Source organism: Palleronia rufa (genome assembly GCF_000743715.1).
Classification (GTDB): Bacteria; Pseudomonadota; Alphaproteobacteria; order Rhodobacterales; family Rhodobacteraceae; genus Palleronia; species Palleronia rufa.
Genome location: NZ_JQEY01000001.1, coordinates 171,376 through 282,141, shown reverse-complemented (window position 1 = coordinate 282,141; position 110,766 = coordinate 171,376). Strand labels below are relative to the sequence as shown.

Sequence of the window (110,766 nt, the reverse complement as noted above, 5' to 3'; positions counted from 1 at the left end):
CCCCTTTGGCCTGTTCGGCAAGACCGCCTTCATGGCCGAGCGTGTGCTTGGCAACGTAATCTCTTCCGGCATCAAGGTTCTGGTGTTGGCCGTCATCATCGGCATCGGCTCAACCTTGTTTTCGCAGTTCACCGCCGGCTTCGGCGGCGTCACCCCCACGATCGACGATGCCATGGCGATTGTGCTCGCGGCCCTGTCGCTGCTCGGCCTCGGCATCTTCGGACCCGGCATCGCCACCGGCCTTGTCTCGGGCGGCCCCCAGCTCGGCGCGGGCGCGGCCGTGGGCACCGGCCTCGCCGCCGGCGGCATGGTGCTGGCGGGCGGTGCGGCGGCGGGTGGCGCGGCGATGCTCGGCGCAAAAGGCGGCGCTGCCGCTTTGTCCGGCGGGGCCGCGGCCGTTCGCGGCGGCGCGACGGCCACAGGAGCCGCTTCCGCAGCCTACAGCCTCGGCTCGCTCGGCCAGTCCGGCGCGGCCGGTGTCGCGTCTGGCCTTGGCGGCGTCGCTCGCGCGGCAGGATCGGCAGCCGTCTCACCCTTGAAACGCGCTGCCTCCCGCGCGTCCGAAAGCGTCAAGTCCAGTTTCTCCGAAGGCGCGAAGGCTGGCTTCGGTGCGAGTGGCGGCGCGTCCACCATGGGCACGGCCGGAGGCGCGGCGGAAGCATCCGCCCCGGCCGCGTCCGCCTCGGCCACAGGCGCACCGCCTGCCTGGGCGCAGCGGATGCGCCGCTCGCAGGCCATGAACCACGGCACGACCATGGCCGCACACGCCGTCCGCTCCGGCGACAGCCATGGCCCCGGTTCTTCCGTCAACCTTTCCGAAAGTGACTGCTCATGAGCATCTTCAAACGACCCGCAGCCCATTACGGCAAGACGCCGGAACCCGAGACCCCGTATCAGAAGGCCGCGCAGGTCTGGGATGAGCGCATCGGCTCGGCCCGCGTGCAGGCGCGAAACTGGCGCTACATGGCGTTCGGTTCCCTGATCCTGTCGGCGGGCTTCGCCTCGGCGCTGGTGTGGCAGTCGGCGCGCGGGACCGTGGTGCCCTGGGTGGTGCAGGTCGATGCGCTCGGCGAAGCCCAGACCGTCGCACCGGCGAACGCCGACTATCGCCCGACCGATCCGCAGATCGCTTTCCATCTCGGCCGCTTCATCGAGCAGGTCCGCGCGATCCCGGCCGATGCGATCATCGTCCGCCAGAACTGGCTTCGCGCCTACGAGTTCACCACCGACCGGGGCGCTGCGGCTCTGAACGACTATGCCCGCGCCAACGATCCGTTCACCCGTGTCGGCCGCCAACAGATCGCCGTCGATGTGTCCAGCGTCATCCGGGCATCGCCCGGATCGTTCCGGGTCGCCTGGACCGAGCGCCACTACGAAAACGGCCAGCTTTCCGGCACCGAGCGATGGACCGCGATCCTGACCATCGTGATCCAGCCGCCGCGCACCGCCGAGAGGCTGCGCGCCAATCCGCTCGGCATCTATGTCAATGCGATTTCATGGTCGCGGGAGATGAGCCAATGACCCGCACGTCTTTCTGCAAAGCCGGCTTTCCGGTTTTCCGCAAACCCGCACTGGCGGCGTTGCTGCTTTCCGCGACCGTGCTGGCCGGCTGCGCCACCAACCGGACGCCGCAATTCTCCTATGACGACGCCGTGCCGCCGCTGCCGACGCCGCCTGCCGCTTCGGCAGAGGACACGCCCCGGCCGCTGCATGTTCCGCCCGCCTGGACCGTCGCGCGCGGCGGCGAGAGGGCGGGCACACCGACCGGCCGCGTCGAGAACGCCAACGCCGCCGCCCGCGTCGAGCCGCGCCGCGAAGGCTACTACAACGCCATCCAGATATACCCGTGGTCGGAAGGCGCGCTCTATCAGGTCTATGCCGCCCCCGGTCAAATCACCAATATCGCGCTGGAGCCGGGTGAAAACCTGACCGGCGCAGGACCGATTGCGGCCGGCGACACCGCCCGCTGGATCATCGGCGATACCGAGAGCGGCAGCGGCGCCAACCGGCGCGTCCATATCCTCGTGAAACCGACCCGCGACGACATCTCGACCAACCTTGTCGTGACCACCGACCGGCGAACCTACATGATGGAGCTGCGCGCGCGGGAAGCGCTCTACATGCCCGCCGTCGCCTGGGCCTATCCCGCGCCGCCGGCAGGCCAGCGCCGGGCCGTCCCGTCCGCGCCGGTCATCCCTGCCGAGGCGGCGCGGAACTATCGCTATGGATTGCAGGTGCAGGGCGACAGCCCGCCATGGCGGCCGGTTTCCGTCTTCGACGATGGCCGGCGCGTCTATGTCGTCTTCCCGCGCGGGATCGTGCAGGGCGAAATGCCGCCGATCTTCGTGCTCGGGTCGGACGGCGAGCCGCAGATCGTCAATTCCCGCATCTACCGGAACGTCCTGATCGTGGACCGTCTGTTTGGCGCGGCCGAACTGCGCCTTGGCAGCGGCAACCGCCAGCAGGTCGTCAGGATCGTCCGTATCGAGCAACGACAGGCCGCCGCTCAGCCCGCAGCCACCGGAGACTCGCCGTCATGACAGACAACCCGATCACCGACACCACAGCGCCCATGCGGCTGCGCGCAGAACCGCCGCGCGTCACCCGCCTGTCCCGCAAGATGCTGGCAGGCATTGGCGCGGTCGCGCTTCTCGGCATCGGCGGCGCGCTGATCTACGCGCTCCAGACCCGCGAGGCCGGACCGGGCGGCGAAGAACTCTATTCGACAGAAAACCGGCCCACGGCGGACGGACTCACGGGCTTGCCCTCCGACTACACCGGCCCGGTCCTCGGCCCCGCGCTGCCCGGCGACCTTGGCCGTCCGATCCTCGACGCCGAGAGGCGGGGCCAGCCGGTCGCAACGCCTGCGATCACAGCGCCCGCGGTCGATCCCGAGGAAGAACGCCGCCGCGCCGAGGAAGAAGCCGCGCGCCTGAGCAGCGTGTTCTTCCAGACCGGACCGCGCACAGGAACACCAGCCGGGACGGCCATGCCCGGCCTGGCCGGTCTCGGCGGGCAACCGGAGGGAGCGGCCGGTCAGAACCGCCATGCCGCCTTCCTGGGCGGCCCGGTGGACCGCCAGACCGTCGCGCCGGATCGCGTCACGCCGCCGGCCTCGCCCTATATCCTGCAGGCCGGGGCCGTGATCCCGGCCGCGCTCATCACCGGCATCCGTTCCGACCTTCCGGGCCAGATCACAGCGCAGGTGACGGAGAACGTCTATGACAGCCCGACCGGCTCGCTGCTCCTGATTCCGCAGGGCACCCGCATCATCGGCCAATATGATGACGGCGTGACCTTCGGCCAGCGCAGGGTGCTCTTGGTGTGGAATCGCCTGATCCTGCCGGGCGGCCGCTCCATCGTCCTTGAGCGCCTGCCGGGCGCGGACGCATCGGGCTATGCCGGCCTTGAGGATGGCGTCGATTATCATTGGTGGGATCTGATGAAGGCCGCAGGACTATCCACGCTGCTCGCAGTCGGCACGGAGCTCGCGACCAGCGACGAGGACCGGCTGATCCGCGCCATCCGCGACGGGGCGCAAGATACCGTCAATCAGGCAGGCCAGCAGATCGTCCAGCGCCAGTTGCAGGTCGCGCCCACGCTGACCATCCGGCCCGGCTTCCCGGTCAGGATAATCGTCACCCGCGATTTGATATTCGAGCCGGCAGGAGGTTGACCATGACCAAGCTGAAACTCGGCCCGCTGCCCGACGACAAGCCCGTAAAGGTGACCCTGGAGCTGCCCGCGCCGCTCCACCGCGATCTGGTCGCCTATGCCGAGGTGCTGGGGCGCGAGACGGGGCAAGCCGTTGCCGATCCCGTCAGGCTGATCGTGCCCATGCTGGAGCGGTTCATCGCCACGGACCGCGGCTTCGCAAAGGCGCGGCGGGGGGGGAAGTGGTCCAGTGGGATAAATGGCAACTGAGCGGCACGAAGCCGACATTGCCCGCACTCAGGCACGGGCGCTCGAAGCGTCGATCTCGGCTGTGAGTTGCCGGCACTTGGCGCTGGCCCATTCGTGCGCATCGGCGCCGAACAGGAGCCGTCGCGCTGGGTCGGGAGAGGACGCTTCAGAGACGATCAGGGCGGAAAGCGCCGCCGGATCGTTCTGCTGCGCGCCGTTCGCTTCTGCGATGAAGGTTCGGAAACCGGCCACCGCCTCGGCATAGTCGGCAATGTCCATATCCCCCTGCCGTGCAGTGGACGGATCAAGGAAGTTTGTGCGCATCATCCCCGGCTCCACGATGAGTGATCGGACGCCAAGCGGCGCGATTTCTTCGGCGAGGCCCTCCATCCAGCCTTCGAGCGCGAACTTGGACGCCGAGTAGACCGATCCACCGGGGTTCGAGACCAAGCCGTTCACCGAGGAGATCGTGACCACGAGGCCCGAGCGCTGACGGCGCATCGTCGGCAGCACCGCGCGCGCCACGTTCATCGCCCCGAAGAGGTTGATCTCGAACTGCCGGCGCACGTCCTCCTCCGGGATCGTCTCGAACCATCATCCAAGCTGGGCGCGGCCGGCGTTGTTGACCAGGATGTCGATCCGGCCAAACACCTCCATGGCTGCGTCATGTGCTGCCGAAGCCGCCCGGGCATCGGTCACATCGAGCGGTAACACGAGCAGGCTGTCGTCCGGAGCGGAGAGGCTTTCTGCAAGCCCGTCGACGCTTCGGCTGGTTGCCACGACCTTGTCGCCAGCGCGCAGCGCATCGCGAGAGAGCAGATGCCCAAGTCCCCTGCCAGCGCCGGTGATGAACCATACCTTTTCTGTCATTGTCAGCTCCTCTTGTCGTGCCGACGCGATATTAGCGCATCTATGCAGTGGGAGATTAGTACCTCGAAATTTGTCGGACCAAGTAGTATAGCTACTGAATGGACCCGCGTAAGTTCTCGGACCTCGTCATCTTCAATCGCGTTGCCGAAGAGCGCAGCTTCACCGCGGCGGCACGCAGCCTCGGCGTGACCCAGTCCGCCGTCAGCCAGACCGTAAAGCGCCTTGAGGCCGATCTGGGGATCAGGTTGCTGTCACGCTCGACACGCAGCATTGCCCCCACCGCGGCGGGCGAGCGGCTTCTGGCCACACTCGCGCCGGTCATCGCGGAGATTGATGCGGAAATCGACGATCTGGAACAGTTGCGTGAGGAACCGGGCGGACGTCTGCGGGTGACCTGCGGCAAACATGCCGCCGATACGCTCGTCTGGCCGGCCTTCTCGCGACTGATCGCTGCCCATCCCGAGATCGACGGCGAGCTGAGCGTGGAGAACCGGCATGTCGACATCGTTGCCGAGCGGTTCGATGTCGGGATACGGCTGCGCGAAGACTTGGAAATGGACATGGTCGCCGTGCCCGTTGGGCCCCACTTGCGCGCTGTCGTTGTGGGGGCGCCCCGGTATCTCGACAGCTGCGATCCTCCGCACACGCCGCGTGACGTGTCGGCCCACCGCTGCATCGGTTTCAGAAACGCGGGTGGCACCCTGTCGCCGTGGTCGTTTGAGAAAGACGGACATGCGGAGACGGTAAAAGTGTCGCCGTCCCTGATCGTCAATGACGGCGACGCACTCGTAGGGGCTGCCAGCGCGGGGATGGGTCTGGCCTACATGCTCGAAGATCTCGCCGCGCCCTTTCTGAACGACGGGCTGCTCGTCGAGGTCCTTGCCGATTGGTGTCCGCCGTTTCCGGGCTATCACGCCTTCTATTCGAGCCGGCGCCATCCGACCCGTGCTTTCACTCTCTTCCTGGAGAGTTTGCGGGCGGAGACCAGCGCGACAACCAGCAAGTAAGGCGCAACGGGCTCTGCGCCGACACTAGTAACAGGGGTGCCGTCAACGCATCGACGCAAATGCGGCACGCTACAGGCCGCCGATCCCCCTCCATGCTTCGCCTATTCCGGGCTTCCAGCCCCCGGAAAATCCCGCGAACCACGGAGGATTCCATGTCCACGAAACACCGCCACGGCAGCAGGGGCCGCCCACGGCAGCCGGTCCCCAAAACGCTCCCCGACGATCTCTACGACTACGACGACGACCCGACGCCGCGCGTCAGTCCGCCGCGTGGACGCCCGCTCCATCTCTTCGATGTCGAGCGGCTGCCGGTCATCGACGACTGGCCCGAGGACGTGCCGATCACCGAGGCCGAGATTCAGGTGTTCGAGCGCTGGTTCGCCGATGTGTTCGACGAGTTGTTCGGCTCGGTCGATCTGCCCGATGACTTGAAATCGTTATCGTATTATGATAATGAAAAACCCTGAACGATAATCGAGTCTTGCCATGTCCACATTGAAAGTCGGGATCGCCGATCCCGAGGAAATGAAGGCCCGCACCCTTCGGATCGCGCGTGGCGAGGAAAAACCGAAGCCCGGCGAGCCGACGGTCTGGTTCATCTCCACGACATCCTTCGCCAAATTCATGTCAGCGAGCAATTGCGAGATGCTGCGCATCATCTACGAACAGCAGCCAGCCTCGTTGGAAGAGCTGGCGCAGATGACCGGCCGCGCCAAGTCCAACCTGTCCAGAACCCTCAAGGCCATGGTCGGATACGGGCTTGTGCGCATGGAAAAAGGCCGGGGTCTGAGACTGGTCCCGAAGCTCGTTCATGACCGTGTGGAACTGGTCTTGCCTCTGGTCGAGCCTCGCAGGAAAGGAACCCGCAAATGAACGTCCACAATCCCAATGTCGCCCTGCGGGCTGCCCTCTACCTGCGCGTCTCCACCAGCCGGCAGGCCGAACATGACGTGTCGATCCCCGACCAGCGCAGGCAGGGCGAAGCATGGTGCGAAGCGAGGGGCTATCAGCTTGTCGAAACCTTCGTGGAGGCCGGCGCGTCGGCCACCAACGACCGCCGCCCCGAGTTCCAACGAATGATTGAGGCGGGAACGTCGAAGCCCGCGCCCTTCGATATTGTCGTGGTTCACAGTTTCTCGCGCTTCTTCCGCGATCATTTCGAGCTTGAGTTCTATGTCAGGAAGCTGGCGAAGAATGGTATTCGCCTCGTCTCCATCACGCAGGAGATGGGCGACGACCCCATGCACGTCATGATGCGGCAGATCATGGCGCTGTTCGACGAATACCAGTCCAAGGAGAACGCCAAGCATGTCCTGCGCGCCTTAAAGGAAAACGCCCGGCAAGGCTTCTGGAACGGCTCGCTGCCCCCGGTCGGCTATCGCGTCGTCGCAGCCGAGCAGCGCGGCGCGAAGGTCAAGAAGAAGCTGGAAGTCGACCCGCTGCACGCCGACACGATCCGCCTGATCTATCGCCTGGCGCTGGAAGGTGATGGCGATTCCGGTCAGATGGGCGTTAAGGCCATCGTCAAGCATCTGAACGGCAAAGGCATCTTCACCCGTGACGGCGGCCGTTGGGGCGTCGGCCAGGTTCACCGCATCCTGACCCGGCGCACCTATATGGGCGAGCATCAATGGGGCAAGAACCGGAAGAACAAGGCGGACAAGGAAGCCGATGAAATCGTCATCGTGCCGGTACCGCCGATCATCGACCGCGAGACCTTCGAGGCGGTGCAGAAGCTCTTGCAGGCCCGCAACCCCAAGACCGAACTGCCCGCGCGCGTCGTGATCGGTCCCACGCTTCTGACCGGCATCTGCTATTGCGGCAATTGCGGGGGCGCGATGACCATCCGCACCGGCAAGAGCGGCCGCTATCGCTACTATGCCTGCTCGATCCGGGCACGGCAGGGCGAAACCGGCTGCAAGGGGCGCGCGATCCCCATGGACAAGCTCGACACCATGGTTGCCGGTCATATCGAGGAACGCCTGCTTGATCCCGACCGGCTGGAGAAGCTGCTTGGCAGCGTCCTCGGTCGCCGAGAAGATCAGGCCGAGCGCCGCCGCCAGCACATCGCCGAATTGCAGCGCCGGGCTTCCGAATCGGAACTACGCCTCAAGCGTCTCTATGACGCCATCGAGGCCGGGGTTGCCGATCTGGACGACCCGGCGCTGACCGAACGCATCGCCGGCCTAAAGGTCATCCGCGATCAGGCGCGGGCGGACGCCGACCGCGCTCAGACGCTGCTCGACAGCCCCGGTCACAGCGCCGTCAGCCCGGCGATGATCCGGCAATTCTCGCAGATCGCTCGCGACCGTATCCGGGACCGTGAGGGCGGCTATCGGCGGGATCACCTGCGCGCCCTGGCGCAGCGTGTCGAGGTCGCCGACGACGCAATCCGCATCATGGGATCGAAAACGGAACTGCTGAGGACGCTTGCGGGCGGCCAGGTGCGGCAATCGGCGGCGATTGGCGTGCCCAGAGGCGGACTGAAGTGGCGGAGAGACAGGGATTCGAACCCTGGGAGGGCTTGCACCCTCAACGGTTTTCGAGACCGCCCCGTTCGACCACTCCGGCACCTCTCCGCGGTCTGGGGGGCGATCTACGCCGGGGCAGGCGCTTTCGCAAGAGGGGTGGGCGAGAATTGACGCCACCTTGGCACGGCCGGACGGGACGACTACCTTCGGTGCGAACGCGGCGCGCTGTGGGCGCGGCTGAACATGGAGGTCTCATGACGATGAGCGCAGGTCTCATCACCGCCGCCGTGGCGTTTTTTGCGGTTCCGTGGCCGGCGGCCGCGCAGACCGACGATCCTCGGGCACTGTTCGAGGCCTTGAGGCTTGGCGAGGTGATCGAGATCATGCGCCGCGAGGGGCTGGCCTACGGCGAAAGCATCGAGGACGACCTGTTCCCCGGCCAGGGCGGGGCCGTCTGGGAGGATGCCGTCGCGCGCATCTATACCGGCGACCGGATGGAGGAGCGCGTGGCCGACGATTTCGCCGCTGCCTTGGGCGATGCGGACATCGGCCCCGCCATGGCGTTCTTCACCTCCGACCGCGGGAAGAAGATCATCTCTCTGGAAATCGACGCGCGCAGCGCCCTTGAGGACGAGGCGGTCGAGACGGCGGCCCGGGCCGCGGTCCAGGATCTGCCCGCCACCCGGCTCGACCGGATCGAGAGCTTCATCGAGTCGAACGACCTGGTGGAGCAGAACGTCACCGGCACGATGAACGCGAACTATGCGTTCTACGAGGGGCTGGCCGAGGGCGGGGCGCTGCTGCCCGGGCTGACCGAGGACCAGATGATCGCCGATGTCTGGGCGCAAGAGCCGGAGATCCGGTCGGATACGCGCGACTGGCTGATGGCGTATCTGGGCCTGGCCTACCAGCCCTTGGACGCGGCCGCCATCGACGCGTATATTGCGTTCAGCCGGTCGCCCGCGGGGCGGACGCTGAACCGCGCGATCTTCGCGGCGTTCGATGGCCTGTACAACGATATCTCGCGCGATCTGGGCGTGGCGGCCGCGGGCTTCATGCAGGGCGAGGATATCTGACCCGCCGCTGCGGGCCGCGCCGCTTGACAGCCGCCCGCAGACCGCTCATATCGCGCCCATCCGTCCGGGATGCGGTTCCGGCGTGGATACCATTGCAATGACGCCCCTCCGGGGCGCGCTGTCCGAGGCGGAGCCAGTCTCCGGGAACGCCCGATCGGGGGCCACAGGACGCGGGAAACAAAGGAAGACGCGATGTTTGCGGTCCTCAAGACCGGTGGCAAGCAGTACCGGGTGCAGTCCGGCGACGTGCTGCGCGTGGAGAAACTTGCTGCGGATGCCGGTGAAAAGATCCAGTTCAACGACGTTCTCATGGTCGGCACGACCATCGGCACGCCCCTCGTCGACGGCGCGGGTGTCCAGGCCGAGGTGATCGAGCAGATCAAGGGCGACAAGGTCATCCATTTCGTCAAGCGCCGCCGCAAACACGGCTCGAAGCGCACGAAAGGCCACCGCCAGCAGCTCACGCTGCTTCGGATTACCGACATCCTGGAGTCCGGCGCCACGGATACGGGCGTGAAGGAAGCCGTCGGCGCGGGTATCGCCGGCTGGACCGGCGTCCGGTCCGACAAGGGCACCTTCGTCGACAACCGGACCGGCCAGGCCGAGATGAAAAAGCGCGTCGCCACCGGCGGCGCCAAGGAAAAGGTCGCTGCAAAGACGACAGCCGCGGCCGAGACCGCAGAGACCGTGAAGCCCAGCAACCTGCTGAGCGAAGCACGCGACGGGCAGGCCGACGACCTCAAGCGAATTTCCGGCGTCGGACCAGCGCTAGAAAAGAAGCTTCATGAGAACGGCGTGTTCCACTTCGACCAGATCATGGCATGGGGCCCGGAAGAAATCGCCTACATGGACGATCAGCTTTCGTTCAAGGGCCGTATCGGGCGCGACGACTGGGTTGCCCAGGCCACCGCGTTCAACGCCGAAAAGGAGTAACGACAGATGGCACACAAGAAGGCAGGCGGCTCCAGCCGCAACGGACGCGACTCTGCCGGACGCCGGCTCGGCGTCAAGAAGTTCGGCGGCGAGGCGGTGATCCCCGGCAACATCATCATCCGTCAGCGCGGTACCAAGTGGTGGCCGGGCGACGGTGTGGGCCTGGGGCGCGACCACACCATCTTTGCCACCGAAGAGGGCAAGGTGACGTTCCACAAGGGCCTCAAGGGCCGCACGTTCGTATCGGTCATGCCCGCCGCCGAAGCCGCCGAGTAACGGCCGTTTCGGAGACTGACGCGAAGGGGGATCGGCGTGGGCCGGTCCCCCTTTTCTCATTCGGGATAGGCCCGCGATGGATGCCGCCGTCATTTTTGCCCTGAGGGCCGCCGCGGCCCCGGGCGGCCCGATCTGCTTACAGAACGCGGCTATTTCGCCGGTGGCCGTGCTCCTTGGGATATGGCGGGGTGTACCCGCCGGGGCTGGGGTGCCGCGGCACAGACGCCCGGTCGTCCGGCCCTGCCGGTCCGAACCGGCGGACCGGCTGCCGCGGCCGTCGCCCGGCGATGCTTCCGGGTTGCCGGAATGACGGGGGACATCGCCCATCTGCGAAGCGCCAGATTGTGGCTGCGCCCGCTGCGGCCCGACGATGCGCCGGCCCTGGTTGCGGGCGCGGGAAACTACGACGTCTCGCGATGGCTGGCGGTGGTGCCGTTCCCCTACGGCCTTGAGGACGCGCGGAATTTCCTTGCGTCGCGCATGGCCGAGCCGCGGATCGCCTGGGCCGTCTGCGAGGGTCCGGACAGCCCGGCCTGCGGTGTGATCTCGATCCGGGAGGAGCTTGGCTACTGGTTCGCGCGGCACGTCTGGGGCAAGGGCTACGGGGTCGAGGCCGGCGACGCGGTCATCGACGCCGCCTTTTGCGATCCGACGCGGCGCGCGATCCGGGCGTCGCACATGCTGGCGAACACCCGCTCCGCCCGGGTTCTGGACAAGCTGGGCTTTCGCGCGACCGGAGAGGGACGGCGCCGGTTCCGCGCCCTGGGACAGGACGCGCCGGTCCGGCTGATGGAGATGACCCGCGCCGACTGGGTGGCGCGCCGCCGCTACCGGCTGCGGACGGCGCGTCTGGCGCTGCGCGAGTTGCGGGACGGCGACCTGCCCGCGCTCCGGCGGATCGGCGGGCACCCGGAGGTGGCGCGGCAACTACTCTCCGTCGTCTCGCCATGGCCCGAAGATGCCGCGCGCCGCTGGCTTGCCCATGGCCGCTATCGCGGACGTCCCGGCTTTCGGGCCGGCATCTGACGGCGGGGCCGGCTGATCGGCACGCTCTACATGGGCGCGGCGCCTGGCGGAGGGCCGGCGACCTGCGCATGGTTCCTGGACCCCGCGCATTGGGGGCAGGGCTACGTGGCCGAGGCGGCGCACGCCTTTCTGGCCGACACGATGGACCGGTTCGGCATCGCCACCCTGTGGGCCGATCACTTCGCGGACAATCCGGCGTCGGGGCGGGTGATGGAGAAGCTGGGCTTCGTGCGCACCGGCACCGGCACCGGCACCTCTGCCGCGCGGCTTGAGCCGGCGCCGATCGTGGTCTATCGGCTGGACCGCGCCAATCTGAAAGGCCGCCCATGAAGTTTCTCGATCTTGTCAGGGTCACCATCCGTTCCGGCTCGGGCGGCAGCGGGGCCGCATCGTTCCGGCGCGAGAAATACATCGAATACGGCGGACCGGACGGCGGCGACGGCGGCCGCGGCGGCGATGTCGTGGTCGAGGCCGTGGACGGGCTGAACACGCTGATCGACTTCCGCTACCAGCAGCACTTCTTCGCCAGAAACGGCCAGCACGGCATGGGCAAGCAGCGGACCGGCGCGGACGGCGCCGACATCGTGCTGCGCGTTCCGGTGGGCACCGAGATCCTGGACGAGGATGAGGAGACGGTGATCGCCGATCTGACCGAGATCGGCCAGCGTGTCACCCTTGCAACGGGAGGCAACGGCGGCTGGGGCAACCTGCGGTTCAAGTCCTCCACCAACCAGGCGCCGCGTCGCGCCAATCCCGGCCAGCCGGGCGTCGAGCGCGAGATCTGGCTGCGGCTCAAGCTGATCGCCGATGCCGGTCTGCTGGGGCTGCCCAACGCCGGCAAGTCCACCTTTCTGGCCGCTACATCGAACGCGCGGCCCAAGATCGCGGATTATCCGTTCACCACGCTGCATCCGAACCTGGGCGTCGTCGCCGTGGACGGGGCCGAATTCCTGGTCGCCGACATCCCCGGCCTGATTGCCGGCGCCCATGAGGGCAAGGGCATCGGCGACCGGTTCCTGGGCCATGTGGAACGCTGCGCGGTGCTGCTGCATCTGGTGGATGGCACGTCCCCGGATGTGGCCGGCGATTGGCAAACGATCATCGACGAGCTGCGCGCCTACGGCGGTGCCTTGGCCGACAAGCCGCGCGTCACGGCCTTGAACAAGATCGACGCGCTCGACGACGATGAGCGCGCCGCGGTCCGCGCCGCGTTGGAAGAGGTCGCGGGCCCGGTGATGACGATGTCCGGCGTCAGCCGCGAAGGGGTTACGGAGGTCCTGCGCACGGTCCGTGCCCGGATCTCCGACGACCGGATCCGCCAGTCCCGCGCCGAAAAGGATGACGCACCGTGGCAGCCCTGAGGCTTGCCCATGCGCGGCGGCTGGTGGTCAAGGTCGGCTCGGCCCTGCTGGTCGACCGGATCACGGGCGATCTGAACGTGGCCTGGCTGGAGAGCCTCTGCGCCGACGTGGCCCGGATGAAGGCGCGCGGGACGGATGTGGTGCTGGTGTCGTCCGGCTCCATCGCGCTGGGACGGGGCCGGCTGGGACTTGGCGCCGGTGCGCTGCCGCTGGAGCAGGCCCAGGCGGCGGCGGCGGCAGGGCAGATCCGCCTCGCCCGCGCCTATGAGGAGGCGCTGGCGCCCCACGGGCTGACCGCCGCGCAGATCCTGCTGACCCTGGACGACACCGCGAACCGGCGCCGCTATCTCAATGCGCGTGCGACGCTGGCCACGCTGCTGGGCCTTGGCGCGGTGCCTATCGTGAACGAGAACGACACCGTCGCGACCGATGAGATCCGCTTTGGAGACAACGACCGGCTTGCCGCGCAGATCGCGGTGACGGTGGGGGCGGATCAACTGGTGCTGCTGTCGGATGTGGACGGGCTCTATACCGCGAACCCGCAGATCGACCCGGCCGCGCAACATCTGCCGGTGGTCGAGGCGATCACGCCCGAGATCGAGGCGATGGCCGGCGGTGCCGCATCGCCGCATTCCAAGGGCGGGATGCGGACCAAGATCATGGCCGCACGGACGGCGACCGCGGCGGGCTGCGCGCTGGCCATCACCGGCGGCGCGCCGCTGAACCCGCTGCGGCGGCTGGAGGACGGGGCGCGGGCCACGTGGATCCTGCCGCAGACCGACCCCCGGACCGCGCGCAAGGCCTGGATCGCGGCGATGAAGCCCAGCGGCACGCTCATGGTCGACGCAGGTGCCGCGCGGGCGCTGGCGCAGGGCAAGTCGCTTTTGCCCGCCGGGGTGACGGCGGTGGAGGGACGCTTTGACCGGGGCGACCCTGTGTCTATCGCCGGCGCGGACGGCGCGGTTCTCGGCTTCGGCCTTGCGCGCTATACGGCGGCGGAGGCCCGCGCCATCGCCGGGCGACGCTCGGCCGAGATCGAGGCGGTGCTGGGCTATCCGGGACGCGCCGCGCTGGTCCACCGGGACGACATGGCCCTGTGACGGGCGGCAGCGGCTCTGCTATAGCGGCGCAGAGGAGGTCCGCGATGAAGGATCACAACGATATCGACGCCGTCATGGCCGGAATCGGGCGCCGCGCCCGTGCGGCCGCGACGGTGCTCTCCACCGCCGCGCCGCAGGCCAAGCGTGCCGCCCTGGAGCACGCCGCCGACCGGTTGACCGCGCGTATGGCGGACATCCTGGAGGCCAATTCGCAAGACATGGACGCCGGGCGGGACAAGGGTCTGACGCCGGCCATGCTGGACCGGCTGCTGCTCGACCGCGGACGGGTCGAGGCGATCGCCGCCTCGCTCCGGGCGGTCGCCGTGCAGGAGGATCCAGTCGGCCAGGTCATCGCCGAATGGGAGCGTCCGAACGGCCTGACGATCCAGCGCGTCCGAACGCCTCTGGGCGTGGTCGGCGTGATCTACGAAAGCCGTCCGAACGTGACCGCCGATGCCGGAGCGCTCTGCCTGAAATCGGGAAATGCGGTGATCCTCCGCGGCGGGTCGGAGAGCTTTCACAGCTCTGCCGCGATCCACGCCTGCCTGGTCGAGGGGCTGTCCCACGCGGGTCTGCCGCAGGACGCGATCCAGCGCGTGCCCACCCGCGACCGCGCCGCAGTGGCACAGATGCTGACCATGACCGACAGCATCGACGTGATCGTGCCCCGTGGCGGCAAGGGGCTCGTCGGCCTGATCCAGCGCGACGCAAGGGTTCCGGTCTTCGCCCACCTGGAGGGGATCGTGCATGTCTATATCGATACCGCCGCGGACCCGGAGGTGGCGCTGAAGGTGGTCGTCAACGCCAAGACACGGCGCACCGGCATCTGCGGCGCGGCCGAATGCCTGCTGGTTCACAAGGACGTGGCCGACACGATCGGTCAGGGCGTCATCCGCGCGTTGATCGACAGGGGCGTCGAGGTCCGTGCCGACGCGACCCTGGCCGCGATCGGTGGCACCACAGCGGCCTCCGAAGACGACTGGGGACGGGAATATCTGGACAGCATCATCGCCGCCCGGACAGTCGAGAATATGGACGCCGCCATCGCCCATATCCGCCGCTACGGATCGGACCACACCGACTGCATCGTGACCGCCGATCCGGTCGCGGCGGAGCGGTTCCTGAACGAGGTCGACAGCGCCATCGTCATGCTCAACGCCTCGACCCAGTTCGCGGATGGCGGTGAGTTCGGGATGGGCGCAGAGATCGGCATCGCCACGGGACGGCTCCATGCGCGGGGCCCGGTGGGGGCCGAACAGCTCACGTCGTTCAAGTACAAGGTCCGGGGCGACGGCGCCGTCAGGACGTGATGCACCGTCTCAGGCGGTGAACTCCAGGCGCTGCGCCCCCTTCGACACCGTGATGCGGCGGTCCAGATCCGATGCGGCCATGCGGGCCAGGGGCAGATGGATCTCTGACGCGCCGGGCAGGGGGCCGGCGGGGTCGCGCAAATGGTCGAGCAGCGACAGGTCCTCCCGCATCCGGGGCGCGGTCAGGACGACATTGACGCGGTTCTGCGCCGTGACCACGCGCACGTCGCCGCCAAAGGGAAGGCAGCTTTCGGCGACCAGCAGCAGCAGGATGGCAAGCTTGCCCTCGCGGCGGGGCAATTGCTCCGGGGGCGACCATTCGACCCGCATCCGCCGGTCCGCCCCCACCGTACGCGCGACGGTCAAAAGCTCGGACCGGGACAGCATCTGGCCGGGTTCCGCCGCGCCGAAGGCGATGCGGAACATTCGCACCCGCGTGTTGGCGGCGGTCACCGAATCCGAGATCAGGGACATTTCCGCACTGTCGCCCATGCCCGACATCTGCAACAATTCCACCCCGTTGCCGATTGCGCCGAGCGGGCTGATAAGATCGTGACAGATCCTTGACCCCAGAAGGGCGTTGAGTTGCGCGGATTCTGTCTGTGTCATGGGCGGACCTCCGGAGGGGATAGGGATATGTCTGAGATGAACGCGCTGCTCGAACCGGGTATGATCGTGCGCCATCCCGACCGGCCCGACTGGGGGGACGGGCAGGTCCAGTCCAATATCGGCGGCATCGTCACGGTCATGTTCCGGGATGCGGGCAAGGTGGTCATCGACGGTCGGCGCATCGAACTGATCCCGGTGTTCTGATCCACGTCTCTGGACGTTTCCGCACTACAGTGGAAACGGTAAAGATTCTGTCAACCGTTCCGGGCATCCGGTGCGGTTGCCTCCCCCTCGGGCGCGTCCTAGAGACCTTTCCATGAGTGTCGGCAGCCCTCGACCATGACCGAGCCCGCGTTTTCCGTGTCGATGGCGGCGGACGACGCCGATGTGGCCGCAGCGCAACGGCTGCGCTACCGGGTCTTCGTCGAGGAACTGGGCGGCGACGGTCCGCTGGTGGACCATCGGGCGCGCCGCGAGCGCGATCCCTTCGACCCGGTCTGCCGGCATCTGGTCCTGCGCGACATGACGCGGCCAGAGGGCGACCGGGTGGTGGGCGCCTACCGGCTGCTGGACCAGGCCGGCGCTGCCAGGATCGGTCGCTTCTACAGTGAGGACGAATACGACCTGTCCGCGCTCCGGACCTCGGGGCGGCGGCTGCTGGAACTCGGCCGGTCCTGCCTCCACCCGGAGTATCGCGGCGGGTTGGCCATGTACCACCTGTGGAACGCGCTGGCCGAGGTCATCCGGGCCGACGGCATCGACATCCTCTTCGGCGTGGCGTCGTTCCACGGCACGGATGTCACGCGCCTGGCCGGCCCGCTGTCGATCCTGCACCACCGCCACCGGGCGCCGGCCGCGTTGCGTCCCGTCGCCCGGCCCCCCCAGGGCATCGCGATGGATCTTCTGGCAGAGGACCGCATCGACCGGCCGGCCGCGATGCGCCGGATGCCGGCACTGATCAAGGCGTATCTGCGCCTGGGCGGCACGGTCGGGCAGGGGGCCTGGGTGGACCATCAGTTCAACACCACCGACATCTGCCTTCTGGTCGAGACGGACAGGCTGACGGATCGCGGCCGCGCGATCTACGCCAGACCGCGGCCGTGACGACCTGGCGTGCGCAGACCCCGCCCAAGGCACCCCGGATCGGTGCCGCCGGATGGGCGCGGACGGTCCTGCGCGGCGTGCCGCTGGCGGTCTGGATCTTCGGGATGCTGGGGCTCCACATGCTGCTGCGGCTGGTCGAGCGCCCGCTTTTCGGCGAGCGGCGGCCGGTGACGCCGTGGATCACGGTGGCGGTGTGCCGCGGCGCTCTGGCCATCATGGGCATGGGTCGCGCCGTGCGCGGTCCACGCATGTCGGGGCCGGGCGCGATGGTGGCCAATCATGGATCGTGGCTCGACATCTTCGCGCTGAACGCCTGCGAGCCGCTGTATTTCGTCTCCAAGGCAGAGGTCGCGGGCTGGCCGGGGATCGGCCTTCTGGCGCGGGCGACGGGGACGGTGTTCATCCGCCGCGACAGGCGGGAGGCGGGGGCGCAGCAGAAGGTCCTGGCGCGCCGGCTGGGCCTTGGTCACCGGTTGCTGGTCTTTCCGGAGGGCACTTCGACGGATACCCTCCGCGTGCTGCCCTTCAAGGCCACGCTCTTCGGCGCGTTCGTCTCCGATGGCCTGCGCGACACGCTGTCGGTGCAGCCGATCACGGTCGTCTATCATCCGCCCAAAGGTGCGGAGCCGCAATTCTACGGCTGGTGGGGCGACATGGAGTTCGCACCCCACTTGATCAAGCTGCTGGCGCGCCCGGGGCACGGCCGGGTAGAGGTGATCCGCCATGCGCCCATAGCCGTGTCCAGCATGTCCGACCGCAAGGCGTTGGCGCAGCGGGCGGAGGAGACGGTGCGCGCAGGACTTGAGTCGGCGCGGCCAGAGGCCGTCGGGCACGGGTAGAGCGCGGCTGCTATCAGGCGCGGCGCGATCCGTTTGCGCGAATGCTGCGGCTCGGACAGCTTCGCGACGAGCGCGGCGGTGCCGGCGTCGATATGCGCCGGGCGGGATGCGCGCGGGCGCGGCCGAGGATGAGAGGAAGTCATCGAAACTGTCGGGCGACTGGCGGCGGAGCGCCCCCAATCGCGCATCGCGGGCGTGATGTGGCCCGCGGCGGTTGCCGCGTCCACGCGGGCCTCGGCCTCGTGGACGGACATGCGGGCGGACCGGTCGGGATGGGCGCGCATCCGCTCGGCGACGGCTGCGGCGGGCACGGAGCGGGCCGGGTCGGGAGCGGCGCGGTTCTCGGCTGTCATCCCGTCCAGGGCGGCGCGGATCGCGTCGATGCCTGCATCCCCGGGCCGAGGGCGGCGGCGATCCGGGCGCGGCCGGTCGGTCGGGTCCCGGGGTCCATGGCGGTCTTTCGGCGGGACTGGGCGGTGCGGTCGAGGGTCGTCGCGCGGACCAGACCCGCGCCCTCGACGCGCGGGATCTTGCCGTCGGGGCGTGGGTGGAGACGGGGCTCGGGCAGCGGTCCTCCCGCGCGGAGATCGTCGCGCGCGCCCGCGCCGTCCGCCCGTCGCGGCCCCGGAGCCCGTCCGGCCCGGCGACCGGTTCCCCGATCCAGCCCGCGGCCGGGACCGGCCCGTTCTTGCGAAGCGCGAGGTGGACCGAGGGGTGCGCATGGTCCACGGACGGGTCCACACCCCGGTCGCGGGTGCGCCGGATGACCGCGGCCGGATCGTCCGTCCGGTCGCGCCGCCCGGCACGGCTTGCCGGAGCGATGTTCGCGCCGGTGCTCCTCGGGCGTTGTGGCGGGCGGCTTGAACGGAGTGTTTCGGGGGCGTTGAACATCCCCTTCAAGGGCGGATGCAAGAGCGGCGCGAGCGGTGGCCAGCGCGGCTGCGGCCTCATCCAGAGCGGCGAGGGCCTTAGTCATCGGATCGGGCGTATCGGTCACGTCTTGGCTCTATTGGTAGGGCGGCACGGGAGACGCGCCGACCGGGATGAGGTGGACGGGCCGGGTCCGCGCCGTGCCGTCCGGCAGGCGCTGCGCTTGGCGGATGGCGGTCCGGCCGGCCATGGTCGGCCCGCCGGGAACGGCGTCACGACCGGCTCGGCCGTCGCCTTGCGGGGGTGGAACCGGATCCACCCGACCCCGACCCCGGCCCCGGCATCGCGGGCGCGGTCCTCCATCTCCCGCCGGTCTCGGTCATCTCGGTATCGAGGATGTGCAGCGCGCCGTCTTCCAGCTCCGGCGGGACGACCACGGTGTTCGGCGGGACGCCCGGGATGCGGCCCTTGCCGCGCGGGCGCCTCATCGCGGTGCGGGCGGAGACCTCGTTCCGGACCCGTGCGCGGGGCCTTCGAGGCGAAGCCGAGATGCCACGGGCCGAAGCCCGCATGCACCCGCGCGCGGACGCCGCAGAGGAATTCGCCGGTCATGAAGACATGCGCATCGCCGGGGCGGTTGATCGCGTCGAACCCGTCCCGGTCGAGCCGTGGATCCGGTCACACCCGCCATGTGAACGCGCGTCGCGCGGGGCGTGCTCTTCCGACAGGTCGAGCTTGCCTCTGGCGACATGCAGCAGCGCGATCTGCCGCCTGGTGATGCTCATGGCGCGGCCTTTCGGCACGTCGCGCCCGGCGAAGAGCCCGTCATCAGCCTGCTTCAGAATGAACGCAATCTGCTGTTCGCTGAACCTCGATTTCTTCGTCGATCTTACTCGTTCTGCCTGCCGGCGACATTACGAGAATTTTCCCAGTTTCAGCGGTCCAGTTTTCCGGAAGCAGCTCAGACAGGGCGCGGAACGCGCCGGGCGAGCTTCGGAAGCTTTGTCCGCAGTGTGAGAAGCGCAAGATCGCCCGCGAGAACCGGCTTGCCGCCAGCCTCTTCGATAAGGCCGCGCAGTCATTCCGCACCTTCGGGCGCGAGCGCCTGCGCCCGTCAACCATCAGAGTCAGGCCGAGCGACAATTCAGTGTCGCAGGCGAGTTCCGTGCGGATGCGGGCCAGGCTCTTGCCGATGGAATTGCCGCCGGTGATCGCGCGATACACCACTTCGGCAACGCCGGTGGGTTCTCCCTCTCCCGCGGCGGCCGAGAAGGACAAGCTCTTCCCCGTTTCCCTTGCGGAAGCGACGAACCGCCATGGTCTTTTCGCAGCCCGGAACCCCGGCGATCGTTGCCAAGGTGACGCCCCCGCTCGTGGGACAGTTGCGCCAGCGAACGCATGATGCGTCGAGCGGTCGGGGTGTTGACGAAGTCACCGGGCACGCCCCGGATCGGCAGGCTGAATTGTCCACGGGGTCGCGACACACCAGGTGCACGCGCTCGGCCGGGCGCCTTCGCAGCCTCAGCCCAGCGCGGCCGCGAAGGCGCCGCGGTAGATCGCGCTCAGCTCCGCCAGGGGCGCGGAGGCCCGGCCCAGGGTCACGGTATCGCCGCCGAACCGACCCACGGTGCGAACCGGCACGCCGGCCTTGGCGGCGGCGGTCATCAACGCCTCGGCCGCGTCGAACGGACAGGCAAGCAGATAGCGGGCCTGGTCCTCACCGAAGAGCGATGCGGTGCGTTTCTTCTTGTCGATGGTCACGCCGATCCCGGCGGCCTCGGCCATCTCGAAGGCGGCCAGCGCCAGGCCGCCGTCGGACAGATCCGTGGCCGCATTCACCAGCCCGCGATTGCGCAGCACGAACTCACCGTGGCGCCGCTCGGCCCGGAGGTCCACCGGCGGAGGGGGACCGTCGCGGCGGCCGAAGGCGATGTCCAGCAGCGCCGAGCGGCCCAGATGGCCATGCGTCTTGCCGACCACCAGCGCCAGATCGCCGTCGCGGGGCAGGCCCGGGATCATCTGGGAGACGTCCTCGATCAGGCCGACGGCACCGATGGTAGGAGTGGGCAGGATGCCCGAGCCGTCGGTCTCGTTGTAGAGCGACACGTTGCCCGACACGATCGGCATGTCCAGCGCCGCGCAGGCCGCGGCGATCCCCTTTATGGCGCCGACGAACTGACCCATGATTTCCGGCTTCTCCGGGTTGCCGAAATTCATGTTATCCGTCGCGGCCAACGGCCAGGCACCCACGGAAACGAGGTTGCGGTAGGCCTCGGCCACGGCCTGTTTGCCGCCCTCGCGCGGGTCGGCGACCACGTAGCGGGGCGTCACGTCGGAGGTGAAGGCCAGCGCCTTGGCGGTGCCGTGGACGCGGATCACCCCGGCGCCCAGGCCCGGCGCCCGGATCGTGTCGGCCATCACCTGGCTGTCGTATTGCTCATAGACCCAGTGGCGGGAGGCGTGGGCGGGGTGGGAAATCAGCGCCTTGAGCCCTTCGATCGGGTCGATCTTCGGCGCGTTCTCCAGCGGGGCGGGGGCCGGGGTCTCCACCCAGGGGCGGTCGTATTCCGGGGCCGCGCCCGACAGGGTGGAAAGCGGCAGGTTGGCCATTTCCGTGCCGCCGTGGAGGACGATGAAACGATCCTCGGGGATGGTCTCACCCACGATGGCGAAGTCGAGATCCCATTTGTCGAACACCGCGCGGGCGGTCGCCTCCTTGGCCGGGTCGAGCACCATGAGCATCCGTTCCTGGGATTCGCTCAGCATCATCTCATAGGCCGTCATGCCCGGCTCTCGCTGGGGCACGGCGTCCAGATCGAGCCGCACGCCCAGGCCGCCCTTGTCGCCCATCTCCACCGCCGAGCAGGTCAGACCGGCCGCGCCCATGTCCTGGATGGCGACCACGGCGCCGGTGGCCATGAGCTCAAGGCAGGCCTCCATCAACCGCTTTTCTGTGAACGGATCGCCGACCTGCACGGTGGGGCGCTTGTCCTCTATGGTGTCGTCGAATTCGGCAGAGGCCATGGTGGCGCCGCCGACCCCGTCGCGGCCGGTCCTGGCGCCCAGATAGACCACCGGCAGGCCGACGCCGGAGGCGGCCGAATAGAAGATCCGGTCCGCGTCGGCGAGCCCTGCGGCGAAGGCGTTGACCAGGCAATTGCCGTTGTAGGACGGATCGAACCGGATCTCTCCGCCCACGGTGGGCACGCCGAAGGCGTTGCCGTAGCCGCCGATGCCGTCCACCACGCCATGGACGAGCTGTCGCGTCCTGGGGTGCGACACGTCTCCGAAGCTCAGCGCGTTCATGGCGGCGATGGGACGCGCCCCCATGGTGAACACGTCGCGCAGGATACCGCCCACGCCGGTCGCGGCGCCCTGGTACGGCTCGATATAGGAGGGGTGGTTGTGGCTCTCCATCTTGAAGATCACTGCCTGCCCGTCGCCGATATCCACCACGCCGGCGTTCTCTCCGGGGCCGCAGATGACCTGAGGGCCGGTCGTGGGCAAGGTGCGGAGCCATTTCTTCGAGGATTTGTACGAGCAGTGCTCGTTCCACATCGCCGAGAAGATCCCGAGCTCGGTAAAGGTCGGGCTACGGCCGATGATCTCCAGGATCCGCGCGTATTCGTCCGGTTTCAGCCCGTGCGCGGCGACGAGGTCTTCGGTGATCTGCGGCTCGGTCATTCTGTCCCCCGGTGGATTGCCGCGGGTCTTAGTGCATCGGCGAAGGCTGGGGAAGGGCGGGGCCGTCGGTGCGGGTTCCGCGGGCCTGTGGTCCGGTCGGCCTGCGGTGCGGCGGGCCGGGTGCCTGCTCCGCAGGTTTGGATGATAGATCCCGAAGTTTTGGATCATCGTCTTCCAGACCTTGGCGACCTGTAGAACGTTTGACCTGCCACGGGATTTGTTCTCCACCGTTGATGAGAGTCCGGCCCGCTCAAGGACGGACAATGGAGCGAACGAGAGTCACGGACGAACGGATCGTCGGCATACCGGCCGGCCGCGAAGCTGGCGCGACGTTCGCTGACCCGTGCCGCAAGCACGGCATGTCGGAAGGCGCCTTTTGCAACTGGAAGGCCAGGTCCGGTGGCCTGACGGCGTCGGAAGCCAGGCGGCGGAAGGCGCCCGGGGATGAGAACGCGACGTTGAAGAAGCTGCTGGCCGGGCAGATGCTGGGCTTGGCGGCGATGAAGGAGCTGGTTTCAAGAAAGCGGTGGCGCCTGCCGTCACGCGCGAGGCGGTCGCGCATCCGGGCTCTCGGAACGGCGGGCGTGCCGGATGGCCGGGGCGGATCGCAAGACGGTCCGCGACGTGGCGCGGCGTGCTCCGGACACGGAGCCGCGCGGTCGGCTGCGGGACGTGGCGCATGAGCGCCGCCGGTTTGGCTGTCGGCGGCTCTTCGTCTCATTGCGCCGCGAGGGCGAGCCGTCCGGGATCTATCGGCTCTACCGCGAAGAGGGATCGACGGTGCGCGCACGGAAAGCCCGGCGCAAGGCCGTCGGAACACGGGCACCGATCCCGGTCGAGGCGCGGCCCCTCCCGTCGTTTGCCGCGCAAACGACTGCCGGTCGACGGGATCGCCGGATTTCGTGCGTGACCCGTTCGCCAATGGCCAGCGCTTCCGGGCGCTCGATGGGGTCGACGACGTCGCCCGTGAGTGTCTCGCCGCGATCCCGTCCGCCATCGGCCCCGGACCGGTGGCGGCCCGATGGCTCACCCTCGATCTCGGGGCGCCGTGCTGGCCGCCTCGATCGAGCGGCGCGGCAAGCCCGGCATGTCCAACGCCCAGATCATCAGCCACCTGCTTGCGCGTCAGCCCGCTGGTCAGCGCAATACGCACCGCATCCTGGCGGAATTCGTCCGTCCGTTTCAATCCCATAGTTCGTCTCCTTTGTTGCAGTAAATGCTATCAAAGGAGCGGCATCAAACCGCGACAGGTCCATGGCGACATGATGGCACCGGTGGTCTGTTCCTCGGCTAGAGCCTTGGGTGGATACGGCCGAGCAACACCGAGCCCGAACCGGACAATGGTCGTCTTTGTCAGGCCATGGGAGTGGAGGTAATCGAGAGCCTCCGGTGTCTTGTCGAGAAGGCGTTGCCCTGGCGTGCGAGTCTGCATTGATGGGCGCCGCGTCCGAACTCGGCGGACGCCGAGCTGCCTGCCGGGTGGTCCCGACCATCTGGAGCCTGGGCGATGCGCCGAGCAACTCGCCCAGGTAGGTGATCGCGGTGACGAGGTCGGCGCCCTTCACTTCCGTGGCGGCGTCGATGAGGCTTCCGTGTTGAAGCGCTCCACCCGGGTTGTAGTCGACGAAACGGCCCGCATATCGACCGCTGGTCTTGATCTGGCAGCTCTGCCCCTGACCCCCGCGGATATCGGCAAGACGATAGCTCTGGCTTGAGCGATCGAAGACGGCATCGCCACCGTAAAGATCCTTGAGAACCCGCGATATATTTGCCTCGTGCTTCAGCAGGTCCTTGATCTCTTCGACGTCGTAGCGGCGCGATGACATGGTCTGCATCGCCTCCGTTGTCGGGTGATCCGCATCGACGATGCGCGTGGCGCCCTCTGTTCGACATCGAACAGGAAGGCCGCCGCGCAGCCGAAGTTGCTGGTGGTCTTGATGATATGAGTTGCCATGATGTGGCGCACGGCATGTGGACCGTGAAGCTGGAGGCCTGAAATTGCTTCCGGCCAGTGGAGGGCGTCAGCGCGGACGGGCCGCGGCGCGCTCTTGCTCGGTCAGCGTGCGCGGCTCGACGACCGGAGCGCCGCTGTCGGAAAAGAACGGCCCGGCGCGATGGGCCCCCGCCAGCCGGCCCGCGATGGCGCGGGAGATGACCCCCAGCCCGGCGCGGGCCATGCCCTTTTGCTTGATCGGGCGGCGCGCGGCGTCGGTGAAGGCACGCGCGACGACCTTGCCGAAATCGGTCGTGCCGGGACGCAGGATCATGCCGACGAAGGGGATCGTGGATTTCGGCAGGGTGTTGGCGACGGGCGTGTTGCAGCAGGCCGCGTACCAGCGGAATATTCCCTTTGGGCCGAGGCGCAGAACGGCAAGGTTATCCGCCCCCTTCAGGATCCGGACCTGCGACGGAAGCGTCTGGAAGATGTGGCTGCCGCCGTCGCCATCCAGGACCGGGACGGGGGCCGACAGATGCCGTGCGAAGGTCTGACAATCCGCGCAGTAGCACACCACGCGGCTTCCCTGCGCATCGGGCGCGATCTGCCACGCGGTCCTGCCGCAGCCGCAGGAAAGGTGAACGGGTTCCGACATGGTGTCATCTCCGGTGCGTGCCGTCAGGGTACGCGATCGCGGGCCCTGGTGCAAAGTCCGTGCGTGCATTGGAGAGCGACGAAAAAAGGCCGGGCACGAGGCCCGGCCAGTCCAACAGGGAGGTAAGACGGCAGACTGGGTCGATGCCGTCTTGATGGGCAGATAGTCCCACGAAATGGGCGCTTCAAGAAAAAAGCCGGCAGCCGGGTGGAACGCAGCTATGCGCTGGGCGCATAGGCGCGCTTTTCCAGTTCGGACTTGCTGCGCTCTGTGTCGCTGAGTTCCTTCAGCACGAAGTCGCGGAAGGCGGCGATGCGCTTGGAGTGGCGCAGCTCTTCGGGATAAGCGAGGAACACGGGGATATTGCCGGATTCCACGTCCGGCAGCACCCGCTCCATCTTCGGGAAATCGGCCAGCAGGTAATCGGGCAGGACACCGATGCCCAGACCGGCCAGTACCCCCTGCAGCACGCCGAAATAGTTGTTCACGGTGAGGGTCGAGGGAATCCCGACGGCGTGCAGAGATTCGATGAACGTCTGCCCGGACGACACCTGATGCGAGGTCACCGCCTGACTGATGAGACAGTGCGACGCCAGATCCTCGACCCGGGCGGGACGGCCGTGGATGTCGAGATAACCGGGCAGGGCATAGAGCCGCATCTTGACGGTGTTGAGCCGCTTGCGCACCAGATCGGCCTGGCTCGGCTCCTTCATGCGGATCGCCACGTCCGCCTCGCGCATGGGCAGGTTCAGCACGCGCTCTTCGAGCATCAAGTCGATCTTGAGGTCGGGATACTGATCGTAGAGCTTTCGCAGGCGCGGCATCAGCCACAGGGTGCCGAAGCCGGTGGTCGTTGTCACGCGCAACTCTCCGAACACCTCGTCCCGGCTGTCGCGAATACGTGCGGCGGCGGTGTCGAGCCGACGGTTCATGGCCTTGGTGGCGTCGTGCAGAAGCTCTCCCGGCTCGGTCAGGATCAGTCCGCGGGCGTGGCGGTGGAAGAGAACCGTCTGCAGCGACTCCTCCAACGCGCGGATCTGCCGGCTGACGGCCGACTGGCTCAGATGCAGCTTCTCACCCGCGGCGGTCAGCGAACCTGCCTCCGCGACCGCGTGAAACACTCTCAGTTTGTCCCAGTCCATGGGCCCTCCGACGATAGATATGCCTGCGAGATAGACAAATTGGGGTGTATCGGCGCCGGTGAAAGGTCAATGCGCGGCATTTGTGAATTGCGGCGGTTCCGTGAGGAGCTAGATTACCACAAATCCAGCGAGGAGCCGAAAAATGTCGCGTCAGGATGTCCGGTTGTCCGATCGGTACGATCTGGAGGCGTCTCCGGTGCTGTTGAACGGCACGCAGGCGCTGGTTCGGCTGATGCTGATGCAGAAGGAGCGGGACCGCCGCGCCGGGCTGAACACCGCCGGTTACGTCACCGGCTATCGCGGCTCTCCGCTGGGTGCGGTCGACTTGCAGATGGCCAAGGCATCGGAGCTTCTGTCGAAGAACGACGTGATCTTCCAGCCCGGCCTGAATGAGGATCTGTCGGCCACCGCGATCTGGGGCACGCAGCAGGCGGGACTCAGGGGGGACGGCACGCATGACGGCGTCTTCTCCCTGTGGTACGGCAAGGGTCCCGGCGTGGACCGCTCCGGCGACGTGATGCGCCACGCCAACATGGCCGGTTCGGCGCGGTTCGGCGGCGCGATCATGGCCATGGGGGACGACCACACTGGCGAAAGCTCGACCGTCTGCCACCAGTCCGACTGGGCCATGGTGGACGCCTACATGCCGGTGCTCAGTCCCGCGGGCGTGCAGGAGATCCTGGATTACGGACTATACGGGTTCGCCATGTCGCGCTTTGCCGGTGTCTGGGCAGGGCTGAAGCTGATGAAGGACACGGTGGAGGTCACGTCCGTGGTGGACGGGCGGCCCGACCGCATGTCTTTCGTCACGCCGGAGTTCCCGATGCCCGAGGACGGGCTGAACATCCGGCTGGGCGATCACTGGGTCGCCCAGGAGGCGCGGATGATCGACCACAAGCGCTTCGCGGCCGAGGCGTTTTCCCGCGCCAACGGCATGGACCGGCGCGTGTGGGGCAAGCCGGGGGCCAAGATCGGCTTCGTGGCGGCGGGCAAGAACTGGCTCGATCTGGTCCATGCCCTGTCGCTTCTGGGGATCGACGCGGACCGGGCGGTGGATCTGGGAATCACCACCTACAAGATCGGCCAGACCTTTCCGCTGGACATGTCGGGGTTTCACGACTGGGCGGACGATCTGGAACTGATCGTGGTGGTCGAGGAAAAGCGCAAGCTGATCGAGGTGCAGATCAAGGAGGCGATCTTCGACGACCGGCAGGGGCGGCGGGTCTATGGCTGGTACAAGGGCGGGGCCGGGCGGCTCCACCGCGAGGAGCTGTTCCCGACCCGCATGGCGCTGGACCCGGTGCTGATCGCCGAACGGCTGGGCGAGATCCTGATCGAGGAGGGCCGCGGGAACGAGGATCTGAAGTGCCGTCTGCGGCGGCTCGCCGACAGCCGCCGCGCCGACAATGCCGAAGAGATCGCGGTGCGCACGCCCTATTTCTGCGCCGGGTGCCCGCACAATACCTCGACGAAGCTGCCGGAGGGATCGCGCGCCTATGCCGGGATCGGCTGTCACATCATGGCGATGTGGATGGACCGCGAGACGTCGAACTACACCCACATGGGGGCGGAGGGGGCGAACTGGATCGGAGAGGGACGCTTTTCCACCACCGGACACGTGTTCCAGAACATCGGCGACGGGACCTACAACCATTCGGGCCTGCTGGCGATCCGCGCGGCGATCGCGGCGGGTGCCACGATGACCTACAAGATCCTCTATAACGATGCCGTGGCGATGACAGGCGGGCAGGCAAACGAAGGCGGGCTTGGCCCCGACCGCATTGCCCATGAGCTGCGCGCCATGGGTGTGAAGGCCATAGAGGTCGTCTACGACCCCAAGGAGGAACCGCTCCGCGACGGCTTTCCCAAGGGCGTCGGCTGGCACGAGCGCGACGCGCTGCCGGACGTCATGGAACGGATGACGAAGGTCGCCGGCGTCTCGGCCATCATCTACGTGCAGACCTGTGCGGCGGAAAAACGGCGCCGTCGCAAGCGCGGGCAGTTTCCGGACCCCGACAGGCGGATCTTCATCAACACCGACGTCTGCGAGGGCTGCGGCGATTGCGGGGTGCAATCGAACTGCGTCGCCATCGTCCCGGTCGAAACGGAACTGGGCCGCAAGCGCGCCATCGACCAGAGCCAGTGCAACAAGGACTATTCCTGCCTCAAGGGGTTCTGCCCGTCCTTCGTGACCGTCGAGGGCGCCGAGATCCGCAAGGAGGCGACGACACGGCTGGAGGTGGGCGATCTGCCGGATCCGGAGTTGCCGCGGATCGACGGCACTTGGAACGTGGTCATCACCGGGGTCGGCGGCACGGGGGTCGTGACCATCGGCGCTGTGCTGGCGATGGCCGCGCATCTGGATGGGCGCGGGGCCGGCATGATGGAGATGGCCGGTCTGGCGCAGAAGGGCGGGGCGGTCCACGTGCATTGCCGGATCGGAGCCGCGCCCGGCGACATCTCTGCCATCCGCGTGGCGTCCGGAGAGGCCGATGCCATCGTCGGCGGCGATCTGGTTGTCAGCGCCGGGGCCAAGACCTTGGGACTGATGGCCGGGGGCCGCACCGGCGCGGTGGTCAACAGCCATGAGATCGTCACCGGCGACTTCACGCGCGACACGGAGTTCCGCATTCCCACGCAGGATCTGACCCTGGCGCTGGAGCGGCGGGTCAAGGACCGGCTGACGCTCTTCGACGCGACCGAGCTGGCGCGGGCGGCCATGGGAGACACGATATTTTCCAACATGATCGTGTTCGGCGGGGCGTGGCAGGCGGGATTGCTGCCGGTGACGCGCGAGGCGATGGCCCGCGCCATCGAACTCAACGGCGCGGCGGTAGAGCGCAACCTGCGCGCCTTCGAGATCGGTCGCTGGGCGGTGCTGAACCCGACAGAGGCGGCCCGGGTCGCCCGGCCCGATGTGGTGGACAAGCCCAGATCCGCCGCCGAAAAGATCGCATTCCGAGAGCGCCACCTGATCGCCTATCAAGGCAAGCGACTGGCCCGGAGATACCGTCGCTTTCTGGACGGGATCGAGGACGAGAGCGTGCGCCTGGCGGTGGCCGAAGGCTATCACAAACTCCTGGCCTACAAGGACGAATACGAAGTCGGTCGGCTTTTGGCCCAGACCCGGGGAAAGGTGGCGGAGGCGTTCGGCGGCACCCATCAGCTGACCTACCACCTTGCGCCGCCGATCCTCGGCGGCGAGGTCGACGGCCGTCCGAGGAAACGCGCGTTCGGACCGTGGGTCGAACGGATCTATCCCCTGCTTGCCCGCGGGAAAGTCCTTCGCGGAACGCCGTTCGATCCGTTCGGGTATTCGGCAGAACGCCGGATGGAGCGCAAGCTGATCCGCCAGTACGAGGACGACATGAAAGAGGCGCTTCCGCACGCGTCCGACATGCCCGCGGCGGTCGAGGCCCTGGCGCGCCTGCCGTTGGACATTCGCGGCTTCGGTCCCGTCAAACAGGCGAATGCCGCCCGCGTCGCTGCAAGACGAGAGGAAATCCTGATGCAAATCCGGTCCGGCGATCTGCCCCATGCGCAGGCCGCCGAATAGGGCCACGGCGTTGGCTCCCCGTAAAGAAACCGCGGGCCCGCGCGGGTGGCGGCCCCGCGCCGATGGACTTTCTTTGGTGCGCCACCTATCGACTGTCGCCAGAGCCCTTGCGCGATCCTGCCCGCGGCTCGGAGGTCGACACGGAATGCGGAGCGCGCCATGGCCGTAGGGATTTTCGACAGCGGCCTTGGCGGGTTGACCGTGCTGAGCGCGCTGGAAAAACGCCTGCCGGACGTGCCCTTCGTGTATCTGGGCGACTCCGCCCATGCGCCCTATGGCGTGCGCGACGCCGACGACATCTTTGCGCTGACCTGCGCATCCGTGGAGCGGCTCTGGGCCGAGGGTTGCGATCTGGTCATCCTGGCCTGCAACACGGCCTCTGCCGCCGCTCTGCGCCGGATGCAGGAAACCTGGTTGCCCAAAGACAAGAGGGTGCTCGGCGTTTTCGTGCCGCTGATCGAGGCGCTGACAGAGCGGCAATGGGGCGACAACTCTCCCCCCCGGGAGGTCCGGGTGCGCAACGTGGCGCTGTTCGCCACGCCCGCCACGGTATCGAGCCGGGCGTTCCAGCGCGAACTGGCGTTTCGCGCCATCGGCGTGGATGTGGAGGCACAGGCCTGCGGCGGCGTCGTGGACGCGATCGAGGACGGCGACCAGATCCTGGCAGAGGCGCTGGTGCGCTCGCACGTGGATGCGCTGAAGCGCAAGATGCCGCATCCGCAGGCCGCGATCCTGGGCTGTACGCACTATCCGATGATGGAACAGACGTTTCAGGACGCGCTTGGCCCCGACGTGGAAGTGTATTCCCAGGCGAGCCTGGTGGCGGCATCGCTTGAGGACTATCTGCAGCGGCGCCCTGCCATGCGCGGTTCCGGCACTGCGGCGCGGTTCCTGACCACGGGCGATCCGCGACGGGTCTCTGATCACGCGACCCGGTTCCTGCGCCGCCAGATCACGTTCGAAAGGGCCTGAACGGCCAGACCCCTGCCCGGAGTGGCCCCCATGACCCAGACAATCGCGATCCTTGGCGCCTCAGGTTACACCGGTGCGGAGCTTGTCCGCATCATCGCCACGCATCCGTCGTTCCGGATCGCGGCCCTTTCGGGTGAGCGCAAGGCCGGGCAGGCGATGGGGGCCGTATTCCCGCATCTGCGCCATTTGGACCTGCCGGATCTGGCGAAGATCGAGGACATCGACTTTGCGCGTGTGGATCTGGTGTTTTGTGCGCTGCCCCATGCGACGTCGCAGACCGTGATCCGCGATCTGCCGCGTGATCTGAAGGTTGTCGACCTGTCGGCGGATTTCCGTCTGCGCGACGCGGCGGACTACGAAGCCTGGTACGGCGCGCCCCATGCCGCGACCGATCTGCAAAAGGACGCTGTCTACGGGCTGACCGAGTTCTATCGCAACGAGATCGCCGCCGCGCGGCTTGTGGCGGGCACGGGATGCAACGCGGCGGCCGGGCAGTTTGCGCTGCGGCCGCTGATTTCCGCCGGTGTGATCGATCTGGATGAGATCATCATGGATCTCAAATGCGGTGTTTCCGGAGCCGGGCGGTCGCTGAAGGAGAACCTGCTCCATGCCGAACTGTCCGAAGGCTATCAGGCCTATGCGGTCGGTGGGATCCACCGTCACCTGGGCGAGTTCGACCAGGAGTTCAGCAAACTTGCCGGGCGGCCCGTCAGGGTTCAGTTCACCCCGCATCTGGTGCCGGCGAACCGCGGCATCCTGGCGACCGTCTATCTGCGCGGCGACGCGATGGCGATCCACGCGGCACTGTCGGACACATATGCCGATGAGCCGTTCCTCCAGGTGCTGCCCCTGGGCGAAACCCCGTCCACGCGGCATGTCAGGGGATCGAACTTCTGCCATCTGGGCGTGGTGCAGGACCGGCGTGAGGGGCGGGCCATCGTGGTGGCCGCGCTTGACAATCTGACGAAAGGGTCATCCGGGCAGGCTGTTCAGAACGCCAACCTGATGCTAAACGTGCAGGAGACGGCGGGGCTGATGCTGGCGCCCGTTTTCCCGTGACAGCCAGGGGTCGAGCATGAAGGGTTTGAAGAAGAAGCGGCGCATACAGGTCATCGCCGTGGCCGCGGTCGCTCTGATCGCATCGACGGCGCTGATCGGGTACGCGATGCGCGACGGGATCAACTTCTTCCGCTCTCCCAGCCAGATCGCCGACACGCCCCCGGCGCCGTCCGAGGTGTTCCGTATCGGCGGACTCGTCGAGGAGGGGAGCCTTGCCCGTGGTCAGGGCGAGACGATCACCTTTCGCGTGACCGATGGCGCGGCCAGCGTGCCGGTGGCCTACGCGGGCGCGCTGCCGGATCTGTTCGCGGAAGGGCAGGGCATGGTGGGCACCGGGCGCCTCGTCGACGGACAGTTCATGGCTTCGGAGATCCTGGCCAAGCACGACGAATCCTACATGCCGAAAGAGGTTATCGACATCCTCAAGGAACAGGGCGTCTATGTGACACCGGACGCCGAGGTGTCGATGAATTAACGTCTCGGCCGGAGATTTCGGGCAGTTTTCCTGCGCCCGAAAGGACCGGCCCGATGACAGACGTCCGCAAGATCGCCGAAGAGATCATCGACAGGGAAGGCGGGTTCGTCAACGACCCCGACGATCCGGGCGGGGCCACGAATTTCGGCATCACCATCGGGACCATGCGCCGATTGGGCATCGACATGGACGGCGATGGCGACATCGACATCGCCGATGTGCGCAAGCTCGACCGCGCGACGGCGACCCGGATCATCCTGCGCCACTACTTCGAGGCGCCGGGAATTTCCCGGCTTCCGGAGGTCATCCAGGCCTCTGTCTTCGACATGTATGTCAATGCCGGGCGGAACGCGGTCAAGATCCTGCAGCGGCTTCTGAACGACATGGGTCAGCGACTGTCGGTCGACGGGGTGATCGGGCCGATCACCGCCGCCGCCGCTCAGGCCGCCTGGGCGGCGGCGCCGCGGCATCTGGCGGACGCCTACGGGATCGCCCGGCGCAACTACTACTACGGGCTGGGCGACACGAATCCGTCTCTGCGCAAGTACGCGCGTCGCCGGGACGGCGGCAAGGGCGGCTGGATCACCCGCGCCGAGACGTTCATCTCAAAGGGTTACCACCTGAGCCCGGCGGAGCATGCACGGAGGGTCTCGAAATGGGTCTGATCGACCGCGTGGTCGGGACCGTGTTCGGCAGCGGTGCGAATGTCGTGGTCGATACGGTCGGGGCGTTCCGAGAGAACGCCGAGAACGCGGCGGTCCGCGATGCGTCCCTGCGCGAGAATGCCCTGTCTGAATTTGCGGCGGAGTTTCAGAACCGCGATCGTGGTGCGTTCGACCGGTTCATGGACGGGATGAACCGGGTGCCGCGGCCGGCGATGGCGCTGGGCACGCTGGGGCTGTTCGTCGCCGCCATGGTCGATCCGGTCTGGTTCGGCGCGCGGATGGAAGGCATGGCGCTCGTTCCCGAACCGCTATGGTGGCTTCTGGGCGCGATCGTGTCGTTCTATTTCGGCGCGCGACACCAATCGAAAGGCCAGGAATTCCGCCGCGAACTGGCCGAGAGCGCCGTCATGGCCGCCCGCCGCAAATCGGCACGCGACGCATCTGCTCCAAGCGGACCCGGGCGCGGTTTTGCGGTGCCCGCATCCGATGCCGAACCCGGCAGGGGGGGCGGCGACAATCCCGCGCTGGACGCGTGGAGGCAGGGCGCAGATGGCCAGTGATCTGGTTCTGAAGCTGGTATCCGAGGACGGGCCCTGGGTTCTCCTGGTTTTTTACCTGCTCTGGCGAGATGCCCAGAAGGACGCCGCGACCCGCGAGGCGCTGAGCAAGAACACCGCGGTGCTGATCGAGATGGCGACCCTGCTGAGGACGCGGGTGAACACCCGGGGGTACATGCAATGATTTTGCGATGGCTGAGGGATCGCCTGACGGGCCGCAGGCTTCAGACGGAACTGGCCGCCAACCGCGCGGCGGCAGAGGCGCTGGACCGCGCCGTAAGGGAGATGTTTATCCGATGAGACTGGCAATCCTTGGCGGCGGCGCGCTCTTCGCCGCGTTTCTGGCGGGAAATGCGATCTGGGGGTTCTGGGCGGTCTATCAGATCGCCTATGGCGCATTCGTCCTGATGGCGGCGATGATCGCGGCGACGTTCTTCTGGCTCTGGCGCCGGCGGGCGACGCCGCTCGCGCTGGGCATGGTCATGTCCTGGGCAGGGGGCGCCTTCGTGATGGGCTGGTGGTGGCTATTCCGGATCCTGGGCCATCCGGCGGCCATGACCGAGCATCCGGCGCTGTTTGCCGGGCTGGCACTGTACCTGACCGGCACGGCGATGCATTTCTCGGTGATCGGCGCCAATCTTGGCTGGCCGCGGATCGGATGGGCGGTGCCGGTCGTGCTGGCGGCATCGGTGTCCCTGGCACTGGCCGCCGCGATATGACACATCGTCCGGGGCGGCGACGGATCGGCGGGCCAACCGTCTCGGGCCGCGGGATCCGCATTGTTTCCTATGTTCGGCGGAGCGGCGCGGCCGGGGATTGCGTGCCAGTGCGCTGAGTGTCTACTGCGCCCTGTCGGCGTGCGAAAGAACAGGTGCCGGATACGGCATAGCCCCCGCCGCGCCACGTGCGGCTATTCATGGCGGGCGCGCGTTCGGGGCTGCCAGCCGCTCCTGACGGAGCGTCGCGGCTTTCGTCGGCGCATCACCTCTGTCACAGTCGCACCCGACCCCGACCGGACGCAGCTGACAAAAGGCCAGACCCCATGGATTACGACGTCATCCGCTTCGACATCGCACAGGACGTGGCGGTGCTGACCCTGAACCGCCCTGACCGCAAGAACGCGCTCAATTCTCAGATGCGCGCAGAGATCACCCATGCCGTGAAGGACGCGGGGCACCGCGCACGGGTGCTGGTGCTGACCGGCGCGGGGGACGCGTTCTGTTCGGGTCAGGACCTTGCCGATGGCGGCAACGCGGCCAGCATGGATCTGGAGCGCGTGCTGCGCGATGAATACGAGCCGATGCTTCAGGCCCTGGTAGAGTGCCCCGTGCCCACCATTGCCGCGGTGCGAGGTGCTGCGGCGGGTGCGGGCGCGAACCTTGCCCTTGGCGCCGACGTGGTCATCGCGTCCGATACGGGCGTGTTCCTTCAGGCCTTCACGCGGATCGGGCTTATTCCGGATGCGGGCGGCACCTATTGGCTGCCGCGCCAGATCGGGCTGGCCAAGGCCATGGGGGCCGCTCTCTTCGCGGAACCGATCCCGGCCCGGACGGCCGCCGACTGGGGGATGATCTGGGAATGCGTGCCCGATGCGGAGTTCGACGCGCATTGGAAGGCCCGGGCGGCACAACTCGCCAAGGGTCCGACGGAGGCTTATCGCGGCGTCAAGGAGAGCCTCCGCGCCAGCTTTCAGAACGGTCTGGCCGAGCAACTGGCGCTGGAGGCGCAGATCCAGGGGCGCATGGGTCGGACCCGCGACTTCCGGGAAGGCGTGCTGGCGTTCCTGGAAAAACGCATGGCGAACTATCAGGGCCGCTGACAAGGTTAGATAGGTCATGCGCGGGGCGATGGACGCCCTGCGGACGGTCGCGCCCGTCCGGCGCCGCCGGGTTCGCAAAGGCCGGGGCAGGCAACCCGTCGCCGGGAAAACGCTCGATCCGGCCTCAGGTTTCGCGGACGTAGACAGCCTGGTGCTGCAGGTTGACCCAACCGTAGCTGGTCAGAAAGGCGATATCGGCGGCATCGCGGCCCACCCCGATGATCGCCACGCGGTCAGGGCGGCTCATCCCCGTGGGGTCCACCAGGTGCCAGCCGCCGTCCAGCCAGACCTGCACGACGGCGTGGAAATCCGGTGGCGTTACGTCGGGCCCGTAGCAGGAGACCATGCGGGCCGGGATCGCCTTGGCCCGGGCCAGGGCGATCAGCACATGGGCGAAGTCGCGGCAGATCCCACGCCGCTCGACAAAGGTGCCGATGGCGGTTGTCGTCGGACCGGAGGAACCGGAGACATAGGCGAAACGCGTGCGGATCCATTCCGCCATTTCGTGAACCGCCGCACCGCCCGCCACATGGCCGAAATCGGCGTTGACGAAGCTCTGGAACTCGTCGGACTGGCAGTAGCGGGACGCCATGAGGTAGCGCACGGCCTCATGGGGCAGTCGATGCACAGGCTCCGCCGAAAGGGTGCGTAGGTCGGGCGCGGCGCGGTCGATCTCTATTTCCGTGGTGTAGCGGACCCGCAAGCCACCGTGGCAGGTCAACCAGACGCGGGTGCCGACGCCGTCCTCGGCCGCGATGCGCGATGCGGCGCCGGTCCGCCCGGTATCCAGCGTCTCGGACAGGATCCGCTGGTCCGGCAGGGCGGCACACTCGATCTGCATCAGGATGTCAGTCTCCTGTTCCATGCCGTAGTCGAGCTCGGCCGTGATGTTGAGCTTCATGGGGACGCTTTCGGTTTGGGGATGCACGGACGCTGTGCGCGGCCGCAGGTCATGGGTGAGGAACGCGAAGCTGCACCATTGGTTCATCGCATGACAGACCAAAGGAGTCATCCATGACCGATACCGACATCTTGTTTTCCCCGGTGACGATGGGGGCGGTTGAGCTGCCCAACCGGGTGCTGATGGCGCCGCTGACCCGAAACCGGGCGCATCCCGACGGCACGCCGTGGGAGGTCGCACAGACCTACTACGCCCAGCGGGCGAGCGCGGGCATGATCGTGACGGAGGCGACCCAGGTCACGCCCTATGGGAAGGGCTACGTCGGCACGCCCGGGATCCACGATCCGTCCCATGTCGCGGCGTGGAAGGAGATCACCGATGCCGTCCACGCCGAGGGCGGGCGGATCTATCTCCAGCTTTGGCATGTGGGCCGCATCAGCCATGTGTCCCTGTTGCCCGACGGAGCGACGCCGCAGGCGCCATCGGCCATCCGCGCGGACCAAAAGACCTTCACCGCCAACGGGTTCGAGGACTGCTCGGAACCCCACGCCATGACCGTCGAGGAAATCGGCGAGGTCGTCGAGGCCTACCGCACCGGCGCGAGGAACGCCAAGGACGCGGGGTTCGACGGGGTCGAGGTCCATGCCGCGAACGGCTATCTGATCGACCAGTTCCTGCAGGACAGCACCAACCGCCGCGACGATGCCTATGGCGGCTCGATCGAGAACCGGATGCGTTTCCTGCGCGAGGTGCTGGATGCCGTGACAAGCGTCTGGGAGCGCGACCGCGTGGGCATCCGTCTGTCGCCGCTGGGACAGGCCAACGACATGGGCGATAGCGATCCCGAGGGCCATTTCGGCGCGATCTACAAGATGCTGTCTGATGAGAAGCTGGCCTATCTCCACGTGGTCGAAAGCTTCTACGGCACTGAGACGAAGTCGGAAGAGCGCGACGTGCTGATGCGCCTGCGCAAGCTCTATGACGGGTTCTACATCGCCAACGGGTCGCTGGACGCGGAAACGGCGTCCAGGGTGATCGCCAGCGGCCACGCCCAGGCCGCGACCTTCGGACGGCCGTTCATCGCCAACCCCGACCTGCCAGAACGTTTCCGCACGGGCGCCGAACTGAATCTGCAGGACCAGGACACGTTCTACGGTGGCGACGAGACGGGGTATATCGACTATCCGTTCCTCAAGGCGATCGAGCCGGTCTGAACGGGCACACCCCTGAAACGCAAAACGGCCCGCCATCCCGGCGGACCGTTTCCCAGAGCGCCGCGCGCGGTCAGCGCTTTTCCACGTCCACGTAGTCGCGGGCCGTTTCCCCCAGATAGAGCTGCCGCGGACGGCCGATCTTGTGCTGGGGATCGCTGATCTGCTCTTTCCACTGGCTGATCCAACCCACGGTACGCGCCACGGCGAAGATCGGCGTGAACATGGACTGCGGGAAACCCATCGCGTCGAGGATGATGCCGGAATAGAAATCGACGTTCGGGAACAGCTTCTTGTCCTTGAAGTAGTCGTCCTCCAGTGCCACCCGCTCCAGTTCCTTGGCGGTCTGGAGCGTCGGATTGTCCTCGATCCCCAGAAGGTCTAGAACCTCGTCCGCCGACTGCTTCATCACCGTCGCGCGGGGATCGTGGTTCTTGTAGACGCGGTGCCCGAATCCCATCAGACGGAACGAGTCGTTCTTGTCCTTGGCGCGCTCGATATACTTCGGGATCTGGTCCGGCGTTCCGATCTCGCGCAGCATTTCGAGGCACGCCTGGTTGGCGCCGCCATGGGCTGGACCCCAGAGGCAGGCGATGCCGGCGGCGATACAGGCAAACGGGTTGGCGCCGGAGGATGACGCCAGCCGCACCGTGGATGTGGACGCGTTCTGCTCATGGTCGGCGTGGAGGGTGAAGATCCGGTCCATGGCGCGGCTCAGGATCGGGTTAACCACGTAATCCTCCGCCGGAACGGAAAAGCACATCCGCAGGAAGTTCGACGCATAGTCCAGATCGTTGCGCGGATACACGAACGGCTGTCCGATATGGTACTTGTAGGCCCAGGCGGCGATGGTCGGCATCTTGGCGATCAGGCGGATCGTGGCGACCTCGCGCTGCCAGGGATCGGAGATGTCGGTGGAGTCGTGGTAGAAGGCCGACATCGCGCCGACCACGCCGACCATGATCGCCATGGGATGCGCGTCGCGGCGGAACCCGCGGAAGAAATACACCATCTGCTCGTGCAACATGGTGTGGTTGGTGACGCGGTGCTCGAAATCCTCCAGCTGATCGGCGGTCGGCAGTTCACCGTAGAGAAGCAGGTAGCAGACCTCCAGGAAATGCGATTTGGAGGCCAGCTGGTCGATCGGATAGCCGCGGTGCAGCAATTCGCCCTTGTCGCCGTCGATGAAGGTGATGGTGCTGTCGCATGAGGCGGTCGAGGTATAGCCCGGGTCGTAGGTGAAAACCCCCGCCTGGGCATAGAGCTTGCGGATGTCGATCACGTCCGGCCCGTTGGTGGGCGAGTGGATCGGAAGGTCGAATTCCTGCCCGTGGACGCTCAGTCTGGCTGTCTTCTTGTCATCGGCCATAAGGCGAGATCCCTTCCTGCGTTGGACGGGCGGTCCCTGACCGTCCGTGATCTGTTCATGCCGCGCCCGGCCGGAGGGGTCCGGTCTTCATGGCGTCGTCGATCCGGGCAAGCGTTTCGTTCCGTCCCAGAACCATCATCATGTCGAAGACGCTGGGTGTGGCGGTCCGCCCGGCAAGCGCGGCGCGCATGGGCCCTGCGATCTTTCCGAGGCCGATGCCGCGCGACGCGGCGATGGCGCCTGCCACGCTCTCGAGCGTGTCCCGTTCCCAGCTAGCATTTCGCAACTGCGGCGTCAAATCGGCCAGAAGGTCCATCGCTGCCGGGTCGAGCGCCTTGGCGGCCTTCGGGTCGACCTCTACCGGTCGGGACACCATGGCGAAATGGGCCCTGTCCAGCAGGTCCGGCAGCCGCCGCGCACCGCTGCGCACCAGCGGCAGGGCAGGGGCCAGCGCGTCCCGTTCGGCACGGGTCAGGGGCGCCAGGTCCGCTGCGTCGCGCCAGGCGTCGATGGCGTCCAGCAGGTCGTCCGTTTCCATGGATGCGATATGCTGGCCGGAGACGTGATCGAGCTTTTTGAAGTCCAGCCGCGCGGGGGACTTGCCGATGCCGTCCGTGTCGAACCACTCCAGCGCCTGACCGGTCGAGAAGACCTCATCGTCGCCGTGGCTCCAGCCCAGCCGCGCCAGATAGTTGCGCATCGCCGCGGCGGGGTAGCCCATTGCGACGTATTCCGCGACCCCCAGGGCGCCGTGGCGCTTGCTCAGCTTCTTGCCGTCCTCGCCGTGGATCAGCGGGATATGGGCCATCGCCGGCTGATCCCATCCCATGGCCGCATAGATGAGTCCCTGCCGGGCGGCGTTGTTCAGGTGGTCGTCGCCCCGGATCACATGGGTCACGCCCATGTCGTGATCGTCCACCACCACCGCCAGCATGTAGGTGGGCGTCCCGTCCGAGCGCAGCACGATCATGTCGTCGAGCTGATCGTTGCGAATCGACACGCGGCCCTGGACGGTGTCCTCGATCACCGTCTCGCCCTCCAGCGGTGCGCGGACCCTGATGGCGTAGGGGGCGTCGGGATGGCTGGCGGGGTCCGCGTCGCGCCAGGGTGAGCGGAAGAGGGTCGAGCGGCCCTGGGCCCGTGCGGCCTCTCGCGCGGCCTCGATCTCCTCTCGGGTGGCGAAGCACTTGTAGGCCGTGCCGCTCTCGACCATCTGCCGGGCGATCTCTGCGTGCCGCGGCGCGCGGTCGGCCTGGCTGACCGCCTCGCCGTCCCAGTCGAGTCCCAGCCAGGTCAGCCCCGACAGGATCGCCTCCGTCGCCTCCGGCGTCGATCGCGCCAAATCCGTGTCTTCGATCCGCAGCAGGAACCGCCCGCCGCGTCCGCGGGCGTAGAGCCAGTTGAAAAGCGCGGTGCGCGCGCTGCCGATATGGAGAAACCCGGTGGGGGACGGCGCGAATCGCGTGACGACAGGCGGTGTCTGCCCATCGGATGCGGCGGCGTTAACCATAGAATAACCAACTCGGAGGATCGTTGCCCGGGGTGTAGTCAATCGGTCTGGAGAGGACAAGGGTGGTGCGGGCGCGCGTGGCGGCATGGTTCGATACCCAGCGCGGGGGGCTGTTCCTGTGGTCGCCGGTCTGCCTCGCCGTGGGCATCGGCCTCTATTTCGCCCTGCCGGTTGAGCCGGACCCGACGGCCTGGGCGGTCCTTGCGACGGCGCTGGCGGCGGGCGGGGCGGCCATGGCCGCCGGGTTCTGGCGCTGGCCGCTTCTGGTGGCGGTAATGCTCGTCGGCGCAGGGCTGGGGCTGGCGGGCGTTCGCAGCGCCCTGGTCGCCGGGCCGGTGCTGGACTTCCGCTACTACGGCGCGGTCGAAGGGCGGGTGGTCGAGGTCGATCGCTCCGGCTCCGACAAGCCGCGCATGACGCTCGACCGCGTGGTTCTTGAGCGCACGCCGCCCGACCGGACGCCACGCCGGGTGCGCATCTCTCTCCACGGCGATCAGCGCTGGCTGAGCCCGGCGCCCGGGAACGTGGTGATCGTCACCGCGCATCTTTCCGGCCCCGAGGGGCCCGTCGAGCCGGGCGGCTTCGACTTCCAGCGCATGGCCTGGTTCGAGGGGCTTGGCGCGGTGGGCTATGCGCGCACACCCGCGCTGTTGCTCGAGCCTTCCGGTCGCGGCCTGCCGGTGGCACGGCTCCGCGCGCACATGACCGCGGCCATCGTCGCGGCGCTGCCGGGCGACGCTGGCGCCTTCGCCGCGGCGATCACCACGGGCGACCGGTCCAGCATCGAGACTGCGACGCTCGACGCGCTCAGGGCGTCGAATCTGGCGCATCTGCTGGCCATCTCGGGCCTGCATATGGGCCTGCTCACGGGGCTTGTGTTCGGTGCGCTGCGCGTGATCCTGGCGCTCTTTCCGGCCTCCGTCGGATGGCCGGCGAAATCCATCGCGGCGATGGGCGCGCTGGCCGCGGGGGCGGCCTATCTGGCGCTGTCGGGCGGCAACGTCGCCACCCAGCGGGCCTTCATCATGGCGGCGGTGATGCTGGTGGCGGTGCTGGTCGGGCGGCGGGCCATGACCCTGCGGGCCGTGGCCATCGCAGCGCTGATCGTGCTGGTCCTGCGGCCCGACGCACTGACGGGGCCGGGTTTCCAGATGTCCTTTGCCGCGACCACGGCGCTGGTGGTCGCGTTCCGATTCATCCGCGATCGGGGAACCGGGCCGCGGGGCGCGGTGCTGACATGGGCCTTCGCGCTCTTCGTCTCGTCGGCGGTGGCCGGGGCGGCAACCGCCCCGGTGGGTGCGGCGCAGTTCAACCAGCTCTCACCCTACGGTCTGGTGGCGAACCTGGTCTCGGTCCCCGTCATGGGACTCACCATCATGCCGGCGGCGTTGCTTGCGGCGGTGCTGGCGCCGCTGGGGCTGGCCTGGATCGGCCTGGCGCTTATGGAGCCCGGCATCCGCTGGATCCTGCTGGTCGCGACCCGGGTGGCGGCGCTGGACGGCGCCACGGTGCCGGTGCCCAGCCCGCCGCCCTTCACCCTTGCGCTGCTGGCGCTGGGGGCGCTCTGGTTGATCCTGTGGCATGGCCGCGTCCGCTGGATCGGGGCGGCGCCGGTGCTGGCGGCCTTTGCCATGTGGTCGGCGGTCGAGCGTCCGACCGTGTTGGTGGCCCCGTCGGCCGCTCTGGTCGGCATCATGGGTCCGGAGGGGCGGGCGTTGTCCAAACCCAGGGGGGCCGGGTTCGCCGCGCGGGTCTGGCTGGAAAACGACGGTGATCCCACCGACCAGCCGGCCGCTGCGGAGCGGCCCGGATGGGACCAGGCCACCGGCCAGGCCCGGACCGACCTGGGCGGCACGGTCCTGTGGCATGTCTACGGCCGGGGCGGGATAGAGCGCGCGCAGGCGCTATGCACGTCCGGCAATGTGGTGGTGTCCAGCCAGCCTGTCCCGCAACCGGGCGACTGTCTGATGCTGGATCCGCGCACGCTGGAAAAGACCGGGTCCGTGGCGATCTATGCCGGCGGCGAGGGGCTACGGATCGTGACCGCGCGCGAGCGCGCGGGACTGCGGCCGTGGAACGGGGCGGACCGGCAGCGGGATCGCCGCATCGCCCGCGCCGATCAGTAGGTGCGGATCAGCCCGACCAGCCGGCCCTGGACCTTTACCTGGTCGTCGCGGAACACGCGCGTCTCATAGGCCGGGTTCGCGGCCTCCAGCGCGATGGAAGAGCCCTGGCGGCGGAACCGCTTGAGCGTCGCCTCCTGGCCTTCGACCAGGGCCACCACGATGTCGCCGTTGTCGGCGGTCGAGATCTCGCGGATCACCACCACGTCGCCGTCGTTGATCCCGGCGTCGATCATCGAATCGCCCTTGACCTCCAGCGCGTAGTGATTGCCTTGGCCGGACAGCATGTGGCCGGGCACCGCGACGTTGTGCGACACCTCCGAGATCGCCTCGATCGGGACGCCGGCGGCGATGCGGCCCATGACGGGGATCTCTACCGACAAAAGCTCCACCGACAGGGCGTCGCGCGGCGGCGGGGCGTCCGGGCGGTCGCCTTCGATCACGCGGGGCGCGAAGCCCCGGGGCTGCTGTTCCAGCGACTCCGGCAGCTTGACAATCTCTATGGCCCGGGCCCGGTGGGCGAGGCGACGGATAAAGCCCCGCTCTTCCAGGGCCGTGATGAGGCGGTGGATCCCGGATTTCGACCGCAGGTCGAGCGCGTCCTTCATCTCGTCGAAAGAGGGCGGCACACCGTCCCTCTGCAATCGCTTGTTGATGAAAGCCAGCAGTTCCAGTTGCTTGCGGGTCAGCATCGGGCGGCATCCTTCCGGCACGTTTCGCTTATGTTCTAAGAGCGTTCCCGTTCCGTGTCAATACGTCTCAAAGGCAGGGAATTACAGCGCGATGCACGTCACGGTGTCGCCTGGATTCCTCGCGGGGTCGTGCGGGGGCCGGACGATCAACGCGTCTGCGGCCGCCAGAATGCCCAGCCGGGCGCTGTCCTGACTGTCGAACGCCGACAGCCCGTCGGCGGAGCTGCGGGCGCGCATGTAGTGTTCCCGGGGGCCGTTTGCGGACAACGGCGCGGCCAGGCGGGCGGTGGTCCGCGGCGCGGGCTCCGGGGGGAGGCCCTGCATCACGCGCACCGCCGGAAGGATGAAGACCAATCCGCAAACCATGGAAGACACGGGATTTCCGGGAAGGCCGATCAGGGGCGTTCCAGTCAGGCGGCCGGCCATGAGGGGCTTGCCCGGGCGCATGGCAACCTTGTAGAAAGACCGCTCCATGCCGCGTGCCTCGGCCACCGCGGCGACCAGATCGTGGTCCCCCACCGACGCGCCGCCGATGGTCACGATCAGATCCGCGCCCCGCGCCAGGTCGAGCGCGAGGGACAGCGACGCCTCCGTATCCCGGGCGATCGGCAGGACGCGGGCACGGGCGCCGGCGGCCTCGATCATCGCGGCCAGGCCGAAATTGTTCGATGCCACGATCTGGTCCGGGCCCGGCGTGTCGCCCGGCATGACCAGTTCGTCGCCGGTCGCGATGAGCGCGACTTCCGGTCGGCGCCGGACAGGCAGTTCCGCATGGCCCATGGCCGCCAGAAGGGCGATGTCCACCGGACGCAGCCGCCCGGCGGGGGCGACGGCATCGCCTTGCGCGAAATCCGTGCCGGCGGCGCGGATATGGGGCTGGTCGTCGGCACCGTCCCGCAGCGTGATCCGGTCACCGTCGCGGTCGACATCCTCCTGGATCAGGACGCGGGTCGCGCCGGCGGGGACCGGCGCACCGGTGAAGATGCGCACGGCCTCACCCCGTCCGACCGCGCCGCGGAATCCGTGCCCCGCAGCACTTTCGCCGATGACGCTGAATGCGGCACCTGGCGGCGGGTCGCCCGCAACCGCATAACCGTCCATGGAGGAGGCCGCGAAGGGTGGCTGCGACCGGCGGGCGACGACGGGTTCGGTCAGGATGCGGCCCGCCGCCTCCCGCAGGGGCACGCAGGTGGCGCCCAGCGGGCGGACCAGCGCGAAGACATGCTCCAGCGCCTCATCGACCGATATCACGGAGCGGCCTCGAACCGCCCCGAAGCGCCGCCGTCCTTGTAGAGCAGGCGGATGCCGCCGATCTCCATGTCTTTCTGTGCCGCCTTGACCATGTCGTAGACGGTCAGGCATGCGGTGGTCACGGCCGTCAGCGCCTCCATCTCCACGCCCGTCTGGCCGGCGGTCTTCACGGTGGCCGTCACGCGCAGTCCCGGCAGGTCCTCGTCGGCGGTCACGTCGACCGCGACCCGGGTGATCGGCAGGGGATGGCAGAGCGGGATCAGATCGGACGTGCGCTTGGCGCCCATGATCCCCGCCAGCCGCGCGACACCGGCGACATCGCCCTTTTTGGCCCGGCCCTGTGTAATGATAACAAGGGTTTCCGGCGACATCTTCACCCAGCCTTCGGCGCGCGCCTCCCGCGCCGTGACGGGCTTGCCCGATACATCGACCATATGCGCGTTGCCGGAGGCGTCGAAGTGGGTGAGCGCCATCAGATCCGCCCCGATGCGGTGAACGGATCGTCAAGGATCGCCCGCGTCGCCTCGGCCACGTCGTCCCGCCGCATCAGGCTCTCGCCGATCAGGAAACAGCGGGCGCCGTATCGGGCGAGATCGGCCAGATCCTCCGGCGTCGACAGACCGGATTCCGACACGATGGTGCGGTCGGGATCGATGAGGCGCGCCAGCTTTTTCGTCACGTCGAGAGAGGTGTCGAAACTGTGCAGATCGCGGTTGTTGAGGCCGATGAGCGGAGAGGACAGCCGCTGCGCGCGGTCCAGTTCCGGCTCGTCATGGACTTCGATGAGCACGTCCATGCCCCAGTGCGTGGCCGCGTCGTGAAGCTCTTGCGCCTCGGAGTCGTCCACGGCCGCCATGATGATGAGGATGCAATCGGCGCCGATGGCGCGGGATTCGGCCACCTGCCAAGGGTCGAACAGGAAATCCTTGCGCAGCACCGGAAGGGCGCAGGCCGCCCGGGCCGCGTGCAGATCGTCCTCATGCCCCTGAAACGACGGCGCGTCGGTCAGAACCGAAAGGCAGGCGGCGCCGCCGGTCTCATAGGCTTCGGCGATGGCCGCCGGATCGAAGGGATCGCGGATCAGCCCCTTGGAGGGGCTGGCTTTCTTGACCTCCGCGATCAGGCCGTAGCCTTCGCGGCTGGCTTTCTGCAAGGCCTCGCCGAAGCGGCGCACCTTCGGGCCGGCACGGGCCGCGCTCTCGATCTCGGATTGCGGGCGGGTGGACTTGCGCGCCGCGATTTCGTCGAGCTTGTAGGCCTTTATGCGATCCAGCACTGTGGTCATGGACGATCCTCCAGGGTGACGAGGGCGTGGCGCTTGCGGCCCGCGGACAACTTCACGGGCAGCGCGGCCGCGTCGACCATCTGCCCCGGGTCGGTCACGGCGGCATCATCCAGGCGCGCGCCGCCTTCCGCGATCAGGCGCTTGGCTTCCTTGCCGGACTTCGCGAGCCCGGCCCGCACGATGAGCTGCACGACGGAGATGCCGTTGGCGGCCTCCGACCGCGGCAGGGAGAGCGTCGGCAGCTCGTCCCCCACGCCGCCCTTCTCGAACACCTCGCGCGCTGTGGCGTGCGCCGCAGCCGCGGCATCGGGGCCGTGGCAAAGCGCGGTCACCTCATTGGCAAGGATCGCCTTCGCCTCGTTGATCTCGGACCCCTGCAGCGCGCCGAGGCGGTGACATTCGTCCACGGGAAGCTCCGTGTAGAGCAACGCGAAGCGGCCCACGTCGGCGTCGGTGGTGTTGCGCCAGAACTGCCAGAACCCGTAGGGCGAGAGCATGTCGGCGTTGAGCCAGACGGCACCGCCCTGGCTCTTGCCCATCTTGCGCCCGTCGGAAGTGGTCAGCAGCGGCGTGGTCAGCCCGAAGATCGCCGTGTCCGCGACGCGGCGCGTCAGGTCGATCCCGTTCACGATGTTGCCCCACTGATCCGACCCGCCCATCTGCAGCACGCAGCCGTAGCGGCGGTTGAGTTCGAGGAAATCGTAGGCCTGCAGGATCATGTAGTTGAATTCCAGGAACGACAGCGACTGTTCCCGGTCGATCCGGGACTTCACGCTTTCGAAGGAGAGCATCCGGTTGACGCTGAAATGCCGCCCGATGTCGCGCAGGAACTCCAGATAGTTGAGACCGTCGAGCCACTCTGCGTTGTTCAGCATCAGCGCGGAGCGGTTGCCGTCTTCGTAGTCGAGATACTTGGCGAAGACGCCCTGCATTCCGTCGATATTGGCCTGGATCTGATCGGGACCCAGCAGCGGCCGCTCGTCCGAGCGGAAGGACGGATCGCCCACCTTGGTCGTGCCACCGCCCATCAGCGTGATCGGCCGGTGGCCGGTTTTCTGCAGCCAGCGCAGCATCATGATGTTGAGCAGGTGGCCCACATGGAGTGACCGCGCGGTGGCGTCGTAGCCGATATAGGCCGGCACGGTGCCGGCGCGGAGCCGGTCGTCGAGCCCTTCGAGGTCGGTGCACCCCGCGACGAAACCGCGTTCGTGCATGACCTGCAGGAAGTCGGATTTCGGCTGGTAGGTCATGCGCGTGTCGTCCACTTTCCAGGTAGGGGTGCTATACCGGGGCGGTTGCAGAGAGGAAAGTCATGTTGCGGGATGCGCTGAAGCAGGGGCCCGTCTGGGCCCTGGGGGCCATGTCCGGCACTTCGCTCGACGGGGTGGACGCGGCGATGGTGCTGACCGACGGGGCGGAGATCTTCGGATTCGGGGCGACCGCCTACCGGCCCTACACGGAGCCGGAGCGCGCAGTGCTCCGGGCCGCGATGGGACGGTGGGAGGATCTGGAAGAGGCCGCGTCGGTGGTCGAGACGGCGCACATGGATGTACTGGCGGGGTTTTCGGGTGTCGATCTGGTGGGATTTCACGGGCAGACCACCGCCCACGATCCGGGCGGTCGCGGTACCTGCCAGATCGGCGACGGGCTGCGGCTGGCCCACGGGCTGGACGTGGCCGTGGTCTGGGACTTCCGATCCGCGGACGTGGACCGGGGCGGGCAGGGCGCGCCGCTGGCGCCGTTCTACCACCATGCGCTGATGCGCCATGTGGGAGAGACGGCGCCCGTGGCGGTGCTGAACCTCGGTGGCGTCGGCAACCTCACGCTGGTGGATCCGGCGATCGAGCGTGCGTCGGAGCCGGGGGCGTGCCAGGCCTTCGACACGGGGCCGGCCAACGCGCCGCTGAACGACATGATGCGGGCGCGGCTGGGGCTGGTGCACGACGAGGGGGGCGCGCTTGCCGCGCAGGGCACGCCCGACGCCGCCATCCTGAAGCGGTTGGCCGACCACGCCTATTTTCGCAAACCTCCGCCCAAGTCCCTGGACAGGAACGACTTCATCTGGCTGGAAGAGGCGGTTTCGGGCTTGAGCGACGCGGATGCCGCCGCGACGCTGACCGCCGCCGTGGCGCAATCGGTGGCCGCGGGTCTACGCCATGGGTCGGTTGCCCCCGCCCGGCTGCTGGTCACCGGCGGCGGACGGCACAACGCCACCATGATGTCCTCGATCGCGGATCGGGTCGGCTGTCCCGTGGCGCCCGTTGAGGCCGTCGGGCTGGACGGAGACATGCTGGAGGCCCAGGCCTTTGCCTATCTGGCGGTCCGGGTGGCGCGCGGTTGGCCGACCTCGGCGCCCGGAACCACCGGCGTGCCCTTTCCCGTCAGCGGCGGAATCCTGTCGCGTCCGGACGATGTCCTCTCGCTGATCGGGCCGTGAGCGCGGCGGTCAGCCGACCTGTTCTGCCGCCGTGTCCATCACGAATTCCGTGCCCTCGGCATAGACGACTTCCGGTTGGTCGAAGGCGAGCGCAAACGTGCGCAGAACCTCGGCGGTCACGCATGTCACAAAGGTGCCGTCCGCCAGGCGGTCGGCGCGGACCAGCGCCTGATCTTCTCCGAACAACGTGCGTGCCCGCCAGTCGCGAACCAGCATCGGCTGTCCCGCAGCGACGGTAATCGTCCGCGCCGGTCGGCCATGGCCCAGCGCCGAGGCGCGGATAACGACGGCAGGTGCATCGCGTTGCTCGCGGACATGGATAGCGCGCAGGATCCGGACGCCGCGCCGGGTGATGACGCGATCACCCGGCTCAAGGAAATCCACCGCGATCGGACCGTCGAAGGTCATGACGCGCGTTCCGGCCGCGAATCCGGTCTGCACCCGGGTGTCTGTCCTCGTCGTTCGCGCCATGGTTGTCCTCCCCTTTTCCTTTCTGCACCATGTAGCCGCGGAAGTGAATAAAAGGTTTACATCTACTGGTTGCAGGGCGGATCCATGCGTAAAGTTCGCGGCTTTTCGCTCGCGCCGAGCGAGCGGCTTTGCTAGTGAGCTAGCGATCGCAGGGTCTGTCCTTTGTGATCATGCGGGTGTGGCGGAACTGGCAGACGCACTTGGTTTAGGTCCAAGCGCCGCAAGGCGTGGGGGTTCGAGTCCCTTCACCCGCACCATCGCCAATCGAATCCCTGTCATTCGTTGCCTGTCAGGTGACTATTTCGGCCCGGTGTATCCGCGATGCTGTTTGTAGAGCCTCCGCCCGTCGCCACGTCTTCTGGGGCTCTTGAGACGCGGTTTTCTGGCCATCAGGCGCGGGGACAAGGTGCGGACCCAGGCGGTCCCATAGGCCTGGCATCCGCATCGGGACCGCGTCCCGCTTTTCGACATGCGCCGGGTCGCACCGGGATTCCGTCTCTGGAATGACGGCAAAGCAGATCAAGGAAAGCCTCGTCGCACGGACCTTCGGCACCGAGGTGCTGCGCGGCTTCGGTCTGGATCCCGACAGCGTCTTCGTCCCGATACTTGCGGTCGGCCTGATCGTGTTCGCCTATCTGGTGAATGCCGCGGGAAACCGGTCGGTCGGGCTGTTCTCCAGCGTGATGGCCGTGGTGAAGGTGGGCGGGATCGTGGTGTTCGGTGCCGCAGCGCTCTGGGCGGCGGGATCCTCGTTCGAGGCATCGGGGCGCGCGGCGGCGCCGGCGGGTTCGTGGCCTCCGTCGAGCTGTCTATCCTGGCCTTAAGGGGTTCACGACCATCACCAACAGCGGGGCCGAGACCACCCAGCCGAAACGCAAGGTGGGCAGGGCGATCATCTGGTCGATCGCGATCTGCGTTGTTGTCTATCTGCTGGTGGCCTTTGCCGTGGGGTCCAGCCTGACCCTGCCGCAGATCGTCGAGGCGCAGGACGTCTCCCTGGCCGAGGCGGCCCGGCCGGCCTTCGGCGCTCTGGGCGTCTGGCTGACCGTCGCCCTGGCCATCGCCGCCACCGCGTCCGGCTTGCTTGCAAGCGTCTTCGCCGTGCCGCGGATGCTGGCGATGCTGACCGAGATGAGGATGATCCCGCATGGCCATTTCGGGATGCCCGGCGTCGCGCGCGACCATACGCTGGCCTAGACGGTGGTGATCGCGGGGATCCTTGCGGTTTTCTTCGACCTGGAACGGATCGCGTCGCTCGGCGTGTTCTTCGATCTGTTCATGGACATCTTGATCCATTGGGGCGTGCGCCGCACCCTGTTTGCGGATATCGGCGCGCGCGGCTGGGTCCTGATGATTGCCATCGCGCTGGATGTCGGCGTGCTGGGCACCTTTCCCTTCATGAAACTGCAATCCGACCCGTGGATCGTGGCCATCGCCTTGATCGGCATCGCGGTCGTCTTCGCCTTCGTCCGGGGATACCTTGCGGTCCGCGACGACGGTGCCGACACACCTTGCCGAAGCTGACATTCAGCAACGCGGGATTGGGTTAGCCCCCGCAGCGGATTGCGGGGGGTTTGCGGCCTGTGGCGTGTCCCGGGTCGATACGTCGGTTCGCCGAGACGGTCGCGGTTCTACTGGGAATTCTGGTCGGTGGTGCCGCCGTCGGTGGTCCCATTGCCGGACATTCCGCCGCCCGACATGCCGTCACCGGACATGCCGTCACCGGACATTCCGCCGTTCATCATCCCGCCGCCGGACATGCCGCCGCCCATCATCATTCCGCGGATCTCTTCTGGGTCGACCTGGCCGTTGCCATCCGCATCCGCCATCTTGAACATCCGTTCGTGGACGGCCTGAACCTCTTCGAGGGACAGGGCGCCGTCGCCATCGGTGTCCATCATCGCCACCATCATGTTCGGCATCATCGAACCGCCCATGCCGCCCATGCCGGACTGCCCCATTCCGGACATTCCGTCTGTCGCCATGCCATCCTGGTTCGCCATGTCCCCCATCTGCTGGTCGCCCTGCGGCGCGCCGTCGGATGCGTCGCCGTGCTGGCCCGCCTGCGCCCCGGTCGCGGCAAGGGCGAAAAGGGCGGCGTAGAGTCCTGTGGTCATTTTCATCGTGCGGTTCCTTCTTGTTATGACGTTCGACCAGTTCAACCGACTGGAAAGATTTTGGTTTCGCCGAATGGCAGGATGCGGCGGTCATAGAACCGTGAACTGCCCCATCATGCCCGCGTCCTCATGTTCGAGAATGTGGCAGTGGTACATGAAAGGCGTCGCTTTTTCGGCGGGTTTGTCGAACCGGACCAGGATCTCTGTCGGCCCCTCCACCAGCACCACATCCTTGAGGCCGATCCGGTCGGGATCGACCTCGCGCCCGCGCATCCTGACGACCTGAAACGACGTTCCGTGAACGTGGAACGGATGGGTCATCATGTCGGCGCCGATGCGCCACAACTCCGTCTCGCCCAACGGAACGGCCTGATCATCGATGCGACCCATGTCGAAGGAGTTTCCGTTGATGCCCATCATCTGGCTGTCCCGACCGATCGCGTCGTTGAACATGCTGCCCATCATGGAGCCTGCATGGACGTTCAGCGTGAAGTCGCGGGTCCGGACCGGGGTGCCGAGGTCTGGCCGATCGGCCGGCAGGGTGTCCGGCAGGACCGCGGGACCGGTCGGGGCGGCATCGCCCACATCGAACGACATGATGTCGAGCGATGCGGCGTCGCCGCCGCCCATCATGCCGCCGCCGCCCATCATGCCGCCGCCACCCATCATGCCGCCCCCGCCCATCATGCCGCCGCCGCCCATCATGCCGCCGCTGCCGGCATTCCGCGACACCAGGCGGACGGCCGACCGGTCGGTGAAATCCACGACGATCTCGGCCCGTTCGGCCGGGGCCAGCCGCAGACGGTCCATGGCGGCGGGCGCGGCCAGAAGGCCGCCGTCGCTGGCGACCTGATGGAACCGCCGCCCGTCGGCGAAGGCGAAGTCGTAGATCCGCGCGTTGGACGCGTTGAGCAGACGCAGCCGCACGAGCCCCGCGGGCACCGTCAGTCTGGGCCGGATCGCACCGTTCACCAGGATCTCATTGCCGAGGAACCCCTGCATCCTGTCCATCATCCCCAGATCGTATGTCATGCGCCCGGAGCGGTCGAAGCTGCGGTCCTGCACGATGAGCGGAAAATCGTTGGCGCCATAATCGCGGGGCAGCGGATCGGTGATGTCGGGATCGTCGATGATGATCATGCCCGCCAGACCGCGGTACACCTGATCGGCGGTGCGCCCGTGGACATGACTGTGATACCACAGCGTCGCGGCCGGGTGATCCACGGGCAGTTCGGGCGACCAGGTCCTGCCCGGATCGAAGGCCAGTTGCGGGCCGCCGTCGAGGTAGCCGGGGACATGCATTCCGTGCCAGTGGCCGGTGATCGGATCGTCGGTGCGGTTGACCACGTCGATATTCGCCGTGCGCCCCCGCCGAAACCGCAGCAGCGGCCCCAGATAGTCCTGCCCGTAGCCCAGCGTATCGGACACGGCACCGTCGATGAATGCGCGCGTGCCTTTCATCGCCGTCAGCGTGTTGCCCGCGCCGGGGCCGACCTCCATGACCTGGGGGATCGGCAGCGGGGCGCCGGGCTCGGCCGCGACTGCGCGGCGGGTCAGCGCGGCCGGTGCGGCAAGGGACGCGGCGGCAAGGGTCAGGAACCGGCGGCGTTTCATAGGGATACTCCATCTTTGGACGGCAGGGGCGGGTGCGCAGCGGCGTTGCAAAGCGTCTGCACGGCGCGGTGCTGCGTGAGAAACACCCGGCCGGTGAGATCGGTCAGAAAGTCGGTTTTCTTCAGCCCGTCCATCACCGGTCCTTTCACTTCGCTGAGGTGGAAGGCGATATTTCGCGCCGCGAGCCGCGTGTTGATCGCCTCAAGGCTTTCCAGGGCGCTCATGTCGATATCGTTCACCGCCGAACACATCAGGATCACGTGTCGCAAATCGTCCCGGTCGGCGGTCATGTCGTAGATCCTGTCCTCGAGATTGCGGGCATTGGCGAAATACAGGCTTTCGTCGACGCGCACCGACAGGATGGCGTCGTGCAGCGCCATGTCGTGGCGGTCGACGTTTCGATAGTGCTCTGTCCCCGGCACCTGACCCACCACCGCCATATGCGGGCGCGATGACCTGTAAAGATGTATGAGGATCGAGATCAGCACGCCAGCCGACACGCCGACCTCGACACCAAGGCCGAGCGTCAGAAGGATCGTCGCGGACACGGCCGCGAAATCGGCTTTCGAATAGACCCAGCTGCGTTTGAGGATCGAGAGATCGACAAGGCCAAGGACCGCGACGATGATCGTGGCCGCCAGCGTCGCCTTGGGCAGGAAATAGATCGCCGGTGTCAGCATCAGCGCGGCGATGGCCAGCCCCACGGCGGTAAAGGCCCCCGCGGCGGGCGTTCTGGCGCCGGCGTCGAAGTTCACCACGGACCGCGAGAACCCGCCGGTGACCGGAAAGCCCCCCGTGAACGCCGCCCCGAGGTTGGCGGCGCCCAGACCGATCAGCTCCTGATCCGGGTCGATGCGCTGGCGGCGCCTGGCGGCGAGAGTCTGCGCGACCGAGATCGACTCCACAAATCCGATGACGGAGATCAGGATGGCGGGCCCGATCATCGCGGCCAGAACGCCGGTCTGAAACGATGGCAGCGTCAGGGGAGGCAGCGACCGGGGCACGGTCCCGACGATATCGACGCCGCGATCCGCAAGGCCGAAGGCCCAGACCGCCAGCGTCGTGACCAGGACGGCGAAGACCGGCCCGGCCTTGGACCCCATGTCCGCAAGCGTGTTGCCCGGCCCGATCCGCAGCAACAGCGGTTTCAGCCCCTTGCGCACCCAGAACAGGAATGCCGTCGCACTCACCCCCAGCAGAACCGTGATCCAGTTGATCGCGCCGAGGGCAGACCATAGACCGTGCAGCATCTCGATCAGCGTATCGCCAGAGGCCCTGACGCCGAGGATGTATTTCAACTGGCTGGTGGCGATCAGGATGCCGCTGGCGGTGACGAACCCGGCGATGACCGGATGCGACAGGAAATTCGCCAGAAATCCCAGCCGGAACAGGCCGAGGATCAGCAGGAAACTGCCCGACAGAAACGCCAGCGTGAGGGCGGCGGTGACCTGGTCAATGCCCTGGTCACCCAGTTTGCCGATCGCCGCCGCCGTCATCAGCGACACCACCGCCACCGGTCCGACCGCCAGCGTGCGCGAGGTGCCGAAGATCGCGTAGAGCACGATGGGCAGGATCGAAGCGTAGATCCCGGCCTCTGGCGGCAACCCGGCCAGCAGCGCGTAGGCCAGCGACTGCGGGATCAGCATGATCGTGACGATCACCGCCGCGACCAGATCGCCGCTCAGCTTGTCGCGGTCGTAACGGCGGCCCCAATCCAGAACCGGCAGGTGTCGGGCCAGGGAGGACACGTCTTTCAGGATGTGACGGGCAGCCCGGCCTCTTTCCAGCCGCCCAGCCCGCCGTCGATGACCTTGGCGTTGTAGCCCATCGCCCTCAGCGTATCGGCCGCCAGAGCCGCGCGGGCGCCCGACGCGCACAGGACATGCACGCATCCATCGGAATGGCGCATCGCCAGCAAGGCGTCGTGCCCCTTGCCGGTGTCCGGATCGGCCTGCGCCTCCAGAAGCCCGCGGGGGATGTGGATCGCGCCGTCGATGGCGCCGTCGCTGTCCAGTTCCGCGGGTTCGCGCACGTCGAGGATCATGTCGCCGTCCTGCCGCGCGGACTGCGCATCGCCGGGCTTGACGGCCGCGACACGGCTCCTGGCGTCCGCCACCAGGTCTTTCAGGGATTTGCTCACGGGTGTCTCCTTTCAGAATTTGCCGACGGGCAGTTTCAGGTAGTGGCCGCCGTCGCTTTCGGCCTCCGGCAGCTGTCCGCCGCGCAGGTTGATCTGCAGTACGGCGAGCATCCGGTCTGGCAGTGCCAGGGTCGCATCGCGGTCCTGGCGCGTGGCGATGTAGTCGGCCTTGTCCGTGCCGGCGCCGACGTGGATATTGTCGGCGGTATGCGTGTCCACCGTGGCCTCCCACTCCGGCGCGTTCCGCCCGTCGGCGCCGTAATCGTGGCCGATGAACAGGCGTGTGTCGCCGGGCAGGCCAAGGATGGCCTGGATCGAGTTCCACAGCTCCTCGGCGCTGCCGCCGGGAAAGTCGGCGCGCGCGGTGCCGCTGTCTGGCTGCATGAGCGTGTCGTGCACGAAGGCCGCGTTTCCGCAGACATAGGTGATCGATCCCAGCGTGTGGCCGGTCGAAAGCATCACGCGGACGTCCAGATCGCCCAGCGCGAACGTGTCGCCGTCGGCGAAGAGCCGGTCAAAGTCGCGGGCGGTCTCGAACGCCTCCGGCATGTTGTAGATGCCGCGCCAGAGCTCGGCGATCTCGGCGACCTTCTCGCCGATGGCATTGGGCGCGCCGGTGCGGTCCTTCAGCCGCGCCGAAGCCATGGCGTGATCGGCGTGGGGATGCGTGTCCAGCACCCATTCCACGGACAATCCATGCTCTTCCACCAGGCCGAGCACCTGATCCATGCTGCGGGTGTCGATGGCAAAGCTGGCCGGATCGAAGTTCAGCACCACATCGATCAGAGCGGCCTTCTTCGTCGCGGGGTCCGCGCAGATATACTGGATCGAGCCGGTATCGGGTTCGTAGATCCCCCAGACGTCCGGGCTTTGCGGGCCGGTCGAGGGGGAATGCCGCACGACCGGCTGCTCCAGCTTCGATGTCTGAGACATTTTCAGGCTCCTTTCGTCGTGAAGATCGGGAATGATTTCGCGGCCCCGCCGAGCAGGATGCCGATCACCATGGCGGGCAGGAACAACAGCGTCCCCGGCGACCCCAACGCCAGCGCGGTCCAGGCGGGACCGGGGCAGAAGCCGCCGAGCCCCCAGCCGATGCCGAAGATCGTCGCGCCGGTGATGAGGGGCGCGTCGATGGCCGTGTTGTCCGGCAGATCAAAACGCGCCCCGACCGCGGGGGAGCCCTGCCGCCAGACCAGGCGGTATCCGGCAAGGGCCGTCAGCGTGGCGCCGCCCATGACGAACGCGAGGCTGGGATCCCAGGCGCCGAAGATGTCCAGGAAGTTGAGAACCTTGGCGGGATCCGCCATGCCAGAGACGATCAGGCCGATGCCGAAGATCAGACCGGCGATGAACCCCAATGCAGGACGCATGACCGACCCCTCAGAACGCATGACGGACCACGGTGGTCGTCACCACGGCGGCGGCCAGGAAGGTGACGACGGCGACCAGAGACCGGGGCGACAGCCGTGCCAGACCGCAGACCCCGTGTCCCGACGTGCAGCCAGAGCCCAGGGCGGTTCCCGCCCCGACCAGCAGGCCGGCAAGGACCATCCCGGGCAGGTTGTCCGGCACGGTCTGCTGGGGAAACGACCCGGTCGCCAGCAGGACCGCAACCGGCGCCGCGATCAGGCCCAGCAGAAATGCCAGCCGCCAGTCCCGGTCGCCCGGTCCGCCGACCCGCGGCGCCAGTCCCGTCAGACCTTTGGTGATCCCGGTGATTCCCGCGATCTTTCCGAACACGCCCATGACCATCACGGCGCTGAGCCCGATCAGGGCGCCGCCGAACAGCGACAGCCACGGTGTGAATTCGGTTGCGACGGTGGGTCCCATGCCGGTCTCCTTCGGTCTATTTCTGTTGGTACCTGCGAGATCACGCGCTATATGTAAGGAATGTCTAAATTAGTCAACACTAATATTTCAGCGAACCGCCCGTCCTTGCCGGTTTTGCAGGCGCGCGCTGCTGAGGTCGCCGAACAGCTCGGACTGTTGTCGAATGCCAGCAGGCTCATGGTTCTGTGCCACCTGCTGGAGGGCGAGCAATCGGTCGGAGCGCTGCAGTCGCAGCTGGAGCTCAGCCAATCGGCGCTCAGCCAGCATCTGGCGCGGTTGCGCGATGCGGGGATGGTCGCCACGCGCCGCGACCGTCAGACGATCTTCTACCGCATCGCCGATCCGCGTGTGCATCAGATGATCGAGGCGCTCTACCTGATCTATTGCGCGCCCGAGTGACCGGAAGGCTTGTTCATCGGACCCAGGCGACGGCCTGTTCCGGATAGCGGGTCAGACCCGTGCTTCCGGAACGTTCCGCGCGGGGGCGGCCGTTCGCGCCCCCCGCGAAGGCCGTCGGCGCGATCTAAAGGAAACGAAATCGCTGCCGATCACACATTACTGACGCTCAGCGATAATTCCCTCTTGAAGCTCTAGTTGCTGTAGGGGCTATCTGCGACGGGAACTGGATAGTCAGAGGTCCGATCATGTCATCCGATCCCGCCCACAAGCACGCGCACAGCCACGATCACGACCACCCGTCGGGCCACCGGCACGAAGGCAGCGCCTGCTGCGGTGGCACCTCTGCCTGCGGCGTTGTCGCGCCTTCCGGGCCGGTCGAAGGCCGGAGTTTCCAGGTCAGCGGGCTGGATTGCGCCGAGGAGGTGTCGATCCTGAACAAGGTCGTCGGGCCGGCGGTCGGCGGGTCCGAGCATTTGGCCTTCGACGTCATCAACGGGCGCATGACCGTTCTGGACAGCGCGGCGACCGTTTCCGACGAAAAGATCGTGGACCTGGTCGCGGACACGGGGATGACGGCCAGACCGTGGGACGCGGACAACGCGGCGGCTGACCAGGCGGCCCATCTCAACCGGCAGAAGTGGTTCACCGCCCTCAGCGGCGGATTCTGGCTGGCGGGGTTCGTCTGGCACATGACCGAGTCCGGCATGGGCGGCGCGCTCAACATATTCTCCGGACACGGAGATTCTCCGATGCCGCTCCCCGAGGCCGGCCTCTTCGCGCTGGCGATCCTGTTCGGCGTCTGGCTGGTCGCGCCCAAGGCCTGGTCCTCGGCGCGCCGGCTGTCGCCCGACATGAACCTGCTGATGGTGGTCGCCGTGGCGGGCGCCATCGGGCTTGGCGAGTACTTCGAGGCCGCCACCGTCGCCTTCTTCTTCTCGCTCTCGCTTTACCTCGAAAGCTGGAGCGTGGGGCGCGCGCGCAATGCCGTCTCGGCGCTGCTGGACCTTGCGCCGCCCACGGCGCGGGTGATCCGGCCCGATGGCACGGAGGCGACCGTGCCCGCCGGAGAGGTCGCCGTGGGCGACCGCTTCGTGGTGCGCGGCGGGGATCGCATCCCGCTGGACGGCGAGGTGACGGACGGAGCCGGCGCGGTCGATCAGGCCCCGATCACCGGCGAGAGCGCACTCATCCCCAAGGAAGCCGGCGACGAGGTCTACGCCGGGACGATCAACGGCGAGGGTACGCTGACGGTGCGCGCCACCAAGGCGGCGTCGGACACGGTGCTGGCCAAGATCATCCGCATGGTCGGCGACGCCCATTCCCGCCGCGCCGAGGTCGAGCAGTGGGTGGCGAAGTTCGCCCGTATCTACACCCCCGCCGTCATGGTTCTGGCGGTCCTTCTGGCTTTGGTGCCGCCTCTGATCACCGGGGCCTGGTCGTTCTGGTTCTACAACGCGCTTGTCCTTCTGGTCATTGCCTGTCCCTGCGCGCTGGTGATCTCGACGCCGGTCTCGATCGTGGCCGCGCTCGCCTCATCCGCGCGCGCCGGCGTGCTGATCAAGGGCGGCGCCTATGTCGAGGCGCCGGGCCGGACGACGGCGCTGGCGATGGACAAGACCGGCACCATCACGATGGGCGAGCCGGAGGTGGCGGCGGTGCATGCGTTTGGCGACGCATCGGAATCCGACCTGCTGGCGCTGGCCGCATCGCTGGAGGCGCGGTCGTCGCATCCGCTGGCGCGCGCCATTCTGGCACGGGCCGAGCGGACCGGCGTGACCGTCGCGGCGGCGGAAGACACGCGGACGGTGCCTGGCCGCGGACTTGAGGGGCGTTTTGGGGGGCGCGCCGTCTGGCTGGGCTCCGACCGGTTCGCCGCGGAAAAGGGGTTCGGCGCCGCCGTGCCTTCGGATCTGCGCGACCGGATCGAAGGCGCCGGCAGCACGCTGGTGGCCGTCGGCGACGGGGACGGCCTGCGCGGCGTGCTTGAGCTGCGCGACCGGATCCGGCCGGATGCCCGCGCGATCGTTGCGCAACTCCATGCGCAAGGCGTCAGGACCATCGTCATGCTGACCGGCGACAATGAACGCACGGCCCGCGCCGTTGCGGCGGAGGTCGGGATCGACGAGGTTCGCGCCGAGCTTCTGCCGGAAGACAAGGTCGCCGCGATCGAGGAACTGGTGGCGACGCACGACGTGGTGGCGATGATCGGTGACGGCGTGAACGACGCGCCGGCCATGGCGCGTGCCCATTACGGCATCGCCATGGGTGCTGTCGGCTCGGACGCCGCCATCGAGACGGCCGATATCGCGCTGATGACCGACGACATCGCCAGGGTTCCCTGGCTCATCGGTCATTCGCGCCGGACCATGACGGTCATCCACCAGAACATCGGCATCTCTCTGGCGACAAAGGCGCTGTTCGTCGGGCTGACCGCCTTCGGCATGGCCTCCATGTGGGGCGCCATCGCGGCCGATGTCGGCGTGTCGCTGGTCGTCGTCGCCAATGCGCTGAGGCTCCTGAACGGTGCCGACCGCAAGCCGAAGCCCCCCCGAGATGGCGAGCGTGTGGCCGGACGCATGGCGCAAGGGGCGCTGGCGCCCGGTCAGTAGGGCGCAAGGGCCCGGTGCATCGCGCCCGGCGGTTGCGCGCGGCTTTCCCCGTGCGTCGATGTCGGCTGCGTCTTGGGCCGCGCGCGAACCGGCTTCGTCGGCGGCATCGCGGACACGAACGGAGCGGGACTGGCGCCGACGCGGCGGGCGTCCGATCAGCCGGGCCGGCGCGCGCATGTCGTCGGTGCCGGGGCGGGAGGGGGTCAGACCCCGACCTGGCCCGGATCGCGGCCGCGTGGGCGCCGCTCAGCCGGTCCTGGTCGGCGCTTGGCCTCGCCGCGGCCAGAACAAGAGGATGACGGCGCCGCAGAAGATCGCCGTGTCCGCCAGGTTGAAGGCCGGCCAATGCGTCGTGCCGATATAGAAGTCCAGAAAGTCGGTCACGCCGCCCAGCCGCAGCCTGTCGGCGACGTTTCCGAGCGCGCCGCCCATGATGAGCCCGTAGCCCGCGGCATCGCTTCGCCGCCCGCTGCGGAAGGCAAGCACCGCGACCCAGGCGACGATCGCCAGAGCCAGCCCCACCAGGGCAAGGGGCGGCAGATCGCCGAACATACCGAAGCTGACGCCGCTGTTGCGGTGAAGCACAAGGTTGAAGCCCGGAAACACAGCCAGACCGCCTGAAAGCAGGTCGGCGTTGGCGATGGCCAGCGCCTTTGTCGCCTGATCGAGCCCGAAGGCGGCGACAGCGACACCGGCCGCAAGAGCAAACGGAGCATTCGAACCGTTCATGGCCGCCTATCCGAGCCAGACGTCGAGGAACAGCATCAGCACGAGCCCGACGGCAAGGCCGAGAGTGGCACGGTTCTGATGCCCGCTGCGATGGGTTTCCGGGATGATCTCATGGCTGATGACATAGAGCATCGCACCCGCCGCGAAGGCAAGTCCCCAGGGCAGGAGCGGTTGCGACAGGGTGATGATCCCGGCGCCGAGCACACCGCCGAGCGGCTCGACAAGCCCGGTCAGCGCGGCGATGCCCCAGGCACGACCCTTGGAATAGCCCTCGCCCAGCAGCGAGACGGCGACCGCAAGCCCCTCTGGCGCGTTCTGCAAGCCGATACCGATCGCCAGCGGCAGGCCACCGGACAGCCCGTCCGCGCCGAAGCCCACCCCCACGGCAAGCCCCTCCGGGAAGTTGTGAATGGTGATTGCGATGATGAAGAGCCAGACGCGCCTGAGCGACGCGGCTTCGGGTCCCTCGCGTCCCGTCTTGAAGTGTTCGTGGGGCAGACGCTCGTTCATCAGTGCGATCGCGCCCATCCCCAGCAGGATCGAGACGCAGACCACAGCGGCCGGCATTGCGCCGTTGGAGAACATCGGCTCGGCCGCATCCAGCGCCGGGATGATCAGCGAAAAGAACGACGCGGCCAGCATGACGCCGGCCGCGAATCCGAGCGCCAGGTCTCGCGTGGCCCGCGACGGCACCCGGCCGAACAGCACCGGCAGGGCGCCGACGGCGGTCAGCGATCCGGCTGCCAGGCTTCCCATGAATCCGAGCGCAATCGGAGACAATTCGTTCATGGTTCCTCCCGGGGAAACTCTGCGTCGAACGGGTCGGTACGGTTGGCGCCTTGCGACTTGCGGTTACTCATTCCATGTCCGGCGCCAGGGTCAAGGCGATGCCCGTTCTTTGCCGCGGGCGATGTCACATTCGCGTGACGTGACAAGACATTCGCGGGCGTCCCCTCTATCGTCAGAGCGCGCTTCCAAGGAAGCTGTGAAACGTAAAAGATTCCCGGGAGCGTACCCTCGCAATGCTGACCAGACGTCACTTCATCACGACCACCGCCGCGATGTTCTCCGCGCCGCTCGCCGGTCCGGCTCTTGCAAGCACTTGGCCGACCGACGCCCAGAAAGCCGCCTGGGACGCCGAGGTGACTCCGCCGAATTTCGATCTGGCCACGACGAACCCCTGGGGGCTGCATCCGCGCCTGATGCCGCAGCGGGTCGAGGCACGTCCGGGACTGGTGCCGGGTGACATCCACGTGGATGCCACGGCACGGTACCTCTATCACATCGAGACGGGCGGGACGGCCATGCGCTACGGCGTGGCCATCGGGCGCGGCGGACTTTACGAGCCGGGGACCTATACGATCCGGCGCAAGGTGGAATGGCCGCATTGGACGCCGACCCAGAACATGATCGAGAGAGAGCCGGAAGTCTACGCGCAGTATGAGGGCGGGATGGAGCCCGGTCCGCAAAACGCGCTGGGGTCGCGGGCGCTGTATCTCTACGTCGGTGATCGCGACACCTACCTTCGGATCCACGGCACGCCGTACCCGCGCTCGATCGGTACGCGGGCCAGTTCCGGGTGCGTGCGCATGGTCATGCCGCAGATCAACGCGCTCTACGAACAGGTCGAGCTTGGAGTGACGGCCGTCCTTTATCCGGCCGAGAACGACGGCACGATGGCCGTGAACAGCTGACCCCCCCAGACCGGCGTCGGGCGCCGGTCTGACCGCTGTCTGCGAGACAGCGCCCCGCACGAAGGAAGAGACCCCAAGCCGCCACTCCCGGTCGTTGGGACGCAACAGCGCAAGTCATGTCCCCGCGCAGCGGCCCGCTAGAGGCGCTGTTCGCAGATCGGGCGGCCGTCGACCGTGCGCAGCGGCAGCATGGTCGTTTCCACCGGGCCGGAATGGCTGTACCAATAGCACCCGTCCTGAGGCCGCAATTGAACGGATTGAAGATCCTGATAGGGTGCCGCCAATGCGCTCAGCTGGATAAGCACCTCTTCCGCGATGGCAGGCTCCGGCTCCGTAGAGTCCATGGGAGGGCCGGCACAGGCTGCGAGCGCGAGCAATCCCGTGAAGATCATTGTCGTTTTGCCACTGTTCAATACATGCGACATCGGTCGGATCCTTTCAGAGTTCGCGAAGACGCCCCTCGGGCCGGTATCGCGGATGAAGATTTCGTAGATCTTATGACAACCGTTCGGGTTCATGGCCGGGAAACCGCGGGGCGCCGTCGGTCCGGACGAACCGGCGGTTGCTGACCGGCATCCCCGCAGATGGATAGTGCGGTCCGCGGGCCCGTCCCCCCGGGCGGTGAACGATCGTCCCAAGCGTCAGAGCCTTTCGGGCAGATCGGACGCGAAGTCACTGGCAAGCGTTTCCTCCAGCCGGGCCCGTGACTCGGTCAGCCGGTTGACGGCAGATCCGTCCTGCGCATCGCGCGCGACGGCGTCCGCCAGGCGGTCGTCGGACAGCGGATCCGTCGGGCGGCCATCCACGCGCACTTCGTAATGGAGGTTCGGTCCCGTGGCCGTACCCGTCGCGCCGACCCGGCCGATCATGTCGCCGGCCGCGACGCGCTGGCCTTCCGCAAGGCCATCCGGCACCGCGCTCAGATGCGCGTAGCGGGTCATCGTGTCCGTGCCGTGGGCGATCTCGACGACCCGCCCATAACCGCCGCGACGGCCGATGAAGCTGACGCGCCCCGCTGCCGTCGCGCGCACAGGCGTCCCGCGCGCGGCCGCGAAATCGACGCCGGTATGCATCCGCACATTGCCGTAAACGGGGTGCTTGCGCCGGCCGAAGACCGAGCTGAGCCGCGCGCCGTCCACCGGCTGGGCGAAGACGCGAACCACCTCACCGTCGAGATAGATCGTGGCGCGGCCCGTTCCGTCATCGGGCCAGACGATTTCATAGAGCGCGTCCCCGAGGTCGAGCGCAGCGAAGGCGATTTCGGGCTCTCCGATCGTCTCGCCGTCGACGCGCGCCTCCTTCCACAGCAGGCGCAGCGTTTCGTCGCCGTCCAGGTCGCGCCGGAAGTCGATAGTCCCGGCCAGCATCTGTGCCAGATCGACGGCGAACCGCGCCGGAATTTCCGCATCGTCGAGCGCGGCGAAAATGGAACTTGCGACGCGCGCCTCTCCTGCAAGGATCACGGTTTCGGGGTCGGGGGCTACGACATGGACCAACGGCCGGTCGCCGAAGAAGGCCTCGATCCGCACGCCGTCCTCGACGTCGAGCGAAACGCTGCGCAGGGTCCCGTCGGGCATCGTCTCGACCGTCACCGCGTGACCCGGACGCAGCCGCCGCAGGTCGTATTCCGCGCCGAGCGCCAGCGACGCCTCCGCGCGGTCCGCAGCGGCAAGGCCGGCTTCCACGAGGAGCGCGTCGAGCGTCTCGCCGGCGGCAACCTTGCGCGCCCAGGTGACCGGCAGGGGCGCGACCGGGGGCGACACGCGAGAGGCTGCCGGCGCGGCGGGGGTTTCCCTATCGATCGCGGCGGACGGGGCGCCGGCCACGGCCTGCGGCGCGACGGCGTTCGGCTTTTCCGGCAAGGCAACCCGCGCGGGCGTCGCCAGCGCGGCCTCTGCCGAGCCTTCCGGCAGGGAGTCTTCGCGTGTCGCGCCCGTCAGGTCCGAAGCCATCGCCAAGACACTGCCGGTCATCGCCAGTCCTGCCGTCCAGTATCTCAATCTCATGTCGCCCCTTCTGCGTCCATTGCGCGCCGGATCTTCGGCACTGCGAATTCCCGCGGTTCGTGGTAGTCGATGGTCGTGGCAAAGCGTCCTTTCGCGTCGAACAGGAAGACGCTGGCGGTGTGGTTCATGGTGTACTCGCTGGCTCCCGTCTTAACCCGCTCGTAAGTCGCTTGGAACCCCTCGACTGCGCGCGCGATCTGTTCCTGTGACCCGGTCCAGCCGCGGATCGCCGGGTGGAAGTAGCTGACATATTCCGCCATGGCCGCGACCGTATCCCGTTCCGGATCGACGGTAATGAATACGACGTTCAACAGTTCGGCGGCGTCTTTGCCCAGATCGTCCAGCCAGCCGGAAATATCGGACAGGGTGGTGGGGCAGACGTCGGGGCAATAGGTGAAGCCGAAGAACACCATCGTCGGTTTCCCGACCAGAGTATCGGGGCCGACGGCCCGGCCTTCGTGATCGGTCAGCCGGAACTCCATCTGCGTCAGCGGCAGGGGCCGCCTGTCGGCCGCCTGTCCGGCGCCCGGCCCGTCCACGCGCCACCAGCCGGCGAAAAGCGCCAGGGCCAGGGCGGCAAGGGCGGCCGCTCCGTACCCGACGAGCGCGCGCCGCCGCGTCACCCGCCTGGCCCGCGCGCCGCGATGCCCATGATCGGCACCTCGACTGTCGCCTCGCCGCCGTCCGAAAACGTCAGCGTCAACGCAAAGCTCTCACCGTCCTGCATCGGGCGCCGGAGTTGCATCAGCATGGCGTGCAGGCCGCCCGGCTGCAGCAGGACCGTTTCGCCCGGCGCGATCGCGATGTCTCCTGCCGGGGTCATCGAACTGACGCCCTGCCCATCGGTGGCGGTCAGGTGAATTTCGGACCTTTCGGCAAGGTCGGTTCGCAGACCGGTCAGTGTGACGGGCTCATCGCTCGGGTTGAGGATCGCCATGTAGGCGACGCCGGGGCGGGACACGCCAACGGAGGCGCGCGACCAGGCATCCCTGACCACGATATCGCCGGAGTCCGCCAGTGCTGGCGCGGCCAGCGCGAAGGCCAGCGCCCAGGCCGGAATCATCGCTGCGGGGGTGGACTTCATCGTTGCTCCTTTTCGGTTTGCGTCAGCGCGTCGCGGTCGGTCACGTCGCGGATTGCGCGACTTCGGCGGCGACCAGCGCGCGAAGTTGATCTGCGCCGAACGGTTCGAGCGGCTTTCCGTTGACGAAGAATGTCGGTGTACCGGTCACGCCCACGGTCTCGACATCCGCGCGGTCCTGGTTGATGATTCCGACGACATCCGGCGCCATCATCTGCGCCTCGGCGGCGTCGGCGTCCAGACCGGCCGTCCCGGCGATGTTGAGGATCAGGCCCGGTTCGGGTGTGCCGCGCGACGCCCATCGCGACTGCTCGTCAAGAAGGGCCTCCATGACGGGTTCGTAGACGCCCTGCGCCCGGGCGGCTTCGAGGACGCGAATGGCTTCTTCGGACGACTCGCCGTGGAAGGGCGTATAGCGAATGACCACGCGGACCGCGTCGCCATGCTCGGCCATGATGTCCTTGACCACCGGATAGAAGGCACGGCAAGCCTCGCAGGCGGGGTCGAAGAACTCGACGATCGTGACAGGCGCCTCCTGCGGCCCCAGGATCGGCGAATAGGGACGCACCAGCGCCTCGGCCATCTCGGGGGCGATGGGCGCCGTGTCGGCGACTTGGTTAGGGCGGGTTACGAACCAGGCCGCTGCCGCGAACACGGCGAGCGACAGGGCCACTGCGCCTAGGATCAGGGGTTTACGGGTCATCTGTCGGTCTCCGTGAGTGAGGCCGCCGAGAGGGCGGCGATGAGCGCGAACGCGAGAAGCGACAGCAGCGGGATCGGCACGCCCAGAACGAGCTGCTTGTCGTCCGTGCAGGAAGGGCCGCTTGCCGTGCAGGGCTGGATGGGTTCGGGGACGATCCCCGCGAACAGCCCCAGATGCCAGAGCGCGAAGGCACCGCCGGCAAGCGCAAGCGCGATCCCGTAGCGACCGATCGTCCGGTCCCCCCACCAGAGTCCCAGTCCCAGAATGACGGCCAGCGGGAACATGAACGCGCGCTGGTACCAGCAAAGCACGCATGGCCTCTGTCCCAGAACCTCGCCGATGAACAGCACGGCAAGAGAGGCTGCAAGCGCCACGATCCATGCGGCGGCGAGCGCCGTGTCGGCGGACAGTCTGGGCATCATCGGTCGATCCGCTCTTGCAGATCGGCACGAATGTCCTCGGCCGGGGTGCCGTAGCTCCACGATGCGACGTAGCCCGCGCCGGGATCGAACAGGAACAGTTGCGAAGAATGGCTCATCGTGTAGCCGTCCGGTGCGGCCGCTTCCTCGGCCTTTTGATAGAAGATCTTGAACGACTCGGAGGTCTTCGCGATCTGGTCCGGCGTTCCGGTCAGGCCGATGATCCGCGCGTCGAAGCGCGGGACGAAGTCGGCCAGCGCCTGGGGCGTGTCACGTTCAGGATCGATCGAGATGAAAAGCGGCTGGACCCGTTCCGCGTCGCTGCCCAGCCCCTCCATAACGGCGGCGACTTCGGACAGGGTGGTGGGGCAGACATCCGGGCAGTTGGCGAAACCGAAGAACACCAGCATCCACCGGCCGGCGAAATCGTCCTGCGTCCGGACCATCCCGGTGTGGTCCGTCAACTCGAACTCGGCCCGAAAGGCGGGCTCCGTTTCCGACCGCGCAAGATCGGCGCCACCGTCCGGCCGCAACAACAGCCACACAAACGCCAGCGCTGCACCGCCCGCCAGCACCCAAAGGGCCCTTCGAAGGAGTTTCAATGTCACCGAGCCTGTCTGCCGTTCCTGGTTGACGACGGGGGTACACCCTGCGGCCGCTTGAGGTTCAAGCCCTTTCTCCCCGGTTCCAGACTTCCGTCACGCGCATGTGATAGGGTGGATTCGTTGCCAATCCGAGGCTCCGGACCTAGAGAAACGGGCACATGATGGAGGTCCCGGATGTTGACGATCGGCAACTTGGCCAAGAGGACCGGCACCAAGGTACAGACGATCCGCTACTATGAGCAGATCGGGCTGATGCCGGAACCCGGCCGGACGGACGGCGGACAGCGCCGTTACCGCGAAGCCGAACTGGACCGGCTGTCGTTCGTCCGGCACGCGCGGCAACTGGGGTTTTCGCTGGAGGCGATCCGCGAACTGCTGGACCTGAGCGATCACCCGGGCAAGTCGTGCGCCGAGGCGGATGCCATCGCGCGCCGGCAGCTCAGGCAGGTCGAGCAGAGGTTGGCGCGGCTGGAGGCGCTTCGCTCTGAATTGACGAGGATGGTGCACGAGTGCAGCGGCGGGCAAACCGCCGATTGCCGGGTGCTGGAAGTGCTGCGCGACCACGCCGAGTGCCTAACCGACCACGATGAGATCGGCGCCTAGGCCCGGACGAGGCCGACGCGCCGGCCGGCGACGACGCCGGAGCGGTGTCAGCGATGGGACGCAATCGGGCCGAACCTCGATCATGTCCGGGCGACGGGGCCGCTTCCGTCCGCGTGGTTTCCAGGCCATCGCGGGAACCGATACCGCGCGGGCGACTTCACCCTTTTCAGGCGCATCGGCGGGGTCACGTTCCCCATTTTCGGTGGCCTTCACGATGGATCGGACGGGTTCGACCATGCGCCGTGCCGTGAGACGAAAGCACGGACCGGCAAACCTCTGCGGCGGTGCGGTGATCCCAGCAACCGGCTCCCGTCGCACCCCCACGTCGCCTGCGGTCGCTGTTGCGGCCGGTCGGGCGGCAGAAAACAGGAGATGGGACAATGTCCGAAGCGATCGAAGCCAAGTCCGGCGAACAGAGACGCGCGTTGTGGATCGTGCTGCTGCTGAACCTGGCGATCGCCATCGGCTTCTTCGTCACCGGAGCGATCGGTGATTCCAGCGCGCTCATCGCCAACGGGCTCGACAACACCTCCGACACGGTCGTGTATGCCATCAGCCTTTTCGCGCTGTCCCGCGCGGCCGTGTGGCAACGGACGGCGGCGAACGTGTCCGGGGGAATGCTGCTGCTGTTCGCGGCCCTGGTTCTGGTGGACGCGATCCGGCGCTACTACGCCGGATCGGAGCCTCTGGGCGGCATGATGATCACGATGTCGCTGATCGCGGCCGTTGTGAACGTCATCTGCGTGTGGCTTCTGGCCAGGATCGAGGACCCGGGCGTCAATGTCCGTGCGGCCAACACATTCAGCTGGAACGATTTCGCGTCGAACGGCGGCATTCTGGTGGCTGGCGGGCTTGTCTGGTGGCTGGACACCAACTGGCCGGATCTGGCCGTCGGCGTCGCCGTCGCGGGGATCTTCGTCTGGGGCGGGATCAAGATCCTCCGCGATGCCCATGGCGAGCACCACAAGGCGGTGCACGGGGACGATGCGTGATCGCGGCCTGGGTATATACGCTGATACCGGCTGCGGTCGCCATGCTCGGGGCTCTCGTCGCCGTCAACGTGCGGCCCGGTTCCACGACGGTCAGCGCCATTCAGCATTTCGCGGCGGGCGTCGTCTTTGCGGCGGCGGCGGGGGAGATCATGCCGGATGTCGTGCACAGCGGGCTGCCGGTCGCGACCCTCGTCGGCGGTTTCGCGGGGATCGGCGTCATGCTGGCGATCCGCCGGCTCGAACGTGCCATCACCGGGCCGACCGGGATGTTGACGCTTGTCGGGGTGGACATCCTGATCGACGGCCTGGTACTCGGCATCGCATTCGCGGCCGGGGCAAAGGCCGGCCTGCTGCTGACCATCGCGCTCAGCGTCGAGGTGCTGTTCCTGGGGCTGGCCGTCACCATGGAACTGTCGGAGACGGTGAAATCCAGCAGACGGATCCTGGCGACCGTCGCCGCCCTTGTTGTCCTGCTGCCCGTCGGTGCGGTGGTGGCAACCCCCATCGCCAGCTTGCCGGCGCAGTACATCACCGGCTTTCTCAGTTTCGGGCTGATCGCGCTGCTGTATCTGGTGACCGAGGAACTGCTGGTGGAGGCCCATGAAACCCCCGACCGGTCCTGGGTCGCCGCGATGTTCTTCATCGGCTTCCTGCTGCTTCTTTCTCTCGAAGAGGTGATGTGATGGCCAGCACTCAAGGGAATAGGAAACACCATGCCGCATGATCACGGCCACGCGCATATCGACCCCAACTCCGGAGACCGCAGGGTTTCCGTAGCGATCTGGGCGAACGGGATCCTGACCGTCGCGCAGGTCGTCGGCGGGATCCTGTCTGGCAGCCTCGCCCTGATCGCCGATGCGCTGCACAACTTCTCCGACATGGCGTCGCTGGTGATCGCCTTCGCGGCGCGCAAGATCGCCCGCCGGCCGGCGGACGAGCGGATGACCTTCGGCTATGGCCGGGTCGAGATCGTGGCCGCCCTCATCAACTACACGACGCTCATCATCATCGGCCTCTATCTGGTATACGAGGGCGGGATGCGGATGATCGACCCGCCGCAGGTCCAGGGCTGGACGGTCGTGATCCTGGGCGGCATCGCACTGGTCGTCGACACCTTGACCGCGCTTCTGACCTATTCCATCATGAAAGGCAGCGTGAACATCCGGGCGCTCTTCCTGCACAACCTGTCCGATGCCGCGGCCTCGCTCGCGGTGGTCTTGGGCGGATCCCTCATCATTCTCTACGACATGCGATGGGTCGATCCGGCGATCACCATCGGCATCGCGCTTTACATCCTCTACCTCGGCTTCGCCGAGATCGGCGGTCCGATCCGCACGCTGATGCTGGGTAGCCCGCCCGATCTCGACAACGGGGCCGTCGTGGAGGCGATGCGCGATATGGACGGGGTCGCGGACGTTCATCACGTGCACCTCTGGCAGATGCAGGAGCATGAGGCGGCGCTCGACTGTCATGTGGTGCTGACCGACAGCGGCTGGGACCGGACGGAGGAGATAAAGGCCGCGATCAAGGATCGGCTGCAGGAGGATTTCGGCATCAGCCATTCCAGCCTGGAGTTCGAGCATCAGGACCGCGCGCACCGGAATGCCGACCTTTACGGCCACGGCACATCCGACGGGAAGGATAACGACCATGTTCACGGAAACGCTGAGCGCGCATGACGACGTGATCGGCATCGCCTGCGACGGCACGCTGAGCCGGAGCGATCTGGGGCGGATGCACGCGCTGCTGCACGATCGGCTGGACAGGTCCGGCAAGGTCGCGCTGGTTCTCGACCTCACGGGGTTCGAGGGATACGAGGGTTCTGCCGCCGTGCTGGAGGACCTGAGGATCGATACCGCCCATGCGAACGACTTCAGCCGCGTCGCCATTGTCGGCGCCGGTCGCCTGCTGGAATGGGGAATGGAGCTGGCCGGGGCTCTGAGTTCCGCCGAGATGCGCGGGTTCGATACCGCAGAGATGGCCGCCGCCGTTGCCTGGGCACGGGGAATCTGAGCCGATGTGGTCGAACATGAGCGATCGCCCCCACGGCCGCGCCGCGGATCGCGCGGCGCCCGCCGTTTCGGGTGCAGCCATCCCGCGTCTCGACATTGTCGATGTCGTGCGCGGGCTGGCGATCGCCGGCGTGGTGCTTTTCCATATCGTGTGGGATCTTTCGTTTCTCGCGGTCATTCCGCCGTGGGTCGCATCGCACCCGCTGTGGCTGCTGTTCGGCCGCCTGCTGGCGGGCACGTTCATGGCACTTGTCGGGGTGAGCCTTGTCCTCGCCGCGGCGGGCGGCCTCCGGCGCAAGGCGTTCGTCCGGCGCCTCGGGATCCTGGTCATCGCGGCGCTGGCCATCACGGTCGTGACCCGCGTGGCCTTTCCGCAGACCTTCGTCTATTTCGGCATCCTGCACTCGATCGCGGTGGCAAGCGTCATCGGCGTCGTGGTGCTGCGCCTGCCCGCACCCGTCATCGCGGTCCTTGGGCTGGCGGTCTACGGTCTCGGCTTTGTCTGGACGTCCGAGGCGTTCGATCCCCGTTGGCTGGCGTGGACCGGCTTCGCGGCATCGCCCCCCCCCAGCAACGACCTGGTTCCGGTGTTTCCATGGGCCGGGCTGACGCTGCTGGGCATGGCAGGAACGCGGCTGGCCATCGCCCGGGGCTGGGTGCATCGTGCGCGGCCCCTCACCGGGGGTCTTGCCCGCTCACTGGCCTGGATGGGCCGATACAGCCTGCCGATCTACCTCATCCATCAACCCGTGCTGCTTGGCGTTCTGATCCCGCTTGTCCAGCTGGTCCGGTGACGCTGAAAACAGGTCGAAGCCGCGGGCGATGCGCTTCGCCCCACCGCGCCACACCTGCACCGATCCGGGTGCGACATCGGGGAGGCGTCCGGGCTATTCGGCGGCGGGCAGCAGCCCGGTGATGAGTTGCCGCAGCCCGATGGCCGCGCCCAGAAAGATCGCGGCGAGCGTCACGGGGGCGCTGAAGGCAAGCACCGAAAAGGCCGAAAGCCCCTGGCCGACACTGCATCCAAGCGCCGTGACGGCGCCGACCCCCATGATGAACGCCCCCAGGATCTGGCGGCGCAGCTCACGCGGATCGTCGCAGGCTTCCCAGCGGAAATGCCCCTTGGCCAGACAGGCCGCGAAGGCGCCCGCGACGACGCCGAGAACCGAGCCGATCCCGAAACTCAACGACTGTCCCGACGCGATCATCGCGTAGAGGAGGGTCTCACCGACAGGGGCTGAAAACGTGTGGCTTGCCGGACCGACGGCATCGAAGCTGCGACGTTCCAGCCAGGCCGTCCCGGCCCAGCCGCTGACGATGGCAAGTCCCACCACCGTGCCCCATCCCAGCACGGCACGGGACCGGCCGGCCGACGACCTGCCGACCGACAGCGCCAAGAGGACGGTTCCGGCCGCCGCTGCGGCCACCGCCTCGGGGAGTCCGACCATCCGAGAGGCCAGTTGCGCGAAGCCCGGCGTGGACACTCCGGAGGCCTGTTCCGGAAAAAGGAACACCCGCAGGTAGGCGACTGGACCGGAGACGGTCATGTAGGCGCCAAGCCCCATGACGATCACGATGAGGAAGGACCGGATGTCGCCGCCGCCCAGCCGGGCCAGTACCCCGTATCCGCAATTGCCCGACAGGGCCATGCCGTATCCGAAGATCAGACCGCCCAGAATGCTCGCCGCCGGGTTCCACGCCTGCGTAAGATAGACGGTGCGCGTCGCGTCGAGGAGTCCCGTTCCGACCAGCCCCGCTGTACCCAGGATCGCGACCCCGAGGGCCACGCCCCACATCCGCAGCCGCGCGTCGTCTCCGCCGTAAAGCCGGTCCTCGATGGCACCGAGCGTGCAGAACCGGCCGAGCCGGGCCGCGGCCCCAAGCGCCAGCCCGCCGCCGAGGCCGATCGCGGCCGCCAGGGTGGTATCGCTCAGTCCATCGAGCATCGCTCTTCCCTTCGATGCCGTGCGGCGACGTCAGCCGGCGGGCGGTCCGTGCTCCGCGCCCGGTTCGTCCTCTGCCGGCTTGCAGAAGAGATCGTACACCACTTCGATCACCTGACGAACGCGCGGCTCGCTCAGGCTGTAATAGATCATCTTGCCCTCTCGGCGCGGCTTGACCAGCCCCTCCAGCCGCAGGCGCGACAATTGCTGGGACACCGCGGCCTGCCGGGCCGACAGAAGCGTTTCGAGATCGCGCACGCTGCGCTCGCCGTTGGCCAGATGGCACAGGATCATCAGACGGCTTTCGTGGCTGATGGCCTTGAGAAAGGTCGACGCCTCCGCGGCGCTTTCCATCATGGCAGTCTTTTCGGTCTCCGTGGTGCTCTCGTCGATCACCGGAATAGCCATGGGTTTCTCCGCGCAGCTTTCGACAGCCGACCTAGACCGAAATCTCCGCGCCATATACCGTGTCTTTGTCGCAGTTTGCAAATCGCGCAGGGGCGGTGCCGACAGGATCAGTCGGTTTCCGCCGCGCCCGTGTCGAGCTTTCGCAGCATCCGGTCCAGCATTCCCCAGAAGAAATCCTGCCCCGGATAGCCTTCGATCCGGTCGATTTCGGTCCCGTCATCAACAAGGACGAAGGTGGGCGTGTACCGGAACTTGCCGTCGAAGCTCAGGTCGTCCGGAACCGGGTCGCCGATGTCCATGCGCTGGAGCGGCGCTCTCTGTCCCTCCGGCGACTTGGGATAAACCGGTGCGACCTGCGCGTTCCAGCGTTCGCACCAGACGCACCCCTGTTCCTCGACCATGATCAGCCGCGTCTCGGCCGCGGCTTGCAAGCCCGCCGTGGAAAGGAGGGCGACAAGAAGCAAAACAGGGGATTGAGCTCTACTCATTCTCTTATCATAATATGATATTGCGAGGCGCGCAACAGGGGAGGAGCGGCCGATGCTGGAGGTCACGATCGCCGCGGCCGTGGTCGCGGGGCTGCTGTCCTTCCTGTCGCCCTGCGTCCTTCCGATGGTGCCGTTCTACCTCAGCTATCTGGCCGGATCGGGGATGAGCCACATCACCGCCGGCGGCGGGCTGCCCCCCGAACTGCGCCGCCGCGCCGTGCTGGCGGCGCTGATCTTCGCCGCCGGCATGCTGGTGGTGTTCGTGGGGCTCGGTGCGACCGCCACGATCCTGGGGCAATTTCTGCGCGAATGGTTCGATATCCTGCGCTATGTGGCGGCAGCGATCATCATCGCCATGGGGCTTCACTTCCTGGGCGTCCTGCGGATTCCGTTCCTCTACAGGCAATTCCGCGCCGATACCGGCCAGGCCTCCAACCTGTCGCTGGCTGGCGCCTTCGTCGTGGGAATGGCCTTCGCTTTCGGCTGGGTGCCCTGCGTCGGCCCGTCGCTGGCCGCGATCCTGTTCATGGCGGGCGGGTCGGACACGGTCTGGCAGGGGATGGGGCTGCTTCTGGCATACGGAATCGGGATGACCGCACCGTTCGTTCTGGCCGCGCTGTTCGTGGCGCCGTTCATGCGGTGGATGACCCGGTTCAGACGGCATCTCGGGCGGGTCGAGAAAGCCATGGGGGCGTTTCTGGTGCTGTTCGGACTGCTGGTCGCGACGAACAGCATCAACTACATCGCGAATTGGATGCTCGCCATCGGCCCCGATATCGGTGTTCTGAGGTAAAGGGTTGCCGAGGGCGACCGGCCCCTGTCCGGAGCAAGGGGATCATGCGCCCGGTCGCGTTTTGAACGCGGCGCGTGCTGGACCAGTCTGCGATGCCTCAAATTCATCTAATCGAATATTCGATTGCCTTGCGGCGCGAATCTGCCCTATGCTGAAAAAAACGGCTCTCGAAAGCCTGGGGAGGAAGAATGAAATTCATCGTCTGTTCGCTCGGTCTGCTTGGCGTCGCCGCGGCGGGAACGGCCTTCGCGCAACCTGTTCTGCCGTCCGAAGTCGCCTTCGACGAATACGGTGCGGTTTCCGCGTCCCTGACCGGAAAGGCGGGGGATGCCGCCAGCGGCGAGGTCGTCGTGGTGGAAAGGGGCCAGGGCAATTGCCTGGCCTGCCATCGGATCACCGCGCTGGACGAGTTTCCCTTTCACGGAGAGGTCGGCCCGCCGCTCGACGGGGCTGGCAGCCGCTGGAGCGAGGCAGAGCTTCGCGGCCTTGTCGCCGATGCGAAGATGACGTTCGAGGGCACGATCATGCCGTCGTTCTACAAGAACAGCGGCTACGTCCGCCCCGGCGACGGATATACCGGCGATGCCGCGAAAGGTGAGCTGGAGCCGATCCTGGGCGCGCAGGACGTCGAGAATGTCGTCGCCTTTCTCATGACGCTCAAGGACGAGTGAGCGTCCACGCCAACGGAAGAGGATAGTAGCATGAAACTGACCCGTAGGGAAACGATCGTCCTTGGTTTCGGCACCGCGATCACGGCGATGCTGCCGCTGGCTGCCGGTGCGGCGCCAGAGGACAAGATCAAGGAATTCACCGGCGGTGCGGAAACAGTGTCCGAAGGGCTGACGCTGACCGCGCCGGAGATCGCGGAGAACGGCAACACCGTGCCGATCGAAGTGTCCGCACCGGGGGCCGAGGCGATCTTGGTGCTGGCGCCCGGCAATCCGAACCCGGATGTCGGCACGTTCCGTTTCGGCCCGCTGGCCGGTTCGCAGACCGCGTCGACCCGGATCAGGCTGGCCGAAACCCAGGAACTGGTCGCGATCGCAAAGCTGTCGGACGGCAGCTTCGCGCGCGCAACGAAGGAAGTGAAAGTCACAATCGGCGGCTGCGGCGGCTGAACGGGAGGGCAATACGATGGCAGAGAATGTCAGACCACGGGTCAAGGTTCCCAGCACGGCCGACGCCGGCGGCACGGTCACGATCAAGACCCTGATCAGTCACCAGATGGAATCGGGACAGCGAAAGGACGATAACGGCGAAACCATTCCGCGTTCGATCATCAATCGGTTTGTCGTCGATTTCAACGGCGAGAACGTGATCGACGTCAAGATGGAGCCGGCGATCTCGACCAACCCGTATTTCGAGTTCGAGGCAAAGGTCCCGGAGTCGGGGACGTTCAGCTTCACCTGGTATGACGACGACGGGTCCGTCTACGAGGACAGCAAGGATATCACCGTATCGTAATCGGTGACGAAGGGGAGGAATGGACATGACGGCATCATTGTACGGGGCGGTCTTGCTGGCAGCGCTCGCGGCGGGGGCCGCGTATGCGGATGAGGATGCCGATCTGGTCGTGAACGGAGAGATCGAGATGACCGTTCGCGCCCCCGCTCCGGACCACGTGGAGGGCCTTTCGGAGATCATGTCGGGCTGGCTGTTCCGGTCCGACGAGACCCAGGCCGTGCAGATGGACGATTTCGACAATCCCGGGATGATCTTCGTCGATGCCGGACGCGAAACGTTCAACGCGGAGATCGGCGCCGACGGCGAAAGCTGCGCCAGTTGCCACGAGGGTCCCGAAACCCTGGCCGATGTACGCCCGACCTATCCGAAATGGGATCCGGAGCGCGAAACGGTCCAGACCGTCGAGATGCAGGTCAACGAATGCGTCACCGAACGGATGAACCTGCCGGAATGGAAATACACCGGCGACGACATGGTCAACATGACGGCGTTGCTGGCATCGGCCGCCCGGGGCAAGCCGGTCGATGTCGCCATCGACGGGCCTGCCCAGTCCACCTGGGAACAGGGCAAGGAGATGTACTATACGCGCTACGGTCAGCTCGAACTCAGCTGCGCGAATTGCCATGAGGACAATTACGGCAACAACATCCGCGCCGATCACCTGAGCCAGGGTCAGATCAACGGGTTCCCGACCTACCGCCTGAAGAACGCCAAGCTGAACGCCGTGCAGAGCCGGTTCAAGGGCTGCATCCGCGATACCCGCGCCGAAACGTTCTCTCCCGGCAGCGCGGAATTCGTCGCACTTGAGCTTTATGTCGCGTCCCGTGGCAATGGGCTGTCTGTCGAAGGTCCCTCCGTCCGCAACTGACCGCCGCACCCGGCCCGTGAACCATCTTCCTTCCGCCCGCCGCGGAGGGACACTCTCCCCTTGACCAGAGGTTGCACATGATTGCCCGACGCCATTTTCTCCAGGCCGGTCTTGCTGTGTCTGCGCTCTGGGGCACCGGGGGTGTCGGAAACTGGTCGCGACTGGCCGCACAGCAAAGATTGTCGCAACAGGATCTCCTGGACTTTCCGACATCCGGCAACGTCACGCTGATCCACATCACCGACATCCATGCCCAGTTGAAGCCGATCTATTTCCGTGAGCCCGAATACAACGTCGGCGTGGGGGACGTGGTCGGCAAGCCGCCGCATGTGACCGGAGCCGCCTACCGCAAGCTTTTCGGGATCGAGACCGGATCGGCGATGGACTACGCGCTGACCCATGATGATTTCGTCGCTCTGGCCCGCGCCTACGGCAAGATGGGCGGGGCGGACCGGATCGCCACCGTCGTCAAGGCGATCCGCGCGGACCGACCCGAGGCGCTGCTGCTCGATGGCGGCGACACCTGGCAGGGAAGTCTGACGGCGCTCCGGACAGAGGGCCGCGACATGGTCGAGACCTTCAAGGCGCTGGGCACCGATGCGATGACGTCGCATTGGGAATTCACCCTCGGGATCGACCGCGTCCGCGAGATCGTCGAGAACGAGCTGGGCTATCCCTTCCTCGGGGCCAATATCTTCGACGCCACCTGGGACGAGCCCGCGTTCGACGCCTACCGGATGTTCGAAAGGGGCGGCGCCCGGATCGCCGTGATCGGCCAGGCCTTTCCCTATCTGCCGATCGCCAATCCCGGCTACATGTTCCCGGATCTCAGCTTCGGCGTCCGTCAGGACCGTATGGCGGAAGTCGTCGCCGAAGTCCGGGACGCGGGCGCGGATCTGGTGGTGCTGCTGTCGCACAACGGGTTCGATGTGGATCGGAAGCTGGCGCAGGACGTGCCTGGCATCGACATCATACTGACCGGCCATACCCATGACGCGCTGCCCGAACCGGTTCTGGTCGGCAAGACCTATCTCATTGCCAGCGGCAGTCACGGCAAGTTCGTCAGCCGCCTCGACATCGACATCCGCGACGGTGAGTTGAAGGCGCTCGACCACCGGCTCATTCCGGTGTTCTCCGACGTGATCGCGCCGGACCCGGAGATGTCCGCGTTGGTGGATGGCCTGCGCGCGCCCTACCAGGCAGAACTGTCGGAGGTGATCGGCCAGACGGACAGCGTGCTGTTCCGCAGGGGCAATCTGAACGGCACCTGGGACGACCTGATCTGCGCAGCGCTGCTCGAAGAGCGGGACGCGGAAATCGCGCTCAGCCCCGGTTTCCGCTGGGGCGCGTCGCTCTTGCCGGGGCAGGACATCACGCGTGAGGACGTCTTCAACGCGACGGCGATGAGCTACCCCGAAGCCTACCGGACCGAGATGACGGGCGAGACGCTCAAGATCATCCTCGAAGACGTGGGCGACAATCTGTTCAACCCCGATCCCTACTACCAGCAGGGGGGTGACATGGTTCGGGTCGGCGGTATGGGCTACCGCATCGACATCACCCAGCCGCAGGGAAGCCGGCTGCACGACATGACCGTACTTTCCACGGGCGAGCCCGTCGATCCGGCTCGGACCTATGTCGTGGCCGGCTGGGCCAGCGTCAACGAAGGCACCGAAGGCCCGCCCATCTGGGACGTGGTCGAGGCACATATCGCGCGGCTGGGCACAGTCTCGGTCGCACCGAATACGGCGGTGCGACTGATCGAAAACTGAAAATGACCTTGCATGGCGTATGTGGAAACGTATTCTACTATATGAATGTGTAAGCGTGCAGGAGGACGATCCATGAGCGACACCCCCAAACCACGGTCGTCTTCGCGGCGCACCTTTCTGCGCGGCGCCGCGGTCGCCGGCGGCGCGGCTGCCTTTGGCGGTGCGGCCCGCGCTGGCCCGGATCCTGCGATCACCGAATTGCAGCCCTGGATGCAGACCCTCGGGGACGGCGTCGATGCGCGCCCCTATGGTCTGCCGTCGCGCTATGAGGCGGACGTGGTTCGCAAGGATGTGCCCTGGCTGACCGCCGATCCGGTCAGCTCCGTGAACTTCACGCCGCTGCATGAGTTGGACGGGATCATCACTCCGAACGGGCTGTGTTTCGAGCGGCACCACTCCGGCGTGGCTGAAATAGACCCGGCACAGCATCGGCTGATGATCAACGGTCTGGTCGATACGCCGCTGGTCTTCACGATGGACGACATCTTGCGGTTTCCCCGTGAAAACCGCGTGTATTTCCTGGAATGCGCGGCCAATACCGGCATGGAGTGGCGCGGGTCGCAACTGAACGGCTGTCAGTTCACCCATGGAATGATCCACAACCTGCAATATACCGGCGTGCCCCTCCGGCTGCTTCTTGAGGAGGCGGGCGTAAAGACGAACGGCACATGGATCCTGCCGGAAGGTGCGGATGCCGCCGCCATGACCCGATCCGTACCCATGGAAAAGGCGCTGGACGACTGTCTGGTGGCCTTCAAGATGAACGGCGAGGCGCTGCGACCCGAACAGGGCTATCCTCTGCGGCTGGTCGTCCCCGGCTGGGAAGGCAACATGTGGGTCAAATGGCTGCGCCGGATCGAGGTCGGCGACAAACCCTGGCAGCATCGTGAGGAAACCAGCAAATACACGGATCTGCTGCCCGACGGTGAGGCGCGGCGGTTCACCTGGGCCATGGATGCCAAATCGGTCATCACGAATCCCAGCCCACAGGCCCCGCTGACCCACGGTCCGGGGCGCACCGTTCTGACCGGGATCGCCTGGTCGGGACGCGGCACCATTCCGCGCGTCGATGTCACGCTGGACGGTGGGATGAACTGGCAGCAGGCCCGGATGTCGGGACCCAGCTTCGACAAGTCGATGCACCGATTCTATTTCGATTTCGACTGGGACGGCCGGCCGCTTCTGCTGCAGAGCCGTGCCCACGACAGTACCGGCTATGTCCAGCCGACCAAGGATGCCCTGCGGGCGATCCGGGGCGAAAAGTCCATCTATCACAACAACGGCATCCAGACCTGGGCCGTGAACGAGAAGGGGGTCGCGGAAAATGTCGAGATTTCGTAAATCCGTCATCCAGGCTTTGACCGCGGGCCTTTCGGCAGGGATCGGGCTCGCCGTGCAGGCCCAGGACGTCGCGCCCACCAACCCTTTGGCGCCGGCGACAGATCAGGCGACGCCCTTGGCCGGAACCGGCTCCGCCGGCGACGGTCCTGCCGGTCTTTCGGCGCCCGACGCGGGCTTCGGTCTGGGGCGTCCCGCCACGCCGGAGGAGATCGCCGCATGGGATATCGACATCCGGCCGGACGGGCAGGGACTTCCCGTGGGCAGCGGCGATGTCGCCACTGGCGAAGAGATCTATTCGCAGCAATGTTCGGCCTGCCACGGAACCTTCGGCGAGGGGGTCGGGCGCTGGCCGGTCCTGGCCGGCGGCGAGGGCAGTCTCGGCAGCCGCGATCCGGTCAAGACCGTGGGATCCTACTGGCCCTTCCTTTCGACGGTCTTCGACTACGTCCACCGCGCAATGCCGTTCGGAAACGCGCAATCCCTGACCGACGATGAGGTATATGCCGTAACGGCCTATATCCTGAACCTGAATTTCCTTGTCGAGGACGATTTCGTCCTGAGCAACGAGACCTTCGCCGAGGTCGAGATGCCGAACGCCGGCGGGTTCTTCATGGACGATCGCCCCGAAGCGGAACTTCCGCAATTTTCGGGCGACGCCTGCATGACGGACTGCAAGGCCAGCGTGGAGATCACGATGCGCGCAGCCGTGCTCGACGTCACGCCGGACGAAGGCAGCGCCGATGACGAGGAACTGGATGCAGCCGCCGAGGTCGCGACCGAACAGCCGTCCACCCAGGTCGAATCGGCGATGGACATCGGCACCGAGGCAGCCGGCGACGGGACGCAGGAGCCGTCGGACACGGCCGCCGCCGAACCGCAAGCCGCGGACAGCGGACCGGACCCGGAACTGGTCGCAGCCGGCGAAAAGGTCTTTCGGAAGTGTTCCGCCTGCCACCAGGTGGGCGACGGCGCCAAGAACCGCGTCGGACCGCAACTGAACGCCGTGGTGGGCCGCACCGTCGGCGGACTGGAGGGGTACGCATATTCCGGAACGCTCCAGGAGGCCGGCGAAAAAGGCATGGTCTGGAACGAAGAAACCCTTGCGGCCTTCCTTGCCGATCCCAGAAGCTACATGAAGGGAACGAAGATGGCCTTTTCGGGACTTCGCAAGGAAACCGACCGACAGGCGGTGGTCGAATATCTGAAGTCCTTTGGCCAATAGGAACAGGGAGCGCAGATGACGGGAACCAAGACGACGCAGGCGTGAACCACGCCGCTCCCCCACCTCTTATGGGTCGGGGCACACCCAAGGGAGGACCACATCATGAAGCACCTGTTTGCAATCGTCGCGCTTGTCGTCGGGTTGACCGCCGCCGCCGTCGCCCAGAACAGCGAGTCGCCCGACGACGGGATCCATTACCTGGCCCTGCAGATCAGCGACAACGATCCGGAGAAGATGAACACCGTCTTGAATGTGGCCGCGAACGTGTCGCGTCTGTATTCCGAGCAGGCCGAGGAGGTCGAAATCCGCATCGTCGCATTCAACGCCGGCCTGCATATGCTGCGATCCGACACTTCGCCGGTGCTGGACCGGCTGAAATCCTTCGATCAATCCATGCCCAACGTCAGCTTCGCGGCTTGCCAAAACACGATCGACGCGATGGCCAAAAAGGAAGGTCAGGAAATCCCGATCGCGGACAATGCCGACCGCGTGCCGGCCGGCGTCGTCGAACTGATTGAGCTGGATGAGGACGGTTGGACGATCGTGCGCCCCTGAGGACCGACTGACATCGGCGCCCCGGCATCGGGGCGGCGGGTGTCCCGCAAAGGAGAAACGGCGATGATGAAAGCATTTGCACTAGTGATCGGCTTGGCGACGGCGACGGCGGCGGTCGCCCAGGACTATGAGAGCTATTCCTACGCAGGCAGTTTCGAGGACGCCACCTTCGGAGTGGAGAGCGCCATCGTGAACAAGGGTCTGGTCATCGACTACACCAGCCACGTGGGCGAAATGCTCAACCGCACCAAGGAAGACGTGGGCGGCAACGAGACGCTGTTTACCGCCGCCGACATCTTCATCTTCTGTTCCGCGCGCCTCTCGCGGGAGGTGATGGAGGCGGACCCGATGAATATCGCGTTCTGTCCCTACGGAGTCTTCGTCGCCGAACGCGACGGTGAGGTGACGGTCGGATACCGCACCTATCCCGACGGACCGATGCAGAAGGTCCAGGCCCTGCTCGACGAAATCGCGCGCGAAGCGGTGGGGCAGTAGCGCGGGTCACGGCATAGGGCGGCACCGCGATCCTTCGGCCCCACGGCGACGGGCCCGGATCGCGGTGGGCCTGCGCGACCGCGGGACGTCACTCGAATTCCATCTCTTCGAAGACGCGACCGGCATTCTTGGTGGCCAGCTCCTCGAACGTGTCCAGGTTCGCATAGGGCGACTGGTCCACGTAATAGGCATCGGCCAGCGATCCGCCCTGGTCCAGGTGATCCCCGATCTTGCCGCGCAGGTATTCCAGATACCCCTTGGTATAGCGGCGCACCTGGTCCATGTTCGTCGGATGGCCGTGGCCGGGAATGACGTAAAGCGCGCCCAGCGGCTCGAACCCCGTGTCCCAGGTGTCGAGCCAGTCGCGGGTATTGGTGTTGGGAAAGATCGGCAGGAGGCGTTCGTGGAACGCCATGTCGCCTGAGATCACCAGGCGCTGCTCGGGCAGCCAGACGACGATATCGCCCGGACTGTGGGCGGGTCCGAGATACCGCACCTCGATCCGCATGTCGCCCATTTCGATGGAGCGCATGTCGCTGAACGTCTCCGTCGGACCTTGCAGGACGGTGTTTTCGGCCTTTTCGCGATTGTAGTCCTTCATGGCGTCCAGCGATCGAAAGCCGTCCTCTGCGAAGGCTGCGGCCGCATCCTCATGGGCCAGGATCGGCACGCCCTGCGCGGCCCAGTAGCCGTTCCCCAGCATCGCGTGCCCTTGTCCGTTTTCGTTGACGACCAGCTTTACCGGCTGATCGGTGACCTTGCGGATCTCGTCGTGCAGGGCCTCTGCAAGGCTCCACGCCGCGCCGGCGTTCACCACGATGACGCCGTCGCCGGTGACGATGAAGCTCAGATTGTTGTTGTGCCCGCTGTTCTCATAGGTCGGCGGTGCGGTGGCGCCGATCGCGGACCAGATATTCGGAATGACCTCGTAGGGGGCGGCATAAAGCGGATTTCCGGGATATTGGTCGGCGATCTCTTCATTCGCCGCGACCGGCACCGCGACCAGCGTCGCAAGGACCGCAAGCGTTGCCCGCAGCGGGGTCCGGTGCCGGCTCATTGGGGGATCTCGAAGCGGAATGCCTCGCCCGCTTTTCGGACCCGGCCGATGCCGCCGGCGGGCAGATGGAATCCGATCATCGGCATGTCGCTGTCCCAGAGTTCCTGCAGCAGGTCGGTCCGCGTCTTTGCGGCCGTCTGCCGATCCTGGTCGGACCCGGAGGGCAGGGCGGGGGCCTCGAACGCCACATGATGGTTGGCAATCGCATCGCCCACGACCATGGCCGCCCCCTCCGTGCCCTCGATCACAAAGGACATATGCCCGGGCGTATGGCCATGGGTCGCGCGCGCCGTGACGCCCGGCAGCACGGTCGCGCCATCGTCGAACAGCCGGACGCGGCCGGCGATCCGCTCCAGCCGCGACCGCGCGCCGACGGCGAAGGGCTTGGCGCCCTCTTCCAGGGCGTCGAGCGTGGCGGGATCGCTCCAGAAGCCGTGTTCGACTGCGCCCATGTGGTACTGGGCATCGGGGATGGACAGCTCGTCGAAATCGTCCAGAACGCCCCACAGATGATCGGGGTGGCCATGGGTGAACACCACGTCGGTGACGTCTTCGGGCGACAGCCCCAGCGCCGCCAGGGCCTGCGGCAACTGGCCCGCGCTGGCCATGAAGTTCGGCCCGGCACCGATGTCGAACAGGATCACCCGATCCCGCGACCGGAGCAGGGTGACGTTGCAAGGCGGCTCCAGCCGGTCCGGCGAAATCTCGTAGCGCGCCAGGATCGGAGCGATCCTGTCGGCGGGCATCGGGCCGAAGATGAACGCGCCGGGAAGGACCAGATGCCCGTCAGACAGCGTGTCGATCCGCGCGCCGCCCCCCAGGTCGAGCGTCGCGTTGGCCCAGGCCGCGCGCGCCAGCAGCGATAGGCCAAGTCCGGCGGCACCGTGCGAAAGGACTGATCGTCTGGACAGGCGCATCGGAGGGACCTTTCAGAAGGGGCGGTCGCGCGTGTGCGGCTGCCGATGGCCGCGACCGCGCGGGGTCGCCCCGGCGCGGACCGTTCGGCGGTCCATACGCCGCGTCGCGGCAGGGGTTCTTGAGTCACCCGGATCGACGGTTGCGGGGCGATCCGTATCATGACGACGGATCCGGATGCGTGCGTGGATCCGGCCGTCAAGGGCCTGACCGGATGGACGTATCTGGGCGTGGACCATGGAAGTCAGGCTATCGTTCGTGGCCGTCCCTGACAAGTTATTCGTTCACGGTGAACCGGTTGCCCGCCGGGGGCCGCGCGTCGCATCGCACGGTATTTTCCTCGGAACGAAAAGGGAACATAATGGCCGCATGACGCGTGATTCTCCATATGATCGGGTGATCCGCCTGTCGGATCGGCGGCGCGGGTCCGCTGGACGGTCGGGTTCTTCCGCCTGCCTGCCCGGAGGCGAGGTCCTGCAAGAGGCGCTGCCGGTCCATGCCGCCGATGCCTCTGCCACCGCGCTGATCCTGGCCTCTCTGTCCGGCGCGCGGCGCCCGGTGCTCTGGGTCGCCGACCGGATGTCGCGGCGCGAGAACGGACTTCTCTACACGCCCGGTCTGCGGCGACTGCGCCCCTTTGGATCCATCCTGCATGTCGAGGTGAACCACCCGCGCGACGTGCTCTGGGCGATGGAGGAGGGCGCGGCCTGCGGCGGCCTCTCCGCCGTCGTCGGAGAGATCCACGGCGCGCCCTCCGTTCTCAGCTTTACCGCGACCAAGCGCCTTGCCCTGCGCGCAGAGGCATCGGGCGTTCCGGTCTGGCTGATCCGCAGCGCCGATCCGGCGGAGCTGAGTGCCGCGCGCGCGCGCTGGCGCGTCTCGGCCCGGCCGTCGGACGCGCATCCCCACGATCCCGGCGCACCGGGCGGTCCCGTATGGGAGGCCGACCTGTTCCGCGCCCGTGCCCGCCCGCCGGGGCGATGGAAGGTTCACCATGACCCAAGCGCGTCCGAGCCCGCGGATCGTCTCCGCATGGTTTCCCGATCTGCCGATGGATCGCTGGAGGGCGATCGTGCAGAAAGATCGGACGGTACCCGGACATGACGTGCCGGTGGTCCTGGCGACCGACGGCACCCACGGGCCGGTGGTTCATGCGGCAAGCGCCGCGGCACGGGCGCGCGACGTCCACATCGGCGCGCGCGTGGCCGATGCGCAGGCGATCCATCCCGATCTGCATGTCGAGCCTGCCGACCCCGACGGCGATGCCGCGATGCTGGACCGTCTGGCCCTCTGGGCGCGGCGCTGGTGCCCCTGGACGGCGCGCGACGGGGCAGAGGGGATCGTCCTGGACACCACCGGGGCGGCGCATCTCTTCGGCGGTGAGGCGGCGCTTTTGCGCGACATGGCGGACCGCTTTGCCATGCAGGGGCTGACGGCGCGGCTGGCCATGGCGCCGACCCGCGGCGCGGCGCAGGCCATGGCACGGCACGGGGCGGCTTTCGGGATCTGCGCGGCGGGAGAGGTGGAAAAGGCGATCGCCCCGCTGCCGGTCGGCGCCCTGCGGCTCGACGCGGAAACGGTGCGCCTTCTGGACCGGCTGGGGCTCAGGACGGTCGGCGCGCTGGGGGCGGTGCCGCGCACGGCGCTGATGCGGCGCTTTGCCGGCCTTGCGGCGGATCGCAATCCGCTGGTCCTTCTGGACCGGGCCACGGGACGGCTGCCCGATCCGCTGAACGCCCCCGCGGACCGTGCGCGCCGGATCGTCCGGACGCGGCTGGCAGAGCCGGTGATGGATGCCGCACCGCATCTGGCAGAGTTGGCCGCACGCCTGTGCACCGACCTGTCGGAGGCCGGAGAGGGCGCGCGGCTGCTGCGACTCACCGTCTACCGCATCGACGGGGACTGCCGGTCGAGCGATGTCGCCACCGCCTGCGCCAGCCGCGATCCGGACCATCTGTTGCGCCTGCTGCACGGCCGGCTGGACCGGATCGACCCCGGCTTCGGCTTCGACCTGCTGACGCTGGAGGCTCTCAGGGTGGAACCGCTGGACGCGGGCCAGCCGGGTCTGGACGGCGCGCGCGACCCGGATGCCGACGTCTCGGCGCTGCTCGACCGGCTGACGGCGCGGCTGGGACCCGACAGGGTGCGCTGGTCCGCCTGGCGGCAAAGCCATGTGCCGGAACGGGTGGAGCGGCGGGTTCCGGCGCTGGGCGCGGTTCCGGCGGATCCCCCCGATCCCGCCCGCGAGCGTCCGGTCCGCCTCCTGGATCCGGCCGAGGAGGTGCGGGTGATCTATGCCGTGCCCGAAGGTCCGCCCGCGCGCTTCGTCTGGCGTCGGGTGGAGTTCGACGTCCTGCGCCGCGAGGGGCCGGAGCGGATCGCACCCGAATGGTGGCGCGACAGGCCCGGCACCCGCCTGCGCGACTACTACAAGGTAGAGGTCCGGGACGGCCGGCGGTTCTGGATCTATCGCGAGGGGCTGGCCCAGGACGGGCGCGGCGGCGCGCCGCGCTGGTTCCTGCACGGGGCGTTCGCATGATGGCCCGGCGCGGGCGCGCCACCGGCGGGCCGGATGCGGATGGGGCGTCGGGCTGATGCCCCAGCAGGAAGGACATGCCCGCCGCACCCTGTCGCCGGAGAACGGCTTCGCCCCCCATCCTCGCGCAGCCTATGTCGAGCTGGGGCTGATGAGCTGTTTTTCCTTTCTCCACGGCGCCTCGGATGCGTCGGACCTGACGGGGACGGCGAACCTTCTGGGTTACGACGCCATCGGCATCGCCGACCGCAACACCCTGGCCGGCGTGGTGCGCGTCCATACGGAGGCCGCCACCGCCTGCGTCCGTCCGCTCATCGGGGCGCGGCTGGTGCTGCTCTGCGGCGCGGAACTCCTGGCCTATCCGTCCGACCGTGCCGCCTATGCCCGGCTTTCCACGCTGCTGTCGCGGGGCAAGATGACCGACAGGGACGGCGGATGGCAGGGCAAGGGGCTGACCCATCTGACGCTGGGAATGGTGTCGGACCATGCCGAGGGTCTGCACCTGATCGCGATGCCGGGAGAGGATCTCGACAGGTTCGAGACCGGGCTGCCGCGCCTTCTGCGTGCTCTGCCGGGGATGCGCCATGTGGGTGCGGCGTTTCGCTATCGCGGCGACGACCGCGCGCGGATCAACCGGCTGGACGCCATGGCGCGGCGCCACGGGATGTCGATCCTTGCCACCAACGACGTGCTCTATCACGCGCCGGACCGCCGCCCTTTGCAGGACGTGATGACCTGTATCCGCGAAAAGACGACCGTGGCGCGGGCGGGCTTCCTGCTGGAGTCCAACGCCGAGCGTCATCTGAAATCCCCTGGGGAGATGTGCCGCCTCTTCGCCGACTGGCCGCACGCCATCGCCGCCACGCGCCGGGTGGCCGACGCCATCGGCTTTTCCCTGACGGACCTGCGATACGAATACCCCCATGAGATCGTCCCCCGGGGCCGCACACCCATGCAAGAGCTGGAGCGGCTGACCTGGGAGGGTGCGGCGGGTCGCTACCCGGACGGCGTGCCCGACCACGTGCGCGCCACCATCGCCAGGGAATTCGCCCTGATCGCCAAGAAGAAGATCGCCCGCTACTTTCTGACCATCCGCGACATCGTCCGCTTCGCCCGCGAAGAGGCGCAGCCGCCGATCCTGTGCCAGGGGCGGGGGTCGGCGGCCAATTCGGCGGTGTGCTTCTGTTTGGGGATCACCTCGGTGGACCCCAACGAACACGACCTGCTGTTCGAGAGGTTCCTGAGCGAGGAGCGCGACGAGCCGCCCGACATCGACGTGGATTTCGAGCACGAGCGGCGCGAGGACGTGATCCAGTACATGTATCGCAAGTACGGGCGTGACCGGGCCGGGCTCTGCGCGACCGTCATCCATTACCGCCCGCGCTCCGCCATCCGTGAGGTCGGCAAGGCGATGGGCCTGTCGGAAAACGTGACTGCCAGGCTTGCCGGCACGATCTGGGGCAGCTTCGAGGGACAGATGGGGGACGAACGCGCGCGGGAGGCCGGGCTGGACCTGTCGGACCCCCACCTACGCATGGTCCTGACGCTCGCCCGGCAGATGACCGGGATGCCGCGCCACCTTTCCCAGCACGTGGGCGGCTTCATCCTGACAGAGCGCCCCCTGACCGAGGTCGTGCCCATCGGCAACGGCGCCATGCCAGAGCGCAGCTTCATCGAATGGGACAAGGACGACATCGACGCGCTGAACATCTTCAAGGTGGACGTGCTGGCGCTGGGGATGCTGACCTGCATCGCCAAGTGCTTCGATCTGATCGCGGCCCATCACGGCCGCGCGCTGGATCTTGCCACCGTCCCGGTGGAGGATCGCCTGCCGGACGACCCCGGCAACCGGCCCACCTACGACATGCTGTGCCGTGGCGACAGCCTGGGCGTGTTCCAGGTCGAGAGCCGCGCGCAGATGGCGATGCTGCCCAAGCTGCGGCCGCGCACCTTCTACGATCTGGTGATCGAGGTCGCCATCGTGCGCCCCGGTCCCATCCAGGGCGACATGGTGCATCCCTATCTGCGCCGCCGCACCGGGCTGGAAGAGGTCGAATACCCCACACCCGGTCCCGAACATCCCCAGGATGAGATGAAAAGGATCCTTCACCGCACGCTCGGCGTTCCGATCTTTCAGGAGCAGGCCATGAAGATCGCCATCGACGCGGCGCGGTTCACCCCCGCGCAGAGCAACGAACTGCGCCGCGCCATGGCGACCTTCCGCTCGCGCGGGACCATCGAGTCCCTGCAGGAGAAGATGGTCGGCCAGATGACCGAACGCGGCTACGATCCGGTCTTCGCGCAGAGATGTTTCGACCAGATCAAGGGCTTCGGCGAATACGGCTTTCCCGAAAGCCACGCGGCCAGTTTCGCCAAGCTGGTCTATGTCTCAAGCTGGATGAAGTGCCATTATCCGGCGGCCTTCGCCTGCGCGCTGCTGAATTCGCAGCCCATGGGCTTTTACGCCCCCGCGCAGATCGTGCGCGACGCGCGCGAACACGGGGTTGAGGTGCGCGCCGCCGATGTCGGATTTTCCGACTGGAACTGCACGTTGGAACCCGACGGGCTGGACGGGCAGGGGGCGCCCCGCTTTGCCCTGCGCCTGGGGCTGCGGCAGATCGACGGTCTGGCGCAGGATGCGGGCGCGCGTCTCATGGCCGCCCGCGACGCGCCCTTCGGCGATCTGGCCGACCTCAAGGCGCGGGCACGGCTCGATGCGGGCGCGATCCGGCGCCTGGCGGCGGCGGATGCGATGCGGTCCATGGGGCTCGACCGGCGGCAGGCGCTGTGGCAGGCGCAGGCGATCAGGGACGCGCCCCGCCTGCCGATCTTCGATCATGCCGCGGCCAGGGACGAGGGCGCGGACCCAGAGACGATCCTGCCCGCCATGGCCCGCGCAGAGCATGTGGTGGCCGATTACCAGACCCTGCGCCTGTCGCTGAAGGCGCATCCCATGTCCTTCTTCCGCCCCAGCCTGGCCGCCCAGGGGTTCCGCGCGACCTCTGACCTGCCCGGGATGCGGCATGGTGCGCGGGTGTCCCTGGCCGGGCTGGTGCTGGTCCGCCAGAAGCCCGGCAGCGCCAAGGGGGTGTGCTTCATCACCCTGGAGGATGAGGCGGGCGTCGCGAACCTCGTGATCTGGCCGAACATGTTCAAGGCCAGTCGCGCGACGATCATGGCCGCGCGCCTGCTGGTCGTGCACGGACGGGTGCAGACCGATGGCCGCGTGATCCATGTGGTCGCCGACCGGCTGGAGGATCGCAGCGATCGGCTGTCGCGCCTGTCCATGGACCGCCTGCCCAGGACCACCACGCGGGGCGACCATCCGACCCATCCGATCCCCGGCCAGGTGGGCATCCGCGCCCATCCGCGAAACGTGCGCGTGATCCCGAAATCGCGGGATTTCCACTGACGGCGGGCTCCGCTCCAAGGGCCGTCAGCCATGCCACGCGCCCAGCAGTCCCAGAGCGCCGACGGCGATCAGCGACAGCGCCCAGACAAGATCGAGGTTGAGCCAGGATCTCGACAGGACGCGCAGCCCGAGCCACAGATAGACCGCGGTGGCCATGGCGCCGCCCGCCAGGATCATCGCAGCCGTGTGGAGGCCCGCGACCAGCAGGGCCACGCCGGTATTGCCGGCCAAAAGCGACGCCGCCGCCCCATGCCCGCCCTCCGCCGCACCGATCCGGCCGATCCCCAGATAGAGAGGCACCAGCATCAGCCCCGCCCCATGCGCCAGCGCCGCCAGAAAAGACCAGAGCGCCAGGCGGGACGGCGGCACGCGGGACAGCATCCGCGGGTGGCGGCGGTCGATGAGCAGGAACAGCCCCATGCCGATCACGATCAGCGCCGCGCCCAGTCGGATCTCGCGCTCCCACCGGACCAGCGCGGCCAAGGCTGAGAACGGCACCAGCACCAGCACCATCGACGCGAAATGTCCCGCCGCCAGCGCCGCCAGGGCACGGAAAAGCGCGCTCCGGCGCCGTTCCATCAGCGCCGAGGACACCGCAAGCGGCCAGCCCATGCCGGGGTTCAGTCCGTGATACACCCCGATACCGATGACGGCCCCCCACAGGGCCGCCGTGTCCATCATCGCGTCCCGATCATGCCGACGGGTAGCAGAAACTGTCGGTCGAGCAGTCGCCGCCCTCCAGGCGGATCTGGTGGCTGCGGTAGCCTTCCGGGAACTCGACCCAGAAATCCCTGTCCAGGGTCAGGCCGCCGCCGTCGCCGACCCGGGCCATCACCATGGCCGCGCCGCCCTCACCGGGATAGAACTGGTCGTCCCAGGTGGAATAGAGCGAGTTGGTCCAGTAGACCCGCTTTCCGTCGCGGCTGATCTCGACCATCTGCGGGCCGTAGCCGAAGGCCTTGCCGTTGGGATGCGGGGTTCTGGCCACGATGCCGCCGATCTCGACCTTGCCGGTGAGCCGGGGCGCCATCGGGTCGGACACGTCGTACTGATGCATCTCTCCCAGTCCCCAGCAGGCGACATAGAGATACCTGTCGTCGAGGCTCAGGTCGATGTCCGTCACCAGCGGCGGCACGGCGCCGAAGCCCTTCAGCAGGTCCGGCAGGTCGTCCGCGTCGGCCGGAACGGGGTCGATGGTGACGGTCTTCTTCGCCTCGAACGTGCCGTCATCGTTGCGCCACCAGGTGAAGATCGCGCCCTGCAGGGTTTCGGTGTCCACCACCACGCCGCAAAACCCGTATTGCTTGGCCGGATCGTGGGCCGGCCGGATCTCCAGCGCCATCTGGTGATTGGCGCCCAGATCGATGGTCTGGATGTTGCGCCGCGCGCGCAGGTCCCAGAAGTGGATCGCATGGCCGTATCTGTTGGACAGCAGGTCCTCCGGCACGACGCCGTTCTCGAATTGCGGCGGCAGGCCCCATTCCGAGCTGACCATGTAATCCCGGGGCAGGTTCCACCAGAAATCGTAGTGCTTGTCCTGGGCGCCGCGGTCCATCTCGTAGCGGCCGAGGATCTCGAAGGTCTCGCAATCCATGATGAAGATGCCGGGAGGCCCGTCGGTTCCGTCCTTGCCCCCGCCGCCGAGTGTCGAGACATAGATCCCCTCCGGGCCGCAATGGATCGTGTGGGGGCGCGAATAGCCGGTCCTGGCAAACAGCTCCTCCGGCTCGATGATCTTGTGGATCTTCGCCTTGCGCGGGTCCTTGACGTCGATGATGTAGATCCGGCTCGACCGGATGCCCGGGATGATGAGATAGCGCCGCTCCAGAAAGGCGTGCCCGGTAAGAGGCGACAGGGCGGAAGAGCAGGCGTTCCAGCCGAAATGGTGAAACTCGTCGCCGGTGTTGGGCATGAACAGACTGTGGACGATCTGCCCGTAGCTGTCCGACGCAGGATCCACGTCCACCACCGCCAGACCGTCGGGCCGGGAACCGTCCGGACTGAGCATCAGCGCGAAGGCAAGCGTCTCTACCGGCCCCTCCATGGCAAGCCTGGCCGAAGGGTAGAATGTGGGATCCGGTCTCAGGTTCATGATGTCCTCCCTGCTGGTCGTCCTCCGCAATGCCGCGGCGGCTTGTTACGGTTGCGCTCAGGCCCAGAACGCCTCCCTGACCAAGGCCGGGCGCGGGCCGTCGTGCGTCTCCACGGTCAGTTCCGTGCCCTCGGCCCAATGGGTCATGCGCACCATGCCGATGGCCACGGTGGTGCCCGCATCCGGCGACCATATGGCAGAGGACACCCGCCCCACCACCGCGTCGCCCGCGCGGAGCGGCCAGAACCGGTCACAGGGCGGCACCCTGTCGCCACCGATGGAGATGGCGCGGATCTGCTTGACCGGACCTTCCTTTTCCACGCGCAGAAGCGCGTCGCGGCCGATGCAGCCGATGGCGGTCACGGTGTTGCAGAACCGGCCGAGGCCGCATTCGTGGGGCGTGTTGTCGTCGGTCATGTCGTTGCCGTAGGACAGCAGACCGCCCTCGATCCGCTCTATGGTATTGGGGCAGCCAGCGCGGACGTCCCAGGGCGCGCCGGCCTCCATCAGCGCGCTCCAGAGGGGCATTCCCAGATCGCCGCCCTCTACATAGATCTCGAACCCGCCTTGTTTGGAATAGCCGGTCCGTGCCACGGCAAGGCTGCGGCCCCGGAAGTCGATCTGCCGGAACCGGAACCGCCGGATGTCGCGCACCTGGTCGCCGAAGACCGCCGCCACGAGGTCGTCCGCATGGGGCCCCTGCACGGCAAGCGGAGAGACGTCAGGCTCATCGACCAGCACCTCCAGCCGGTAGCCGTTGGCCAGCGCCTTGATCCAATAGAGCAGGTCGCTGTCGGCAAGCGAGATCCACCAGCGGTCCTCTGCCAGCTTGACGGCGACGGGGTCGTTCAGCATCCCGCCGGTCTCGTCCACCACGGGAATGTAGCAGCATTGCCCGGGCATCATCGCGCGCAGGTCGCGCGGTGTGATGATCTGCATGAGCCGTCCAGCATCGGGACCGCGCAGTTCCACCTGCCGCTCGCAGGCCACGTCCCAGACCTGCACCGCACTCTTGAGGTGGCGGTAGTCCTCCTCGAGAGAGCGGAAGACCGTCGGCAGCAGCATGTGGTTGTAGACCGTGTAGGCGGTGACGCCCGCCGCCTCGACTCCCTCGGAGAACGGCGTCCGGCGGAGCCGCCGCGAGACCGAGAGGCGTGTCACGAACCCATCGCGGGGCCAACGGCCGGCCTGCCGCCCCGCGCTCTGCCCGAATGCCGGATTGCCCGCAACGCGTCGCCTCCCTGCTGCCGGCAACCGCGTTCGGTGCCTCCGCCGTCAGCCTGCCCGACAATCGACGCCATGGCAAATCGCGATATGGTCGCGGGGGGCCGTGCGGCGGCGGTTTCTCGGCGCGACCGGGACCGTGCGGCGCCGGCACCCGTCCTGTGTTGCGGTCTGCCCCGGCACCAGCGCGGTGACGGCTGAACAGAATAGGCCGACGTTTCACCCTATCCCGCAGACACGGCAGGGCGCGGCTGTCGTTCCTGCTTTTCCTGTCGCCGACAATGTCGTTCGAAACCGGCCCGCCGACCTTATCCTTACGCGGGCCGGGCGGTCCGGATCTTTGCCGGGCGCCACCGATCGCCTCGGCGTTGCCGCATCAGCAGCCGATCGCGTCGCAGATCCGCTGTCGGTAGACGGTGTTGGTCTGATTTTCCGGAACGACCGGCGCGGGCACGCAAGAGGATGCGTAGCTGGGCGACAGGCCGGTGTTGACGCAGTTGCTGACGTCCCATCCCGGTGGAATGTCGCCCAGATCGACCTTTTGCCACTTCGGATGCCCGGTCTCTTTCAACGTGTCGAATTGGGTCGCGATCAGGTTGGCGACATCGGATACCGCGATGCAGCTCTGGGCGTGGTAATCGTTGCGCCGCGGATTGTACTCATAGGTCATCAGGACCGCCTTGACGGCGACCACCTCCACCGCGCCGTCCTGGAACGGATAGGTCCCCGCCGCGATTTCGGTCGGCGTATAGACGGTCCGCAGCACATCGTCGGTTATCGGCAGAAGGTGGAACTTCTCCGGGTCGATGTCGGAACCCGTGAAGATCGCCGTCGGTGCGCCGGCGACGTAGAAGAACGCGTCGATCTCACCGGCCCGAAGCCGTTCGAGCGATGCGTCGGGACCGATGGTCAGTCGCTCCGCCGGCTCCAGGTCCAGCAGGTCCAGCATCAGCGTCGCGGTCAGGAACGTGCCGCTGTCCTCGACGCCCACCGCGACGCGCGCGCCGCTCAGATCGGCGGTCGTCTCGATCTCGCGAGAGGCCAGGATATGCACCTCTTCATCGTAGAGCGGAAAGGCGATCCGCACGCCGTCGATGGCGCGCTGGATCTCTGGATCCTGCGCGGAATAGGTCTGCAGATACTCCAGCACGTCGCTCTGCACGATGCCGAACTGGGTGGACCTGCGCTGGCGCACCCCCAGGAAGTTTTCCAGCGAGCCGGCGCTTTCGCGGACGTTCAGGGTCTGGCCGCAGTTTTCCAGCAGCCCCGCGATGTCGCGGCCGATCTGGATATAGGTTCCCGTGGGACCGCCGGTCAGGATGTTCTTCTCGAATTCCTGTGCGGTCGCGGCGGCGGGTGCGACAAGCACGGCAAGGGCCATGGCCAGTGGTTTCAGCGCGCTCAGCGGATGGATGGGCATGTCTGGGTCTCTCCTGATGGGGCGTTCAGCAGCGGCCAAGGCTGCGAATGAGCGACACGAGTGTCTGACGGTTCACATCGCCGAAAACCCGGGACAGGGCGTCATGGGCGCAGAGCTGATCCGTCAGGGCGCTGCTGAGCGCCGCGCGCGCATCGGGTGCGATGCCGTCAAGCCCGGGCGCCAGGGCCAGCGCCCGAGAGACCTGCGCGGCGCTCACCGGCACGCTGCGGCGCCGGACGTTGGCGTCCGCCTCGGCCGATGCGGCGGCGGATTCATCGGTCGATGCGACGATCGTGTCGAGCTCCGCACGAGCGGACGCAAGCTCGCCCTGCACGGCGTCGAGGTCCTCAAGCGCGGCTTGCCGCTGCGCATCTGCCTGCTCGGCGATCGCACGCGCGGCGGTCTGGGCGTCCTGCGCCTGGGCGATCTGTTCGAGCGTGCGGCCCAGCTCGGCATCGGCTTCGCGCCGATCCTCCGCCAGGTCTTCCAGCGCCGCGCGGACGCCGGCAAGTTCCTCGCGCGCCGCCTCCAGGTCGGACCGGGCCTCGAGCGCGGCCGCGCGGACCTCCTCCAAGCCGCCCTGCGCGGCGGCAAGTTCGTCGGAAAGCGCGGCCCGCCGGTTCTCCAGATCCGCGACCTCTTCGGCGGCGCGGTCGCGCTCCGTGCTCAGAGCGGTAAGCTCCTGCGTCGCCGAGTCGCGTTCGGCCGTTGCCTGCTCGGTCGCAGCGCGGGCCGTCTCGCGCTCCGCCGCCGCCCGCTCCGCCTCTGCGCGTGCCGCGTCGCGGGCGGCCGCGGCCTGTTCGGCTTCTGCGCGGGCGGCATCGCGCACATCGCTTGCGGCGGCGGCATCGTCCAGCGACGCCTGCCGTTCCGCCTCAAGGTCCTGTATGGCTTGTGCCTGATCGGTCCGCTGCTGGGTCAGGGAGTCGATCTCGGCCCCCATTTCCTCGGCCTGCTCGTTGAGCGCGGCAAGTTCGGTCTGCGCCGCCTCGACCGCCTTTCGGGTCTGCGTCAGTCGATCCTGTTCCGCGGCCGCCTGGTCCTGTATGGCTTGCGCCTGATCGGTCCGCTGCTGGGTCAGGGAGTCGATCTCGGCCCCCATTTCCTCGGCCTGATCGTTGAGCGCGGCAAGTTCGGTCTGCGCCGCCTCGACCGCCTTCCGGGTCTGCGTCAGTCGATCCTGTTCCGCGGCCGCCTGTTCGGACAGGGCGGTTTGGTCGGCCGCCGCTCTTTCCTGCTCCGCTTGGGCCTGACTCAGGGTCTCGCGCAGCGCGGAAAGCTCCGACTCCGCGGACCTGGCCTCCTCCTGGATGGCATCGCGGGCCGATCGGGCCTTGTCGAGTTCGACACGCAATTCGGCAAGAGCGTCCCGCGTCCGGCCCAGTTCGGCGTCCGCCTCCCCGGTCTCGGACTGACTTTCGTCGCGCGCGGCTTCGACCTCCGCCCGTTCCGCCCGCAAGCGGTCGCGTTCGCTTTCGAGCTCCGCTCTCGCGGCCTGCGCCTGGGCAAGCTGGTCGCGGGCCTGCGAGAGGTCCGCTTCCAGAGAGGTCAGTTCAGCGCGCAACGCGTCGGTCTCTGCGCCATCCTGCGCCGAACCGGCGTTGAGCTGCGCCACCTCTTCATTGGCCGCGTCCAGCTCCGCCTGGGCGCGCGACAGCTCCGACCGGACCTGTTCCAATTGCGTTTCCGCGTCTGTCTTTTCCGTCTCGATGTCGTTGAGAAGGTTGCGAAACGCCTGATACCGCAGGGACATCTGTTCGGTTTCCTCGCATTCGGGCCCGATGCAGCCCTCCTGCGCTGGCGCGTCCGTCGCGGCGACGGCGAATGCGACTCCCGTCGCCAGCGCCCATGCCATTCCGCGCGGATACCGGATCCGTTCCCCCAGCGTCATCCCCAACATCCCCCCAGATGCGCGACCCTCACCCAAAAAATGCACAGGCCGCAGAAAGAATCAATTTTCTTTTTCTTTCCGCAGTCTGTCATGGCCCGGCCGAGGGTGCGACCGCTGATTGCCGGGCGAACGGCTCCGCCGCCGGGGAAGCCGTCCCGCGGCGGCCGTTCAATCCGTTCCGCGATAGGGCGGGACGTATTGCAGGCCCATGTCCCACGGGAAGAAGATCCAGGTGTCCTGGCTGACTTCGGTGACGAACGTGTCCACCTGGTCCCGTCCCATGGGCTTGGCGTAGACCGTGGCGAAATGGGCCTTTGGATAGAGCTGGCGGACCAGTTCCAGCGTGCGGCCCGAATCGACCAGATCGTCCACCACCAGGATCCCCGTGCCGTCGCGCATCATGTCGGCGTCTGGACTTTTCAGCACCTTTGCCGCCGATTGCGACTGGTGGTCGTAGCTTTTGACGCTGATCGTGTCGACGGTGCGGATGTCGAGCTCGCGGGCGACGATCATCGCCGGGGCCATGCCGCCGCGGGTGATCGCCACGACCGCGCGCCAGCCGCCGCCGCGCTCGCCCGCCTCGCCCTCCGGGCCCATCCCGTCGAGCCGCCAGGCCAGCGCGCGCGCGTCCCGGTGAAGCTGATCCCAGCTGACGTGGAAGCCTTTTTCGTGCGGCAGTCGGTCGGTCATCGCGGTCTCCTAATCCAGCGCCACCTTCAGGCCCAGGGCACCCAGTATGGCGCCCATGCCCCGGTCGGTCCACGTCTTGGCGCGCCCATAGGCGTCGCGCGCGCGGGCGAGGGAGAACACCCGCGCGACCAGCACGTACCACAGCGTCTCGACCCACAGGATGTTGACCAGGATGAGGGCGCGGTCGGCCGCATCGGCCGCGACGGGGACAAGGCCGACAAAGACCGCGCCGAAGAAGATCGCGGGCTTGGGGTTGGCCAGCTGCGTCGCCAGGCCGAGGCGGATCGCCGAAAGGGTGTGGCGCGGCGCGGCGCCGGGGGCGACGCGGGGCAGGGGGTCCGGCGCATGGCGCCACATGCCGATCCCCAGCCACACCAGAAACAGCCCGCCGGCCAGCTTCAGCCCCAGAAAGAGCGGCGGCAGCAGCTCGAACAGCAGCGCAAGGCCCGCCAGCGCCGCAAAGGCCCAGAGCGCCGCGCCGATGCCGAAGCCCAGTGCCAGCCCGCAGGCGGCGCGGAACCCCTCGGACGCGGCGGTGCGGATCGACAGAACGAAGGACGGGCCGGGGCTGATCGCGGCCAGCAGATGCGCCAGCGCCACCCCGATGAAGGCCGCCGCGCTCATGGCCGGTCCAGCAGCAGGCGCAGGCCCAGAAGCCCCAGGATCCCGCCGGCGATCCGGTCGAGCAGCGGTTTCGACTCCAGATAGGCCGCGCGCGCGGCACCGTGGGACAGGATCAGCGCGACGGCACCGTAGAACAGGATCTCCACCGCCAGATGGTTCGCCACGATCAGCGCCATCTCCGCCGGACCCAGCCCGGCGGGAAAGATCACGACCAGCACCGCGGCGGCAAAGAGGGCCGACTTGGGATTGGCCAGGTTGATCGCCAGCCCGCGCAGCACCGCCCGGCCGGGCGCCACGCCCGCGCCGGGACCGACGGGCGCATCCGCGCCCCGCCAGATGGTCCAGGCGATCCAGATCAGATACAGCGCCCCGACGATCCGCAGCGCGCCATAGAGCCACGGCACCAGCGCGAAAAGCTGCCCCAGCCCCAGAAGCGCCAGCCCGGTCCAGGCCGCCGCCATCGCGCCCAGCCCGACCCCGGTGAGGATCCCGGCCGCGCGCCCCTCGGCCAGGGATACCCTCAGCGCGTGGAGCAGCGCCGGGCCGGGGGACGCCATCGCCGCCGCCAGCGCGGCGTTGAACGCGAGGAGATCCGCAGGCTCCACGCCTCAGTCCTTGGTGATGTCCGGCGCGTCGGGGTTCTTCATGCCGATGACGTGGTATCCCGCGTCGACATGCATGACCTCGCCGGTCACGGCGCTGCCCAGGTCCGACAGCAGGAACAGCGCCGCCTTGCCCACCTCGTCCTGGGTCACGCTGCGCCGCAGCGGAGAGTTGTACTCGTTCCACTTCATGATGTAGCGGAAATCGCCGATGCCAGAGGCCGCCAGCGTCTTGATCGTGCCGGCGCTGATCGCGTTCACCCGGATCCCGTCGCGTCCCAGATCCTCGGCCATGTAGCGCACCGATGCCTCCAGAGCGGCCTTTGCCACGCCCATGACGTTGTAATGCGGCATCACCCGTTCGGAGCCGTAGTAGGTCAGCGTCAGGGCCGATCCGCCCTTTTCCATCAGCTTTTCCGCGCGCTGCATGACGGCGGTGAAGGAATAGCAGGAGATGTCCAGGCTCATGCGGAAGTTTTCCTGGCTGGTGTCCACGTACCGGCCGCGCAATTCGGACTTGTCCGAAAACCCGATGGCGTGAACCACGAAGTCGATGGTGCCCCAACGGCTCCCGACCTCCGCGAAGAGCGCGTCGAGGCTGTCCATCTCGGCCACGTTGCACTCGACCATGAAATCCGAACCCAGCTGCCCGGCCAGCGGGCCGACGCGTTTTTTCAGCGCCTCGCCCTGGTAGGAGAACGCCAGCTCCGCGCCCTCCGCCGCCAGCGCCTTGGCGATGCCCCAGGCGATGGACTTGTCGTTGGCCAATCCCATGATGAGACCGCGCTTGCCCGCCATCAAACCCGCCATCGCCGTGCCCCGCCCATGCTGTTCTGACTTGCGCCGRCTTTAGGCCATTGTTCTAGCTGCATCAAGACACCCAAAGGAGGCCGCCCCGTGACCGACACTGCCAGCATCTTCGGCGCATCCGACCCGATCGCGCTGGTCCGCGACTGGCTGGACCAGGCCGCGCGCACGGAGCCCAACGATCCCAACGCGATGGCGCTGGCCACGGTGGATGCCGACGGCCGGCCGAACGTGCGCATCGTGCTTCTGAAGGAGATCGAGGACGCGGCCTTCGTTTTCTACACCAATTACGACAGCGCCAAGGGGCGGGAAATCGCCGCCACCGGCAGCGCCGCCTTCTGCCTGCACTGGAAGTCCCTGCGCCGCCAGGTCCGGGTGCGCGGCGACGTCACCCGCGAGGACGGCGCCCAGGCCGACGCCTACTATGCCTCGCGCGGGATCGGCTCGCGGCTGGGGGCCTGGGCCTCGGCCCAGTCGCGCCCCCTTGCCGACCGCGCCACGCTGGAGGCGCGCGTCGCGGACGTCCGCGCGCGGTTCGGCGACGCCCCGCCGCGGCCGCCCTTCTGGGGCGGCTTCCGCGTCGCCCCCCGTGAGATCGAGTTCTGGCAGGACGGTGAGAACCGCCTTCACGACCGTGAATTATGGGTCAAAAGGATAGGTGGCGGCGCATGGGATGTAAAAAGACTTTCTCCCTGACGCAATATGTCATACAACGTTAACACACTGGATCCTGCGGGGGGTGGCTGTTTTGCTTGGGCGCGCCCGGGATCTATCCGATGAAACGACAGGCGGGAGGTCCCGCAGGGGTCACACCATGTCTGATGCAGCCGAAATCCAGGACGACATCGTTGCGGGCGTCGTGAAATGGTTCGACACGGCCAAGGGCTTCGGATTCGTGGTCTCTCCCGATGCGGACCGGGACATTCTGCTCCATGCCAACGTTCTGCGGAACTTCGGCCAGAACAGCATCGCCGACGGCAGCCGGATCGCGCTCAGGGTCGTCCACACGGCCCGCGGCATCCAGGCCAAGGAGGTTCTGTCGGTCGCGCCGCCGGACCTGGACGCGCTGGCCGACCAGCAGCGCGAAGCCCTGCCCTTCGACGACACGCTCGTCGGCGGCGATCTGGAGCCGGCGCGCGTCAAGTGGTTCGACCGCGCCAAGGGGTTCGGCTTTGCCAATGTCTTCGGCTTGAACGAGGACGTGTTCATCCATATCGAGATCCTGCGCCGGTCCTCCCTGGCCAATCTGCAACCCGGAGAGGCCGTCGCCATCCGGGTCGCCCAGGGCGAGCGCGGCCGGCTGGCAACACAGGTGACCGTATGGGAAAGCGCGATCGACGATCAGGCAGAGCTTCGCAGCCGCGCGGCAAGCGGCTGGCGCCTGCGCGAGGAAGCCGCGGAATAATACTTGCCGCGCTGGTCTGGTTCGGGCTGGCCGCCCCGCTCTGGGCGGCCTGCGCGCCGGACGTCGCGGAATTGCGCGGCGACTGGGGGCAGGCGCGGTTCGCGGTGTCGGTCATGGACGACCCCGAAGAGCGCGCCCGGGGTCTGATGTTCGTCGAGGATCTGGCCCCCATGACGGGGATGCTGTTCATCTACGATCGCCCCCAGCCGGTCAGCTTCTGGATGCGCAACACGCTGATCCCGCTCGACATGCTGTTTCTCGACGCGACCGGCACCGTGCGCCGCATCCATGAGAACGCCGTGCCGCTGGACGAGACCCCGATCCCCGGCGGCGACGACATTCTGGCGGTGCTGGAGATCAACGGCGGCATGTCCGGCCGCCTGGGGATCGAGGAGGGCAGCGTGCTGCGCCACCCCGATCTGCCGCAGGACCAGGCCGCCTGGCCCTGCGAATGATCCTTTATCCCTGCGCGCCCCCGGTCTAAGGAAGGGCCAGTCGGGGCGTGGCGCAGCCTGGTAGCGCATCTGCTTTGGGAGCAGAGGGTCGGAGGTTCGAATCCTCTCGCCCCGACCACCGGCCACTTCCCACCACATGTTGTATGATTTCCCGTGTCCAGCGCCATTTCTGGTCCGCGCACCCGCGACAGGTCTTAACAAAGGGTTAATACTCACAGGCCTCCACAGGATGTGGAGAGCGCAGATTCGGCGCTCATCAATCGGATAAGCCTCACCTTTTCGGCGACCGCGCTATGGGGCGGGATTCGCCCGGAACCCGTCAAGAAAAAACACCGGGGGAGAACGTTAAAAATGCGTTGAATCCGGGGCTGACTCACGTCAGGTTGTGTGCACAAACCGAAGACCCACTAAATCTGGTATCGTGATCGACACCCGCCGCAAGCGGTGTGTTCCATCGCGACCCGCGAAGGGGGTCGTCGGAGAAACACGGCGAGGGCAGGGCACCACATGAAAATCGAGCGCAAATTCACCAGGGCCGGACAGGACGCCTATGCGGACCTGGAATTCACCACCACGGTGAGCGAGATCCGCAACCCCGACGGCACGACCGTGTTCCGCAACGACGCCGTCGAGGTGCCGCGGACCTGGAGCCAGGTGGCCAGCGACGTCATCGCCCAGAAATATTTCCGCAAGGCCGGCGTTCCCGCCAGACTCAAGCGCGTCAAGGAAAAGGGCGTGCCCGAATTCCTGTGGCGTTCGGTGGCCGACGGCGATTGCGACCGGGTGGGCGAAAGCTCGGCCCGGCAGGTGTTCGACCGGCTTGCCGGCGCCTGGACCTACTGGGGCTGGAAGGGCGGCTATTTCTCCACCCCCGAGGACGCGCAGGCCTATATGGACGAGATGCGCTTCATGCTGGCCACCCAGAAGGCCGCGCCCAACAGCCCGCAGTGGTTCAACACCGGCCTGCACTGGGCCTACGGGATCGACGGCCCCAGCCAGGGGCATTTCTACGTGGACTGGCAGACCGGCAAGCTGACCGCCTCGAAATCCGCCTATGAGCACCCCCAGCCCCATGCCTGCTTCATCCAGTCCGTCTCTGACGATCTGGTGAACGATGGCGGCATAATGGACCTCTGGGTGCGCGAGGCGCGGCTCTTCAAATACGGCTCCGGCACCGGATCGAACTTCAGCCATCTGCGCGCGGAGGGAGAGGCGCTGTCGGGCGGCGGCAGGTCCTCCGGCCTGATGGGGTTCCTCAAGATCGGCGACCGCGCGGCGGGGGCGATCAAGTCCGGCGGCACCACGCGCCGTGCCGCCAAGATGGTGATCTGCGACGCCGACCACCCCGACATCGAGACCTTCATCAACTGGAAGGTCATCGAGGAGCAGAAGGTGGCGAGCCTCGTCGCCGGCTCCAAGGCCCATGAGCGTGAACTCAACGGCATCTTCGCCGCCATCTCCCAGTGGGACGGCCGTGCGAAGGACGCCACAGACCCCAAGGTGAACCCGGCCCTGAAGGCGGCGGTGAAATCCGCCAAGACGGCGGCGATCCCGGAAACCTACGTCAAGCGCGTGCTCGACTACGCGCGCCAGGGCTATACCTCCATCGAGTTTCCGACCTATGACACCGACTGGGATTCCGAAGCCTATTCAAGCGTTTCCGGTCAGAACTCAAACAACTCCATCCGCGTGACCGACGCCTTCCTCAAGGCGGTGCGCGAGGATGCCGACTGGGAGCTGATCCGCCGCACCGACGGCAAGGTCGCCAAGACCGTCAAGGCCCGCGACCTCTGGGAGCAGGTCGGCCACGCCGCCTGGGCCTGCGCCGATCCCGGCATCCAGTTCCACGATACCGTCAACGCCTGGCACACCTGCCCGGCGGACGGCGCGATCCGGGCCAGCAACCCGTGCTCTGAATACATGTTCCTGGACGACACGGCGTGCAACCTGGCGTCTCTCAACCTGCTGACCTTCCTCAAGGACGGCGTGTTCCAGGCAGAGGAGTACATGCACGCCGCGCGGCTGTGGACCGTCACGCTGGAGATCAGCGTGATGATGGCCCAGTTCCCCTCCAAGGAGATCGCCCAGCGGTCCTACGACTTCCGCACGCTCGGCCTCGGCTACGCCAATATTGGCGGCCTCCTGATGAACATGGGCTTCGGCTACGACAGCGATGAGGGCCGCGCACTCTGCGGTGCGCTGACCGCGCTGATGACCGGCGTCTCCTACGCCACCTCCGCGGAGATGGCCGGAGAGCTGGGCGCCTTCCCGGGCTACGACCGGAACGCCGACCACATGCTGCGCGTCATCCGCAACCACCGCACCGCCGCGCTGGGACAGGCGAAGGGCTATGAGGATCTGGCCGTGCCGCCGGTTCCGCTCGACTACGCGAACTGCCCCGACGCGCGGCTGGTCAAGCTTGCCGTCACCGCCTGGGACGAGGCGCTGTCGCTGGGAGAGACCCACGGCTACCGCAACGCGCAGGTTTCGGTCATCGCGCCCACCGGCACGATCGGTCTGGTGATGGATTGCGACACCACCGGGATCGAGCCGGACTTCGCCCTGGTGAAGTTCAAGAAGCTGGCGGGGGGCGGATATTTCAAGATCATCAATCGCTCCGTCCCGGCGGCACTGGAAAAGCTGGGCTACACCTCTGCCCAGATCCAGGAGATCATCGCCCATGCGGTGGGCCACGGCAGCCTTGGCAACGCGCCGGGGATCACCCACAGCGCCCTTGTCGGCCACGGCTTCGGCACGGCCCAGATCGACAAGATCGAGGCCGCGCTGCCCTCGGCCTTCGACATCCGCTTCGTCTTCAACCAGTGGACATTGGGAGAGGACTTCTGCACCGGCACCCTCGGCATTCCCGCCGCCCGGCTGAACGATCCGGCCTTCGACCTGCTGCGCCACCTGGGCTTCACCCGCGCCGAGATCGACGCCGCCAACGCCCATGTCTGCGGCACCATGACCCTGGAGGGCGCGCCGCATCTGGATCCGGTGCATTACAGCGTCTTCGACTGCGCCAACGCCTGCGGCAAGACCGGCAAGCGGTTCCTTTCCGTGGACAGCCACATCCACATGATGGCCGCCGCGCAGAGCTTCATCTCCGGCGCCATCTCCAAGACCATCAACATGCCCAATACGGCGACGGTCGAGGATTGCCAGAAGGCCTATGAGCTGTCCTGGTCGCTGGGCACCAAGGCCAACGCGCTCTACCGCGACGGCTCGAAACTGAGCCAGCCGCTGGCCTCCGCGCTGATCGAGGACGACGAGGAGGCAGAGGAGATCCTGGCCACCGGGTCGGCCACGGAAAAGGCCCAGGTGCTGGCCGAGAAGGTGATCGAGAAGATCGTGCTGAAGGAGGTCGCCAAGGCCCGCGAGAAACTGCCCGAGCGGCGCCGCGGCTACACCCAGAAGGCCATCGTCGGCGGCCACAAGGTCTATCTGCGCACCGGCGAATACCGCGACGGCACGTTGGGCGAGATCTTCATCGACATGCACAAGGAAGGTGCGGGTTTCCGCGCGATGATGAACAACTTCGCCATCGCGGTATCCGTGGGGCTGCAATACGGCGTGCCGCTGGAGGAGTTCGTGGACGCCTTCACCTTCACCCGGTTCGAACCGGCGGGGATGGTCCAGGGCAACGAGGCGATCAAGAACGCGACCTCGATCCTGGACTACATCTTCCGCGAGCTGGCCGTGTCCTACCTCGACCGCTCCGACCTGGCCCACGTCAAGCCGGAGGGAGAGAGCTTCGACGCCCTCGGCCGCGGCGAGGAAGAGGGCAAGCGCAACTTCCGCGACGTGCCCGCAAGCACCGGGTCGTCACCGCTCGACGTGCTGCGCCAGGTCGCCTCCACCGGCTATCTGCGCGGCCGTGCGCCAAAGGAGCTGGTGGTGATGCAGGGCGGGTTGTCCGAAACCGTGACCCTCACCCAGGCCGAGGCCGTCACCGTCCACACGCTGGAGGCCACGGCCACCGTCGACGCCCGCGCCAAGGCCCGGATGCAGGGCTACGAAGGCGACCCCTGCGGCGAATGCGGCAACTACACGCTGGTGCGCAACGGCACCTGCATGAAGTGCAACACCTGCGGCGGGACGTCGGGGTGCAGTTGAGGAATTGTTGGTTGGGGACCGATGTAGCCGCATCGGCCCCCAGCTCGTCCCAAGCTGATAGCGCAACTTGGGGCAAGGCGGTCCGCCTCTTTCGAGTCGACCCGAACATCTGGTCTCAGGAACGGGACGCCACATCAATAGACGCGCTAACAACGCACAGGAAATACATGGGTTATCCCCAGAGTGCCTGTGAATAGAAGGAGCCCACCATGGCTCGAACGAAAAACTCAGAAGTTACGAGTGCCAAGGCCGCTTCTGCGGCATCGAGAGTACTTCGCAACCCACGGTCCTGCGCAGCGGCTGAAACTGCAGCTGCGTCGGCTCTGACGCAACGGCCGAACAAGAAGAAGTAGGCCGCAACTGAACCGGGCCGGACCCGCGAATGCCTTCGGCATTCGCTCCGTCCGGTCCGCCGAACCGCAGGGCGGTTCGTCGGTCAAGGGGCGGGTGCGCTCGCCCTGGACGCGGAACGGGACGCAGGAAGAACACGTCACGGGCAGTCAACGACAGATCCCTCTCCGCGAAACTGGGGCCCCTCCGGGGGCCCTTATTCTTCCGCGCGATCGAAAACTGCACCTCTCGCTTCGAAGTCCGGTTTGCAGGAAACTCCTCGACCGACGGGATCGAAGCCGAGCCCGCCCCGTTCACCGCCATCCCGCCGCCCGAGCGCTGTCCGGCCTTGGCGGTCAGCAGTCCCGCCATTCCGACTGCGTGCGGACGGTCGCCCCTCGTGTCCCGCAGCGTCCCGGGTTCCCATGGACTGCCCAAAGTGTCCGGCGGATCCGGAAACCGGCAATCGGACAGCGCGGCTCAAGGGACGGAATCCCCGAACGGACAAAGCCAGGGCAAGTTTGACGCGATGCGCACAAAAAGGCGGGGGAATTGACGGGTCGTGTACGAAAAAGGGCCGTGCCGAGTCGAACCGGCGCCGGTTCGCGTCGCGGTCCCCAAAATCGGGCGGCCTTTATGGGGTCGCGGGCTAGACCTTCACCCAGGCCGCGTTGCGTTCGGCAGACACGACGCAGGCGCGGATGAACGCCATCCCCTCCAGCCCCGCCGCGATCCCGGGCAGATCGCCCATGGCATCCGCGGCGGGAATCCCGCTTCGCACCGCCCGGATCGCCCCGGCCGCCTCGCTGTAGAGCGTGGCGAACCCCTCAAGGTAGCCCTCCGGGTGGCCCGCCGGGACCCGGCTGACGGCCGCGGCCGCATCGCCCGCACCGGGTCCGCCCCTGACGATGCGGCGCGTCGCCTCGCCATGGTGCGTGACCCAGAGCACGTCCGGATCCTCCTGCGCCCAGGACAGCCCCCCGGTGTCGCCGTAGACCCGCAGCCGCAGACCGTTCTCGCAGCCCGGAGCGACCTGGCTGCACCACAGCATCCCCCGGGCACCCCCTTGGAATCGAAGCAGAACATGCGCGTTGTCGTCCAGGGTCCGCCTCGCCCCGAAGCTGGTGAGATCGGCGGCCAGTTCCGCGCCCCCCAGCCCGGTCACGAAGCGCGCCAGGTGATAGGCATGGGTGCCGATATCCGCGATCGCGCCGCCCGCGCCGGAACGGGCCGGGTCGATCCGCCACTGCGCCTGTTTCAGCCCCCGCGACTCGACCGCGTCGGTCAGCCAGGACTGGGCGTATTCCACCTGCACGATGCGCAGCGCGCCAAGTTCTCCCCTGGACACGGCCTGCCGCGCGTGCCGGATCATCGGATAGCCCGTGTAGGTGTGGGTCAGAACGAAGAGCGCGCCGCTGTCGGCCACCGCGCGGGCCATTACCTCGGCATCGGTCTGGCTCGCGGCCAGCGGCTTGTCGCAGATCACGTGGATCCCGTGGGCCAGGAACGCCTCTGCCGCGGGGGCGTGAACGTGGTTCGGGGTGACGATGGCGACCGCCTCTATCCCGTCCGCGCGCGCCGCTTCGGCCACGGCCATCTGCCGGAAGTCGTCATAGGTCCGTTCGGCCGGCAGCCCCAGAGCCGCACCGCTCTCGCGCGACTTCCCGGGCGTGGAGGACAGCGCGCCCGCCACCAGATCGAACCGCCCGTCGATCCGCGCGGCGATGCGGTGCACCGCGCCGATCATCGCGTCCTTGCCGCCGCCCACCATGCCCAGCCGTATCCGTGCGTCGCCCATTCCCTATCTCCCATCGACGCCGCATCCCGGGCCGGCGACTCGTCCCCGGACCATGACTACCGCAAAGACTGCGCGGGCCGTGAGGACTACCTGCACGGCGGCCCGGCGTTGACCGTTCCGGCGCGGCCCTCTAAGTCATCGGGAAGCGTGCGGCGGCGTCCGCCCGGGCAATCCGAAAGGCGATGCGATGGACGAACTTCTCAGGGGCTATCTTCCCATCCTGATCCTTCTGGGACTGGCCATCGGTCTGGGGCTGATCCTGATCCTGGCCGCGGCGATCCTGGCGGTGCGGCATCCCGACCCCGAAAAGGTGTCGGCCTACGAATGCGGCTTCAACGCCTTCGACGACGCCCGGATGAAGTTCGACGTGCGCTTCTATCTGGTGTCGATCCTGTTCATCATCTTCGATCTGGAAATCGCGTTCCTGTTCCCCTGGGCGGTGACCTTCGACGGCATGACCGACGTCGCCTTCTGGTCGATGATGGTGTTTCTGGCCGTGCTCACGGTCGGCTTCGCCTATGAGTGGAAAAAGGGCGCGCTGGAGTGGGAGTGATACCGCGCCGGTTCCCTCCGCGTCGCAGAGCTCCGGCCTGCATGGCGTGATCGCGATGCCGACGATCGGCGCCCGTGGTCCGGCCGTGGGCCAGAGGCGCGAGATCCGCGCGCGGGCATCTTGTCCCACGGCGTCCGTGGCGCCGTGGCGCGTTGACGATGGGCACCGGCGATAATAGGTGCAGTGCACGGGCCTCGGGACAGACCCGACCCGCCCGGCGATCCATCGAGAGGATTTCGACATGGCTGTGACACCCGGAGCAAGCCCCTACGGCGCCATCGCCGCGGGGCCGGACCGCGAGAATGCGACACAGACGCTGAACTCCGAGCTGACCGACAAGGGGTTCCTGCTCACCACCGCCGACGATCTGATCAACTGGGCGCGCACCGGCTCGCTCCACTGGATGACTTTCGGGCTGGCCTGCTGCGCGGTCGAGATGATGCACACCTCCATGCCGCGCTACGATGCCGAACGCTTCGGCGTCGCCCCCCGCGCCAGTCCGCGCCAGGCGGATGTGATGATCGTGGCCGGCACGCTGACCAACAAGATGGCCCCCGCGCTCCGCAAGGTCTACGACCAGATGCCGGAGCCGCGCTACGTGATCTCCATGGGGTCCTGCGCCAATGGCGGCGGCTACTACCACTACAGCTATTCGGTGGTGCGCGGCTGCGACCGCGTTGTGCCCGTCGACATCTACGTGCCCGGCTGCCCGCCGACGGCAGAGGCGTTGCTCTACGGGATCATGCAGCTTCAGCGCAAGATCCGCAGGACCGGCACCATCACCCGCTGAGGGGCGCCTTGCGCGACCGCCGCGGGGCACACAGACGACGAACCGACGGAGACATGCCATGGCCGACTCGGCGCTGACGGAACTGGGCGAGCACATCAAGGCCGCGCGCAACGATTGCGTGCTGGGCTTCGACATCGCGTTCGGCGAGCTGACGGTTGAGGTCGCGCTGTCGTCGCTGCCGACGCTTGTGGAGTACCTGCGCACCGACGGGACGTGCGGGTTTTCCACCCTGGTGGACATCACCGCCATCGACCACCCGGCGCGCGAGGCCCGCTTCGATCTGGTCTATCACTTCCTGTCGATGTACCAGAACCAGCGCATCCGCCTGAAGGCCCAGGTCCGAGAGGACGAGATGGCGCCGTCGATCACCCAGGTCCACCCCAGCGCCGGGTGGTTCGAGCGCGAGGTGTTCGACATGTTCGGCATCCTGTTCTCCGGCCATGCCGACCTGCGGCGCCTGCTGACCGACTACGGCTTCCGCGGTCATCCGCTGCGCAAGGATTTCCCGACCACCGGCTACACGGAGGTGCGCTATGACGAGACCGCCAAGCGCGTCGTCTATGAGCCCGTGGACCTGGTGCAGGAATACCGCCAGTTCGATTTCATGAGCCCCTGGGAAGGCGCCGAATACATCCTTCCGGGCGATGAGAAAGCGCCCAAGACGTGACCGTTGCCGCGCCCTCCCGGCGCCGCCGCGTTCGACGGGGTTCGGCGCGTGGTCCTTTGCATCCGGGCGCCAAAGGCTGGGATGACCTGGCTCCGCTCGCAGTTCCGGCCACATCCGGGCATCCATGTCGGGGTGCGCAAGGACGTCCACGACCGGGACACGATCCATCCGCCACATCTGCCCTGCTACACCGACGCGGCCGAAGAGGACGCCGAAGCGATGGAGACGGCGCCGATGCCTTGCCGGATCTGGCAACGCCTGCCCAGCGACCGGCGCCGGCGGCTGACCGATGCCCGCGGCCACCGGCAGATGTACCGCTCGGGCGGGGCGCACCGGCATCGCGCTTACCGGCGCTATCTGCTCCAGGGCTGGTCCGCCACAACCGCAGCCGCGACATCGCGGACGGCGGGGCCGCGGCCGATCTGGACGGTGCATTCCGGGCCGCGATCGAGAACGAGGCGGGTGGTCCGTTTCAGCGCAGTCATTGTGCGGGAACGCACGATGCGCTGGGCGTCATGGTGCCGCAAGAACGGATCCGGTGCTTGGTCCATCAGACGATCTTCGCAGCGACCAAGGCGGCGCGCCCTACGGACCTTCTGGGCGTCGCACCGCCGGACGCAGGCTTCGGTGACGTGGTGACCCCCGGTTCCGACGCGGGCACGCAGCCCGACCCGGCGCTGACGGAGCTGGTCACGGAGCGCCTGTCCCATGTCGACCGGATGGCGCGCGGCCGGTTTTCCGACACGGTGCCGCGGGGCGGGCGCAGGTCCGGCGCCGGAGGGGCCGAGGCAAGGATCGGAGTGAGCGGATGATGGGATCGATGGGCGGCGGCGGAATGATCACGGGGTTTTTGTTCATGGCCGTGCTGCTGGTGGTGCCGTTCTGGCGCATCCTGCCGCGGTTCGGCATCGCCAAGTGGTGGGCGCTGGTGGCGATCCTGCCGGTTGGCGCGCTGATCCTGCTGTGGATCGTCGCCTTCCGCGACGCCGTCGAGCGCGAGTCCTGACGTGGCCAGTCGCCGCGTTGCGCGGCGCGGCCCGATCGGCGATGATGGGGCGCGCCCGACGCAGATAAAGACCGCCCCCGCGGGCACATGGAACCGAGGTCCAAGACGATGATGGATGGCACGCAGTTCGACGACGCCCAGACGGACGAGCAGAAGATCCGTAACTTCAACATCAACTTCGGCCCGCAACACCCTGCGGCGCATGGAGTTCTGCGGCTGGTCCTGGAGCTGGACGGAGAGATCGTGGAACGCTGCGATCCGCATATCGGTCTGCTTCACCGCGGTACCGAGAAGCTGATGGAGAGTCGCACCTATCTCCAGAACCTGCCCTATCTCGACCGGCTGGATTACGTCGCGCCCATGAACCAGGAACACGCCTGGTGCCTGGCCATCGAAAAGCTGACCGGTACGGAAGTGCCGCGCCGGGGCCAGCTGATCCGGGTCCTGTTCTGCGAGATCGGGCGCATCCTGAGCCACCTTCTGAACGTGACCACCCAGGCCATGGATGTGGGCGCGCTGACCCCGCCGCTCTGGGGCTTCGAGGAGCGCGAGAAGCTGATGGGCTTCTACGACGACGCCTGCGGCGCGCGGCTCCACGCGAACTACTTCCGTCCCGGCGGGGTGCATCAGGACCTGCCGCCCACGCTGCTGGACAAGATCGACGCGTGGTTCGACCCGTTCCTGGCCGTGGTGGACGACATCGACGGTCTCATAACCGACAACCGGATCTTCAAGCAGCGCAACGTCGATATCGGTGTGGTGGACGAACAGATCATCCAGGACTGGGGATTCTCGGGCGTGATGGTCCGCGGGTCCGGTTTCGCCTGGGACCTGCGCCGCGCCCAGCCCTACGAATGCTACGACGAAATGGAGTTCCAGATTCCCGTCGGCAAGAACGGCGACTGCTACGACCGCTACCTTGTCCGCATGGCGGAGATGCGCGAATCGG

At 67.3% G+C, this 110,766-nt stretch carries 114 protein-coding genes, 3 tRNA genes and 6 pseudogenes (2 of these 123 cut by a window edge); 70 read left to right on the top strand and 53 right to left on the bottom strand.

Annotated elements, in window-relative coordinates:
* The 5 genes in view from trbL to KW83_RS01325 are tightly spaced (at most 2 nt apart) and all read left to right on the top strand, a layout consistent with a single transcriptional unit that may run on beyond the window.
* Nucleotides 1–835: the 3' portion of a P-type conjugative transfer protein TrbL gene (gene trbL, locus KW83_RS01345; RefSeq protein ID WP_036173417.1), read on the top strand. Its footprint begins 542 nt before the window's first position; only the last 835 of its 1,377 coding nucleotides appear in the window; its start codon lies off the left edge, out of view; its stop codon occupies nt 833–835.
* The gene (gene trbF / locus KW83_RS01340; RefSeq protein WP_034828168.1) at nt 832–1,521 is read left to right on the top strand and encodes a conjugal transfer protein TrbF; all 690 of its coding nucleotides are present in this window, start codon (nt 832–834) and stop codon (nt 1,519–1,521) included. The genes trbL and trbF overlap by 4 nt, the downstream gene beginning before the upstream one ends.
* Nucleotides 1,518–2,540, top strand: a complete 1,023-nt coding sequence (gene trbG / locus KW83_RS01335; protein ID WP_034828167.1) for a P-type conjugative transfer protein TrbG — start codon at nt 1,518–1,520, stop codon at nt 2,538–2,540. Before trbF ends, trbG begins: the two co-directional genes overlap by 4 nt.
* A complete protein-coding gene (locus KW83_RS01330; RefSeq protein ID WP_034828166.1) occupies nt 2,537–3,676 on the top strand; it encodes a TrbI/VirB10 family protein in 1,140 nt (379 codons plus the stop codon). The genes trbG and KW83_RS01330 overlap by 4 nt, the downstream gene beginning before the upstream one ends.
* A 2-nt stretch (nt 3,677–3,678) precedes the next feature.
* Complete coding sequence (locus tag KW83_RS01325) at nt 3,679–3,924, top strand: DUF2274 domain-containing protein (protein ID WP_036173413.1); 246 nt, start codon at nt 3,679–3,681, stop codon at nt 3,922–3,924.
* 27 nt (nt 3,925–3,951) lie between these two features.
* Here the strand turns inward: KW83_RS01325 and KW83_RS01320 are convergent.
* A pseudogene (locus KW83_RS01320) lies at nt 3,952–4,773 on the bottom strand (SDR family oxidoreductase).
* 98 nt (nt 4,774–4,871) lie between these two features.
* Between KW83_RS01320 and KW83_RS01315 the strand changes: the two are divergent.
* The 4 genes and pseudogenes from KW83_RS01315 to KW83_RS19520 all read left to right on the top strand — a co-directional run.
* Entirely contained in the window at nt 4,872–5,780 is a 909-nt protein-coding gene (locus tag KW83_RS01315; protein ID WP_034828162.1) for a LysR family transcriptional regulator, read from the top strand.
* Between the two features lie 152 nt (nt 5,781–5,932).
* Entirely contained in the window at nt 5,933–6,247 is a 315-nt protein-coding gene (locus KW83_RS21105) for a hypothetical protein (protein WP_034828160.1), read from the top strand.
* Nucleotides 6,248–6,266: 19 nt separating this feature from the next.
* Nucleotides 6,267–6,653 (top strand): HVO_A0114 family putative DNA-binding protein, encoded by a 387-nt coding sequence (locus tag KW83_RS01305; protein ID WP_034828158.1) that lies wholly within the window; start codon nt 6,267–6,269, stop codon nt 6,651–6,653.
* Nucleotides 6,650–7,693 (top strand): annotated as a pseudogene (locus KW83_RS19520) (recombinase family protein); the annotation flags it as partial. The gene KW83_RS01305 and the pseudogene KW83_RS19520, both read left to right, overlap by 4 nt.
* 273 nt (nt 7,694–7,966) lie before the next feature.
* On the opposite strand, the gene KW83_RS21100 reads toward KW83_RS19520, so the two are convergent.
* Together KW83_RS21100 and KW83_RS01290 are read right to left on the bottom strand one after the other, a co-directional pair.
* The gene (locus tag KW83_RS21100; RefSeq protein WP_034828152.1) at nt 7,967–8,233 is read right to left on the bottom strand and encodes a hypothetical protein; all 267 of its coding nucleotides are present in this window, start codon (nt 8,231–8,233) and stop codon (nt 7,967–7,969) included.
* 36 nt (nt 8,234–8,269) lie between these two features.
* Nucleotides 8,270–8,359 (bottom strand) — tRNA-Ser (locus KW83_RS01290).
* 152 nt (nt 8,360–8,511) lie between these two features.
* Between KW83_RS01290 and KW83_RS01285 the strand changes: the two genes are divergently transcribed.
* The 8 genes from KW83_RS01285 (at nt 8,512) to KW83_RS01250 (ending at nt 15,333) form a co-directional block, all read left to right on the top strand.
* A complete protein-coding gene (locus KW83_RS01285) occupies nt 8,512–9,327 on the top strand; it encodes a DUF2059 domain-containing protein (RefSeq protein ID WP_081904443.1) in 816 nt (271 codons plus the stop codon).
* Nucleotides 9,328–9,519: 192 nt separating this feature from the next.
* Entirely contained in the window at nt 9,520–10,260 is a 741-nt protein-coding gene (locus tag KW83_RS01280) for a 50S ribosomal protein L21 (protein ID WP_036173405.1), read from the top strand.
* A 6-nt stretch (nt 10,261–10,266) separates the two neighbouring features.
* The gene (rpmA, locus tag KW83_RS01275; protein ID WP_036173402.1) at nt 10,267–10,536 is read left to right on the top strand and encodes a 50S ribosomal protein L27; all 270 of its coding nucleotides are present in this window, start codon (nt 10,267–10,269) and stop codon (nt 10,534–10,536) included.
* Nucleotides 10,537–10,842: 306 nt separating this feature from the next.
* A complete protein-coding gene (locus tag KW83_RS18945) occupies nt 10,843–11,562 on the top strand; it encodes a GNAT family N-acetyltransferase (RefSeq protein WP_051928099.1) in 720 nt (239 codons plus the stop codon).
* A 12-nt stretch (nt 11,563–11,574) separates the two neighbouring features.
* Nucleotides 11,575–11,892 carry a GNAT family N-acetyltransferase gene (locus KW83_RS01265; RefSeq protein WP_327203953.1) on the top strand — a complete coding sequence of 106 codons (318 nt, stop codon included), beginning with the start codon at nt 11,575–11,577 and terminating at the stop codon, nt 11,890–11,892.
* Entirely contained in the window at nt 11,889–12,923 is a 1,035-nt protein-coding gene (gene obgE / locus KW83_RS01260) for a GTPase ObgE (protein WP_036173400.1), read from the top strand. Before KW83_RS01265 ends, obgE begins: the two co-directional genes overlap by 4 nt.
* Nucleotides 12,911–14,023: a glutamate 5-kinase gene (proB, locus tag KW83_RS01255; RefSeq protein WP_036173398.1), complete on the top strand. Its 1,113-nt coding sequence runs from the start codon at nt 12,911–12,913 to the stop codon at nt 14,021–14,023. Before obgE ends, proB begins: the two co-directional genes overlap by 13 nt.
* Nucleotides 14,024–14,067: 44 nt before the next feature.
* On the top strand, nt 14,068–15,333 hold the full coding sequence (locus KW83_RS01250) for a glutamate-5-semialdehyde dehydrogenase (protein WP_036173390.1): 1,266 nt from the start codon (nt 14,068–14,070) through the stop codon (nt 15,331–15,333).
* Nucleotides 15,334–15,342: 9 nt separating this feature from the next.
* Here the strand turns inward: KW83_RS01250 and KW83_RS01245 are convergent, their stop codons facing one another.
* Entirely contained in the window at nt 15,343–15,942 is a 600-nt protein-coding gene (locus KW83_RS01245) for a histidine phosphotransferase family protein (protein WP_036173388.1), read from the bottom strand.
* Between the two features lie 27 nt (nt 15,943–15,969).
* On the opposite strand from KW83_RS01245, the gene KW83_RS19515 reads away from it, so the two are divergent.
* The 3 genes from KW83_RS19515 to KW83_RS01235 all read left to right on the top strand — a co-directional run bounded on the left by KW83_RS19515 (nt 15,970) and on the right by KW83_RS01235 (nt 17,885).
* Nucleotides 15,970–16,146, top strand: coding sequence for a DUF3553 domain-containing protein (locus KW83_RS19515; protein ID WP_081904393.1), 177 nt, complete (start codon nt 15,970–15,972; stop codon nt 16,144–16,146).
* Nucleotides 16,147–16,281: 135 nt separating this feature from the next.
* Nucleotides 16,282–17,046: a GNAT family N-acetyltransferase gene (locus KW83_RS01240; RefSeq protein ID WP_036173386.1), complete on the top strand. Its 765-nt coding sequence runs from the start codon at nt 16,282–16,284 to the stop codon at nt 17,044–17,046.
* Nucleotides 17,043–17,885 carry a lysophospholipid acyltransferase family protein gene (locus tag KW83_RS01235; protein WP_036173384.1) on the top strand — a complete coding sequence of 281 codons (843 nt, stop codon included), beginning with the start codon at nt 17,043–17,045 and terminating at the stop codon, nt 17,883–17,885. The genes KW83_RS01240 and KW83_RS01235 overlap by 4 nt, the downstream gene beginning before the upstream one ends.
* 167 nt (nt 17,886–18,052) lie before the next feature.
* Here KW83_RS01235 and KW83_RS21795 read toward each other — a convergent pair.
* From KW83_RS21795 to purL, 6 genes and pseudogenes are all read right to left on the bottom strand, one after another.
* A pseudogene (locus tag KW83_RS21795) lies at nt 18,053–18,259 on the bottom strand (phage protease); the annotation flags it as partial.
* 172 nt (nt 18,260–18,431) lie between these two features.
* Nucleotides 18,432–18,776, bottom strand: a pseudogene (locus KW83_RS21790) (phage protease); the annotation flags it as partial.
* Between the two features lie 102 nt (nt 18,777–18,878).
* A complete protein-coding gene (locus tag KW83_RS21785; protein WP_152563439.1) occupies nt 18,879–19,367 on the bottom strand; it encodes a hypothetical protein in 489 nt (162 codons plus the stop codon).
* Entirely contained in the window at nt 19,364–19,540 is a 177-nt protein-coding gene (locus KW83_RS20845; protein ID WP_161785431.1) for a hypothetical protein, read from the bottom strand. Before KW83_RS20845 ends, KW83_RS21785 begins: the two co-directional genes overlap by 4 nt.
* Nucleotides 19,541–19,583: 43 nt before the next feature.
* On the bottom strand, nt 19,584–20,033 hold the full coding sequence (locus tag KW83_RS20350) for a hypothetical protein (protein ID WP_152563438.1): 450 nt from the start codon (nt 20,031–20,033) through the stop codon (nt 19,584–19,586).
* Between the two features lie 243 nt (nt 20,034–20,276).
* Nucleotides 20,277–22,439: a phosphoribosylformylglycinamidine synthase subunit PurL gene (gene purL, locus KW83_RS01225; RefSeq protein ID WP_036173379.1), complete on the bottom strand. Its 2,163-nt coding sequence runs from the start codon at nt 22,437–22,439 to the stop codon at nt 20,277–20,279.
* 263 nt (nt 22,440–22,702) lie between these two features.
* On the opposite strand from purL, the pseudogene KW83_RS19505 reads away from it, so the two are divergent.
* Nucleotides 22,703–23,470 (top strand): annotated as a pseudogene (locus KW83_RS19505) (transposase); the annotation flags it as partial.
* A gap of 47 nt (nt 23,471–23,517) precedes the next feature.
* Here KW83_RS19505 and KW83_RS19500 read toward each other — a convergent pair.
* The 3 genes and pseudogenes from KW83_RS19500 to KW83_RS01210 all read right to left on the bottom strand — a co-directional run.
* Nucleotides 23,518–23,631: pseudogene (locus KW83_RS19500) on the bottom strand (IS3 family transposase); the annotation flags it as partial.
* Nucleotides 23,632–24,460: 829 nt separating this feature from the next.
* Complete coding sequence (locus KW83_RS01215) at nt 24,461–25,030, bottom strand: DUF6151 family protein (RefSeq protein ID WP_036173373.1); 570 nt, start codon at nt 25,028–25,030, stop codon at nt 24,461–24,463.
* A 218-nt stretch (nt 25,031–25,248) separates the two neighbouring features.
* Nucleotides 25,249–26,172 (bottom strand): LysR family transcriptional regulator, encoded by a 924-nt coding sequence (locus KW83_RS01210; protein WP_036173370.1) that lies wholly within the window; start codon nt 26,170–26,172, stop codon nt 25,249–25,251.
* Nucleotides 26,173–26,314: 142 nt separating this feature from the next.
* On the opposite strand from KW83_RS01210, the gene KW83_RS01205 reads away from it, so the two are divergent.
* From KW83_RS01205 to KW83_RS01165, 9 genes are all read left to right on the top strand, one after another.
* Nucleotides 26,315–29,728: an indolepyruvate ferredoxin oxidoreductase family protein gene (locus KW83_RS01205; protein ID WP_036173358.1), complete on the top strand. Its 3,414-nt coding sequence runs from the start codon at nt 26,315–26,317 to the stop codon at nt 29,726–29,728.
* Nucleotides 29,729–29,887: 159 nt separating this feature from the next.
* Nucleotides 29,888–30,700 carry a glutamate racemase gene (locus KW83_RS01200; RefSeq protein WP_036173355.1) on the top strand — a complete coding sequence of 271 codons (813 nt, stop codon included), beginning with the start codon at nt 29,888–29,890 and terminating at the stop codon, nt 30,698–30,700.
* Between the two features lie 30 nt (nt 30,701–30,730).
* Nucleotides 30,731–31,759, top strand: a complete 1,029-nt coding sequence (argC, locus tag KW83_RS01195) for an N-acetyl-gamma-glutamyl-phosphate reductase (RefSeq protein ID WP_036173352.1) — start codon at nt 30,731–30,733, stop codon at nt 31,757–31,759.
* Between the two features lie 16 nt (nt 31,760–31,775).
* Nucleotides 31,776–32,234, top strand: a complete 459-nt coding sequence (gene ccmE / locus KW83_RS01190; protein WP_036173349.1) for a cytochrome c maturation protein CcmE — start codon at nt 31,776–31,778, stop codon at nt 32,232–32,234.
* A 53-nt stretch (nt 32,235–32,287) separates the two neighbouring features.
* Nucleotides 32,288–32,899 carry a holin-associated N-acetylmuramidase gene (locus tag KW83_RS01185; protein WP_036173346.1) on the top strand — a complete coding sequence of 204 codons (612 nt, stop codon included), beginning with the start codon at nt 32,288–32,290 and terminating at the stop codon, nt 32,897–32,899.
* Nucleotides 32,890–33,459: a holin family protein gene (locus tag KW83_RS01180; protein WP_036173344.1), complete on the top strand. Its 570-nt coding sequence runs from the start codon at nt 32,890–32,892 to the stop codon at nt 33,457–33,459. The genes KW83_RS01185 and KW83_RS01180 overlap by 10 nt, the downstream gene beginning before the upstream one ends.
* Entirely contained in the window at nt 33,449–33,640 is a 192-nt protein-coding gene (locus KW83_RS01175) for a hypothetical protein (protein WP_036173342.1), read from the top strand. The genes KW83_RS01180 and KW83_RS01175 overlap by 11 nt, the downstream gene beginning before the upstream one ends.
* Nucleotides 33,641–33,752: 112 nt before the next feature.
* Nucleotides 33,753–34,175 (top strand): hypothetical protein, encoded by a 423-nt coding sequence (locus KW83_RS01170; protein ID WP_036173340.1) that lies wholly within the window; start codon nt 33,753–33,755, stop codon nt 34,173–34,175.
* Nucleotides 34,176–34,498: 323 nt separating this feature from the next.
* Nucleotides 34,499–35,275 (top strand): enoyl-CoA hydratase-related protein, encoded by a 777-nt coding sequence (locus KW83_RS01165; RefSeq protein ID WP_036173337.1) that lies wholly within the window; start codon nt 34,499–34,501, stop codon nt 35,273–35,275.
* Between the two features lie 124 nt (nt 35,276–35,399).
* Here the strand turns inward: KW83_RS01165 and KW83_RS01160 are convergent, their stop codons facing one another.
* Entirely contained in the window at nt 35,400–36,176 is a 777-nt protein-coding gene (locus KW83_RS01160; protein WP_036174789.1) for a transglutaminase-like domain-containing protein, read from the bottom strand.
* A gap of 113 nt (nt 36,177–36,289) precedes the next feature.
* On the opposite strand from KW83_RS01160, the gene KW83_RS01155 reads away from it, so the two are divergent.
* Entirely contained in the window at nt 36,290–37,390 is a 1,101-nt protein-coding gene (locus tag KW83_RS01155; protein ID WP_036173334.1) for an alkene reductase, read from the top strand.
* Between the two features lie 70 nt (nt 37,391–37,460).
* Here KW83_RS01155 and gltA read toward each other — a convergent pair whose 3' ends face one another.
* Both gltA and gltX read right to left on the bottom strand, forming a co-directional pair.
* Entirely contained in the window at nt 37,461–38,756 is a 1,296-nt protein-coding gene (gltA, locus tag KW83_RS01150) for a citrate synthase (protein WP_036173331.1), read from the bottom strand.
* A 55-nt stretch (nt 38,757–38,811) separates the two neighbouring features.
* Nucleotides 38,812–40,266 (bottom strand): glutamate--tRNA ligase, encoded by a 1,455-nt coding sequence (gene gltX / locus KW83_RS01145; protein WP_036173328.1) that lies wholly within the window; start codon nt 40,264–40,266, stop codon nt 38,812–38,814.
* Nucleotides 40,267–40,331: 65 nt separating this feature from the next.
* On the opposite strand from gltX, the gene KW83_RS01140 reads away from it, so the two are divergent.
* Nucleotides 40,332–42,392: a ComEC/Rec2 family competence protein gene (locus KW83_RS01140; protein ID WP_036173325.1), complete on the top strand. Its 2,061-nt coding sequence runs from the start codon at nt 40,332–40,334 to the stop codon at nt 42,390–42,392.
* Here the strand turns inward: KW83_RS01140 and lexA are convergent.
* The 5 genes from lexA to tyrS form a co-directional block, all read right to left on the bottom strand.
* On the bottom strand, nt 42,386–43,081 hold the full coding sequence (gene lexA, locus KW83_RS01135) for a transcriptional repressor LexA (protein WP_036173323.1): 696 nt from the start codon (nt 43,079–43,081) through the stop codon (nt 42,386–42,388). The genes KW83_RS01140 and lexA overlap by 7 nt on opposite strands.
* An 81-nt stretch (nt 43,082–43,162) precedes the next feature.
* A complete protein-coding gene (locus KW83_RS01130) occupies nt 43,163–44,332 on the bottom strand; it encodes a molybdopterin molybdotransferase MoeA (RefSeq protein WP_036173312.1) in 1,170 nt (389 codons plus the stop codon).
* Complete coding sequence (moaC, locus tag KW83_RS01125; RefSeq protein WP_152563437.1) at nt 44,329–44,808, bottom strand: cyclic pyranopterin monophosphate synthase MoaC; 480 nt, start codon at nt 44,806–44,808, stop codon at nt 44,329–44,331. Before moaC ends, KW83_RS01130 begins: the two co-directional genes overlap by 4 nt.
* A complete protein-coding gene (gene trpC / locus KW83_RS01120) occupies nt 44,805–45,617 on the bottom strand; it encodes an indole-3-glycerol phosphate synthase TrpC (protein WP_036173308.1) in 813 nt (270 codons plus the stop codon). The genes moaC and trpC overlap by 4 nt, the downstream gene beginning before the upstream one ends.
* A complete protein-coding gene (gene tyrS, locus KW83_RS01115) occupies nt 45,614–46,867 on the bottom strand; it encodes a tyrosine--tRNA ligase (RefSeq protein ID WP_036173306.1) in 1,254 nt (417 codons plus the stop codon). Before tyrS ends, trpC begins: the two co-directional genes overlap by 4 nt.
* A 62-nt stretch (nt 46,868–46,929) precedes the next feature.
* Here tyrS and KW83_RS01110 point away from each other — a divergent pair, with 62 nt between their 5' ends.
* Complete coding sequence (locus KW83_RS01110; RefSeq protein WP_036173303.1) at nt 46,930–48,054, top strand: anhydro-N-acetylmuramic acid kinase; 1,125 nt, start codon at nt 46,930–46,932, stop codon at nt 48,052–48,054.
* 9 nt (nt 48,055–48,063) lie between these two features.
* Here the strand turns inward: KW83_RS01110 and KW83_RS01105 are convergent, their stop codons facing one another.
* Nucleotides 48,064–48,525 (bottom strand): Hint domain-containing protein, encoded by a 462-nt coding sequence (locus KW83_RS01105; RefSeq protein WP_036173301.1) that lies wholly within the window; start codon nt 48,523–48,525, stop codon nt 48,064–48,066.
* A 172-nt stretch (nt 48,526–48,697) separates the two neighbouring features.
* Between KW83_RS01105 and KW83_RS01100 the strand changes: the two genes are divergently transcribed.
* From KW83_RS01100 to KW83_RS22095, 4 genes are all read left to right on the top strand, one after another.
* Nucleotides 48,698–48,782 (top strand) — tRNA-Leu (locus KW83_RS01100).
* 246 nt (nt 48,783–49,028) lie between these two features.
* Nucleotides 49,029–49,349 carry a hypothetical protein gene (locus tag KW83_RS22105; RefSeq protein ID WP_051928095.1) on the top strand — a complete coding sequence of 107 codons (321 nt, stop codon included), beginning with the start codon at nt 49,029–49,031 and terminating at the stop codon, nt 49,347–49,349.
* Nucleotides 49,246–49,722 (top strand): amino acid permease, encoded by a 477-nt coding sequence (locus tag KW83_RS22100; RefSeq protein WP_456088814.1) that lies wholly within the window; start codon nt 49,246–49,248, stop codon nt 49,720–49,722. Before KW83_RS22105 ends, KW83_RS22100 begins: the two co-directional genes overlap by 104 nt.
* A 6-nt stretch (nt 49,723–49,728) precedes the next feature.
* Complete coding sequence (locus tag KW83_RS22095) at nt 49,729–50,049, top strand: hypothetical protein (protein ID WP_456088813.1); 321 nt, start codon at nt 49,729–49,731, stop codon at nt 50,047–50,049.
* A 107-nt stretch (nt 50,050–50,156) separates the two neighbouring features.
* Here the strand turns inward: KW83_RS22095 and KW83_RS01090 are convergent, their stop codons facing one another.
* From KW83_RS01090 to KW83_RS01060, 7 genes are all read right to left on the bottom strand, one after another.
* Nucleotides 50,157–50,648 (bottom strand): EF-hand domain-containing protein, encoded by a 492-nt coding sequence (locus KW83_RS01090; protein ID WP_036173299.1) that lies wholly within the window; start codon nt 50,646–50,648, stop codon nt 50,157–50,159.
* Between the two features lie 84 nt (nt 50,649–50,732).
* Nucleotides 50,733–52,256, bottom strand: coding sequence for a multicopper oxidase family protein (locus tag KW83_RS01085; protein ID WP_152563436.1), 1,524 nt, complete (start codon nt 52,254–52,256; stop codon nt 50,733–50,735).
* On the bottom strand, nt 52,253–54,004 hold the full coding sequence (locus tag KW83_RS01080) for a SulP family inorganic anion transporter (protein WP_235191338.1): 1,752 nt from the start codon (nt 54,002–54,004) through the stop codon (nt 52,253–52,255). The genes KW83_RS01085 and KW83_RS01080 overlap by 4 nt, the downstream gene beginning before the upstream one ends.
* A gap of 5 nt (nt 54,005–54,009) precedes the next feature.
* Nucleotides 54,010–54,396, bottom strand: coding sequence for a rhodanese-like domain-containing protein (locus KW83_RS21320; RefSeq protein WP_036173297.1), 387 nt, complete (start codon nt 54,394–54,396; stop codon nt 54,010–54,012).
* 12 nt (nt 54,397–54,408) lie between these two features.
* On the bottom strand, nt 54,409–55,329 hold the full coding sequence (locus KW83_RS01070) for an MBL fold metallo-hydrolase (RefSeq protein ID WP_036173295.1): 921 nt from the start codon (nt 55,327–55,329) through the stop codon (nt 54,409–54,411).
* A 2-nt stretch (nt 55,330–55,331) separates the two neighbouring features.
* Nucleotides 55,332–55,766: a DUF6691 family protein gene (locus tag KW83_RS01065; protein ID WP_036173293.1), complete on the bottom strand. Its 435-nt coding sequence runs from the start codon at nt 55,764–55,766 to the stop codon at nt 55,332–55,334.
* A gap of 10 nt (nt 55,767–55,776) precedes the next feature.
* Nucleotides 55,777–56,226 carry a YeeE/YedE family protein gene (locus KW83_RS01060; protein WP_036173290.1) on the bottom strand — a complete coding sequence of 150 codons (450 nt, stop codon included), beginning with the start codon at nt 56,224–56,226 and terminating at the stop codon, nt 55,777–55,779.
* A gap of 60 nt (nt 56,227–56,286) precedes the next feature.
* Between KW83_RS01060 and KW83_RS01055 the strand changes: the two genes are divergently transcribed.
* Together KW83_RS01055 and KW83_RS01050 are read left to right on the top strand one after the other, a co-directional pair.
* Entirely contained in the window at nt 56,287–56,625 is a 339-nt protein-coding gene (locus tag KW83_RS01055; RefSeq protein WP_051928090.1) for an ArsR/SmtB family transcription factor, read from the top strand.
* 245 nt (nt 56,626–56,870) lie between these two features.
* Nucleotides 56,871–59,234, top strand: coding sequence for a heavy metal translocating P-type ATPase (locus KW83_RS01050; protein ID WP_081904392.1), 2,364 nt, complete (start codon nt 56,871–56,873; stop codon nt 59,232–59,234).
* 246 nt (nt 59,235–59,480) lie between these two features.
* Here KW83_RS01050 and lspA read toward each other — a convergent pair whose 3' ends face one another.
* Both lspA and KW83_RS01040 read right to left on the bottom strand, forming a co-directional pair.
* Nucleotides 59,481–59,963: a signal peptidase II gene (gene lspA / locus KW83_RS01045; protein ID WP_051928088.1), complete on the bottom strand. Its 483-nt coding sequence runs from the start codon at nt 59,961–59,963 to the stop codon at nt 59,481–59,483.
* Between the two features lie 6 nt (nt 59,964–59,969).
* Nucleotides 59,970–60,752: a ZIP family metal transporter gene (locus tag KW83_RS01040; RefSeq protein ID WP_036173284.1), complete on the bottom strand. Its 783-nt coding sequence runs from the start codon at nt 60,750–60,752 to the stop codon at nt 59,970–59,972.
* A 233-nt stretch (nt 60,753–60,985) separates the two neighbouring features.
* On the opposite strand from KW83_RS01040, the gene KW83_RS01035 reads away from it, so the two are divergent.
* Nucleotides 60,986–61,657 carry a L,D-transpeptidase gene (locus tag KW83_RS01035; protein WP_036173281.1) on the top strand — a complete coding sequence of 224 codons (672 nt, stop codon included), beginning with the start codon at nt 60,986–60,988 and terminating at the stop codon, nt 61,655–61,657.
* Nucleotides 61,658–61,794: 137 nt separating this feature from the next.
* On the opposite strand, the gene KW83_RS01030 is transcribed toward KW83_RS01035, so the two are convergent.
* From KW83_RS01030 to KW83_RS01000, 7 genes are all read right to left on the bottom strand, one after another.
* A complete protein-coding gene (locus tag KW83_RS01030) occupies nt 61,795–62,082 on the bottom strand; it encodes a hypothetical protein (RefSeq protein WP_407667832.1) in 288 nt (95 codons plus the stop codon).
* 216 nt (nt 62,083–62,298) lie between these two features.
* Entirely contained in the window at nt 62,299–63,663 is a 1,365-nt protein-coding gene (locus KW83_RS01025) for a M23 family metallopeptidase (protein WP_036173259.1), read from the bottom strand.
* Nucleotides 63,660–64,286, bottom strand: a complete 627-nt coding sequence (locus KW83_RS01020; protein WP_036173256.1) for an SCO family protein — start codon at nt 64,284–64,286, stop codon at nt 63,660–63,662. The genes KW83_RS01025 and KW83_RS01020 overlap by 4 nt, the downstream gene beginning before the upstream one ends.
* Nucleotides 64,283–64,747, bottom strand: coding sequence for a copper chaperone PCu(A)C (locus KW83_RS01015; protein WP_051928086.1), 465 nt, complete (start codon nt 64,745–64,747; stop codon nt 64,283–64,285). The genes KW83_RS01020 and KW83_RS01015 overlap by 4 nt, the downstream gene beginning before the upstream one ends.
* A 40-nt stretch (nt 64,748–64,787) precedes the next feature.
* Nucleotides 64,788–65,447 (bottom strand): DsbA family protein, encoded by a 660-nt coding sequence (locus KW83_RS01010; RefSeq protein ID WP_036173253.1) that lies wholly within the window; start codon nt 65,445–65,447, stop codon nt 64,788–64,790.
* Nucleotides 65,444–65,866 (bottom strand): disulfide bond formation protein B, encoded by a 423-nt coding sequence (locus KW83_RS01005; RefSeq protein ID WP_036174768.1) that lies wholly within the window; start codon nt 65,864–65,866, stop codon nt 65,444–65,446. The genes KW83_RS01010 and KW83_RS01005 overlap by 4 nt, the downstream gene beginning before the upstream one ends.
* Nucleotides 65,866–66,438: an SCO family protein gene (locus KW83_RS01000; RefSeq protein ID WP_036174765.1), complete on the bottom strand. Its 573-nt coding sequence runs from the start codon at nt 66,436–66,438 to the stop codon at nt 65,866–65,868. Before KW83_RS01000 ends, KW83_RS01005 begins: the two co-directional genes overlap by 1 nt.
* A 207-nt stretch (nt 66,439–66,645) precedes the next feature.
* Between KW83_RS01000 and KW83_RS00995 the strand changes: the two genes are divergently transcribed.
* The 6 genes from KW83_RS00995 (at nt 66,646) to KW83_RS00970 (ending at nt 70,872) form a co-directional block, all read left to right on the top strand.
* Nucleotides 66,646–67,074: a MerR family transcriptional regulator gene (locus tag KW83_RS00995; RefSeq protein WP_036173250.1), complete on the top strand. Its 429-nt coding sequence runs from the start codon at nt 66,646–66,648 to the stop codon at nt 67,072–67,074.
* Nucleotides 67,075–67,454: 380 nt separating this feature from the next.
* Nucleotides 67,455–68,066 (top strand): cation transporter, encoded by a 612-nt coding sequence (locus KW83_RS00990; RefSeq protein WP_036173247.1) that lies wholly within the window; start codon nt 67,455–67,457, stop codon nt 68,064–68,066.
* A complete protein-coding gene (locus KW83_RS00985; RefSeq protein ID WP_235191336.1) occupies nt 68,063–68,749 on the top strand; it encodes a ZIP family metal transporter in 687 nt (228 codons plus the stop codon). The genes KW83_RS00990 and KW83_RS00985 overlap by 4 nt, the downstream gene beginning before the upstream one ends.
* A gap of 30 nt (nt 68,750–68,779) precedes the next feature.
* Nucleotides 68,780–69,745 (top strand): cation diffusion facilitator family transporter, encoded by a 966-nt coding sequence (locus KW83_RS00980; RefSeq protein ID WP_036173245.1) that lies wholly within the window; start codon nt 68,780–68,782, stop codon nt 69,743–69,745.
* Nucleotides 69,717–70,079, top strand: coding sequence for a SpoIIAA family protein (locus KW83_RS00975; protein WP_036173242.1), 363 nt, complete (start codon nt 69,717–69,719; stop codon nt 70,077–70,079). The genes KW83_RS00980 and KW83_RS00975 overlap by 29 nt, the downstream gene beginning before the upstream one ends.
* Nucleotides 70,080–70,095: 16 nt before the next feature.
* The gene (locus KW83_RS00970; RefSeq protein ID WP_081904441.1) at nt 70,096–70,872 is read left to right on the top strand and encodes a heparan-alpha-glucosaminide N-acetyltransferase; all 777 of its coding nucleotides are present in this window, start codon (nt 70,096–70,098) and stop codon (nt 70,870–70,872) included.
* A gap of 93 nt (nt 70,873–70,965) precedes the next feature.
* Here KW83_RS00970 and KW83_RS00965 read toward each other — a convergent pair whose 3' ends face one another.
* The 3 genes from KW83_RS00965 to KW83_RS00955 all read right to left on the bottom strand — a co-directional run bounded on the left by KW83_RS00965 (nt 70,966) and on the right by KW83_RS00955 (nt 72,917).
* Nucleotides 70,966–72,024 carry a YeeE/YedE family protein gene (locus KW83_RS00965; RefSeq protein ID WP_036173239.1) on the bottom strand — a complete coding sequence of 353 codons (1,059 nt, stop codon included), beginning with the start codon at nt 72,022–72,024 and terminating at the stop codon, nt 70,966–70,968.
* Nucleotides 72,025–72,054: 30 nt separating this feature from the next.
* On the bottom strand, nt 72,055–72,429 hold the full coding sequence (locus tag KW83_RS00960; RefSeq protein WP_036173236.1) for an ArsR/SmtB family transcription factor: 375 nt from the start codon (nt 72,427–72,429) through the stop codon (nt 72,055–72,057).
* A gap of 107 nt (nt 72,430–72,536) precedes the next feature.
* Nucleotides 72,537–72,917 carry a thioredoxin domain-containing protein gene (locus tag KW83_RS00955; protein ID WP_036173233.1) on the bottom strand — a complete coding sequence of 127 codons (381 nt, stop codon included), beginning with the start codon at nt 72,915–72,917 and terminating at the stop codon, nt 72,537–72,539.
* Between the two features lie 52 nt (nt 72,918–72,969).
* Between KW83_RS00955 and KW83_RS00950 the strand changes: the two genes are divergently transcribed.
* The 10 genes from KW83_RS00950 to KW83_RS00905 all read left to right on the top strand — a co-directional run bounded on the left by KW83_RS00950 (nt 72,970) and on the right by KW83_RS00905 (nt 81,427).
* Nucleotides 72,970–73,710: a cytochrome c biogenesis CcdA family protein gene (locus tag KW83_RS00950; protein WP_036173231.1), complete on the top strand. Its 741-nt coding sequence runs from the start codon at nt 72,970–72,972 to the stop codon at nt 73,708–73,710.
* Between the two features lie 188 nt (nt 73,711–73,898).
* Nucleotides 73,899–74,381 carry a sulfur oxidation c-type cytochrome SoxX gene (soxX, locus tag KW83_RS00945; RefSeq protein WP_036173228.1) on the top strand — a complete coding sequence of 161 codons (483 nt, stop codon included), beginning with the start codon at nt 73,899–73,901 and terminating at the stop codon, nt 74,379–74,381.
* Between the two features lie 30 nt (nt 74,382–74,411).
* A complete protein-coding gene (gene soxY / locus KW83_RS00940; RefSeq protein WP_036173225.1) occupies nt 74,412–74,828 on the top strand; it encodes a thiosulfate oxidation carrier protein SoxY in 417 nt (138 codons plus the stop codon).
* 16 nt (nt 74,829–74,844) lie between these two features.
* Nucleotides 74,845–75,174: a thiosulfate oxidation carrier complex protein SoxZ gene (gene soxZ, locus KW83_RS00935; RefSeq protein ID WP_036173222.1), complete on the top strand. Its 330-nt coding sequence runs from the start codon at nt 74,845–74,847 to the stop codon at nt 75,172–75,174.
* A gap of 19 nt (nt 75,175–75,193) precedes the next feature.
* Entirely contained in the window at nt 75,194–76,042 is an 849-nt protein-coding gene (gene soxA, locus KW83_RS00930) for a sulfur oxidation c-type cytochrome SoxA (RefSeq protein ID WP_036173219.1), read from the top strand.
* Nucleotides 76,043–76,119: 77 nt separating this feature from the next.
* On the top strand, nt 76,120–77,814 hold the full coding sequence (gene soxB / locus KW83_RS00925) for a thiosulfohydrolase SoxB (RefSeq protein WP_036173216.1): 1,695 nt from the start codon (nt 76,120–76,122) through the stop codon (nt 77,812–77,814).
* Between the two features lie 72 nt (nt 77,815–77,886).
* Nucleotides 77,887–79,155 (top strand): sulfite dehydrogenase, encoded by a 1,269-nt coding sequence (gene soxC / locus KW83_RS00920; RefSeq protein ID WP_051928084.1) that lies wholly within the window; start codon nt 77,887–77,889, stop codon nt 79,153–79,155.
* On the top strand, nt 79,139–80,377 hold the full coding sequence (locus KW83_RS00915) for a c-type cytochrome (RefSeq protein ID WP_036173213.1): 1,239 nt from the start codon (nt 79,139–79,141) through the stop codon (nt 80,375–80,377). The genes soxC and KW83_RS00915 overlap by 17 nt, the downstream gene beginning before the upstream one ends.
* Nucleotides 80,378–80,479: 102 nt before the next feature.
* Nucleotides 80,480–80,932 (top strand): DsrE family protein, encoded by a 453-nt coding sequence (locus KW83_RS00910; protein WP_036173210.1) that lies wholly within the window; start codon nt 80,480–80,482, stop codon nt 80,930–80,932.
* A 66-nt stretch (nt 80,933–80,998) separates the two neighbouring features.
* Nucleotides 80,999–81,427 carry a DUF302 domain-containing protein gene (locus KW83_RS00905; protein ID WP_036174753.1) on the top strand — a complete coding sequence of 143 codons (429 nt, stop codon included), beginning with the start codon at nt 80,999–81,001 and terminating at the stop codon, nt 81,425–81,427.
* Nucleotides 81,428–81,515: 88 nt separating this feature from the next.
* On the opposite strand, the gene KW83_RS00900 is transcribed toward KW83_RS00905, so the two are convergent.
* Together KW83_RS00900 and KW83_RS00895 are read right to left on the bottom strand one after the other, a co-directional pair.
* Complete coding sequence (locus KW83_RS00900) at nt 81,516–82,484, bottom strand: MBL fold metallo-hydrolase (protein ID WP_152563435.1); 969 nt, start codon at nt 82,482–82,484, stop codon at nt 81,516–81,518.
* Nucleotides 82,481–83,401 carry an MBL fold metallo-hydrolase gene (locus KW83_RS00895; RefSeq protein ID WP_036173207.1) on the bottom strand — a complete coding sequence of 307 codons (921 nt, stop codon included), beginning with the start codon at nt 83,399–83,401 and terminating at the stop codon, nt 82,481–82,483. The genes KW83_RS00900 and KW83_RS00895 overlap by 4 nt, the downstream gene beginning before the upstream one ends.
* A 367-nt stretch (nt 83,402–83,768) precedes the next feature.
* Here KW83_RS00895 and KW83_RS00890 point away from each other — a divergent pair, with 367 nt between their 5' ends.
* From KW83_RS00890 to KW83_RS00880, 3 genes are read left to right on the top strand one after another with little or no spacing between them, the layout of a single operon-like run.
* Nucleotides 83,769–84,503, top strand: coding sequence for an ImuA family protein (locus tag KW83_RS00890; RefSeq protein ID WP_036173205.1), 735 nt, complete (start codon nt 83,769–83,771; stop codon nt 84,501–84,503).
* Nucleotides 84,451–85,938, top strand: a complete 1,488-nt coding sequence (locus tag KW83_RS00885; protein WP_051928083.1) for a Y-family DNA polymerase — start codon at nt 84,451–84,453, stop codon at nt 85,936–85,938. The genes KW83_RS00890 and KW83_RS00885 overlap by 53 nt, the downstream gene beginning before the upstream one ends.
* Before the next feature lie 55 nt (nt 85,939–85,993).
* The gene (locus tag KW83_RS00880) at nt 85,994–89,347 is read left to right on the top strand and encodes an error-prone DNA polymerase (protein WP_036173201.1); all 3,354 of its coding nucleotides are present in this window, start codon (nt 85,994–85,996) and stop codon (nt 89,345–89,347) included.
* Between the two features lie 24 nt (nt 89,348–89,371).
* Here KW83_RS00880 and KW83_RS00875 read toward each other — a convergent pair whose 3' ends face one another.
* The 9 genes from KW83_RS00875 to fabI all read right to left on the bottom strand — a co-directional run bounded on the left by KW83_RS00875 (nt 89,372) and on the right by fabI (nt 98,700).
* Nucleotides 89,372–90,028: a hypothetical protein gene (locus tag KW83_RS00875; RefSeq protein ID WP_036173198.1), complete on the bottom strand. Its 657-nt coding sequence runs from the start codon at nt 90,026–90,028 to the stop codon at nt 89,372–89,374.
* Nucleotides 90,029–90,038: 10 nt separating this feature from the next.
* Nucleotides 90,039–91,439, bottom strand: coding sequence for a selenium-binding protein SBP56-related protein (locus KW83_RS00870; RefSeq protein ID WP_036173195.1), 1,401 nt, complete (start codon nt 91,437–91,439; stop codon nt 90,039–90,041).
* A gap of 57 nt (nt 91,440–91,496) precedes the next feature.
* A complete protein-coding gene (locus KW83_RS00865) occupies nt 91,497–92,600 on the bottom strand; it encodes a dimethylsulfoniopropionate demethylase (protein ID WP_036173191.1) in 1,104 nt (367 codons plus the stop codon).
* A 439-nt stretch (nt 92,601–93,039) separates the two neighbouring features.
* Nucleotides 93,040–94,083, bottom strand: a complete 1,044-nt coding sequence (locus KW83_RS00860) for a TAXI family TRAP transporter solute-binding subunit (protein ID WP_036173188.1) — start codon at nt 94,081–94,083, stop codon at nt 93,040–93,042.
* A 25-nt stretch (nt 94,084–94,108) separates the two neighbouring features.
* Nucleotides 94,109–95,974, bottom strand: a complete 1,866-nt coding sequence (locus KW83_RS00855) for a coiled-coil domain-containing protein (RefSeq protein WP_036173185.1) — start codon at nt 95,972–95,974, stop codon at nt 94,109–94,111.
* A 168-nt stretch (nt 95,975–96,142) separates the two neighbouring features.
* Nucleotides 96,143–96,664: a xanthine phosphoribosyltransferase gene (gene gpt / locus KW83_RS00850; protein ID WP_036173182.1), complete on the bottom strand. Its 522-nt coding sequence runs from the start codon at nt 96,662–96,664 to the stop codon at nt 96,143–96,145.
* 9 nt (nt 96,665–96,673) lie between these two features.
* Nucleotides 96,674–97,288: a LysE family translocator gene (locus KW83_RS00845; protein ID WP_036173179.1), complete on the bottom strand. Its 615-nt coding sequence runs from the start codon at nt 97,286–97,288 to the stop codon at nt 96,674–96,676.
* Entirely contained in the window at nt 97,285–97,893 is a 609-nt protein-coding gene (locus tag KW83_RS00840) for a LysE family translocator (RefSeq protein ID WP_036173176.1), read from the bottom strand. Before KW83_RS00840 ends, KW83_RS00845 begins: the two co-directional genes overlap by 4 nt.
* A gap of 3 nt (nt 97,894–97,896) precedes the next feature.
* Nucleotides 97,897–98,700: an enoyl-ACP reductase FabI gene (fabI, locus tag KW83_RS00835; RefSeq protein ID WP_036173173.1), complete on the bottom strand. Its 804-nt coding sequence runs from the start codon at nt 98,698–98,700 to the stop codon at nt 97,897–97,899.
* Nucleotides 98,701–98,787: 87 nt separating this feature from the next.
* Between fabI and pdxH the strand changes: the two genes are divergently transcribed.
* The 5 genes from pdxH (at nt 98,788) to KW83_RS00810 (ending at nt 104,673) form a co-directional block, all read left to right on the top strand.
* Nucleotides 98,788–99,393, top strand: coding sequence for a pyridoxamine 5'-phosphate oxidase (gene pdxH / locus KW83_RS00830; protein WP_036173170.1), 606 nt, complete (start codon nt 98,788–98,790; stop codon nt 99,391–99,393).
* Between the two features lie 118 nt (nt 99,394–99,511).
* On the top strand, nt 99,512–100,102 hold the full coding sequence (locus tag KW83_RS00825) for a cold-shock protein (protein WP_051928082.1): 591 nt from the start codon (nt 99,512–99,514) through the stop codon (nt 100,100–100,102).
* Nucleotides 100,018–100,557 (top strand): DUF192 domain-containing protein, encoded by a 540-nt coding sequence (locus KW83_RS00820; RefSeq protein ID WP_081904391.1) that lies wholly within the window; start codon nt 100,018–100,020, stop codon nt 100,555–100,557. Before KW83_RS00825 ends, KW83_RS00820 begins: the two co-directional genes overlap by 85 nt.
* Before the next feature lie 41 nt (nt 100,558–100,598).
* Nucleotides 100,599–100,675, top strand: a tRNA-Pro gene (locus KW83_RS00815).
* Nucleotides 100,676–101,064: 389 nt separating this feature from the next.
* Nucleotides 101,065–104,673 carry a vitamin B12-dependent ribonucleotide reductase gene (locus KW83_RS00810; protein ID WP_036173168.1) on the top strand — a complete coding sequence of 1,203 codons (3,609 nt, stop codon included), beginning with the start codon at nt 101,065–101,067 and terminating at the stop codon, nt 104,671–104,673.
* A 979-nt stretch (nt 104,674–105,652) separates the two neighbouring features.
* Here the strand turns inward: KW83_RS00810 and KW83_RS00800 are convergent.
* Nucleotides 105,653–106,801 (bottom strand): Gfo/Idh/MocA family protein, encoded by a 1,149-nt coding sequence (locus KW83_RS00800; RefSeq protein WP_200879638.1) that lies wholly within the window; start codon nt 106,799–106,801, stop codon nt 105,653–105,655.
* Between the two features lie 187 nt (nt 106,802–106,988).
* Here KW83_RS00800 and ndhC point away from each other — a divergent pair, with 187 nt between their 5' ends.
* The 6 genes from ndhC to KW83_RS00765 all read left to right on the top strand — a co-directional run.
* On the top strand, nt 106,989–107,354 hold the full coding sequence (ndhC, locus tag KW83_RS00795) for an NADH-quinone oxidoreductase subunit A (RefSeq protein ID WP_036173162.1): 366 nt from the start codon (nt 106,989–106,991) through the stop codon (nt 107,352–107,354).
* 241 nt (nt 107,355–107,595) lie between these two features.
* The gene (locus KW83_RS00790; protein ID WP_036173159.1) at nt 107,596–108,144 is read left to right on the top strand and encodes a NuoB/complex I 20 kDa subunit family protein; all 549 of its coding nucleotides are present in this window, start codon (nt 107,596–107,598) and stop codon (nt 108,142–108,144) included.
* A 58-nt stretch (nt 108,145–108,202) separates the two neighbouring features.
* Nucleotides 108,203–108,811, top strand: coding sequence for an NADH-quinone oxidoreductase subunit C (locus KW83_RS00785; RefSeq protein WP_036173156.1), 609 nt, complete (start codon nt 108,203–108,205; stop codon nt 108,809–108,811).
* 542 nt (nt 108,812–109,353) lie between these two features.
* Nucleotides 109,354–109,623, top strand: coding sequence for a hypothetical protein (locus KW83_RS00775; RefSeq protein WP_036173150.1), 270 nt, complete (start codon nt 109,354–109,356; stop codon nt 109,621–109,623).
* A complete protein-coding gene (locus KW83_RS00770) occupies nt 109,620–109,817 on the top strand; it encodes a hypothetical protein (RefSeq protein WP_235191334.1) in 198 nt (65 codons plus the stop codon). Before KW83_RS00775 ends, KW83_RS00770 begins: the two co-directional genes overlap by 4 nt.
* Nucleotides 109,818–109,928: 111 nt before the next feature.
* On the top strand, nt 109,929–110,766 hold the 5' portion of the coding sequence (locus KW83_RS00765; protein ID WP_200879649.1) for an NADH-quinone oxidoreductase subunit D. It continues 374 nt past the right edge of the window; the window shows 838 of its 1,212 coding nt (coding positions 1–838); it begins with the start codon at nt 109,929–109,931; the stop codon falls past the right edge of the window.

Coding starts and splice junctions, on each gene's coding strand:
- KW83_RS01040 (WP_036173284.1), bottom strand. CDS start 60,752: ATGAACGAATTGTCTCCGATTGCGCTCGGATTCATGGGAAGCCTGGCA.
- KW83_RS01170 (WP_036173340.1), top strand. CDS start 33,753: ATGAGACTGGCAATCCTTGGCGGCGGCGCGCTCTTCGCCGCGTTTCTG.
- KW83_RS01165 (WP_036173337.1), top strand. CDS start 34,499: ATGGATTACGACGTCATCCGCTTCGACATCGCACAGGACGTGGCGGTG.
- gpt (WP_036173182.1), bottom strand. CDS start 96,664: ATGACCGACCGACTGCCGCACGAAAAAGGCTTCCACGTCAGCTGGGAT.
- KW83_RS00890 (WP_036173205.1), top strand. CDS start 83,769: ATGACGCGTGATTCTCCATATGATCGGGTGATCCGCCTGTCGGATCGG.
- KW83_RS00970 (WP_081904441.1), top strand. CDS start 70,096: ATGAGCGATCGCCCCCACGGCCGCGCCGCGGATCGCGCGGCGCCCGCC.
- soxA (WP_036173219.1), top strand. CDS start 75,194: ATGGACATGACGGCATCATTGTACGGGGCGGTCTTGCTGGCAGCGCTC.
- trpC (WP_036173308.1), bottom strand. CDS start 45,617: ATGACCACAGTGCTGGATCGCATAAAGGCCTACAAGCTCGACGAAATC.
- KW83_RS01060 (WP_036173290.1), bottom strand. CDS start 56,226: ATGGGACCCACCGTCGCAACCGAATTCACACCGTGGCTGTCGCTGTTC.
- KW83_RS01205 (WP_036173358.1), top strand. CDS start 26,315: ATGTCGCGTCAGGATGTCCGGTTGTCCGATCGGTACGATCTGGAGGCG.
- KW83_RS00860 (WP_036173188.1), bottom strand. CDS start 94,083: ATGCCCATCCATCCGCTGAGCGCGCTGAAACCACTGGCCATGGCCCTT.
- KW83_RS00885 (WP_051928083.1), top strand. CDS start 84,451: ATGGATCGCTGGAGGGCGATCGTGCAGAAAGATCGGACGGTACCCGGA.
- lexA (WP_036173323.1), bottom strand. CDS start 43,081: ATGCTGACCCGCAAGCAACTGGAACTGCTGGCTTTCATCAACAAGCGA.
- KW83_RS00800 (WP_200879638.1), bottom strand. CDS start 106,801: ATGGGCGACGCACGGATACGGCTGGGCATGGTGGGCGGCGGCAAGGAC.
- lspA (WP_051928088.1), bottom strand. CDS start 59,963: ATGAACGGTTCGAATGCTCCGTTTGCTCTTGCGGCCGGTGTCGCTGTC.
- KW83_RS01175 (WP_036173342.1), top strand. CDS start 33,449: ATGGCCAGTGATCTGGTTCTGAAGCTGGTATCCGAGGACGGGCCCTGG.
- KW83_RS01010 (WP_036173253.1), bottom strand. CDS start 65,447: ATGACCCGTAAACCCCTGATCCTAGGCGCAGTGGCCCTGTCGCTCGCC.
- KW83_RS01285 (WP_081904443.1), top strand. CDS start 8,512: ATGAGCGCAGGTCTCATCACCGCCGCCGTGGCGTTTTTTGCGGTTCCG.
- KW83_RS21785 (WP_152563439.1), bottom strand. CDS start 19,367: ATGACCGGCGAATTCCTCTGCGGCGTCCGCGCGCGGGTGCATGCGGGC.
- purL (WP_036173379.1), bottom strand. CDS start 22,439: ATGACCGAGCCGCAGATCACCGAAGACCTCGTCGCCGCGCACGGGCTG.
- KW83_RS01250 (WP_036173390.1), top strand. CDS start 14,068: ATGAAGGATCACAACGATATCGACGCCGTCATGGCCGGAATCGGGCGC.
- KW83_RS01160 (WP_036174789.1), bottom strand. CDS start 36,176: ATGAAGCTCAACATCACGGCCGAGCTCGACTACGGCATGGAACAGGAG.
- KW83_RS00980 (WP_036173245.1), top strand. CDS start 68,780: ATGCCGCATGATCACGGCCACGCGCATATCGACCCCAACTCCGGAGAC.
- KW83_RS00855 (WP_036173185.1), bottom strand. CDS start 95,974: ATGACGCTGGGGGAACGGATCCGGTATCCGCGCGGAATGGCATGGGCG.
- KW83_RS01280 (WP_036173405.1), top strand. CDS start 9,520: ATGTTTGCGGTCCTCAAGACCGGTGGCAAGCAGTACCGGGTGCAGTCC.
- gltX (WP_036173328.1), bottom strand. CDS start 40,266: ATGGTTAACGCCGCCGCATCCGATGGGCAGACACCGCCTGTCGTCACG.
- argC (WP_036173352.1), top strand. CDS start 30,731: ATGACCCAGACAATCGCGATCCTTGGCGCCTCAGGTTACACCGGTGCG.
- gltA (WP_036173331.1), bottom strand. CDS start 38,756: ATGGCCGATGACAAGAAGACAGCCAGACTGAGCGTCCACGGGCAGGAA.
- KW83_RS01200 (WP_036173355.1), top strand. CDS start 29,888: ATGGCCGTAGGGATTTTCGACAGCGGCCTTGGCGGGTTGACCGTGCTG.
- KW83_RS01105 (WP_036173301.1), bottom strand. CDS start 48,525: ATGGCGCGAACGACGAGGACAGACACCCGGGTGCAGACCGGATTCGCG.
- soxZ (WP_036173222.1), top strand. CDS start 74,845: ATGGCAGAGAATGTCAGACCACGGGTCAAGGTTCCCAGCACGGCCGAC.
- KW83_RS01065 (WP_036173293.1), bottom strand. CDS start 55,766: ATGCGTCCTGCATTGGGGTTCATCGCCGGTCTGATCTTCGGCATCGGC.
- soxX (WP_036173228.1), top strand. CDS start 73,899: ATGAAATTCATCGTCTGTTCGCTCGGTCTGCTTGGCGTCGCCGCGGCG.
- KW83_RS01155 (WP_036173334.1), top strand. CDS start 36,290: ATGACCGATACCGACATCTTGTTTTCCCCGGTGACGATGGGGGCGGTT.
- KW83_RS18945 (WP_051928099.1), top strand. CDS start 10,843: ATGACGGGGGACATCGCCCATCTGCGAAGCGCCAGATTGTGGCTGCGC.
- KW83_RS00960 (WP_036173236.1), bottom strand. CDS start 72,429: ATGGCTATTCCGGTGATCGACGAGAGCACCACGGAGACCGAAAAGACT.
- KW83_RS00965 (WP_036173239.1), bottom strand. CDS start 72,024: ATGCTCGATGGACTGAGCGATACCACCCTGGCGGCCGCGATCGGCCTC.
- KW83_RS00880 (WP_036173201.1), top strand. CDS start 85,994: ATGCCCCAGCAGGAAGGACATGCCCGCCGCACCCTGTCGCCGGAGAAC.
- KW83_RS00870 (WP_036173195.1), bottom strand. CDS start 91,439: ATGAACCTGAGACCGGATCCCACATTCTACCCTTCGGCCAGGCTTGCC.
- KW83_RS00915 (WP_036173213.1), top strand. CDS start 79,139: ATGTCGAGATTTCGTAAATCCGTCATCCAGGCTTTGACCGCGGGCCTT.
- KW83_RS01070 (WP_036173295.1), bottom strand. CDS start 55,329: ATGTCTCAGACATCGAAGCTGGAGCAGCCGGTCGTGCGGCATTCCCCC.
- obgE (WP_036173400.1), top strand. CDS start 11,889: ATGAAGTTTCTCGATCTTGTCAGGGTCACCATCCGTTCCGGCTCGGGC.
- KW83_RS01090 (WP_036173299.1), bottom strand. CDS start 50,648: ATGAAAATGACCACAGGACTCTACGCCGCCCTTTTCGCCCTTGCCGCG.
- KW83_RS01210 (WP_036173370.1), bottom strand. CDS start 26,172: ATGGACTGGGACAAACTGAGAGTGTTTCACGCGGTCGCGGAGGCAGGT.
- KW83_RS00845 (WP_036173179.1), bottom strand. CDS start 97,288: ATGAGCGCGGCGGCCTTCATCGGGGTGGCGCTGGCGCATCTGCTGGCC.
- KW83_RS01055 (WP_051928090.1), top strand. CDS start 56,287: ATGTCTAAATTAGTCAACACTAATATTTCAGCGAACCGCCCGTCCTTG.
- KW83_RS00910 (WP_036173210.1), top strand. CDS start 80,480: ATGAAGCACCTGTTTGCAATCGTCGCGCTTGTCGTCGGGTTGACCGCC.
- KW83_RS01085 (WP_152563436.1), bottom strand. CDS start 52,256: ATGAAACGCCGCCGGTTCCTGACCCTTGCCGCCGCGTCCCTTGCCGCA.
- rpmA (WP_036173402.1), top strand. CDS start 10,267: ATGGCACACAAGAAGGCAGGCGGCTCCAGCCGCAACGGACGCGACTCT.
- KW83_RS01030 (WP_407667832.1), bottom strand. CDS start 62,082: ATGTCGCATGTATTGAACAGTGGCAAAACGACAATGATCTTCACGGGA.
- KW83_RS20845 (WP_161785431.1), bottom strand. CDS start 19,540: ATGAGCATCACCAGGCGGCAGATCGCGCTGCTGCATGTCGCCAGAGGC.
- KW83_RS00950 (WP_036173231.1), top strand. CDS start 72,970: ATGCTGGAGGTCACGATCGCCGCGGCCGTGGTCGCGGGGCTGCTGTCC.
- tyrS (WP_036173306.1), bottom strand. CDS start 46,867: ATGACCTACCAGCCGAAATCCGACTTCCTGCAGGTCATGCACGAACGC.
- KW83_RS00990 (WP_036173247.1), top strand. CDS start 67,455: ATGTCCGAAGCGATCGAAGCCAAGTCCGGCGAACAGAGACGCGCGTTG.
- KW83_RS01330 (WP_034828166.1), top strand. CDS start 2,537: ATGACAGACAACCCGATCACCGACACCACAGCGCCCATGCGGCTGCGC.
- KW83_RS01185 (WP_036173346.1), top strand. CDS start 32,288: ATGACAGACGTCCGCAAGATCGCCGAAGAGATCATCGACAGGGAAGGC.
- KW83_RS19515 (WP_081904393.1), top strand. CDS start 15,970: ATGTCTGAGATGAACGCGCTGCTCGAACCGGGTATGATCGTGCGCCAT.
- KW83_RS00975 (WP_036173242.1), top strand. CDS start 69,717: ATGTTCACGGAAACGCTGAGCGCGCATGACGACGTGATCGGCATCGCC.
- KW83_RS01035 (WP_036173281.1), top strand. CDS start 60,986: ATGCTGACCAGACGTCACTTCATCACGACCACCGCCGCGATGTTCTCC.
- KW83_RS01110 (WP_036173303.1), top strand. CDS start 46,930: ATGTTGCGGGATGCGCTGAAGCAGGGGCCCGTCTGGGCCCTGGGGGCC.
- KW83_RS00770 (WP_235191334.1), top strand. CDS start 109,620: ATGATGGGATCGATGGGCGGCGGCGGAATGATCACGGGGTTTTTGTTC.
- KW83_RS21105 (WP_034828160.1), top strand. CDS start 5,933: ATGTCCACGAAACACCGCCACGGCAGCAGGGGCCGCCCACGGCAGCCG.
- KW83_RS01315 (WP_034828162.1), top strand. CDS start 4,872: ATGGACCCGCGTAAGTTCTCGGACCTCGTCATCTTCAATCGCGTTGCC.
- KW83_RS01025 (WP_036173259.1), bottom strand. CDS start 63,663: ATGAGATTGAGATACTGGACGGCAGGACTGGCGATGACCGGCAGTGTC.
- KW83_RS00875 (WP_036173198.1), bottom strand. CDS start 90,028: ATGATGGACACGGCGGCCCTGTGGGGGGCCGTCATCGGTATCGGGGTG.
- KW83_RS00790 (WP_036173159.1), top strand. CDS start 107,596: ATGGCTGTGACACCCGGAGCAAGCCCCTACGGCGCCATCGCCGCGGGG.
- KW83_RS01015 (WP_051928086.1), bottom strand. CDS start 64,747: ATGAAGTCCACCCCCGCAGCGATGATTCCGGCCTGGGCGCTGGCCTTC.
- ccmE (WP_036173349.1), top strand. CDS start 31,776: ATGAAGGGTTTGAAGAAGAAGCGGCGCATACAGGTCATCGCCGTGGCC.
- KW83_RS00895 (WP_036173207.1), bottom strand. CDS start 83,401: ATGCGCCTGTCCAGACGATCAGTCCTTTCGCACGGTGCCGCCGGACTT.
- KW83_RS01240 (WP_036173386.1), top strand. CDS start 16,282: ATGACCGAGCCCGCGTTTTCCGTGTCGATGGCGGCGGACGACGCCGAT.
- KW83_RS01050 (WP_081904392.1), top strand. CDS start 56,871: ATGTCATCCGATCCCGCCCACAAGCACGCGCACAGCCACGATCACGAC.
- KW83_RS00810 (WP_036173168.1), top strand. CDS start 101,065: ATGAAAATCGAGCGCAAATTCACCAGGGCCGGACAGGACGCCTATGCG.
- KW83_RS01245 (WP_036173388.1), bottom strand. CDS start 15,942: ATGACACAGACAGAATCCGCGCAACTCAACGCCCTTCTGGGGTCAAGG.
- KW83_RS00995 (WP_036173250.1), top strand. CDS start 66,646: ATGTTGACGATCGGCAACTTGGCCAAGAGGACCGGCACCAAGGTACAG.
- KW83_RS00905 (WP_036174753.1), top strand. CDS start 80,999: ATGAAAGCATTTGCACTAGTGATCGGCTTGGCGACGGCGACGGCGGCG.
- KW83_RS00955 (WP_036173233.1), bottom strand. CDS start 72,917: ATGAGTAGAGCTCAATCCCCTGTTTTGCTTCTTGTCGCCCTCCTTTCC.
- ndhC (WP_036173162.1), top strand. CDS start 106,989: ATGGACGAACTTCTCAGGGGCTATCTTCCCATCCTGATCCTTCTGGGA.
- soxY (WP_036173225.1), top strand. CDS start 74,412: ATGAAACTGACCCGTAGGGAAACGATCGTCCTTGGTTTCGGCACCGCG.
- soxC (WP_051928084.1), top strand. CDS start 77,887: ATGAGCGACACCCCCAAACCACGGTCGTCTTCGCGGCGCACCTTTCTG.
- KW83_RS00825 (WP_051928082.1), top strand. CDS start 99,512: ATGTCTGATGCAGCCGAAATCCAGGACGACATCGTTGCGGGCGTCGTG.
- KW83_RS00820 (WP_081904391.1), top strand. CDS start 100,018: ATGGGAAAGCGCGATCGACGATCAGGCAGAGCTTCGCAGCCGCGCGGC.
- KW83_RS01005 (WP_036174768.1), bottom strand. CDS start 65,866: ATGCCCAGACTGTCCGCCGACACGGCGCTCGCCGCCGCATGGATCGTG.
- trbF (WP_034828168.1), top strand. CDS start 832: ATGAGCATCTTCAAACGACCCGCAGCCCATTACGGCAAGACGCCGGAA.
- soxB (WP_036173216.1), top strand. CDS start 76,120: ATGATTGCCCGACGCCATTTTCTCCAGGCCGGTCTTGCTGTGTCTGCG.
- KW83_RS01215 (WP_036173373.1), bottom strand. CDS start 25,030: ATGTCGGAACCCGTTCACCTTTCCTGCGGCTGCGGCAGGACCGCGTGG.
- KW83_RS22105 (WP_051928095.1), top strand. CDS start 49,029: ATGACGGCAAAGCAGATCAAGGAAAGCCTCGTCGCACGGACCTTCGGC.
- KW83_RS00785 (WP_036173156.1), top strand. CDS start 108,203: ATGGCCGACTCGGCGCTGACGGAACTGGGCGAGCACATCAAGGCCGCG.
- KW83_RS01180 (WP_036173344.1), top strand. CDS start 32,890: ATGGGTCTGATCGACCGCGTGGTCGGGACCGTGTTCGGCAGCGGTGCG.
- KW83_RS01305 (WP_034828158.1), top strand. CDS start 6,267: ATGTCCACATTGAAAGTCGGGATCGCCGATCCCGAGGAAATGAAGGCC.
- trbG (WP_034828167.1), top strand. CDS start 1,518: ATGACCCGCACGTCTTTCTGCAAAGCCGGCTTTCCGGTTTTCCGCAAA.
- fabI (WP_036173173.1), bottom strand. CDS start 98,700: ATGGCGGGTTTGATGGCGGGCAAGCGCGGTCTCATCATGGGATTGGCC.
- KW83_RS01325 (WP_036173413.1), top strand. CDS start 3,679: ATGACCAAGCTGAAACTCGGCCCGCTGCCCGACGACAAGCCCGTAAAG.
- KW83_RS00900 (WP_152563435.1), bottom strand. CDS start 82,484: ATGAGCCGGCACCGGACCCCGCTGCGGGCAACGCTTGCGGTCCTTGCG.